The organism is Salinibacterium sp. SWN248 (assembly GCF_015864575.1).
Taxonomy (GTDB): Bacteria; Actinomycetota; Actinomycetes; order Actinomycetales; family Microbacteriaceae; genus Rhodoglobus.
The window spans coordinates 113,168-228,510 of sequence record NZ_JADYWW010000001.1; the positions used below are offsets into that span (position 1 = coordinate 113,168).

Annotated in this window: 92 protein-coding genes (2 of these 92 running past the window's edge); 40 read left to right on the forward strand and 52 right to left on the reverse strand. The window is 62.1% G+C overall.

Annotation, left to right across the window (positions count from 1 at the left end; translation table 11 throughout):
- Positions 1-417, reverse strand: the 5' portion of a protein-coding gene (locus I6E73_RS00565; protein WP_197122266.1) for a hypothetical protein. The gene continues 681 nt to the left of window position 1, outside the view; 417 of the gene's 1,098 nt are visible here — the first part of the coding sequence; it begins with the start codon at positions 415-417; the stop codon falls past the left edge of the window.
- A 111-nt stretch (positions 418-528) separates the two neighbouring features.
- Here I6E73_RS00565 and I6E73_RS00570 point away from each other — a divergent pair, with 111 nt between their 5' ends.
- From I6E73_RS00570 to I6E73_RS00580, 3 genes are read left to right on the forward strand one after another with little or no spacing between them, the layout of a single operon-like run.
- Positions 529-840: a hypothetical protein gene (locus tag I6E73_RS00570; RefSeq protein WP_197122268.1), complete on the forward strand. Its 312-nt coding sequence runs from the start codon at positions 529-531 to the stop codon at positions 838-840.
- A gap of 41 nt (positions 841-881) precedes the next feature.
- A complete protein-coding gene (locus I6E73_RS00575; RefSeq protein WP_197122270.1) occupies positions 882-1,856 on the forward strand; it encodes a 1-phosphofructokinase family hexose kinase in 975 nt (324 codons plus the stop codon).
- A gap of 48 nt (positions 1,857-1,904) precedes the next feature.
- Positions 1,905-2,300: a GntR family transcriptional regulator gene (locus I6E73_RS00580; RefSeq protein WP_197122272.1), complete on the forward strand. Its 396-nt coding sequence runs from the start codon at positions 1,905-1,907 to the stop codon at positions 2,298-2,300.
- Between the two features lie 10 nt (positions 2,301-2,310).
- Here I6E73_RS00580 and I6E73_RS00585 read toward each other — a convergent pair whose 3' ends face one another.
- Together I6E73_RS00585 and I6E73_RS00590 are read right to left on the reverse strand one after the other, a co-directional pair.
- Positions 2,311-2,931, reverse strand: a complete 621-nt coding sequence (locus I6E73_RS00585) for a response regulator transcription factor (RefSeq protein WP_197122274.1) — start codon at positions 2,929-2,931, stop codon at positions 2,311-2,313.
- Positions 2,928-4,142 (reverse strand): sensor histidine kinase, encoded by a 1,215-nt coding sequence (locus I6E73_RS00590; protein ID WP_197122276.1) that lies wholly within the window; start codon positions 4,140-4,142, stop codon positions 2,928-2,930. Before I6E73_RS00590 ends, I6E73_RS00585 begins: the two co-directional genes overlap by 4 nt.
- Before the next feature lie 162 nt (positions 4,143-4,304).
- On the opposite strand from I6E73_RS00590, the gene I6E73_RS00595 reads away from it, so the two are divergent.
- Positions 4,305-5,378, forward strand: a complete 1,074-nt coding sequence (locus I6E73_RS00595) for an ABC transporter permease (protein WP_197122278.1) — start codon at positions 4,305-4,307, stop codon at positions 5,376-5,378.
- Complete coding sequence (locus I6E73_RS00600) at positions 5,375-6,082, forward strand: ABC transporter ATP-binding protein (protein WP_197122280.1); 708 nt, start codon at positions 5,375-5,377, stop codon at positions 6,080-6,082. Before I6E73_RS00595 ends, I6E73_RS00600 begins: the two co-directional genes overlap by 4 nt.
- A gap of 21 nt (positions 6,083-6,103) precedes the next feature.
- Here I6E73_RS00600 and I6E73_RS00605 read toward each other — a convergent pair whose 3' ends face one another.
- On the reverse strand, positions 6,104-6,916 hold the full coding sequence (locus I6E73_RS00605; RefSeq protein WP_197122282.1) for an aldo/keto reductase: 813 nt from the start codon (positions 6,914-6,916) through the stop codon (positions 6,104-6,106).
- 76 nt (positions 6,917-6,992) lie between these two features.
- Positions 6,993-10,463, reverse strand: a complete 3,471-nt coding sequence (locus tag I6E73_RS00610) for a bifunctional proline dehydrogenase/L-glutamate gamma-semialdehyde dehydrogenase (RefSeq protein WP_197122284.1) — start codon at positions 10,461-10,463, stop codon at positions 6,993-6,995.
- Between the two features lie 127 nt (positions 10,464-10,590).
- On the opposite strand from I6E73_RS00610, the gene I6E73_RS00615 reads away from it, so the two are divergent.
- Positions 10,591-11,484, forward strand: coding sequence for a LysR family transcriptional regulator (locus I6E73_RS00615; RefSeq protein WP_197122286.1), 894 nt, complete (start codon positions 10,591-10,593; stop codon positions 11,482-11,484).
- Positions 11,485-11,512: 28 nt separating this feature from the next.
- On the opposite strand, the gene I6E73_RS00620 is transcribed toward I6E73_RS00615, so the two are convergent.
- From I6E73_RS00620 to I6E73_RS00650, 7 genes are all read right to left on the reverse strand, one after another.
- Positions 11,513-12,505 (reverse strand): LacI family DNA-binding transcriptional regulator, encoded by a 993-nt coding sequence (locus tag I6E73_RS00620; RefSeq protein WP_197124995.1) that lies wholly within the window; start codon positions 12,503-12,505, stop codon positions 11,513-11,515.
- Positions 12,506-12,573: 68 nt separating this feature from the next.
- Complete coding sequence (locus tag I6E73_RS00625; RefSeq protein ID WP_197122287.1) at positions 12,574-13,995, reverse strand: GH1 family beta-glucosidase; 1,422 nt, start codon at positions 13,993-13,995, stop codon at positions 12,574-12,576.
- A complete protein-coding gene (locus tag I6E73_RS00630) occupies positions 13,995-14,906 on the reverse strand; it encodes a carbohydrate ABC transporter permease (protein WP_197109120.1) in 912 nt (303 codons plus the stop codon). Before I6E73_RS00630 ends, I6E73_RS00625 begins: the two co-directional genes overlap by 1 nt.
- Positions 14,903-16,015, reverse strand: a complete 1,113-nt coding sequence (locus tag I6E73_RS00635; RefSeq protein WP_197122290.1) for a carbohydrate ABC transporter permease — start codon at positions 16,013-16,015, stop codon at positions 14,903-14,905. The genes I6E73_RS00630 and I6E73_RS00635 overlap by 4 nt, the downstream gene beginning before the upstream one ends.
- Before the next feature lie 69 nt (positions 16,016-16,084).
- Positions 16,085-17,398: an ABC transporter substrate-binding protein gene (locus I6E73_RS00640; RefSeq protein ID WP_197122292.1), complete on the reverse strand. Its 1,314-nt coding sequence runs from the start codon at positions 17,396-17,398 to the stop codon at positions 16,085-16,087.
- Between the two features lie 256 nt (positions 17,399-17,654).
- Positions 17,655-18,203, reverse strand: a complete 549-nt coding sequence (locus I6E73_RS00645) for a thioesterase family protein (protein WP_197122294.1) — start codon at positions 18,201-18,203, stop codon at positions 17,655-17,657.
- 67 nt (positions 18,204-18,270) lie between these two features.
- Positions 18,271-19,179, reverse strand: coding sequence for an endonuclease/exonuclease/phosphatase family protein (locus tag I6E73_RS00650; RefSeq protein WP_197122296.1), 909 nt, complete (start codon positions 19,177-19,179; stop codon positions 18,271-18,273).
- Between the two features lie 51 nt (positions 19,180-19,230).
- Here I6E73_RS00650 and I6E73_RS00655 point away from each other — a divergent pair, with 51 nt between their 5' ends.
- The gene (locus I6E73_RS00655) at positions 19,231-22,812 is read left to right on the forward strand and encodes a TM0106 family RecB-like putative nuclease (protein WP_231600493.1); all 3,582 of its coding nucleotides are present in this window, start codon (positions 19,231-19,233) and stop codon (positions 22,810-22,812) included.
- A 162-nt stretch (positions 22,813-22,974) separates the two neighbouring features.
- Here I6E73_RS00655 and I6E73_RS00660 read toward each other — a convergent pair whose 3' ends face one another.
- On the reverse strand, positions 22,975-27,984 hold the full coding sequence (locus I6E73_RS00660; protein WP_197122298.1) for a DEAD/DEAH box helicase: 5,010 nt from the start codon (positions 27,982-27,984) through the stop codon (positions 22,975-22,977).
- Entirely contained in the window at positions 27,972-31,283 is a 3,312-nt protein-coding gene (locus I6E73_RS00665; protein WP_197122300.1) for a hypothetical protein, read from the reverse strand. Before I6E73_RS00665 ends, I6E73_RS00660 begins: the two co-directional genes overlap by 13 nt.
- 243 nt (positions 31,284-31,526) lie before the next feature.
- Between I6E73_RS00665 and I6E73_RS00670 the strand changes: the two genes are divergently transcribed.
- The 7 genes from I6E73_RS00670 (at position 31,527) to I6E73_RS00700 (ending at position 52,600) form a co-directional block, all read left to right on the forward strand.
- On the forward strand, positions 31,527-34,457 hold the full coding sequence (locus I6E73_RS00670; protein WP_307784189.1) for a helicase-related protein: 2,931 nt from the start codon (positions 31,527-31,529) through the stop codon (positions 34,455-34,457).
- A complete protein-coding gene (locus I6E73_RS00675; RefSeq protein ID WP_197122302.1) occupies positions 34,450-39,165 on the forward strand; it encodes an Eco57I restriction-modification methylase domain-containing protein in 4,716 nt (1,571 codons plus the stop codon). The genes I6E73_RS00670 and I6E73_RS00675 overlap by 8 nt, the downstream gene beginning before the upstream one ends.
- Positions 39,162-45,626, forward strand: a complete 6,465-nt coding sequence (locus tag I6E73_RS00680) for a DEAD/DEAH box helicase (RefSeq protein ID WP_197122304.1) — start codon at positions 39,162-39,164, stop codon at positions 45,624-45,626. Before I6E73_RS00675 ends, I6E73_RS00680 begins: the two co-directional genes overlap by 4 nt.
- A gap of 9 nt (positions 45,627-45,635) precedes the next feature.
- Positions 45,636-47,864 carry a UvrD-helicase domain-containing protein gene (locus tag I6E73_RS00685; RefSeq protein ID WP_197122306.1) on the forward strand — a complete coding sequence of 743 codons (2,229 nt, stop codon included), beginning with the start codon at positions 45,636-45,638 and terminating at the stop codon, positions 47,862-47,864.
- 89 nt (positions 47,865-47,953) lie between these two features.
- Positions 47,954-48,376 (forward strand): hypothetical protein, encoded by a 423-nt coding sequence (locus I6E73_RS00690; RefSeq protein WP_197122308.1) that lies wholly within the window; start codon positions 47,954-47,956, stop codon positions 48,374-48,376.
- 104 nt (positions 48,377-48,480) lie between these two features.
- Complete coding sequence (locus I6E73_RS00695; protein WP_197122310.1) at positions 48,481-50,394, forward strand: DUF262 domain-containing protein; 1,914 nt, start codon at positions 48,481-48,483, stop codon at positions 50,392-50,394.
- Between the two features lie 586 nt (positions 50,395-50,980).
- The gene (locus tag I6E73_RS00700; RefSeq protein ID WP_197122312.1) at positions 50,981-52,600 is read left to right on the forward strand and encodes an SIR2 family protein; all 1,620 of its coding nucleotides are present in this window, start codon (positions 50,981-50,983) and stop codon (positions 52,598-52,600) included.
- Here the strand turns inward: I6E73_RS00700 and I6E73_RS00705 are convergent.
- Positions 52,583-53,260 carry an NUDIX hydrolase gene (locus tag I6E73_RS00705; RefSeq protein WP_197122314.1) on the reverse strand — a complete coding sequence of 226 codons (678 nt, stop codon included), beginning with the start codon at positions 53,258-53,260 and terminating at the stop codon, positions 52,583-52,585. The two genes, I6E73_RS00700 and I6E73_RS00705, sit on opposite strands and share 18 nt — an antisense overlap.
- 88 nt (positions 53,261-53,348) lie before the next feature.
- Here I6E73_RS00705 and I6E73_RS00710 point away from each other — a divergent pair, with 88 nt between their 5' ends.
- The 4 genes from I6E73_RS00710 (at position 53,349) to I6E73_RS00725 (ending at position 57,803) form a co-directional block, all read left to right on the forward strand.
- Positions 53,349-54,299 (forward strand): ARPP-1 family domain-containing protein, encoded by a 951-nt coding sequence (locus I6E73_RS00710; protein WP_197122316.1) that lies wholly within the window; start codon positions 53,349-53,351, stop codon positions 54,297-54,299.
- Positions 54,296-55,474, forward strand: a complete 1,179-nt coding sequence (locus I6E73_RS00715) for a hypothetical protein (RefSeq protein ID WP_197122318.1) — start codon at positions 54,296-54,298, stop codon at positions 55,472-55,474. The genes I6E73_RS00710 and I6E73_RS00715 overlap by 4 nt, the downstream gene beginning before the upstream one ends.
- A 71-nt stretch (positions 55,475-55,545) precedes the next feature.
- A complete protein-coding gene (locus I6E73_RS00720; protein WP_197122320.1) occupies positions 55,546-56,961 on the forward strand; it encodes an ADP-ribosylglycohydrolase family protein in 1,416 nt (471 codons plus the stop codon).
- Positions 56,958-57,803 carry a PHP domain-containing protein gene (locus I6E73_RS00725; protein WP_197122322.1) on the forward strand — a complete coding sequence of 282 codons (846 nt, stop codon included), beginning with the start codon at positions 56,958-56,960 and terminating at the stop codon, positions 57,801-57,803. Before I6E73_RS00720 ends, I6E73_RS00725 begins: the two co-directional genes overlap by 4 nt.
- A 63-nt stretch (positions 57,804-57,866) precedes the next feature.
- On the opposite strand, the gene I6E73_RS00730 is transcribed toward I6E73_RS00725, so the two are convergent.
- From I6E73_RS00730 to I6E73_RS00740, 3 genes are all read right to left on the reverse strand, one after another.
- A complete protein-coding gene (locus I6E73_RS00730; RefSeq protein ID WP_197122324.1) occupies positions 57,867-58,862 on the reverse strand; it encodes a hypothetical protein in 996 nt (331 codons plus the stop codon).
- The gene (locus I6E73_RS00735; RefSeq protein ID WP_197122326.1) at positions 58,859-60,031 is read right to left on the reverse strand and encodes a heparan-alpha-glucosaminide N-acetyltransferase domain-containing protein; all 1,173 of its coding nucleotides are present in this window, start codon (positions 60,029-60,031) and stop codon (positions 58,859-58,861) included. Before I6E73_RS00735 ends, I6E73_RS00730 begins: the two co-directional genes overlap by 4 nt.
- A 149-nt stretch (positions 60,032-60,180) precedes the next feature.
- On the reverse strand, positions 60,181-61,116 hold the full coding sequence (locus tag I6E73_RS00740; RefSeq protein WP_197122328.1) for a DNA-3-methyladenine glycosylase: 936 nt from the start codon (positions 61,114-61,116) through the stop codon (positions 60,181-60,183).
- Positions 61,117-61,161: 45 nt separating this feature from the next.
- On the opposite strand from I6E73_RS00740, the gene I6E73_RS00745 reads away from it, so the two are divergent.
- From I6E73_RS00745 to I6E73_RS00770, 6 genes are all read left to right on the forward strand, one after another.
- Positions 61,162-61,530: a hypothetical protein gene (locus tag I6E73_RS00745; protein ID WP_197122330.1), complete on the forward strand. Its 369-nt coding sequence runs from the start codon at positions 61,162-61,164 to the stop codon at positions 61,528-61,530.
- A 9-nt stretch (positions 61,531-61,539) separates the two neighbouring features.
- On the forward strand, positions 61,540-62,058 hold the full coding sequence (locus I6E73_RS00750) for a hypothetical protein (protein ID WP_197122332.1): 519 nt from the start codon (positions 61,540-61,542) through the stop codon (positions 62,056-62,058).
- 9 nt (positions 62,059-62,067) lie between these two features.
- Positions 62,068-62,955, forward strand: a complete 888-nt coding sequence (locus tag I6E73_RS00755) for a rhodanese-related sulfurtransferase (RefSeq protein WP_197122334.1) — start codon at positions 62,068-62,070, stop codon at positions 62,953-62,955.
- 65 nt (positions 62,956-63,020) lie between these two features.
- Complete coding sequence (locus I6E73_RS00760) at positions 63,021-64,046, forward strand: 6-phosphofructokinase (RefSeq protein ID WP_197106950.1); 1,026 nt, start codon at positions 63,021-63,023, stop codon at positions 64,044-64,046.
- Positions 64,047-64,093: 47 nt separating this feature from the next.
- Entirely contained in the window at positions 64,094-65,083 is a 990-nt protein-coding gene (locus I6E73_RS00765) for an MDR family oxidoreductase (RefSeq protein ID WP_197122336.1), read from the forward strand.
- 27 nt (positions 65,084-65,110) lie between these two features.
- Positions 65,111-65,518 carry a DUF1304 domain-containing protein gene (locus I6E73_RS00770; RefSeq protein WP_197122338.1) on the forward strand — a complete coding sequence of 136 codons (408 nt, stop codon included), beginning with the start codon at positions 65,111-65,113 and terminating at the stop codon, positions 65,516-65,518.
- A 63-nt stretch (positions 65,519-65,581) separates the two neighbouring features.
- Here I6E73_RS00770 and I6E73_RS00775 read toward each other — a convergent pair whose 3' ends face one another.
- The 11 genes from I6E73_RS00775 to hemE form a co-directional block, all read right to left on the reverse strand.
- Positions 65,582-66,334, reverse strand: a complete 753-nt coding sequence (locus I6E73_RS00775) for a uroporphyrinogen-III synthase (protein WP_197122340.1) — start codon at positions 66,332-66,334, stop codon at positions 65,582-65,584.
- A 43-nt stretch (positions 66,335-66,377) separates the two neighbouring features.
- Positions 66,378-66,605, reverse strand: coding sequence for a DUF3618 domain-containing protein (locus I6E73_RS00780; RefSeq protein WP_197122342.1), 228 nt, complete (start codon positions 66,603-66,605; stop codon positions 66,378-66,380).
- Positions 66,605-67,033, reverse strand: a complete 429-nt coding sequence (locus I6E73_RS00785; RefSeq protein WP_197109137.1) for a phage holin family protein — start codon at positions 67,031-67,033, stop codon at positions 66,605-66,607. The genes I6E73_RS00780 and I6E73_RS00785 overlap by 1 nt, the downstream gene beginning before the upstream one ends.
- A 7-nt stretch (positions 67,034-67,040) precedes the next feature.
- Entirely contained in the window at positions 67,041-67,433 is a 393-nt protein-coding gene (locus I6E73_RS00790) for a YtxH domain-containing protein (RefSeq protein ID WP_197106943.1), read from the reverse strand.
- A 180-nt stretch (positions 67,434-67,613) separates the two neighbouring features.
- On the reverse strand, positions 67,614-68,999 hold the full coding sequence (locus I6E73_RS00795; RefSeq protein ID WP_197122344.1) for a glutamate-1-semialdehyde 2,1-aminomutase: 1,386 nt from the start codon (positions 68,997-68,999) through the stop codon (positions 67,614-67,616).
- The gene (hemB, locus tag I6E73_RS00800) at positions 68,996-69,991 is read right to left on the reverse strand and encodes a porphobilinogen synthase (RefSeq protein ID WP_197122346.1); all 996 of its coding nucleotides are present in this window, start codon (positions 69,989-69,991) and stop codon (positions 68,996-68,998) included. The genes I6E73_RS00795 and hemB overlap by 4 nt, the downstream gene beginning before the upstream one ends.
- The gene (hemC, locus tag I6E73_RS00805) at positions 69,988-70,902 is read right to left on the reverse strand and encodes a hydroxymethylbilane synthase (RefSeq protein ID WP_197122348.1); all 915 of its coding nucleotides are present in this window, start codon (positions 70,900-70,902) and stop codon (positions 69,988-69,990) included. The genes hemB and hemC overlap by 4 nt, the downstream gene beginning before the upstream one ends.
- On the reverse strand, positions 70,899-72,068 hold the full coding sequence (locus I6E73_RS00810; RefSeq protein WP_197122350.1) for a ferrochelatase: 1,170 nt from the start codon (positions 72,066-72,068) through the stop codon (positions 70,899-70,901). The genes hemC and I6E73_RS00810 overlap by 4 nt, the downstream gene beginning before the upstream one ends.
- Positions 72,065-72,745, reverse strand: coding sequence for a hydrogen peroxide-dependent heme synthase (hemQ, locus tag I6E73_RS00815; protein WP_197122352.1), 681 nt, complete (start codon positions 72,743-72,745; stop codon positions 72,065-72,067). The genes I6E73_RS00810 and hemQ overlap by 4 nt, the downstream gene beginning before the upstream one ends.
- A gap of 56 nt (positions 72,746-72,801) precedes the next feature.
- Positions 72,802-74,094 (reverse strand): NAD(P)/FAD-dependent oxidoreductase, encoded by a 1,293-nt coding sequence (locus I6E73_RS00820; RefSeq protein ID WP_197122354.1) that lies wholly within the window; start codon positions 74,092-74,094, stop codon positions 72,802-72,804.
- A gap of 5 nt (positions 74,095-74,099) precedes the next feature.
- The gene (gene hemE, locus I6E73_RS00825; RefSeq protein WP_197122356.1) at positions 74,100-75,158 is read right to left on the reverse strand and encodes a uroporphyrinogen decarboxylase; all 1,059 of its coding nucleotides are present in this window, start codon (positions 75,156-75,158) and stop codon (positions 74,100-74,102) included.
- 17 nt (positions 75,159-75,175) lie between these two features.
- Here hemE and I6E73_RS00830 point away from each other — a divergent pair, with 17 nt between their 5' ends.
- The 6 genes from I6E73_RS00830 (at position 75,176) to I6E73_RS00855 (ending at position 79,927) form a co-directional block, all read left to right on the forward strand.
- A complete protein-coding gene (locus I6E73_RS00830; RefSeq protein WP_197122358.1) occupies positions 75,176-76,411 on the forward strand; it encodes a glutamyl-tRNA reductase in 1,236 nt (411 codons plus the stop codon).
- Between the two features lie 53 nt (positions 76,412-76,464).
- Entirely contained in the window at positions 76,465-77,097 is a 633-nt protein-coding gene (locus I6E73_RS00835; RefSeq protein WP_197122360.1) for a GNAT family N-acetyltransferase, read from the forward strand.
- 259 nt (positions 77,098-77,356) lie between these two features.
- The gene (locus I6E73_RS00840) at positions 77,357-77,932 is read left to right on the forward strand and encodes an ATP/GTP-binding protein (RefSeq protein ID WP_197122362.1); all 576 of its coding nucleotides are present in this window, start codon (positions 77,357-77,359) and stop codon (positions 77,930-77,932) included.
- On the forward strand, positions 77,932-78,351 hold the full coding sequence (locus I6E73_RS00845; RefSeq protein ID WP_197122364.1) for a roadblock/LC7 domain-containing protein: 420 nt from the start codon (positions 77,932-77,934) through the stop codon (positions 78,349-78,351). The genes I6E73_RS00840 and I6E73_RS00845 overlap by 1 nt, the downstream gene beginning before the upstream one ends.
- 50 nt (positions 78,352-78,401) lie before the next feature.
- A complete protein-coding gene (locus I6E73_RS00850) occupies positions 78,402-78,761 on the forward strand; it encodes a hypothetical protein (protein ID WP_197122366.1) in 360 nt (119 codons plus the stop codon).
- 68 nt (positions 78,762-78,829) lie between these two features.
- Positions 78,830-79,927 carry a DUF2510 domain-containing protein gene (locus I6E73_RS00855; RefSeq protein WP_197122368.1) on the forward strand — a complete coding sequence of 366 codons (1,098 nt, stop codon included), beginning with the start codon at positions 78,830-78,832 and terminating at the stop codon, positions 79,925-79,927.
- 14 nt (positions 79,928-79,941) lie between these two features.
- Here I6E73_RS00855 and I6E73_RS00860 read toward each other — a convergent pair whose 3' ends face one another.
- Both I6E73_RS00860 and I6E73_RS00865 read right to left on the reverse strand, forming a co-directional pair.
- The gene (locus I6E73_RS00860) at positions 79,942-80,856 is read right to left on the reverse strand and encodes a serine hydrolase (protein ID WP_197106929.1); all 915 of its coding nucleotides are present in this window, start codon (positions 80,854-80,856) and stop codon (positions 79,942-79,944) included.
- The gene (locus I6E73_RS00865; protein ID WP_197122370.1) at positions 80,850-82,817 is read right to left on the reverse strand and encodes a M13 family metallopeptidase; all 1,968 of its coding nucleotides are present in this window, start codon (positions 82,815-82,817) and stop codon (positions 80,850-80,852) included. Before I6E73_RS00865 ends, I6E73_RS00860 begins: the two co-directional genes overlap by 7 nt.
- A gap of 75 nt (positions 82,818-82,892) precedes the next feature.
- On the opposite strand from I6E73_RS00865, the gene I6E73_RS00870 reads away from it, so the two are divergent.
- Positions 82,893-84,311, forward strand: coding sequence for an MFS transporter (locus I6E73_RS00870; RefSeq protein WP_197122373.1), 1,419 nt, complete (start codon positions 82,893-82,895; stop codon positions 84,309-84,311).
- Between the two features lie 29 nt (positions 84,312-84,340).
- Here the strand turns inward: I6E73_RS00870 and I6E73_RS00875 are convergent, their stop codons facing one another.
- A complete protein-coding gene (locus tag I6E73_RS00875; RefSeq protein ID WP_197122375.1) occupies positions 84,341-85,069 on the reverse strand; it encodes an alpha/beta fold hydrolase in 729 nt (242 codons plus the stop codon).
- A 111-nt stretch (positions 85,070-85,180) separates the two neighbouring features.
- On the opposite strand from I6E73_RS00875, the gene nucS reads away from it, so the two are divergent.
- Entirely contained in the window at positions 85,181-85,876 is a 696-nt protein-coding gene (gene nucS, locus I6E73_RS00880; protein ID WP_197122377.1) for an endonuclease NucS, read from the forward strand.
- A 51-nt stretch (positions 85,877-85,927) separates the two neighbouring features.
- Positions 85,928-86,590 carry an HAD hydrolase-like protein gene (locus I6E73_RS00885; protein ID WP_197122379.1) on the forward strand — a complete coding sequence of 221 codons (663 nt, stop codon included), beginning with the start codon at positions 85,928-85,930 and terminating at the stop codon, positions 86,588-86,590.
- On the opposite strand, the gene I6E73_RS00890 is transcribed toward I6E73_RS00885, so the two are convergent.
- From I6E73_RS00890 to I6E73_RS00925, 8 genes are all read right to left on the reverse strand, one after another.
- Positions 86,583-87,035: a hypothetical protein gene (locus tag I6E73_RS00890; RefSeq protein WP_197122381.1), complete on the reverse strand. Its 453-nt coding sequence runs from the start codon at positions 87,033-87,035 to the stop codon at positions 86,583-86,585. The two genes, I6E73_RS00885 and I6E73_RS00890, sit on opposite strands and share 8 nt — an antisense overlap.
- A gap of 160 nt (positions 87,036-87,195) precedes the next feature.
- Complete coding sequence (locus I6E73_RS00895) at positions 87,196-88,332, reverse strand: NAD(P)/FAD-dependent oxidoreductase (protein WP_231600494.1); 1,137 nt, start codon at positions 88,330-88,332, stop codon at positions 87,196-87,198.
- Complete coding sequence (locus I6E73_RS00900) at positions 88,329-88,859, reverse strand: isoprenylcysteine carboxyl methyltransferase family protein (RefSeq protein ID WP_197122383.1); 531 nt, start codon at positions 88,857-88,859, stop codon at positions 88,329-88,331. Before I6E73_RS00900 ends, I6E73_RS00895 begins: the two co-directional genes overlap by 4 nt.
- 67 nt (positions 88,860-88,926) lie before the next feature.
- Positions 88,927-89,985: a type III polyketide synthase gene (locus I6E73_RS00905; protein ID WP_197122385.1), complete on the reverse strand. Its 1,059-nt coding sequence runs from the start codon at positions 89,983-89,985 to the stop codon at positions 88,927-88,929.
- Positions 89,986-90,014: 29 nt separating this feature from the next.
- Entirely contained in the window at positions 90,015-91,421 is a 1,407-nt protein-coding gene (locus tag I6E73_RS00910) for a type II toxin-antitoxin system HipA family toxin (protein WP_197122387.1), read from the reverse strand.
- The gene (locus I6E73_RS00915; RefSeq protein ID WP_197122389.1) at positions 91,421-91,744 is read right to left on the reverse strand and encodes a helix-turn-helix domain-containing protein; all 324 of its coding nucleotides are present in this window, start codon (positions 91,742-91,744) and stop codon (positions 91,421-91,423) included. The genes I6E73_RS00910 and I6E73_RS00915 overlap by 1 nt, the downstream gene beginning before the upstream one ends.
- Positions 91,745-91,802: 58 nt before the next feature.
- Positions 91,803-92,348 carry a DoxX family membrane protein gene (locus tag I6E73_RS00920; RefSeq protein ID WP_197122391.1) on the reverse strand — a complete coding sequence of 182 codons (546 nt, stop codon included), beginning with the start codon at positions 92,346-92,348 and terminating at the stop codon, positions 91,803-91,805.
- Between the two features lie 176 nt (positions 92,349-92,524).
- Entirely contained in the window at positions 92,525-93,562 is a 1,038-nt protein-coding gene (locus tag I6E73_RS00925; protein ID WP_197122393.1) for an NAD(P)-dependent alcohol dehydrogenase, read from the reverse strand.
- 107 nt (positions 93,563-93,669) lie between these two features.
- Here I6E73_RS00925 and I6E73_RS00930 point away from each other — a divergent pair, with 107 nt between their 5' ends.
- On the forward strand, positions 93,670-94,335 hold the full coding sequence (locus I6E73_RS00930; protein ID WP_197122395.1) for a hypothetical protein: 666 nt from the start codon (positions 93,670-93,672) through the stop codon (positions 94,333-94,335).
- A 50-nt stretch (positions 94,336-94,385) separates the two neighbouring features.
- Here the strand turns inward: I6E73_RS00930 and I6E73_RS00935 are convergent, their stop codons facing one another.
- The 9 genes from I6E73_RS00935 to I6E73_RS00975 form a co-directional block, all read right to left on the reverse strand.
- Positions 94,386-94,541 carry a hypothetical protein gene (locus I6E73_RS00935; RefSeq protein ID WP_197122397.1) on the reverse strand — a complete coding sequence of 52 codons (156 nt, stop codon included), beginning with the start codon at positions 94,539-94,541 and terminating at the stop codon, positions 94,386-94,388.
- 73 nt (positions 94,542-94,614) lie between these two features.
- The gene (locus I6E73_RS00940; protein WP_197122399.1) at positions 94,615-95,814 is read right to left on the reverse strand and encodes an MFS transporter; all 1,200 of its coding nucleotides are present in this window, start codon (positions 95,812-95,814) and stop codon (positions 94,615-94,617) included.
- A 4-nt stretch (positions 95,815-95,818) separates the two neighbouring features.
- Positions 95,819-96,463: a DUF624 domain-containing protein gene (locus I6E73_RS00945; RefSeq protein WP_197122401.1), complete on the reverse strand. Its 645-nt coding sequence runs from the start codon at positions 96,461-96,463 to the stop codon at positions 95,819-95,821.
- A complete protein-coding gene (locus I6E73_RS00950) occupies positions 96,460-98,427 on the reverse strand; it encodes a DUF4962 domain-containing protein (protein WP_307784190.1) in 1,968 nt (655 codons plus the stop codon). The genes I6E73_RS00945 and I6E73_RS00950 overlap by 4 nt, the downstream gene beginning before the upstream one ends.
- A complete protein-coding gene (locus I6E73_RS00955; protein WP_197122404.1) occupies positions 98,424-100,271 on the reverse strand; it encodes a heparinase II/III family protein in 1,848 nt (615 codons plus the stop codon). The genes I6E73_RS00950 and I6E73_RS00955 overlap by 4 nt, the downstream gene beginning before the upstream one ends.
- Positions 100,268-101,032, reverse strand: a complete 765-nt coding sequence (locus I6E73_RS00960) for an SDR family NAD(P)-dependent oxidoreductase (RefSeq protein ID WP_197106917.1) — start codon at positions 101,030-101,032, stop codon at positions 100,268-100,270. The genes I6E73_RS00955 and I6E73_RS00960 overlap by 4 nt, the downstream gene beginning before the upstream one ends.
- A 95-nt stretch (positions 101,033-101,127) precedes the next feature.
- Positions 101,128-102,063: a carbohydrate ABC transporter permease gene (locus I6E73_RS00965; RefSeq protein WP_231599614.1), complete on the reverse strand. Its 936-nt coding sequence runs from the start codon at positions 102,061-102,063 to the stop codon at positions 101,128-101,130.
- 2 nt (positions 102,064-102,065) lie between these two features.
- On the reverse strand, positions 102,066-103,025 hold the full coding sequence (locus I6E73_RS00970; protein WP_197122406.1) for a carbohydrate ABC transporter permease: 960 nt from the start codon (positions 103,023-103,025) through the stop codon (positions 102,066-102,068).
- A gap of 74 nt (positions 103,026-103,099) precedes the next feature.
- Positions 103,100-104,398 carry an ABC transporter substrate-binding protein gene (locus tag I6E73_RS00975; RefSeq protein ID WP_197122408.1) on the reverse strand — a complete coding sequence of 433 codons (1,299 nt, stop codon included), beginning with the start codon at positions 104,396-104,398 and terminating at the stop codon, positions 103,100-103,102.
- A gap of 281 nt (positions 104,399-104,679) precedes the next feature.
- Between I6E73_RS00975 and I6E73_RS00980 the strand changes: the two genes are divergently transcribed.
- Together I6E73_RS00980 and I6E73_RS00985 are read left to right on the forward strand one after the other, a co-directional pair.
- Positions 104,680-105,744, forward strand: a complete 1,065-nt coding sequence (locus I6E73_RS00980) for a LacI family DNA-binding transcriptional regulator (RefSeq protein WP_197122410.1) — start codon at positions 104,680-104,682, stop codon at positions 105,742-105,744.
- On the forward strand, positions 105,719-106,090 hold the full coding sequence (locus I6E73_RS00985; RefSeq protein ID WP_231600495.1) for a DUF2834 domain-containing protein: 372 nt from the start codon (positions 105,719-105,721) through the stop codon (positions 106,088-106,090). Before I6E73_RS00980 ends, I6E73_RS00985 begins: the two co-directional genes overlap by 26 nt.
- Before the next feature lie 57 nt (positions 106,091-106,147).
- On the opposite strand, the gene I6E73_RS00990 is transcribed toward I6E73_RS00985, so the two are convergent.
- Together I6E73_RS00990 and I6E73_RS00995 are read right to left on the reverse strand one after the other, a co-directional pair.
- Positions 106,148-107,515, reverse strand: coding sequence for an NAD-dependent succinate-semialdehyde dehydrogenase (locus tag I6E73_RS00990; RefSeq protein ID WP_197122412.1), 1,368 nt, complete (start codon positions 107,513-107,515; stop codon positions 106,148-106,150).
- On the reverse strand, positions 107,512-108,795 hold the full coding sequence (locus I6E73_RS00995) for a M20 family metallo-hydrolase (protein WP_307784191.1): 1,284 nt from the start codon (positions 108,793-108,795) through the stop codon (positions 107,512-107,514). The genes I6E73_RS00990 and I6E73_RS00995 overlap by 4 nt, the downstream gene beginning before the upstream one ends.
- A 302-nt stretch (positions 108,796-109,097) precedes the next feature.
- Here I6E73_RS00995 and I6E73_RS01000 point away from each other — a divergent pair, with 302 nt between their 5' ends.
- Entirely contained in the window at positions 109,098-110,312 is a 1,215-nt protein-coding gene (locus I6E73_RS01000; protein ID WP_197122414.1) for a helix-turn-helix domain-containing protein, read from the forward strand.
- On the opposite strand, the gene I6E73_RS01005 is transcribed toward I6E73_RS01000, so the two are convergent.
- Complete coding sequence (locus I6E73_RS01005; protein WP_197122416.1) at positions 110,309-111,991, reverse strand: amidohydrolase; 1,683 nt, start codon at positions 111,989-111,991, stop codon at positions 110,309-110,311. The genes I6E73_RS01000 and I6E73_RS01005 overlap by 4 nt on opposite strands.
- Positions 111,992-112,169: 178 nt before the next feature.
- Between I6E73_RS01005 and I6E73_RS01010 the strand changes: the two genes are divergently transcribed.
- From I6E73_RS01010 to I6E73_RS01020, 3 genes are all read left to right on the forward strand, one after another.
- On the forward strand, positions 112,170-113,345 hold the full coding sequence (locus I6E73_RS01010) for a helix-turn-helix domain-containing protein (RefSeq protein ID WP_197122418.1): 1,176 nt from the start codon (positions 112,170-112,172) through the stop codon (positions 113,343-113,345).
- Positions 113,346-113,600: 255 nt separating this feature from the next.
- Entirely contained in the window at positions 113,601-114,698 is a 1,098-nt protein-coding gene (locus I6E73_RS01015; RefSeq protein WP_197109156.1) for an alcohol dehydrogenase catalytic domain-containing protein, read from the forward strand.
- Positions 114,699-114,800: 102 nt separating this feature from the next.
- A protein-coding gene (locus I6E73_RS01020) for a sugar ABC transporter substrate-binding protein (protein ID WP_197106907.1) crosses the window boundary here: on the forward strand, positions 114,801-115,343 show its 5' portion. 450 nt of this gene lie beyond the right edge of the window; the window shows 543 of its 993 coding nt (coding positions 1-543); it begins with the start codon at positions 114,801-114,803; its stop codon lies beyond the right edge, outside the window.

Sequence of the window (115,343 nt, forward strand, 5' to 3'; positions counted from 1 at the left end):
CCATGTCGCCGAGGGCGATGCCACAGTGTGCTCAGCGATGCGCTGGAGTGGGGTGGCGAGCCGGGCATCCGACAACAACTCGTCGGAGCCATCAGGCTCTTGCCAGTAGCGCGCACTGTCGACCGAGATGGCGAGAGCTTCGAGAAGATCTGCGGAACTCAAGTCGGTGAGCGGGATCGCGTTGAGAGCGTCCACAATTTCCTCAACCGAAGGCTCAGGAAGGGGCCTTGGGGCGCCCCAGCCGAACATGGTTCCGCCCTGGCCCCGCGCAGTCTCTAGGTTGTAAGTCGCATAAAAAAGCAGCTCCCCGAGCGCGGCAACCTGAGGAATATCGCTGCGCGGATCGAGGCACGCCACGGCCAGGCAGAGACGGCGACCGCGTGGTCCCGAGAGCAGAGTGCGAGCATCCAGAGGCATGGCATCAGGCTAAGCGGCAGGACCCGCAAAGTGAATAGTCGCAACGCCCACACCTCCCGCGGCCCGTTGAAAGCCCTTACATTTGCTGCCACCCGTGGCTAGCCTGAGGTTATGAACGAACACGAGCACGCGAAAGGCGAGGATGAAACGTCTGGCCCTGGAGGCTACGTCGGATTCATCGATTGGCTGAACGAAAAACTGTTTCCGATTCTGGGCATACCTGACCTGGGGCCATACGAGGCAGTCGTCGAGAAGGTTGCGGATGCAGTGTGTCCCGTGTGCGGGCGGCCGATATCTGAGCACTTCATCGACCATTCCACACCGAACACAATTCTCAACTGCCCCATTGAGCACAAACCGCAGCCGGTGGATAACTCACCACTGAACGAACTCGGGATGGACATCCCTTCCACCGACAACTAATCCGGTCGATGGTGCGCTAGCACTGTCTTACAGTGGGGATTATGGCATCCGATATTTCCTCGCGGCCGGCGACAGCACAGCCCATCGTGACCCTCACGATCAATCCTGCCCTCGACATCAGCACGTCGACTCCGCGGGTAATCAAGGATCACAAGATGCGCTGTGGCCCCAGCCGGATCGACCCTGGCGGGGGCGGCGTCAATGTGGCGCGTACGATCCATAAACTCGGCGGCGGCGCGCTCGCCATTTACGCTGCGGGTGGACTCACCGGGGCTACCTACCGCCAGTTGCTCGAGGCGGAAGGCGTGCCCAGTCTCGCGGTGCCCATCGCCGGCACAACGCGGGAGAGTTTCACTGTTGACGAGAACGAGTCGAGTGAGCAGTTTCGTTTTGTGCTGCAAGGCCCTGAGTTTTCTGAAGCCGAGTGGCGAAGCTGTCTCGCAACCCTCGAAGGCTCGATCATTCCCGGGGGCTACGTCGTGGCTAGCGGCAGCCTGCCGCCCGGAGTGCCCACAGATTTCTACGCCCAAGTCGCGCGCCTGGCTCACCGCCGCGGTGCACGCTCGATCGTTGACACCTCTGGCGAGGCGCTCACGGATGCCCTCGCCGAGGGCGTTTATCTCGTGAAGCCAAGCCTGCGCGAACTGAGCGAACTTGTCGGCAGAGAGCTCACCAGCGAGCAGAGTGAAGTGGATGCCGCCGCCGAGCTCGTCACGCGCGGCTCCGCTCAGCTCGTTGCTCTCACTCTGGGCGAAGCAGGCGCTGTGCTTGCATCGGCTGCTGGCGTCATCCGCTTACCAGTTCCTCAGGTGCGAGTACAGAGTGCCGTTGGTGCGGGCGATGCGTTTCTTGGGGCGTTCGTGTGGCGACTGTCACAGGGGCGCGATCCGGAGACTGCGTTTCGTTCTGCCGTTGCGGCAGGCAGCGCAACGGCAGCGAAGCCAGCAACCGAGATGTGTGCCCTCACCGAGGTGGAGGCCCTCGAAAAGCTCCTCCCCGAGGCCACGCGTTACTAGTTGTGAATAGCCCCGGTTGCCTCAGAACCCCGTGTGAGAGAATCAACCATGGCTGAATCGTGGCGTCGCACACCGACCGAAAGTCCTGTCACTTTTGAGATCGACACTGCGGCATCCGTTCCTCCGTTTGAGCAGATCAAAGCTCAAGCTATCGCTCAGATCACGAACGGTGAGCTTCTTGCTGGCACCAAGCTTGCGACTGTGCGCCAACTGGCCACCGACCTTGGCATCGCGCCCAACACGGTGGCGCGGGCCTACCGCGAGCTCGAGGCCGACGGTTTTCTGCACTCGCGTGGCCGCAACGGCACCGTCGTAAAAGCCCAGCCCGGCGATGCCGCAGCGCTTCTCCAACTTGAGGCCCGGGCCTACGCCAACCGCGCAGCCGAGCTCGGCATCAGCACGGACGAAGCACAGCGTTTCGTCGCTATCGCCCTCAAGGGTTAGTCAGCCAGAACTACCGCAGCACTCCAAGTTCGCGCGCCTTCGACACCGCAGCGGTACGCGACGACACATTCAGCTTCGAAAAAATGTGCACCAGATGCGACTTCACCGTCGTCTGCGACACAAACATTTCTCCCGCGATCGCCGCGTTCGACATCCCGGCGGCAACGCGCTCAAGCACTTCAATCTCGCGCTTGCTCAGGCTCACCTGCGGCGCCCGCATCCGGTCCAGCAACCGGCCAGCGATCACGGGAGCCAAAGCGCTCTCGCCCGCAGCCGCAGCACGAACCGCAGCGATCAACTCATGGGGCGGCGCATCCTTCAGTAGATACCCACTGGCACCGGCTTCTACGGCACCCAGGATGTCGCCATCGGTGTCGTAGTTGGTAAGAACCAACACATACGGGGCAGCGTCGAGCGCGCGGATGCGGCGCGTGACATCCGCGCCTGACTCCAGCTCGCCGAACTGCAAATCCATCAAAATCACACTCGGGTTCGCCGACTGAACGAGCGCAAACGCATCATCGGGAGTCGCAGCCTCCCCCACAACAGTGAGGTCAGTTTCGTGTTCGAGCAGGGCGCGTAACCCAGCGCGAACGACCGGATGATCGTCGGCAATCGCCACCCGGATCACGCCGACTCCCCCGTCGATGGGCTCAGCATCAGATCGACCGTCACGGTGGTGCCGGCGCCAGGCCGAGAGTTCACGGTCAACGTGCCACCCAGTTGCTCGACCCGTTCGCGCGTAGCCGTCAGCCCGAAGGAGTCAGTGACGCCGCGCGCCGACGCCGCCTTCACCCGTTCGGGATCAAAACCTCGGCCGTTGTCGGCAATGGAAAGCCGAACATCCGAATTGTCACGCTCGATGGAGATCGTGGCCTGCGTTGCCTCAGAGTGCTGCACGACATTCGCCATCGCCCCCTGAGCAATCCGCAGCAGCGCGGTCTGCACGGGCATCGGAAGGTCGAGCGCATCGGCAACTCGCACCCGGATCTCGCGCTCGGGCGACTGCCACTGGGTATCCGCGAGCCGGCGCAGCGCAGCACCAATACCCTGCTCCACGAGGGCCGCCGGAGCGAGCTCGCGAATGAAGTTTCGGGTGTCAGCCAGGTTGGCGGCGGCAGTCTCGCGGGCAAGACGCACATGCTCAAGGCCCGCAGCGTTCGGGTCGGCACGCTCGGCAGCATGCAGCAATAGTTGGATGCTCGACAGCCCCTGCGCGACCGTGTCATGAATCTCGCGCGCAAGTCTCGCTCGCTCCGCCAGCACCCCGGATTCACGCTCAGTGTGCGCCAGCTGGTCCCGCGTCTCGAGGAGTTGCTTCACCAACAGTTCGCGTTCCGCAGCCTCGGCCGCGAGTGATTTGTAGCCAAGACCGATCACGATCGCGACACCCGCGCCGACGAGCGGCCCGACGACTCCGCCAACAGTCCATTCGCTGTGAAGACCGAGCGCCGCAATCGCCAGCAACGTGGAACCCAACACCGCGAGGGTGCGCCAGCCGCGAGGCAACAAGTGTAGATAGAGAAAGAACAGGGGGAACACCAGGTAGGCAGCATCCGGGCTCAACCACACCAGCACGAGCCATTCTGCCGACAAGACCAGCGCCCACAGGTACGCCGTCACCGACTGCGCGCTCGCCCCCGAACTCATCGCGTGCCGCGCCAGATAACCGCCGAAACCGTAAGTGATGAGCAACAACGCCGCGAGCGCAACCACCGCCACCATGTTCGGGTTGCCATCGACAAGAGCACGCACCACCACGAGCACAGTCAAAGCAACAAAGAGGATGTGCAAACTGGTGCGCAACCCCACAAAAACGGGGGTCAACGCAGTGTGGCTCATAATTCGACCCTACTGCCGTGCACGACTGCTTCTATCCATCGAAAGGATGATTGTGCCCTCCGCACTACGCGTCACGAAAGGTACTCTCCCGGCCGATGCCCTACCGCACCCACGAGAGGAGGCTAGTTACTGTCGCATTCGTCGACGCCGAAAGGACTCCCCATGTTTGTTGCCTGGCGCGATCTGCGCTTTGCCCGCGGACGATTCGTGCTCATCGGCACCGTCGTCGCCCTCATCACTTTGCTGGTTGGATTCCTGAGCGGCCTCACCGGTGGGCTCGCTGCCCAGAACATTTCGGGGGTGTTGTCACTGCCCGCCGACCAACTCGTCTTCGCGACCCCGAGCAGCAAGGGTGCCGATGAGGCAAGCTTCTCTGACTCCAACGTCACCGAGAAGCAGGCGAAAATCTGGGCTGCTGCGACCGGCGTCGAGTCCGCAAACCCGATCGGTGTCTCGCAGACGAAAGCCGAGTCGCCCGAATCCAGCACCGCCATTGCCATCTTCGGTGTCGTCGCAGACTTCGATGAAACTGCCCCCAGCGGTGACGGCAAGGTTGGTCTCTCGGAGGATGCCGCCACCGGCCTCGACGTCACCACCGGCGACACCATCACGATCGCCGGCACCGATTACACGGTCGAGAAGGTCAGCGGCAACTGGTGGTACAACCACACCCCCGTCGTGCAGATGACCCTCGAAGACTGGCAGGGCTACTCCGCCACGACCGGCAACCCCGATGCCTACGCCACCGCCATTGCGGTCAACGGCGACGCCGACTGGGATGCCATCAACACCGAAGCAGATACCCTCAGCAACTCGGTGCTGTTGTCGCTCACCGCGGTCAGCTCGTTCCGCTCGGAGATCGGTTCGCTGCTGCTCATGGTCGCCATGCTGTTCGGCATCTCGGCTCTCGTGATCGGTGCATTCTTCACCGTATGGACGATGCAGCGCAAAGCCGACATCGCCGTCCTCAAAGCACTCGGAGCATCCACCCCGTCCCTCGTTCGCGACGCTCTCGGGCAGGCCCTCATCGTGCTGCTGATCGGGGTCGGAATCGGCATCGGCATAACCGCCATTCTCGGGGTGCTCATGGGTAGCGCGCTGCCGTTCATCCTGAGCCCGTTCACCACTCTGTTGCCCGGAGTCATTATGATCGCGCTCGGCCTTGCCGGCGCTGCGTTCGCCCTTCGTTCCGTCACCACCGCCGACCCCCTCACCGCCCTTGGGAGCACCCGATGATTCAGATCAACAACGTCACGCTCACCTTCCCCGACGGCGACGGCCGCGTCACTGCGGTCGATCACGTCACCCTCAGTGCCCGCCCCGGCACGGTCACCGGCATCACCGGGCCGAGCGGTTCCGGCAAGTCGAGCCTGCTCGCGGTCGCGGCGACCCTCATCCGGCCCGACTCCGGTCAGGTCATGATCGATGATGTGGATGCCGCCCAATTGTCAGCTGCGGAAGCCACCGTGCTGCGCCGCGACGCCATCGGTATCGTCTTTCAGCAAGCCAACCTGTTGCCGTCACTGACCGCGCTCGAACAACTCGCCGTGATGAACGAATTGGGTGCGCCGCACAGCCGCGGCCGCCGTGCCGCCGTGCGCACACATGCCGCCGACCTGCTCGCTTCGGTCGGTCTTGGCGATCAGATGCACAAGCGTCCGCACCAACTTTCAGGAGGTCAGCGTCAGCGCATCAACATCGCGCGGGCGCTCATGAACGACCCGAAAGTGCTCCTCGTCGATGAACCGACCAGTGCCCTCGACCAGGAGCGCGGCGCGAGCATCATCGAACTCATCCTGCGTCTCACCGACGAACGCAACACGTCAACGCTGCTCGTGACCCACGACCTCGTTCACCTGCCACGGATGCACGCCGTCGTGAACATGGTCGATGGGGCTCTCACCACAGTGCGCAGCGAAGAACTCGCAGCCACGCACTAGCAACCACCCGGCTCGTGTGAGCTAGTGCCCGATCTGGTCGGAGTCAGCACCCGACCCCGGCACATCGATTGCCGCGATCGCTTCGAGGTCGCGCGAGTCGAGTTCGAAGTCGAAGACCGCAATGTTGTCGGCCAGCCTGTCGGGGTTGGCCGACTTCGGGATTGCGACGAGGCCATTTTGCAGGTGCCAGCGCAGCGCGATCTGAGCCGCTGACCGCTCGTGCTTGGCCGCAATCTCCAGCAACACGGGCTGGTCGAGGATGCCCTTGATGGGGCTCCACGCTTCCGTGACGATTCCGCGGGAGTCGTGATAGGCGCGCTCCGTCAGGCGAGCGTTGGTCGGCGAGAGGTCGACCTGGTTCACGGCCGGAACGGTAGCGCCAGCATCCGCCAGCACCTCAAGGTGGGTCGGCTTGAAGTTGGAGACACCAATCGACCGCGCAAAACCGTCGGCTTGCAGCTTCTCGAAGGTGCGCCAGGTCGAGAGAAATTCGCCGCGGCCGGGCAGGGGCCAGTGGATCAGCAGCAGGTCAACGTAGTCGAGGTCGAGGCGCTCAAGGCTGCCACGAAGACCCTCAATCGCAAGGTCGTCGCCCTGAAATTCGCCATCAAGTTTGGTGGTCACAAAGAGTTCGTCGCGGTCAATGCCACTGCGACGGATGCCCTCGCCCACGCCCGCTTCGTTGCCGTATCTCACGGCCGTATCGATGTGGCGGTACCCCAGCTCGATGGCGGTCGGAACCACGACAGCAACTTCAGCATCGCTGAGCGGCCACGTGCCGAGACCAAGCTGGGGGATGCTGTGGCCGTCGTTGAGAGGAATCGAGGGGATCATCCTCTTAGGCTAAACGACGCTCAGGACGGTGCGCGGGGACTCGCTGTAACGAATCCCCGCACACCCTGTGAGTTCTTTAGACCTCGAGCGCGGCCATGGCCAGATCGGGGTTTCCGAAGCGGTGTGCTGTGATCGACAGTGACTGCTCTTGCAGGAAGATCAGCAGTTCAACGCGACCGGATGTCGTGACTTCGCCCGACCACACCGCGACGTCAGGGTTTCCGCCAACGGCTTCTGCGATATCGACAGGGGAACCACCGATGAGGCGCACGCGGCTGGTCTTCAACTCGCCCTTGGCCGCACGCTCGTTCCAGCGAGCATCCGACTCAACACGAACCTGAGCAACCGAGACGCCGGCATTTGCCGACTCGAACGATTCGGTGAGCAGCGACGGCAACGGGATAGCGGAGCTGATGTGAATGGTTGCGCCGATACGAGCGGCACCGGCGATCATCCGCACCAGGTGGCCCATCGGTTCGCCCTCTGACAGGCGAATGGTGACGGGTACCGGGCGGTAGCGGAAGACGTTGCGCTCAACGCCGAGATCTGAGACATCACGGCTGACGCCGAACTCTGTCTCCCACGCGCGCTGGTCGCTTTCGGCGGCACGGCGAACACGGTCGAACTCATCGAACTCCATGCCCGACTGTGCCTTCTTGATAACCGAAGAGACCTGGTCGCTGAGACCGCGGACCTGAATGTCGCGAGCGGCGGGCTGCTCGACAGCCTTCCACTGTCCGAGTGTCATCAGGTAGTTGGGTCCACCAGCCTTGGCGTGGCAGCCAACGGCTGAACGCTTCCACCCACCGAAGGGCTGGCGGCGAACAATGGCGCCCGTGATTCCACGGTTGACGTAGGCGTTTCCAGCCTGAACTTCATCGAGCCAGCGTGCAACCTCGGTGGGATCGAGCGAGTGGATGCCGGCAGTCAGTCCGTAGTCCACGGCGTTCTGCATCTCGATCGCTTCGGTGAGGTTCTTAGCGCGCATCACACCGAGAACGGGCCCGAAGTATTCGGTCATGTGGAACTCGCTGCCGGGGACAACACCGGTGCGAACTCCGGGAGTCCACTGCTTGCCTTCGTCATCGAGCTGACGTGGCTTTACGAGCCAGCTCTCACCGGGAGCGAGAGTCGTGAGTGCACCAAGCAGCTTGCCCTGAGCAGGCTCAACGATCGGGCCCATCATGGTGAGAGGGTCCTGAGGGAGACCAACGCGCAGAGTGCGCACCGAGTCAACAAGCTGACGCTCGAAACGTTCGCTCTTACCAACCGAACCGACCAAGATCACGAGCGAGGCTGCCGAACACTTTTGCCCAGCGTGGCCGAAGGCGCTCTTGGTGACGTCGGCGACGGCGAGATCGAGGTCTGCGCTCGGCGTCACGATGATGGCGTTCTTGCCACTGGTCTCCGCGAGAATCGGTAGGTCATTGCGCCAAGAACGGAACATGGCGGCAGTTTCCCACGCCCCCGTCAGGATGACGCGGTCAACAGCGGGGTCGGCAATCATGACGCGACCGAGTTCACGATCCTTCAGATCAACGAAGGCGAGCACTTCACGCGGCACGCCCGCTTCCCAGAGCGCTTCGACCATTACGGCGGCGCTGCGCTGCGAAAGCTTCGCTGGCTTGATGATGACGCCACTGCCCGAGGCGAGCGCCGAAAGCACGCTGCCGGCGGGAATGGCAACCGGGAAGTTCCACGGCGGAGTAACGATGATGAGCTTTGACGGCACGAACGTGGCATCGTCGATCGCTTCAAGGTCGAGAGAGCGCTCGGCGTAGTAGTGCGCGAAGTCAATCGCTTCGCTGACCTCTACGTCACCTTCGGCGATCGTCTTACCGGCTTCGGTAGCCATAACCTCGATGAGGCGGGCTCGCGAGGCTTCGATCGCGTCGCCGGCGCGGTGCAAGATCGCGGCGCGTTCTGCGGCGGGCATGCCGCCCCAGTTCGCTCCGGCAGCCGTAACGGACTCGAGGATGCCCTTCATCTGCTCTGGGGTACTGACAGCACCAGCCTTAACAGTGTCAATGCCGAGTTGGGAGTCGCCGCTGCGCGCCAGGATCGCACGACCCCACGTGCGGTTTTCGCCAATGGCCTGGTCAGTATCTGCGACGTTGTTGAACGGGCGGTCGCCGATGAGCGCGGCGGGCTGGTTGCGGTCCTGCACCCGGTTGGATACCTGTGCTGGTGCATCGAGGTTCGCGAGCGACGCCAAGAAGCGGTCCTGCTCGCGCACGAAGATGTGTTCGTTGCTGGAGAGCTCGAAGAGGCCCGACATGAAGTTCTCGGTGCTGGCGTTCTCTTCGAGGCGGCGCACGAGGTAGCTGATGGCCGAGTCGAACTCGCTCGGCTGAACGACGGGCGTGTACAGCAGCAGGCTGCCGACATCCTTCCTGACTGCTTCGGCCTGGCCGGTAGCCATTCCGAGAAGCATTTCGAATTCGATGCCCTCAGTGACGCCACGCTCTTGAGCGAGGTGCCACGCGAATGCGATGTCGAAGAGGTTGTGGCCGGCAACACCAATGCGAACAGCATCGATGTGCTCGGGGGTGAATGCCCAATCGAGCACGCGCTTGTAGTGAGTGTCACTGTCTTGCTTGGTTCCCCACGTAGCCATCGGCCAGTGGTGAGTTACCGCGTCAACGTGTTCCATCGCGAGGTTGGCGCCCTTAACGACGCGCACCTTGATGTTGGCGCCGCCGCGAGCGCGACGAGCCGTTGACCAGCGGGTCAGTTCCTGCAGTGCGGTGAGGGCATCCGGCAGGTACGCCTGAAGCACGATGCCCGCTTCAAGCTCAAGCAGTTCTGGCTGGTCGAGAAGCTTCTCGAAGACCGCGATCGTGAGGTCGAGGTCTTTGAACTCTTCCATATCGAGGTTGATGAACTTCTTCGACGGCGAGCGCAAGGCAAGCAAGTAGAGCGGGGTGAGGCGGTCGACAACACGGTCGACAGTCTCATCGAAAGCCCACATGGAAAGCTGCGACACGACTGACGAAACCTTGATGGAGACGTAGTCAACGTCATCCCGGTTCAGGAGGGCGCGGGTGCCGGCAAGACGGTTATCTGCCTCGTCATCACCGAGCACGGCTTCACCGAGCAGGTTGAGGTTCAGGTTTACACCTTCGCGACGAAGGTGAACGAGGGCCTTGTCGAGCTTGGCCGGAGTCGCATCGATGATGAGGTGGCCAACCATGCCGCGGAGCACGCGGCGAGCGATCGGAACGATGATCCACGGAAGCAGGGGCGCGAAGCCACCGCCGACGAGGATGGCGAAGCGGAGGTACCACGGCAGGAACGCCGGGATGATGTGGGTGAGGCGCTCGAGGTTGCGGCCGGCGACACGCAAATCTTCGGGGCGAACCACGGTGTCGATGAAGCCGAGAGTGAACTCGAGTCCGTTCGGATCTTTCAGTACGCCAGCGAGGCGCGTGGCGCTCGCATCGGTCGGAAACTCTTCACTTTCAGCCAGCCAGCGACGAACGGTGGCTACCGTTTGGTCGGCAATCTGCTGGTGTGAAGCATCGAGGTTGTCGGTAGAAGTTGACATGCTCACGAGAATAGGCCTCCGAACGGGGATTGGGCTGGAACTCTCAGTGTGCGCCCGGGAGTGCCTTTAGCAAAAGCGACGGAAATCGCACGGTTTCAGTTAGAATTAGTTAACGATTGGCGGAGAAATGCTCGACGTAAGACGGCTGCGACTTTTGCGAGAACTCAAGCTTCGCGGCACCATCGCCGCAGTGGCAAACGCCCTCAGTTACACGCCGTCTGCAGTGTCTCAACAGCTCGCCCTTCTCGAAGAAGAAGCGCGGGTTCCGCTGCTCGTCAAAGCGGGTCGACGGGTGCAACTCACCCCCGAAGCCGAGCTGCTTGTTGAGCACACCGTTGCCCTCCTCGAACGCCTCGAACTCATGGAAGCGGAGATCCATTCCTCTCTCACCGAAGTGCGCGGAAAAGTACGTCTCGCTGTATTCCAATCGGCAGCGCTCGGCATCATTCCGCAAGCGCTCAGCATCATCGCGAACGAGCACCCCCAGCTGCGCATCGAGATGACCCAGCGCGAGCCCGAAAGCGCCCTCTTCGAAACCTGGACGCGAGAGTTCGACCTCGTGATCGCGGAACAGTATCCCGGCCATGCCGCACCCCGGCATCCCGACCTCGACATGCTCCCCCTCTATGCCGACGAACTCTCGCTCGCTGTTCCTCACGAGAGCGGAATCATGAGTCTCACCGACACCACCCAGAGTGCCTGGGTGATGGAACCCCGAGGCACCGCATCCCGCCACTGGGCAGAACAGCAGTGCCGCCGCGCGGGGATAGAGCCCGACGTGCGCTACGAAACCGCTGATCTTCAGGCCCACATCCGTCTCGTTGAATCAGGCCACGCGACCGCGATCTTGCCCGGTCTGGTCTGGGGAACGCGCACGCCAACCGTCGCCCTGCGGCCGATGCCCGGCCTTCCCCGACGCACCGTCTTTACGTCGGTGCGAGACTCGAGCGTCAGCCGCCCATCGATTGTGGCGTGCCGAGAAGTACTCGAGCGGGTCGTTCTCGCGCTCGCGCCGGAGTAGCCCCGTCCGCTTCAGCGACGAAACCTAGCTACGCAGAATCGCGGATGACGAGCTCAGTGTCGAGGGTCGTCACGGTGTCGACCGGTCGGTTTTCAATCAGGCCGACAATCATTTCGGCCATGCGTCGGCCCATCTCGACGGAGGGTTGGCGCACTGTCGTCAGCGGCGGAGTCGCGGTGCTCCCATAGTTGTCGTCGTCGAAACCGACCACAGCGATGTCGGCGGGCACCGAGAGCCCGGCTTCACGGATGGCCGAGTAGGCGCCGATGGCCATCTGGTCGTTGGCGGCGAAGATTCCGTCGATGGGCTCACCGCGGGCAAGCAGCCGACGCATTGCCTCTGCTCCGGAGGGCGGCGAGAAGTCGCCGACTTCCACCAGGTCACTCGTGAGGCCGTGCTTGCCAAGGGTGGCGTGAAAAGCCGACAGGCGGTCAACGCCAGGGGGCATGTCTTGCGGGCCAGCGATCGTGGCCAGCTTGGTGCGACCGGAAGCGATCAAATGCTCAACGGCGGTGCAGGCACCAGCGAAGTTGTCGACATCCACGTAGTAGTTGTCGCCACCCACGTCGCTGAGCGGACGCCCGCCAAACACGACAGGCAGGGTGCGGCTGAGCTCAGAGTAGGAGTGGTCGCCGGTGTGGTGCGAGACCACCAGAGCGCCATCAACGTTGCCGCCGAGGAGGTAGCGCCGCGTCTTGTGTGATGCGGCCCCTGACTCGATGATCATGTTGAGCGTGTAATCAGTGTCTTCGAGATACAGCGCAACGCCCTGAACGACCGCCGCGAAGAAGGGGTCGTCGAAGACCTTCGCCGCCGATTCCGGAACCACCATCGCGATGGCCTGCGTCTTGCGGCTCACGAGCGAACGGGCAGCGCGATTGGGCACGTAGTTGAGCTCTTCGATGGCGGCCTGAACGATAGTTGCTACATCCGCGCTCACCTTGGGAGAACCGTTGACCACGCGAGACACGGTGGCGCGCGAAACGCCCGCCTGTGCCGCCACCATTTCGAGTGTCGGCATGGCCCCGCTGCGCAGTTTCTCCGCCACGAGCTCGCTCTCTATTAGAAGGTCTTGCCTAACCCTAACGATCAGGAGGCCTTCTTCGTGGCAGCGATATGCGCTGCGTATTCCGTGGCGCTGCGCTTGGGGATGCGCTCTTGAGTGTCGTAATCGACGTACACAATGCCGAAACGTTTGTTGTATCCCCACGCCCACTCGAAGTTGTCGAGGAGCGACCACACGAAGTAACCGCGCACATCGGCACCATCTGCAATGGCATCCGCCACAGCCTGGATGTGTTGCGCAACGTAGCTCGCACGCTGGGGGTCGTCGATCGTGTCGCCCTCACGAGTGTCGTCGTAGGAGGCACCGTTTTCGGTGACATACAGCGGCGGCAACGTGGGGTACTCCTTGCCCAAACGAACAAGGAGGTGCTGCAAACCGCTCGGGTTGACTTCCCAGTCCATCGCCGTGCGAGGGAGGTCACGCGGGGGCATCGTCACGAACTCACTGCCGACAAACATCGAGCGACCGGGCTTAGTGGTTGGCCGAAGTCCGGGTGCTGCATCAGCGGGAGCGGGATGTCCACTCACGTTGTCGTCGTGGTAGTGATTGACGCCCAAGAAATCGATGGGCGCGGAGATGATCCCAAGGTCACCCTCCTGCACATGCTGCTCGAAGTTGTAGTCGCGCATGTCTTCGAGCACGTCAGCCGGGTAGGCCCCGAGCACGAGCGGCTCGAGGAACATACGGTTCCAGATGCCGTCGATTCGACGCGCAGCGTCGAGGTCAACAGGATCGTTCGGATCGTTGGGCACGGCGTTCGTGAGGTTCAGCGTGATGCCGAGCTCAATCTCGCGGCCCTTTTCGGCGGCCAGCTTGCGCAGGCGCTCGGCGGCGAGACCGTGCGCGAGGTGCTGGTGGTGCAGCGCGGCGAGGCCCTGATTCGGGTCAGTGAGGCCGGGAGCGTGTTCGCCCGCAATGTAGCCAATCAGCGAGGAGCAGAGCGGCTCGTTGAAGGTAGTCCAGTGGCTGACGCGATCGCCGAGCGCGGTGTAGACAGCTTCGGCATAGTCAGCGAAACGGTAGGCAGTTTCGCGATTCGCCCATCCGCCCTTCTCCTGAAGCGCCTGCGGCAAGTCCCAGTGATAAAGCGTGAGCCACGGCAGGATGCCGGCCTCTAGCAGCGAGTCAACAAGTCGACTGTAGAAGTCGAGGCCCTCTGCATTGGGCTCGCGGTCGCCGGGAACAACACGGGCCCAGCTGGTGGAGAAGCGGTAGGAATCGAGCCCCAGCTTCTTCATCAATTGCACGTCATCGTTCATGCGGTAGTAGTGGTCAACCGCAATTTCGGGGGTGTCTCCGTTGGCAACGGCGAGCGGCTGGCGGGCATAGTGATCCCAAATGGAATCCTCTTTGCCGCCTTCGTGAGCTGCTCCCTCAATTTGGGCAGCCGCGGTGGCGGATCCCCAGAGGAAGCCTTTCGGCCAGGTGGTGGTGAGAGTGTTCATTAGCCTTTTACTGCTCCTGCCATGATGCCCGAGACGAGTTGCCGTCCGGCGAGAATAAAGATGAGAAGCAGCGGCAAGGTGGCAAGCACCGCTCCCGAAAGCACGACCGAGTAGTCCACGTATTTTGCGCTCTGAAGTTGGCTCAGCGCAACCTGCAGGGTCGGATTTTGTGGCGCGACCAGCAGAGGCCACAGGTAATCGGTCCACGCGGTCATGAACGTGAAGAGTCCGAGGATCGCCATGGCGGGGCGAGCTGCCGGAATCCCGACGCTCCAGAAGGTGCGGAACATGTTGGCCCCGTCGACACGGGCCGCTTCGATGAGTTCGTCAGGGATGACATCCACCAAATATTGGCGCATGAAGAACACGCCGAATGCTGTCACCAGCGTTGGCACAACAACAGCGCCGAGCGTGCCCGTCCAGCCGAGCTCTTTCATGAGCATGAACTGCGGGATGATGCCGAGCTGCGTTGGCACGGCGAGGGTTGCGATCACGAAGATCATGAGCCCTTCGCGGCCCTTGAAGCGCAGCTTGGCAAACGCGTAGCCGGCGAGGGTCGAGAAGAAGATCACCGAGGTGGTGATGATCGTTGACACGATGATGCTGTTCAGCAGCGACTGCCAGAAGGGAACGGTCGAGAGAACCTCGCCGACGTTGATCCAGAAGCGACCGCCGGGCAGCAGCGGCGGCCAGGTTTCGGTGATGGCAGTGTTGTCGCTCGAGCCAACAACGTACGACCACCAGAGCGGGTAGGAGCCGCCGAGGAAGAGGGCCATCAGCAGGCCATAAACAAGGAAGCCGGGGCGTTCAGCGAGTCCGCGTGCACGGCCTCGACTGCGGCGCTTCTCGTCGGCTACGGCCTGCTTGTCGGCGGCGCGATCGGGGGTTCGTGTGGGGCTCGTGGTGCTCATGAGCTCTTCTCCTCGTCTACGACGGATACCGCCGGTGCGCCTGTGGGGTTGGTAGCGGCGGGGCTTGCTGCGGCAATGGCGCGGTAGCGCGCAAGCTTCTTGGCCCGACGCTTGGAGATGACCTTCACTTCGGTGGAGGCGATCTTGCGCGAGATCATGAAGTTCAGCAGTCCGATGCCGACGATGATCAGGAACAGCAGCCAGGCAATCGCCGAAGCCTTGCCAAAGTCACCGCGGTTGAAGGCCATGTCCCACAGGTAAAGCACGGTGGTTTGGTACTCGCGATGAGCACCACCGAGGTTGGCGCTGGTGGGATTGAAGAGCTTGGGTTCGGTGAAGATCTGCAGTCCACCGATCGTGGCGGTGATGATCACGAAGATCATGGTGGGGCGGATGCTCGGCAGTGTCATCGAGAAGAAGCGGCGCACGGGGCCCGCTCCGTCCAGGGATGCCGATTCGTAAATGTCGCGGGGAACGGCCTGCATCGCGGCGAGCAGGATGAGCGCGTTGTAGCCGGTCCAGCGCCAGTTGACCATCGTGGCGATGGCGAAGTGGCTGGGAAAGACTTCGCTCTTCCACAACACGGGGTCAATATTGAACGAGGTCAGGATGTTGTTGATGAGCCCGTACTTTTCGCCGAACGCACTCGAGAAGATGATGGCGACAGCAACCGGGGTCACGATGTACGGGATGAGGATGCTCATGCGCCAGAACGTCTTGGCGCGCAGGTTTTGGTCGAGTAGGGCCGCGATGAAGACGGCGGCGACCAGCTGCGGAATCGCGCTGAGCAGGAAGATGCTCATGGTGTTGAAGAGCGAGTTCCAAAAGTAGGGGTCGTTCAGTTCGGCGACGTAGTTGTCGAAACCGATCCACTCGCCGGCGCCGCTCAGGATGTCCCAGTCGTTCAGTGACACCACGAAGGTGTAGACGAGAGGGAAGAGCCCGATGAGTGCAAAGAGCACGAAGAAGGGGGCGATGTAAAGGTAGGGGGACGCCTTCACGTCGAGGCGACTCAGACGCTGCCGTCTGGTGAGCTGGGTGGTTGTGCGCTTAGAGCGCTGCTTCGCCTCGCCTGAATCAGGTCGCGGCGGGCTCGTCATCGTCGTCATGAGATTTCGCTTTCAAGAAGTGAGGCCCCCGGCAGAGGGGACGCCGGGGGCCTCAATTACTGCTGTGGACTAGTTGAGGTCGAGGTTCTTCAGAACCTCAATCGCGTTGTTCCACGCGGTGTCACCGTCAACACCCGAGTCGAGTTCCTTGGTAGCGGGGCCGAAGACCTGCTCCTGGATAACTGAGTCGTTCGGGCCCTTGAACTGCGAGGTCACGCCTTCTGCACGCGATCCGAGGATCGTGCCGATGGGGGCATCGTTGAAGAAGGTGCTGAGCTCGCTGCCGCCGGTTACACCGTCGTCAGTCTGAGCTGCGATAACGCTGGGGAAGGTTCCTGCAGCCTGGAAGGCAGCAACTTCGGATTCAGCGGAGGTGAGGTAAGCGGCAAGCTTTGCTGCCTCTTCAGGGTGCTCAGACTGAGTCGGAACGGTCAGGAATGCGCCGCCCCAGTTTGCTGCTCCACCGGGGAAGACATCTGCGAAGTCCCAGCCAGTGCTGGCGTCTCCGCCTGCTGCTTCAACCTGTCCCTTGACGACACCGAGCATCCAGCCGGGGCACATGAACGTAGCGAATGAGCCATCAGTGAAGGCCTTTCCCCCGCCCCAGTCCCACGCGCTCTGCTGGCTGGAGAGTCCAGCTGCTGCGCCATCGGCGAGCTTGTCCCACTGCGACTGCAGTGCGGAGTTGCCTTCAACGTTGATTTCGCCTTCAGCGGTGTAGTAGCCCTCGTCGAGCTGGTTGACCATGGCGTTCCAGACGAAGCCGGAGTGGTCGTAGAAGGCCTTGCCGGTTGCTGCGTTGTAGTCCTTGCCGACCTGGAAGAATTCATCCCAGGTTGCGTCGTCGCCACCGAAGAGCTCGGCTACGGCGTCGCGGTCAGACGGCATGCCGGCTTCTTCGAGAAGTGCGCCGTTGTAGCAGAGGCCTTCCGGTCCGATGTCGGTTCCGTATCCGATGATGCGGCCGTCGGCGTCGGTGCCCTGAGCGAGCTTCCAGTCGACCCAGCGGTCCTTGATGTCGTCTGCGCCATATTCGCTGAGGTCAACGAATGTGTCGGAGACCTGCATGACCTGGCCGAGCCATCCTTCTTCAACGGCCTGAACGTCGGCGAGACCGGCGCCTGCTGCCTGCTTGGTCTTCCAGTCGGTCAACGCGTTTCCACCGGTGTCGATGTTCGTTGCCTTGATGGTGATGTTGGGGTTGTCGGCTTCGTACGCTGCGTACAGTCCGTCGAGTCCCATCGTGCCGAAGGTGGTCACGGTGAGGGTGATGGGGCCATCGCTGTCTCCACCGTCAGTTGCTGAACAACCGGTGGCGAGAAGAGCGAGAGATGCTGCGCCGGCGACGGCTGCAACCATCTTGGTGCGTCGTTGAGATTTCACGGTCACTTCCTTGTGAATGAGGGTTATTGGTGTCCGAAAGAGACCCCCATCAGGAATGAGAGCGCTCTCACGATTGCAGACTGATCCTATGAGAGCGCTCTCTCGAATGTCAAGAGAGCGCTCTCACAAAAGCGAAAGTCATACGAATCGGTGCAAACGCTTGCTGTTGCCGGATGCCGCTTAACGCACGACAACCCCCGCAGTGTCGCCGGCGTGCGGGCGAGATGCGGGGGTTGTCGGTGAAAACTGGAGGCGCTTACTCCCAGACGCTGGGCGCATCGGCGCGACTGACGGGCAGAGCAACATGATCAGCCCACTCCTGAACCCAGTCGGGCATGACGGGTTGTTCGTCATCCCAGCCGATGGTTTCGAGAAGTTCGTCAACGCTGACGGTGCCTCCAGAGCTCCGCAGGAAGCGGGCGCGGGTCATCGCCTGGGCGTAGATCTGGCCGTCGACCACAAAACGTTGCTCGACAAAGACGGCCTTGTCGTCGTAGCCGACAACGCGCGATTCGAGCTGGAACTTCTTCCACAGATCGAGCGACTTGCGAAAGCTGATGGTCTCATTGGCCATCACCGGGTAGAAACCTTTGGCCCGAAGCTTTTGCCAGCCGCCCGCACGGATCAGGAGGTCCATGCGGCCGATGTCCATGATGGAGAAGTAGCGACCGTTATTCATGTGGCGCAGCAGGTCCACATCGGTCGGCAGAACCTTCATCGTCATGCTGCCCACATCGGTGATGCCGAGGGCCGATCGTCGCGTGCTGAGGATGCGGTGCAGGATGGTGCGGAAGATCAGATTCACTCGCCCAGATTAGGGGAATCGTGATCGGCTCCCTAAATCGTTTGTAGGGATGCTCTAGCGCGTGGAGCTATTTCGCCCCAACAAAACGCACAACGGCCTGCACTGGCGCATGATCCGACGGCCAGCCGCCCGAATACCGCGTGACGTTGATGCCTGTCTGCAGGACGGTCACGTCGGGCGTTGCAAGCACCCAGTCAATTCGTTTGCGATTGTGCTTCGGCGGGCCGTAATTGGGGAACGTTCCCCACACCTGGGTGAGACGCTCCTCGGCGGTGTTCCACGTGTCGACCAGCAGCCCGTTACCGGTCAGCTGGTCATAAGGGTGAGTGTCAGCATCCGTATTGAAATCGCCGGTCATGATGGTCGGATACGGAGTCGCCTGCACGATGTTTCTCAACGCGTCGGCAGAGCGAAGGCGCGCGGTGCGGGAACGGTGATCGAGGTGAGTGTTTACGGCCTGAAAGTGGATGCCGGTGGCGAGGTCGCGGAAGATCGCTTCAACCACGACGCGAGGGGTGCGATTGCCCCACGAGGTCGACCCCGGAACATTCGGGGTATCGGAGAGCGCAGACTGTCGCCACTCGACCACCTGCAAACGGGTCGAGTCGTAAAAGATGGGGCAGCCTTCGCCACCCGTGTTCCTCTCGCGACCGTGGCCGAGCGAACGATAGTGCTCCCCCAACGATTGGCCAACAAACCGCGCCTGAGTGAATAGTGCCTCTTGCACGCCGACCAACGCCGGTTGTTCGGCAGCGAGGAGACGTGCCATCAACGGCTTGCGGCGTCTCCACAGGTCAGGGCTGCGCGGCAAAAGTTCCGGACCGCGACGACGGATGTTGTAGGTCATCACATGCAGACCGGGGGCATCGACGGGGCCGATCATCGAGCTACCGCGGGGCGGGAACGCCAGTTGGGGCTCACGCTCCGGGGCGAGCGCAGAAAAGTGCTTCGACCGTGGGGTGGTGATTCCCGTCATAGTTCCAGCCTAAGGCGTGGTGTGGTGTTTCGGTGGGGTCGGGCGCGTGAAATGCCTCGCCGCAACGACTTGTCGATCTGCGCGGTTGCGGCACGGGTCAACGACGATGTCGCTCCCCGGCCATATTCTGATCGGGACATGTACCTTCTCTCCGATACCGCTCTCGTCACGAGCGCCAGCGATCTGACCCAAGCCTCGAACTGCGAGTTCGGCTTTCTGCGCGTGCTCGACAAGCGGTTGGGGTTCTCGACTGATCCGCTGCCCGACGACGACGCGATGCTCATGCGGGCGGCCGAGCTCGGCAACGCCCATGAGGCCCGGCTGCGGGATCGCTATCGCGACGAGTTCGGCGATGCGATGGTCGAGTTCGATAAGCCTCCGGGGCGGGATGCCGCGGTGCTGCGCGACTATGCCGCACGCACGCGCGACGCTCTGCTGGCCGGCGCCCCCGTCGTTTTTCAGGGCGTGTTCTTTGACGAAACCGACCCGGAGTCGCCGTTCATCGGCTACGCCGACTTTCTCGTCAAACAGCCCGACGGCAGCTATCGGGTCGTCGACTCGAAACTCTCGCGCCACGTGCGCGTCACCGCCCTTCTTCAGCTGGCGGCGTACCACGAGCAACTCCAGAAGCTCGGCGTTCCCGCCGACGGCACCGTCGAGTTGATCCTTGGCAATGACACCTCCGAGCTCGCTGCCGTGGCCGATATCTCGCCTGTGTTTCGGCGCCGTCGCGCCCGCATGCACGCGATCATCGCCGAACATCGCGCCGAAGCGAAGCCGGTCGACTGGCACGACGAACGCTATGCGCGGGATGGCCGCTGCAAGTTCTGCAAGGAACCATCGCAGGCTGCCGATGATCTGTTTACGGTGGCGGGATTGCGGGCCGGGCAGCGCACGAAGTTCCTGGCGGCGGGCATCCGCACCCTCACGGACCTCGCTGAAACCGAAGAGCGCCCCGACGACCTCGCGATCCCGAAGGCGAGTTTCGCGAAGCTTCATCTTCAGGCCAAACTGCAGCACACGGTCGATCCGGCTGACAACCACGCGAAACCGCCCGTCGTCGTTGTCGATCCCCTGCCGATCGCGAGCCTGCCCGCACCCAACCCCGGCGACCTCTTCTTCGACTTCGAGGGCGACCCGATGTATTCGGAGCCCGGTATCGGCGGAACGCCGCGCTGGGGCCTCGACTACCTCTTCGGCTGGGTGGATGCCGTGGGCGACTTCGACTGCCTGTGGGCGCACTCCCTCGACGAGGAACGAATCGCGCTGCGGTCGTTCCTGAAGTTCGTCACGGAGCGGCGGCAGCAGCATCCGGGCCTCCACATTTATCACTACGCCGCCTATGAGAAGACGCACCTGCTGAGCATCGCCGCGCGGCACGGCGAGGGTGAGGATGTTGTCGACCAGCTGCTGCGCGAGGGGGTACTCGTTGACCTGTACCCGATCGTGCGGGGCGCGCTGCGCATCGGAACGCCGTCGTATTCGATCAAGAAACTCGAGCCGCTCTATATGGGCGACGAGGAGCGTGCCGGGGTGACGAACGCGGCCGATTCGATTGGCGAATACGTGGAGTCGAGCGTCGCCGCAGCCAACGGCAACATGGAACGTGCGACCGAGATTCGGGATGCGATTGCCCGCTACAACGAGTACGACTGCGTGTCGACGCTCAAGCTGCGCGATTGGCTGCGGGCCCTGCCCGAGGTGCAGGGCGTCACCGTTGAGGTCGACGAGACCGAGTTAGATGTGAAGGCTTTCGAACCCAGCGCGCTCGACCTTCAGCTGCAGGCCCTCGGCGACGATGCTGAGGAACGCGGCGACGACACTGCTGCGAGCGCCTACCGGATGGCCGCTGCCGCCATCGATTATCACCGGCGCGAGGTCAAGAGTTTTTGGTGGGAGCACTACGACCGCCTCGAGCAGCCCTCCGAGCTGTGGGAAGACACTCGCGGAATCTTCGTGGTCGACAGCGCGATGCTGACGATCGATTGGCATAAAGAGGGACGCCAACGCACCGAGCGTCGGCACCTGTATCTGCGCGGCCAGTGGGCTCCGGGCAGTAGTGCACCGCGGCCGGGCGGCGACGTGTTTCTCGTCTACGGCAACCCGCTGCCGTACGTTCCGCCGGGCCATCGCGCCGGGCATCGCCTTGCCCGCGCGGTGCGTTTTTCTGACCCCGCCGAGGATGCCGATGGCATCTTCGTGATCGAAACCCGCCCCGACGAGATCCCGGCGTGGGATGAAATGCCCACCCACATCACGCCCGGCCCGCCCCCGCGCGCCGACAGCATCGTCGCCGCGATCGAGGCCTGGGGCGAGACGGTCGTTGCGGCCGCTCCCGAATGGCCCGACGACGCGATGTCCGATCTTCTGCTGCACAAGGCGCCCGCCACAGTGAGCGCTCTCGAACCCATGACGAGTGCGGATGATGGTGTGCGCGCCGTCATCGCCTCCTTGGTCTCGCGGCCGAGCGGCTATCTCGCCGTGCAGGGCCCTCCCGGCACGGGCAAGACGTATCTCGCGGCCCACGTCATCCACGAACTTGTCGAGAGACACCACTGGAAGGTGGGCATCACCGCGCAGTCGCACAAGGTGGTCGAGAACGTTCTCGATGCGGTGGTGCTCGACGCGAACCTCAACCCGGAGCTGGTGGCGAAGGCGGTGCCGGGCGAGTTCGGGCCGGGCTATTACGCCGATGGTCCCTTCAGCGAGCTGCCCTACAACGGACACGCGGGTTTCGCCCTTGAGCACGAAAATTCCGGCTATGTCATCGGCGGCACGGCGTGGGATCTGACGAACCGCAAGCGCGTACAGGCCGACCAGCTCGACCTTCTCGTGATCGATGAGGCGGGCCAGTTTTCGCTCGCGAACACGATCGGTGTGGCGGCGAGCGCGAAACGCATCTTGCTGCTCGGCGACCCGCAACAGCTTCCGCAGGTGAGCCAGGGCATCCATCCGGCCCCGGTTGATGGTTCGGCGCTGGGTCATGTGATTGGTGAGCTGGCGGTGCTTCCGGATGACTTCGGCTACTTCCTAGAGGAGAGCCGCCGCATGGATGAGGCCGTCACGCGCCCCGTCTCGCAACTCTCGTACGACGGCCTGCTGCGCTCGCACGCGTCAACCGAGGGGCGGATGCTCGCCGGCGTCGCCCCTGGCTTGCACTCGGCGCCGACCGCTCATGTCGACAACTCAACGTTCGCGAGCGAGGAGGCCGACCGCGTGGTGGAGCTGGTGCGCGAGCACCTCGGAGCCCTCTGGACTTCGCAGGCCGGCGGCACCCCGAAGCCGCTCGATGAGGACGGCATCATCGTGGTGACGCCGTACAACGCGCAGGTGGAACTCATCCGCGGTCGCCTCGATGCTGCGGGCTATTCGTGCGTCGTCGTAGGCACGGTCGACAAGTTTCAGGGCCGAGAAGCGGTCATCTCGATCGTGAGCCTCGCTGCCTCGAGCGCCGACAATGTGCCCCGCGGCCTCGACTTCCTGCTCTCCCGCAACCGCCTCAACGTCTCCATCTCGCGCGCCCAGTGGGCCGCGTACCTCGTCTACTCGCCCGCGCTGCTGGATTCGCTGCCACAGACTGCGGAGGGCGTGGCGACGTTGAGTCGGTTTATCTCGTTGGTGGAGGGCACCTGAAAAAAGTTACTCTCCGCCCCACGAAGGCTCCTCCGAGCGAAAGTTCCGGACTGGCTGCGCGCACGGACTCCACCCGTGTTCCTGAAGAGGCACATCCTTTTGCGGGCTGAAGACTGGGCAATCGCGTGGCCGCCGCCTACCGACAACTCAACGCGAGCGAGATCACCGACCGTTGAGAGCATCAGCAACGGACAGTGAGAGACGTTCGAGGTCGCCTTCGGCTAGAGCGCTAAATGTTTTCCATCCCTGTTCGACCAGCCACGCATCCCGCTCTGAGTCCAGATCAGTAACTACACAGATCTTTTCATCGGGCCACGAAAGCTCCATGACCCACTCATTGTTCGGCCCGAGGTCGGTACCGACGATAGGAGCCGGCACTTCTTGGTTTCGAAGATGAACCGCAAGATCACCGATGCCATCGATGCCCCACATGATCGCCTCGTCCCACGCGTCTAGCTTCTCGGTAGTTACCGGAGCAGCCCCCGCGCTGGGGTTCGGGATGGATGCCGCCCCAGACGAACTCAGTAGAACCCGTTCCAAGAAGTCTTGCGCGAGTCCACGCGACAGGTCGTCGTGGAAGCGTTGGTTCGAATAGCTGCGCAGGCACATGTAGCAACTCGTCTCGCGTCCACACTCGCAGCCGGAGACGATATCGAGTGCTGACGTCAGCACTGCGACAATCGACTTGGCGATGAGCTTCGCGTAGCCGGCACCTCCGGGAACGGTGTCGACGATGTTGATTGTCGCTTTCTTCGACGACAGTTGCGTGATCGTCGCGTCGATGTTGTTAGGCGAGATCTGCAGTGAGTGCGCCGCTCCGTTCAACACCGCATACATGACCGATCGCGCAATGTCTTGCACGTCCTTCTTTTGGTCTCCCCAAGAAAAGGGGAACTCGAAACGGGCAACGTCGGTTTGGAACTTGTGAGCCAGAGCCTGCACGGAGTATCCGCCCGTGCAGGGACGATTACTCATAGGGTTGGTGTGACCTGTCGGCCACGGAGTCATGAAGTCCATTCCAAAACCGCAGAAATTGCAGATGCGAAAACCGCTGTCGGTGGACCCGTTGTTGAGTCTCACCATAAATGCCCGCTCGAGGGTGGTCGAGGCGACTTCGCCTCCGGGAAATTTACCTGTTGAGGTGTCCGCTATGACGCCGTCGGACGCAAGTCGCGTTTGCCCGCGCCAGCTGACCCGCGGCGGGCTGTCGCCTGGCCGCTGCCGGCCTCCTTCGCCGATAAAGCCGAAGCGAGGTTCTACGTACTTATGGGGCATGCCTGCATCAGCATCGCCGCACTCCGCACAGGGCGCTTCGTCTCGTTCTAAGGACTCTGAATAGCGGTCACAGTTTTTGCAGATGCGGAAAAACTTGGTCTCGTTCTCTTTTCCTGCTTTTCTGGCGACCCCGACTGATTGCCAAAGGTAACCACCCGCTACGAGCTTCGCGCCAGGCGCATATTCGAAGATCGCTTGCGACAGGTCACGTGAGAGGTCTAGTTGCGTCGCAACGTCAGTTCCACTCGCACTCGTTCTCATGTCTACTGTGTCGACCGGAAAACCATACTTGGGCAGCAGGTTTCGATTCGCAAGGAATCCCAAGAGGTCTTTTTTCTGAAGCGTCTTTTTCGTTCGATCAAGCTTGTCTCCATAGCCGCCCTGCTTGGCGGCATAAGCCGCTTCGACGGCAGCGTCATAGATGGCCATTTCTTCTGAATGGTCAGTGCTGACCAAGTCGAGAAGGTCGAAAAGTTCTTGGGTCCAGTTTTCCCATTTCAGCTCCGGAGCCTTAGCGATCGACTTATCCAATACTTGGCCAACGGCTTCAACGACCGCGGTCGGTTTTGCGCTGAGCCACGGCTTAACCCGTGATGCCGCTGTATTTCCCAAGTCATCCGGGCCAAAGAAGTTTTCGACTTGGGGGTAGGTCTTTCCTCGTGACTGGAATTGCTCACGGAAAAAGGCCGCGAACGCGATAGAGAAAAGATGGCGTTGGGCGATACGCGGGTTATCGATGGGCACAACTGGAGGGCGAACCGTGCCCGCAATAATCATGGCCGGGTTGGCGTAGCTCGTCAGGTCGTGAGAGCGACGCTGCGCATAGGTGACCACAAGTGCGGCATTGTCTAACCGGCGTCCTGCGCGACCTGCGCGCTGGATGTAGTTCGACACCGTCGGCGGAACATTTTTCAACAGAACCGACTGCAGATCTCCTACGTCAACGCCGAGTTCGAAGGTTGTGGAACAGGACAGAACGTTCGTTCTTCCGGCGATGAAGTCCTGCTGGATGATCGCTGCTTTGTCGCTTGACCACTGGGCTGTGTGTTCCATCGCTGTGAGTGGGATCGGCTTGAGCCCTCGGTAGAGTGCGCGGTAGTGGCTGTCGTCGTGCTTCTCGGGCGGGAGTTCCCACTCCACGAGTTTTCCTTCGCATCGGTACGCCAAACACACTCCGCTCACCGAGCGATGCGCCAGCCGCGTGCAGACGCTGCATTTAAAGAGTGTCGATTCCTGCGTCAGCGTTTCACCTTGCACCGCATTGACATCGAGCTGATAAATCACGCCGAGCGCACCAGTAGGGCCGACGGTGAGCCAGTGCGATAGCGGGCCGTCGCGTCGCTCAAGCATGCGCCAGATCCCTCGCAGAATCTCATCGACTCGGCTTATGTCGAGACCGCGCGCTTCGACGACCTTTCGCAGGTAGTCAGACCGCCTGTTTCGACTGGATGTTGGCTCCCAGCTAAGAACCTTTCTTTTGCTATCCGACCCGGTACCACGCACGTAGATCGGACCTAGGCGTGGTTCGAAAGCTTCGTCCTTCAAGTTCACTTGCGGCAGTGCGCTCAAAGCCCCTTGTGTGCGCAAGGTGCGAACAAGCTCTTGGAGTAAGTCGAGAGCTTCGTCATCCGAGAACCCTAAGTTCCTCAGCGGGGCAAGGACTGCCATGTCTGTTGGCGGGCGCATCGCCCAAGCGACTAAACCAACGCCTTCCAAGGAAATGCGCTCATCGAGTCCGTTAAGTTCGGTCTGAAGCCAGGTTTCTGTTGCCGTCTGCTTAGCCAGCGGAGTATCGGTCGTTTCAAAGAAGGCGGCATCGTCTGCCAGCTTTCGAGTAACTGACGCGATGTCAGACGATGCCGCTGGGATCCCCTCGAAGAACGCCCGACCGATGGCCGCGTGAAGCACTCGACGTTGAGCGAAACGGCCGTAGGTTCGTTCTAGATACGGCGCAAAATACGCTGCTTGCTGCCGGCTGTCGCTAAAGACCAGAAGTTTGCGGCCACCGCCGGGGCGGTCACCCTGTTCCTCGACCGACGCGGCAGGCATCGCTTGATAAAGACTCGTGGTCAGAACGCTGACCGAGGCATCGTTACCGCTCTCGAAGCGGCGGATGGTTCGCTCGCCCTGAGCACCGCACTGCAAGCACTTTTTGACTACCGAGCCGGGGTTGTTCACTCTCAACACACGCGTCATCGCGGTGTTGCTGCACTCCGGGTTTGTGCATGCTGAAGCACCGGCTGGATCAATGAGTCCGCATTGTCCGCACAGCGTGACACGCTCGGACTGCAGGTCTGCGACCGCATCATTGTCGAGCACAACGTCGTCTTCGTCCTCTAGGTCGCTTTGCTCTGACGAATCAGTTGAGAGGTCGATCGACAGCCATGTGACTTTCTCCGAAACTGAGTTCTTCGGCACGAAATAGCGGCGCCCTCCCTCACCGGCTTGAATAGTTCCCGCGAAGTAGGTGCCACCACACTTTTGACATGCCGCAATCTCGAACACCGACCACGCGCACTCGCTGCACCGTTCCTGTCTCGCGAGGCCTACGTGGGGGCCCGACGGAGAGAGACATGTGAAGGCGCCTTCTGTGGCTCGAGCAAAGAGGTGGTATTTCGCGGAGAGGAGCGGAACTCCGTTACCGTCGGTGGTGCGGGCCGCCATCGATACGAGGTCTCTCAAATCGGCAGCAGTAATGTCCGAATCGGGCCCAATACGATTGAGCACTTCTTTGAGCGTCCTCGGCTTTTCGGATGCCAGTTGCACTGTCTCCGCAAGTGTGGCTTCTCCTGCGAGCGCATCGTGCAGTGAGGTTGCGCTTGAACCTCTCCGTTTGGCCGCATCGATGAGGTCGGTGTCGCTGAAACGGTTGGAGAGATCGGCTGTCGTGAGCCTGCCCCACACCTCGTTCGTTCCCCAGGGCAGCCGGGTCGCGGTGACGACGTCGGTGTTGCCCGCGAATGGTGCTCCGAACAGCGATTTCGCGAAGTCTGCGGCACGATCAAGGTCGTTGCCCACGGTGGCACTCGTCGCGATGTACTGCAACGAATCCACTGCTTTAACGCGTTCACGCAGGCGACGGATGAGGAACGCCACTTCGGCGCCCGTTGCTCCGTCGTAGACGTGTGCTTCGTCGACCACGAGAAACTTCCACGTGTTGGATTCGCTTTCGAACAGGTCCATATCCTTTGGCCGGAGCAAAAGGTATTCCAACATCGCGTAGTTGGTCAGCAGAATGTGGGGCGGGTTAGCGCGCATCTCTTCACGGCTGAGTAGTTCATTGGGGAGTCGGCGCTCGCCTGGATGCTGCGCCCTAAACTTCTTCTCTGCTTGGCTGGCTTCTTCCAGCGTTTCCCCCGTGTAACGCCCAAACGTGATTTCGGGCGTATCGGCCAACATCTGACGTAGGCGCTTGAGTTGATCATTCGCCAACGCGTTCATCGGGTAAAGCAACAGCGCGCGAACGCCCGAAGTGAGGCCATCATTACTGGCTTCTTTCTGGAGGTGGTTCAGGATAGGGATCAAGAAGCTCTCGGTTTTACCTGAGCCGGTTCCCGTGGCGACGATCGCGTTGCGACCCGCGGTGATTTGCCGAATCGCCGTTTCCTGGTGCATGTAGACCGGCCTGTCCAGGGGAAACGACTCAGAGGCGAATCGTGCAAACCGGTCGTCTAGCGTGCCTTCCGCGATGAGTTCGCGGATGGTTGCACCAGTCGCATACGGCGGAGTGACCTCAAGGTACGGCCCCTTGGTGAGCCCTTCGGTTGCCGCGGCCGCAATGGCTTTCCGCAGACCCTCAGCGAGTCGGGGGTCTTGAGGCGAGATGAGCGACGATAGGTACCTCCGATAGTCCTCGGCGATGTTCGCGCTGACGGCAATCGGATCTATCGAGTCCATTCGTTTCTCCAGTTCATGATCCAGAGTTCGGCGATAACCAAATCCTGTTCGACAAAGGCGGGGGCTGCCTCCGCAAGTTGTGCGTAGTAATCGCGCAGTACTGCGTAGAGCCCGCGGGTGTTTCCGAGGTCTCGTGCTGCAAGTCGCGCGACGATCGCGAGAGCCATCGAGAGGGCCGGGAGATTTCTCCATCCGTCGGCGCCGATGCGGGCCTCGATAGCATCTGTCCCTCCAGGCCCGAGCACGTCAAAGATCGCGCTCTTTGTCCGTTGAAGGATCGCGCGCGAGCCGCTAGTAAGGTCGCGCAGTGTTCTCGAACTGCGTGCGTCAAAGAGCTGACGGGCTGCAATCATTCTTGTGTCTTGCTGCAAAAGCCGGCCAGGAATCGGGCTCGCAGCAGCCCAGATTTGCTCTAGGCGCTCAACAGGAAACTGGCTAAGCATTGGAGTGTTGTCGTCAAAACGCCCGATTTTTGCGTGTGGGTCTGTTCCGGTGTCCAAGAGGGTTAAGGCGTCACGGCCCGCAAAATTCTCCAGGTTGCTGATGAACTCAGGATCGGAATCTTCTTGTGTGCCTTCGTAGTCACCGACGAGCCCAAGGAACGAATTGAGCGGCCAGCTTCCGGGCACCGGCGGCGGAATCTCACTTCCGGTAGCGGCGAGATCGCTATCGACAACGAGTCGCATCAGCACCGACGGCTCTAAGGACGTCTGCATTGCTGTGTCGAGGAAAAGGGCCGGGTGCGAAGCGAACAAACCCGAAATCTGGGACCGAATCCATGAGTACGTGCGCGTGGTGTCGAACTTCCCGAGAAGCGACAGAATCTGTGCGGCCAGGGGCAACGCACTCGCGCCCGAGGGCATCTCGCCGCTTCCCTCAAGCCACCGTGAGAACTCACCTTCGACGCTTTCATCAGATTCTTCGAGCGGCAGCATTGTGAGGTCGAAAACGTTCGGGTCAGTGCGATCTGGCATCTCTGGCCACGGCGATGGCGACCAGGGGTCGTCGACTCTCAGCAGAACTTTCGCTCGCCCCATTTGGCTTACAGCACGGTCGATTGCTGCTGAAGCGGCGCCATCGGCAAATGAGATCACGGTCGGGAGTTTCCACGGCGAATACTTCGGGTAAATGGCCGCGGCGAGCCCCTGCGGAGCGCTTGGTGAGATCACCAGAGCACTCGTCTCCGCATCAAACCTGACCTCGTCAGCAAGCTTGCGGGGGCGAAGGTTGCCTACCGGTACTGATTTCTCGCCAATTCTTAGCTGCAGGCGTCCCGATCGTGCCGATCTGGCGGTGTCTGCGAGTTGGCCAAGGTTGAAGTTCACGTACGAACGCTGACCGGTAACGACCGCATCGATGGTTTGCTCTACGCCTTTCGCCGAGACCAAACCCAGAGTGGCCCACAGGCCCGCAGGAACGGTTACGCGGAGATGCGTGTCTTCGAGACTTTCGCTGTCGAGCGACTGCGGAAGCAGCGTGACCACAGGAAAAGTGGAACCGCGCGTGACCGCAATGTTCATGTGGGGAACGCGAACAACTATTGCCAGCTCACTGGCTTCGGATGAGAGAGTCACGGTCGCCGACGGCGTGCTTCGGTCTAGTTCCAGACTCTGGTTATCTTTGTCCGCGCACGACAGCGAGACGGTCGCCGGCTCCATCCCGTTACCCTCGGCCGCTAGGTACCGGAAGGTCGGCTGATGGCGTGCTGCCCAGCCCTCTGCGACCACTACGCGACGAGTGAGGCCGCGCCCGAGAGCACCCCGCACAGTGATGACGTATTTACCCAGCAGCGACGCGGGGCGCTCCGGCCACAATTCGACTTCCAGCGGGTCGCTGGCCGACCTCACTTCGGAGCTCCACAGCGTTCGGCCAGAGGATTCTTCGGTCAGCGAAATGGTCCACGGTAGGGAACCAGCGCTGCTGTCACCCGATGCCGGAAGCGTCACGCTGGGCACGTCGCTGTAGACGATGGAGTCGTCGCTCGTCGTCGCACCGAGAACGGGTTCGGGGTAAGCGATTTGAGGTCGAGTTGATGTGGAGACGAACCGGGCACGGTCTTCGCCGCGGCTGAGTTTTTTCACGCCATTGAGGTCGACGGTGGCGAAGATCCACGACTCCCAACCGAAGGGTGACTGGTGTTCTGAGATCACCGGGCAGGGGCCATCGAATTCAATGAGTTCGTTGAAGGGTTTGTCGCCAGATTGTGGCGTTCCGATCACGACGAGATCGCGCGGCAGCGAGTTGCGTGCCGGTATGAGGACACCCGTTGCTGCGTCAAAGATAAGGAGCGGATCATCCGGGTCGACTACCGTCATGTCCCACTCTTGTTCACCGGGGCGAGCCCGGACAGAGACTGCTTTTGTCGGCTGGCGAAGTGAATGGATGATTGTCTTTGCGGGCAATCCCGGCCATGGGGGCTCCGCGGTGTACGACGCTGATCGCCCTTCCGAGGCCAGAGTCCAGTGCACCGTTTCTTCGAGGGGCACTTCCAGTGAAGGCAGCGTTATCGCGACCCCATGCCGGGCGTCGTCCCAAGTGAGAGTGGGTACGTAGACCACTTCTCGGCTGCGGGTGCCGCGACCGGGGCGTGAGACCAAAGCGCCGGTCTCAACAAGTCTGCCAATCTCATCCACGATGTGGCGGGCAAGCCCCGAGTCAGGGGATATTCCTCCGGTTGTGGCGGCGTCGAATGCAACGAGGCAGCGATCAACGAAGTCTTCGGCGATCTCGCCGCCCTCGCGGAGAAAGCGCCAGGTGGGCGCATCCAATCCGAGCAACGAAGCAGACTCTCGGTTCTGAGATCGGGCCCATGCGGCGAACAGCGCACCGCTGGTTCCGGCTCCGCGTCGATCTTGCTTGACCAACAGACGAAGGAAGCCTTCAACGCTGCCGACGGGCACTCCGGCGTGCATGAGAATCTCACCGACGTTGGCCATCGGCGTCGTAAACCGTCGGAGGCTGTAGTAGTCCAGTATTTCTTTGTATCGGGTGACGACAAGGTCGGTGTCGCCCTGGGATAGGCGCACACCGAAGGCTTCGTTCACAAAAGGCCAGAATGTGCCCTCGTCGTAGTCTCTTCCGCCGACTGCGGTCAGCCCGATGAGAAAGTTCGCCCTAAACAACGAGAGAAGATGCTTCCGATCCTCGCGAGTATCGCAATTGCGGAATCGGTTACCGAGCCACCGGAATGATTCAGTCGCCTCGCCTTGGTCAACATCCGCTTCCATTACCAGCGATGTTCCGACGAGTCGCTGCCGCCATTGAGATTCGCGTTCGCGCAGCTCGAGTAGTTCTTCCATGATGTCCCTCGGGTTTAGGTCAAAGTTTCAAAGCTTTGCAGGCTATGACCCACCTATGACATTGGCGTGAAGAGGTCTCATGTTGCTACCCCCCTATCTAGGGTGAGCAGCGGCGAGGCCCCTGTTTCTGCGGCGATGTGGCTGACGAACACGCTCGCAGCCGCTAATTTATTGACTATTCGTTGGATAGAGTGTCAAAGCCCGCACCGACGTTGTCGTGGTGTCTGGGCGTAAGGGGATGACGTGACCGATGTACTTTCACAGGCCGGGGAGCTTGCGGGCGAACTAGCTGTGGCGCCTGGCTCAATCGTCGAGGTTCGCGACGCCGTGTGGCTTGTGACGAAGGCAACGATGACGACGTCGGGCGTATTCGTCGAGGTGCAGGGGCTTTCTGACCTTGTGCGCGACACGAAGGCTGGTTTCTACAGCGACATCGACGACATTGTTCCGCTCGACCCGGCAAAAGCGTCCGTGGTCGGCGATGATTCCACTGGCTATCGCAAGGCCAAGTTGTGGCTGGAAGCGACTCTTCGCAAGTCTCCGGTCCCCCTCAACTCCCCCGGTCTGACGGTCGCCACGCGGATGCTGGCCGACCCGCTCGGCTATCAGCAGGCGGCGGTGCGCAAGGCGCTTGATCCGCAAAATCTGCGCCCGCGCATCCTCATCGCTGATGCAGTGGGCCTCGGCAAGACGCTCGAGATCGGCATGATTCTGTCGGAGCTGGTTCGTCGGGGTCGCGGCGAGCGCATTCTGATTGTGACTCCGCGCCATGTTCTTGAGCAGATGCAGCATGAGATGTGGACACGGTTCGCGCTACCGTTCGTGCGGCTTGACTCGATCGGCATCCAGCGGGTGCGGCAGAAGCTGCCCGCCACCCGCAACCCGTTCAGTTTGTACAAGAGGGCGATCATTTCGATCGATACGCTCAAGCAGGAGAAGTACCGCGCGCATTTAGCGAAGCACAAATGGGATGCGATCGTCATCGACGAGTCTCATAACATCACGGGCAAGACTCTCAACAACCGCTTGGCGCGCGTTCTTGCGCCCAACACCGAGGCCCTGATCCTCGCGAGCGCGACTCCCCACAACGGCAAGAAAGAATCGTTCGCCGAGCTGATCCGTCTGCTTGAGCCAACAGCGGTGACGCCGGATGGCGACATCATCGAGTCTGAGGCGAAGCGTCTCATTATTCGCCGTCACCGTCACAGCGAGGAGGTCGCTCGCGAGGTTGGTGGTGACTGGGCTGAGCGTCTTGAGCCACAAAACTTCTTGGTGAACGCATCCCCTGAGGAGAATGCGGTCGCGGATGAGCTGTCGAGCGTGTGGTTGCACCCCAGCGGCTCGTCTCCATATTCCGGTGCCACGTCGGCACTGTTCCCGTGGACGCTCGCGAAGGCGTTCCTCTCGTCGCCCGCAGCGCTGCTCGAATCGATCCGAGAGCGGCTGCGCAAGCTCGACGCGGCGAAAGACACTTCGCAGGCCCGAGAGGTTGAGGCTCTGGAACATCTGCAGTCACTCGCTGAAGCGTCTCTAGCCGGCGCTTCGGCCAAATACGCGAAGTTGCTTGACTATCTTCGGAGCATCAAGGTTGGCCCGAAGAGTGCCGAGCGGGCGGTGGTTTTCTCTGAGCGGGTAGCAAGTTTGGGCTGGTTGCGCGACAAGCTCATGAAGGATCTGGGGCTGGGCGCCGACCAGATCAAGGTGCTTCATGGTGGCCTGAGCGATGTTGAGCAGCAAGAAACGGTGGAGAGCTTCAAGCAGTCGTCGTCACCGATTCGGGTTCTCATCACGGGCGATGTGGCATCCGAGGGTGTCAACCTGCATTCGCAGTGCCACGAGCTGATCCACTTCGATATTCCGTGGAGCCTCATCCGCATTGAACAGCGCAACGGCCGCATTGACCGGTACGGCCAGAAACATCCGCCGCAGATCAGCACCCTGCTACTGAACCCGACCAACGACAAGTTCTCGGGCGATGTTCGTGTGCTGCAACGCCTGCTGCAGCGAGAGCGCGAGGCTCACACAGCGCTCGGCGATGTCGCCTCGCTCATGGGCAAGTATGACCCTGGCGCCGAAGAAGACGAGATCAAGAAGGCTCTCGCGGCTGGTCGCGATGTCGACGAGATTGTCTCGACGGTTGAGCAGGTGAGCGCGAGCACCGACGATCCTATTGCCGCCCTCTTGGCGCAGCTCGCACATGCGCAGGGCAGCGAAAGCAAGCCTGCCGCCTCCGCCGCCCCAGAGCACACGGTGGATGCCACAACCGGTCTCTTCGCTGATGACACCTCGTTTCTCCTCGACGCATTGGACGAGACGTTCGTTGCGCCGGCCGCATCCGCCGCGAACAACGGTGTGGGATTGCTCAAAGATATGGCTCACTCATTCGTCTCATTGGTTCCCACGCGCGATTTGGCGCAAAGGCTAGAAGTGCTGCCTCAGAGCTATCTTCGCGACCGCAAGGTGACCGAGAAGCTGAAGTTGGTGGTCGCAGAGCCGCGGGCGAAAGAGCTGCTCAAGGATGCCCGCGACAACAAGGCAAGCACCTCGCTCTGGCCAGAGGCGCACTATCTTGGCCCGCTGCACCCGGTGCTGGAGTGGGCGAGCGATCGCGCGCTCTCGAAGTTGGGGCGCAATCAGGTGTTCGCGGTGCGTGGCGATGTTGAGTGTCCGACGGTTCTGCTGCTGGCGTCATTGACTAACCGCCGGGGTCAGGTCGTGGCGAGTTCGCACGTGACTGTGCAGTTCCCCGATCCCAGCAACACAAGGGTGGCCTTGACCAACATCCATGCGACTGCGCAGGAGGCGTTGGCTGAGGTGGGTTTCGCCGCGGCGACCCGCGTGAATCCGGGCGTTGTGAAGACCGGCTCTCTTCAGCACCTCATCGCTCCGGCGGTGGAGAACGCAGCATCGAGTGCCCGCCAGCTTGCGGTGTCGTCGACGGAGGCAATCGAAGCCCGCATCGAGTCGTGGTCGTCGCGCATCGAAGAGTGGGAACGTAGCGCGGATGCGATGCCGCAGCTTGAGGGTCTCAAGTCTCGTCGCGTGACGGTAGAGGAGGAACGCACAATGGCTGAGTCGATGAAGCCAAACCAACAGTTGGTGCGCCCGCTTCTCGTTGTTGTTCCGCAGGACTTTGTCGGCGAAGACCCGACTGAAGGAGTAAACCATGGCTGATGAAGCGATCGTTATTGGTGAAGGTTGGCTCAGCGAGCACTATTTCACTACCGAGGCAAAGTCGCAGTCGTTCCGCGCTCAGGTGTTGGCTCGCCGCAAGGAGTGGGATGAGCAGGATACTGATGGCCACCCGTCGGTGCGTGCTCGGTTCAGCGCAATTCGGGCCGCAATCGAGTCGCGGCTGGCCACTCTCGACTCTGGCGATTCGGATCTGAGCATCCGCGACGAACTCTATGTACCGCTCCGAACGGCACTCGGCTTCAACGGTGGCGGCTACCACCTCGAGCAAGACGGGCCGTTGCTGCGACTCACCCAGCCAGGACTCTCTGACGGTTCCCCGCTGGTGATCGTGGAGGGGCGCCCGGTCGATACGGTCGAAGATCTGCTCTCGAAAGACGACGACACACTGTTGGTGCCGTTTGAGGTTGATGACAACGCGAAGCACAACATCACGTCGATCTCGCGAATGCTTTCCACTCTCTTCACCGACGACGAGGGCCCTAGCTTCGCGCTGGCATTCGCCGGTAAGTGGCTGCTGGTGGCGGAGCGCGAGCGCTGGGCCGAGGGCCGTTACCTTGCCGTTGACCTTCAGCTTGTGGTCGCGCGCAACGACGCGAAAAAGGGCGGCGAGATCGACCGCGCTCTCTCGTGTGTGAGCGCCGATGCGTTGGCTCCCGATGCCGAAGGTGACATCTGGTGGAGTTCGATTCTCGAAGAGTCGATCAAGCACACGGTCGGTGTCTCGCAGGATCTTCGCGAGGGAGTGCGGCTTTCGATCGAGATCATTGCGAACGATGTGGTGGCTCGTCGCGCACGCCAGGGCCTCGACCCGCTGCCGCAGTCAGAGGCGCAGGTTCTCGCGAAGCAGTCGTTGCGGTTCTTGTACCGCATCCTGTTCCTCCTCTATGCGGAGTCGTCGCCCGAGCTCAAGGTTCTGCCAGTGGGCACGTCCGAGTATGAGGAGGGCTACAGCCTCGATCGTCTGCGTGAGCTGACTCTCGTGTCGCTGCCGACGGAAGAGTCAGAGCACTCCAAGCACCTCTACGAATCCCTCGCGGTACTGTTCCGCCTGGTCGACCAAGGACACGGCGCAGAGCCCGCACAGGACAACAATTCGCAGGATGCCGACGCCTCCGATCTGCGCGAGGGCTTAGTCTTCAACTCCCTGCGCGCGGATCTGTTTCTCCCGAAGGCGACAACCCATATCGATGAGGTGGGCCTGAGCGATTCTGAGCTACAGAAGGTGCTAGCCCACTTGCTGCTGAGCAAGGAGCAGAAGGGTCGCGATCGCGGCTTCATTAGCTACGCCGATCTGGGCATCAACCAGTTGGGTGCTGTCTATGAGGGTCTGATGTCGTACACGGGCTTCTTCGCCGAAACGGACCTGTACGAGGTGGCGAAGGATGGCAACGCTGAGAAGGGCTCCTGGGTTGTTCCGGTAGACCGATCGCACGACATTAATCCGAAGGACTTCGTCAAGACCACGAACCCGCTGACCGGCGAAGCGGTTGCGGTTATTCACGCACCCGGCAGCTTCGTCTATCGCCTTGCGGGCCGCGAGCGCCAGCAGTCGGCGTCGTATTACACACCCGAGGTGCTCACCCGATTTACGGTGTCGCAGGCCCTCGAAGAGTTGCTCGATCAGTACGGCACTACTACGCCGGCTGATGAGATTCTCGGGCTCACGGTGTGCGAGCCTGCACTGGGTTCCGGCGCCTTCGCGATCGAAGCAGTACGTCAGCTCGCCGATGCTTATCTCAAGCGCAAGCAAGAGGAGCTAGGCGAACGAATCGATCCGGATGAGTACCCCCGCGAACTGCAGAAGGTCAAAGCGTCGATTGCGCTTCATCAGGTCTACGGCGTGGACCTCAACGCCACCGCGGTCGAGCTAGCGGAAATCTCGCTGTGGCTCGACACCATGTCGTCGGATCTCAAGGCCCCGTGGTTCGGTCTACACCTCAAGCGAGGCAACTCACTCATTGGTGCTCGCCGTGCTGTCTACAGTCGCGACTCAATCAATTCGAAAGCGTGGCTGAAGTCTGCCCCGAAGGATGTGCCGATGTCCGACCTTCGCGAGGACATTGACGCGGGCACGATCGGCTCGAATGTCTCAGGATCGATTCACCACTTCCTGCTCCCCGCTGAGGGCTGGGGCAGTGCGGTTGACGCGAAGGAAGCGAAGGAGCTGTGCCCCGAGGCACTAGCCGCGCTGAAGACGTGGCGTCGCCAGATTGTGTCAAAGCCCACCAAGAAGCAGCTCGATCAGCTCGCTGCGCTGTCGATGCGCGTCGAGACACTGTGGCAGTTCGCCCTGCGTCGGCTGGAGATCGCCGAGCACGAGATTCGTCGGCAGATCCCGCTGTGGGGAAACGAAGTCAACGGCGATGAATCGGATGCTGGTGCGCACACTACGGTGACGCGCGAACAGATTGAGGCCAAGCTCAGCGACGCAAATGGTGCTTATCAGCGCCTACGTCGAATCATGGATGCGTGGAACGCGCTCTGGTTCTGGCCGCTCACCGATACCCTCACTCAGGGAGCACAGCCCCCCACGCTCGACGAGTGGCTGGATGGCGCACGCGCCGTCTTGGGCGAGCACACCGAGCGGAACAAGAGCGCAACAGCCCATGGCGCCGTCACTCTCGGCTCAAGCTCCACGGGCTGGGCCGCCCTCAACGACGAGGAACAGGACAACCTCGACTTTGCCTCCGCGTCACCAATCGACGACGCACTAGTGCAGCACCCGTGGCTGCAAGTAACCGACCGCATCGCTGAACAGCAGGGTTTCTTCCACTGGAACCTCGACTTCGCTACGGTCTTCGCACGCGGCGGCTTCGACCTGCAAGTCGGTAACCCACCGTGGGTGCGACCGCGTACCGATATCAAGGCGCTCCTCGCTGAGGGGGATCCTTGGTGGCAACTCGCTATCAAACCGACACAAACGGAACTCGTCAAAAAAAGGATCGAAACGCTGGCCATCCATGGGATGGTCAACACCGTCGTTGATGGCACAAGCGAAGTCGCTGGAACCACCGCGTTCGTTGGGAATATAGCGAACTACCCCGAGCTTCGTGGCTTGCAGCCGGACCTTTACCGATGCTTCATGGCGCTCACATGGGGGCATATGAGAGCGGGAGGAATGAGCGCCCTCATCCACCTAGATTCACACTTCACGGATGATGATGCAGGAGTTCTTCGCGCCGCGACTTACGTTCACTTACGTCGACACTGGCAATTTGTAAACGAGTTCAATCTCTTCGAAATACAGCACCAGAAGAGGTACGGCGTAAACATCTATGGTGTGCCGCGATCGAAGATTAGCTTCCTGAACGCCGTGAACATGTATCACCCAGACACTGTCTCAAGATCGCTAGTTCATGACGGTTCCGGGCCGGAGCCGGGCATCAAAAATGACGCTGGCCAATGGGACCTTATGCCACATAGCGCCCGGATCACCCGCGTTGACGAAGGAAGCCTCCAGACTTGGCGCAACTTGCTGGAGTCCCCTCTAGTCCCGCTAACTCAGTCGAGAATGGTGTACGCCGTCAACAGGTCAACGGCGAGCGCGTTAGACAAGCTCTCGAAGAGCGCTCGCGTAGGAGAACTCTCCCCGTACTACTCAACAGGTTGGACAGAGGGATCCGACAATACCAAGAAAGGTCTGTTCGACGTTTCGTGGGGAAAAGTTGATTCCTGGCCGGATGCAATACTGCAGGGGTCCTTTATCTATGTCGGAACGCCGTTCTATAAAAGTCCAAACAAAACGATGCGCCACCATCTAGATTGGACTCCACAGGACCTAGAGAGCTTGAAGCCCAATGAGTTGCCTACGACAAGCTTCAAGCCAATGGGAGATCGGGCAGTTTACGACGCAAACTACGCGCATTGGGGCGAGAAAGAACTGCCGGCGCGAGATTTCTTCCGAGTTGCATGGCGGAATATGGCCCCCAATTCGGGGGAAAGGACTTTAGTGCCGGCGATCATTCCGCCCGGTGCATCTCACATCGACACAGTCAGTTCGCTTGGCATGCCCGATAAACCATTAGCGGAACTCGTAGTCGTAGCGGGCCAGCTGGGCTCACTTGTGGCAGATTTCATGGTCAGGATCGCCCCCAAAGCGCATATTCGAGCCAATGTCATTAATCGGCTTCCCCTAGCCGCGACGAACACCAAGACTTCACGTCTAATTCTTTTGCGCACCCTTCGACTAAATGCACTGACGGATGCGTACGCTCCGCTTTGGGCTGAGGTATGGGCACCAATTTTTTCTGAAGACAAGTGGGCTGGCGGCCTCGATTACCCTGGCCGACAACCGATCTCCGACTCCAGTCCAGTTTGGTCACAGGAGGCGCCGCTTCGTCGAGCAACTGATCGCAGACAAGCACTTCTTGAGATTGACGCTTTGGTAGCACTGTCGCTAGGCCTCGATGTGGACGAGCTTTGCACGATCTACCGAACGCAATTCCCAGTGCTCCACGGATACGACCAAAACACTCACTTCTACGATCTGAACGGGCGCCTGATCCCAAACTCGGTGCTAACAGTCTGGCGACAAAAGCAGGATCGCATCAGCGAAGAAGAGCGAACCGCCACCAACCCCTCGGGCAATACCTATACCTACGAGCTTCCGTTTGTGACGCTTGACCGCGAGGCAGACATGCGTCAGGCGTATGCGCATTTTGAGAAGATTCTGGAAGAGCGTTCATGAGTGAACTGCTCCCCACCCTGCAAGCCGAAGATGTTCGCATGGGGCTCGTCGATTACCTTTCCACCACCTTCGCGCTTGCCGACGAAGATGCGCGAGAGGCACTCGATAGCTTTTTGCGACATCCAGAAAATGGCATCTTCAAAGGGCCCTACGTGCGGCTTCGCCTGCCATTTAGGCCCGCTGAAGATGGGTGGCGGCAGAGCCTCGAATGGCACGAAGGGTTCCCGCCCTACGGGCACCAAGCCGCAGCCTTCGCACGACTGAGCAGCGCAAACCTCGGGACGGAGAAAACACGCCCGCAGCCGACCCTCGTCACCACGGGCACCGGTTCCGGAAAGACCGAAGCGTTCCTCTACCCCATCCTCGACCACGTGCTGCGAGCAAAACGTGAAGGTACAGGGGGCATCAAAGCCCTCATCCTGTACCCGATGAACGCCCTCGCCAACGACCAAGCCCGCCGCCTCACCGAACTCATCACCACCAGCCCCGCACTCGCCGGCGTGCGTGCCGCCCTCTACACCGGACAAACCGGGCCCAGCCGCAGCAACGTCACCCCCGACGGGCTCATCACCGACCGCAAAACCATCCAGGATGACGCCCCCGACATCCTGCTCACCAACTACAAAATGCTCGACCAGCTACTGCTGCGCCCCGCCGACCAAAGACTGTGGAAACAGAGCGCAACGAGCCTGCAGTACCTCGTGCTCGACGAATTTCACACCTACGACGGAGCCCAAGGCACCGACGTCGCCATGCTGCTGCGCCGGCTCGGCCTCGCCCTCAAACGTCACTGGCCCACAGACGACGAAGCAGCCGCACAACTCGGCATCGGTGACGAAGCTCGTGCGCGCCCGCTCGGACTCATCACCCCCGTCGCCACCTCCGCAACCCTCGGCGATAAAGGCGACCCCAGCCGCATGGTCGAATTCGCCCGCACCGTCTTCGGCGACGAATTCGACGACGACAGCATCATCACCGAGACCCGACTCGACCTTGACGAGTGGGCCGACGACGCCGAGACACGCATGGCGACGGCAGGCCTTGCCGCCCGTGCCGTCGACGCGCCCCTTGTCGCGCGCATTGCCGACGTGATCGACGCCCTCGGCGACGACGGCCAACGAGAAGCCGCCACCGTAACTACTGCCGTCCTCGGCAACCTCTACATGAGTACGGGCAACAAACCTGACGCGGATACCGTCGGCCAGTTCACCCACGCTGCACCGGAGCTACTGCTCGACGCCGCCAAAGCACACCCCTTTATTCGAGCCCTCATCGCTTCAGCCACCGAGGCCGTGTCGCTCGATACCCTCGCAGAATCGCTCTTCCCCGCGGGGCTCGAGGTCACCGAAACCGCCGACGACCGCGACGCACGCCGCACCAACTTCTTGCGCTCTCTGCTGGCAGCCCTCAGTCACATCCGCGCCATAACTGGACGTTCCGCAGCATCCGTCGACCTGCACCTCTGGGTGCGCGCCCTCAGCCGAGTCGACCGCATCGCCGGCCCCAGCGTCGCCTACGACTGGACCGACGACGGCGGCACCGACGAACGAGACAACACCGACGCCTTCAGCAGCGAAGGCCGCCCACGATTCCCCGCCATCTACTGCCGACACTGCGGACGCAGCGGATGGGGCGTGCAACTCGGCCCCACCGGCTACGACCTCGACACCAGCGACACCGACATTCGCCGCAACCACGCCAGCAACTCAGCCAGCACCTCCCGGTTTCGCGCCCTCATCTACGCACCCCGCGAAGCCGACCAACAGGATCGTCGCGCCGCCGGTGACGACACCGTCGAAGGCCTCTTCTGGTTTGACGTGCAACAGCGTCGCCTCGACATCGAAATGCCTCGCTACGACGCCGACGACATCTCCACCAACGTGCTGCCCGTGCTCACCCTCGTCGGCGACGACGTTGACGACAACAGCCAAAAAGACATGTGCCCCAACTGTCTCAAACCCGAAGGAATTCGCTTTCTCGGAAGCGCCATCTCCACCCTGCTCTCGGTAAGCATCAACACCATCTTTGGCGACCGCCACCTCGACCAGGGCGAAAAGAAGGCCCTCGTCTTCACCGACAGCGTGCAGGATGCCGCACACCGTGCCGGATTCGTGCAGAGCCGATCGCACGTCTTCAGCCTGCGCAACGCCATCCGCGAAGCTATCGGCGATGGCTCTGCGACTCTCGATGATCTCGCCGAAGAATTGCTGCGCCGGGCCGGCGACGACAAGTTCCGGCGCTACCGCCTCCTCTCGCCCGAACTCGTAGAACGGGACACCTTCGCTCCCTTCTGGGAAACCGGAAAACTGAACAAGGTACCCACCGCCACCATGCGGCTCGTGCGCCGCCGCATCAAGTTCGACCTCGCCATGGAATTCGGCCTTCAGTCGCGCGTTGGTCGCACCCTCGAACTCACCGGAGCGATCGCCGCCGAAGTCGACGGCGGACCAGCCAGCCGGCTCGAAGCCATCGGCCGGGCCACCGTCAAAGACTTCGAAACTGCCGGATACCTCGACGACGAAACCGGCGGCGAAGTCAGCACCGAAAATATCGTGCGATGGGTGCGCGGCACGCTCGAACGCATGCGCGACCGGGGCGCCATCCAACACGAATGGTTCAAGCGCTACCTCGAAAGCGACGGAGACGACTGGACGCTGTGGGGCGGGCGGCCCAAGGGCCAAGGAATGCCCGCATTCCCCCGCGACCGCGAAGCACCCGCCTATCCGAAAGTTAGCAGTGCTAACTTTGGAACCAACAAACGCCCGTCACGCCTCGACACCGTCACCTCCGCCCGCGGCTGGTATGCACAGTGGACACGCAAAGTGCTCGACGTCAGTGCCGCCGACGGTGCCAAACTCAGCAAACTGCTGCTCGCCGAACTCGCTAAGAGCGAGATCATCGAGAGTGTCAGCATCGGCGGCAGCGGAGCCATCGCCTACCAACTGAGCCCCAGCCGCATTCTTGTTAGCCCCGTCACTCTCGACGATCAGACCCACGAGTACCCCGTGCTCGAATGTGACACCTGCCAGACCCCGGTTCCCGGAGCATCGACCATCATTTCGCAACTCGGCGGCGGGCCCTGCCTCGTCGGGCGTTGCCTCGGCACGCTGCGGCTCCACAGCAACGGAACCAACTACTACCGCGACCAATACAACGACGGAGACATCCGCCGCGTCGTCGCGCGCGAGCACACCAGCCTGCTGAAAGATGACGTACGCCTCGCCTACGAAAACGGCTTCAAAGCATCCATCGATCGACCGGATGCCCCCAACGTGCTCGTCGCCACCCCCACGCTCGAAATGGGTATCGACATCGGCGACCTCTCCGCGGTGTTCCTCGCCGGGCTGCCCCGCTCCGTTGCCTCGTACCTGCAGCGAGTCGGACGAGCCGGCCGCCTGACTGGCAACTCGCTCACCATGGCATTCGTCGTTGGGCGCGGAGACCAACTGCCGAAACTTGGCGAACCGCTCTCTGTGATCAACGGAGAAGTGCGCCCACCGGCCACCTACCTCAACGCAGAAGAGATTCTGCGGCGCCAATACAGCGCCTCCGTCATCGACCGGCTCTCGGCAGAGGGAAAGACAGGCATGGTCGCCACCGCTCGCGACGTGCTCGCCACGACCAGCGAGAAGTCGTTCCTCGACACCGTGATCACCGACGCTGAAACTAACGCTGCCGAATACCTCACTGCATTCCTTTCGACCTTCGACCATGTCGATGCCACTTCTGCGGATGTGCTCACCGGCTGGGCAACCCCCAGCGATGAACCTCGCAGCAGCTCCTTCGCGCAGACCCTCATCGGCGCTTGTGCCCGCTGGAACTTGGAAATCGAAACGCTTGGCCACCGCCGCAAGGCGATCATGGAATCACTGCCGGCGCTGCAAACGCAAGCGGATCACCCTGCCGCGACCGACGACGACAAAGTTGCCCTGCGCTCGGCCAAGGCTTCGCTCAAGATGGTCGACCGGCAACTGTTCGAGTTACGTACTGAACACTGGGTCGCCGCTCTCGAACGATTCGGAGTGCTCCCCAACTACACGCTCCTCGACGACAGCGTGCGCCTCGACGTATCGCTCAGCTGGATCGACCCCGAAAGCCAAGAGTTTCAACACGACTCGATCAGCTACGACCGCGGGGCCGGAATTGCCATCCGCGAACTCGCGCCCGGCGCCACGTTCTACGCCCAAGGTGTTGAGATTCGCATCGATGCCGTCGACCTCGGTAGCGATGGCGCGCGCATTCAATCCTGGATCTACTGCCCAGAGTGTGGCTACGCCCACGATGCAGGAGTGCCCACAGAAGGTGCCAACACAAATGGCCCCGCTTCGTGCCCACGCTGCGAAAGCCCCGGCATCGCCGACGCCAACCAACGGTTCGACGTCGTTGAACTCGAACAGGTATCGGCAGAGGTTCGCCGCGACGAATCGAGCATCAGCGACAGCCGCGAAGAACGTCAGCGTGAGAGCTTCAGCGTTCAGATCGCCGCCGATATCGACCCCGCCAACGTCACTCAACAGTGGTACGTCGAAGGGTCCGGATTCGGCGTCAAGTACATGCGCGAACTCACCATCCGGTGGCTTAATCTCGGCAAGCAAGCTGGCGCTGGCGCACCCCGCATGATCGCCGGCGAAGAGCTCAGCCCACCGCTCTTCAGAGTGTGTGAAGCCTGCGGCAAACTCGACCAGAAGGGCGAGATAAACAGCGCCAGGGAACACCGTGCCTGGTGCCGCTACCGCAACTCAAAGACCGAACACACCCGCCAACTCGCCCTCAGCCGCACCCTCAGAACGCAGGGCGTGCTGCTGCGCATCCCCAACTCCATCACCATTGGCGACGGTCTCGGACTGCCCAGCATCACCGCGGCCCTGCAGCTGGGCTTGCGTGAAGTCATCGGCGGAGACCCCGACCACTTGAGACTCGCCACCATCGTCGAACCACTTCTGGGAAACGACTTCAATAACACCGCGATCCTCATTCACGATGCCGTGCCTGGTGGAACTGGTTATCTGGCCGACCTCGCCAACCAAGACAAAATCCGCAACATTCTTGAACTCGCTTGGAAGATCGTCGCCACCTGCGAATGCCGCAATGAAGGCCGCAGCGCGTGCCACCGCTGCTTGCTGCCGTTCGCCCCGGCCGGGGATCTTAATAACGTCTCGCGGGCGAGCGCCGAACGGAGCCTGCGGCTCATCCTTGGCATCGACGATGAAGGTGCCGGGGACGATTGGGCCATCACCGAAGTCGATCCGGGCACACAAGACCCGGAGTCAATGCTCGAGCAGTGGTTCCGCAAGGTGTTCAAAGACCGCGCCGCCGCGCTCGGAGCGACGATCAAAGAGATCCCGAGCGAGTGGGGCAATCGACTGCAGATCACACTGCCCAACTCGAAACTCGTCTGGCGACTCGAACCTCAGCCATCCTTGGGCTTCACCCGACCAGACTTCGTGCTTGAGCCGCTCGGCGGAGGCGGGACCAAGCTCGCAATCTACACCGACGGCCGAAAGTACCACGCCTCCCCCCAGCACAATGTGCTCGCTCAAGACGCAGAGAAAAGGCGCGGGCTGCGGGCCAAAGGCTATTTTGTGCTCGGCATCACCTATGACGACATCATGCGCGCGGATGCTGGCGAAGCCGAGCCGCAAGCCGGCTGGTTCAGCCGTGACTTCGCCACGCAATTCGTCAGCAACTTCAATCTGTCACCCGCAGCGATCGACCATGTCACTGCCAACCCCATGACGCAGATCATGGAATGGATGCAGAACCCCACAGGGGCACAAGACCACTGGGAAGGGATCGCTAAAGCCCTCCCGCTGCTGACCATCGCGCCGATGAGCCAATTCATTACGCCTAACGACGCCGAGAATAGCCTTATCGCCCTGGCTGAAACGGAACTCACCGGAACCCCGGCCGAGGCTCTGAGCAACCCGACACTGTGGCGGCTCAGACACGGCCCCCTGGTAATGCTGTCGCGAACGGTCGAAGGCGCCACAAATCCCGAAGTCGTGCTCATGCTCGACGACCGTGATGCCGCCGTCTCTTCTGAAGACCATGCAGATGCGTGGCGGCTCTGGCTGAGACTCTCGAACCTGCTTGGCCCACGCCCCGAATTCCCGCCGACAACCATCATGACAGTCACCGAAGCACAGACATTCGAACCGGCACAACCTGTCGACGACTCATTCACCGTAATCGGTTTCGAGTGGGAAGAAGTCATGGCTCTGGCGAACGACGGAGACAGGCAGCTCGTGAAGTTGTTGTCAGAAGTCCCCGACATGCCCGTGCCCGAAATCGGCAGTGAGTTCGGCGACGGCATCCCTCTCGGCATCGCCTGGAGCGACCGCAAAGTGACAGTGACTGGCGACCTTCAGCACGACGAAATCTCTGAGCTCGAAGCATCCGGATGGATCATCGTGCCCGCAACCCTTGAAGACATTACCGCTGCGCTCCAATTGGAAAGGTAACCCTCCCTGATGCCAAACATCGTGTTAACCAAGCTCAAGGGCCAGGATTACGACAAAGACGTCAAGTCCAAGATCATGACGTTTCTGATGAAACTGGCCGACGACGACACGTCGGCAGGACTCCACATCGAGAAAATGAACCACGCCGCCGACAAGCGAGCGCGCACCGCACGAGTGGATCTATCGCTTCGGGCTGTGCTCTATCGCATGGATGTGCCTGGCGAACCAGAGCGCACCTATGTTTATGCGGGAACGTGGGAGCACGACACCGCAAATAAACGCGCCATGAACCAGATATTGCGAAACAACCCCATCAATGGGGTGCCGGAGCTAATCGACGCGACCGTCCCTGAGGTCGCGCCGCAACCAGCATCCGAGTTCATAGCCGTTGAGGAAGCGGTCGCACCGACTTCTTTCCTTGCTGACAACGGCTACCTCCTCAACGACCTGACCGAAGAGCTGGGGTTCGATTCCGCCGACGCGGAACGCATCTTCGCCGCAACGACCGCCGATCAGCTGCTCACCATGAGCGACAGTTTCGAGAACCAGTGGCAGTCGACAGCAATCATCGGCCTTGCGGTTGTCGATGCGGTCTCTAAGATCCGCACCGATCTTGGCTTCGACGATGCCGCAATCGCTAGCGACTCTGATGACGAAGACGCGCGACTGGTGAAATCGTTCCAGCTCCCCGCAGCGAAGATGCAGTTCGCCTTTGTCGAGGACGACGAAGAACTTCGCCGGGTGATCGAGGGCGGCGACTTCGGCGCCTGGCGGGTCTTCCTGCACCCCGAGCAGCGTGCGTATGCCGATAAGGACTACAACGGCCCCTTCCGCCTCACCGGCGGAGCGGGAACCGGCAAGACTGTCGTATTGCTTCACCGCGCCAAGCGACTCGCGGATGCGGAACCTGCCAGCAGAACCATCCTCACGACGTTCACCAAAGCCCTCTCTGAGGCGCTGGGACGCGACCTCGAGCGACTCGATCCCACAATCCCCCGTGCTTCGTCGCTCGGCGGGGCTGGCGTTCTGGTGCGGGGAATCGATCAGCTCGCGGTCGCAGTCAGAGAGAAGGGCGGAGCCGACTTCTGGAAGGCCGCGCGCCATGTCTTTGGGGAAGATACAGAGCCTCGTCCCAATTTCGAGGCGGGCGACGATGCGTGGGAGAAAGTTTTTGACCTCGTACCCGATCTCCCCGATGCTTTGCGCAATACCGCGTTCTTTGCCGGCGAGTACCTGCAGGTCATCCTCCCTCACCGCATCACAACCGCACAGGACTACTTCAAGGTGCGCCGCCCAGGACGCGGCGTGGCCCTCGATCGGCGCAAACGCGCGAACGTCTGGAAAGTGATCGAGCTTTACCGCCAGACCGGCCGCCAAGAAGGGCGCATCAGCTTTGCTGAACTCAGTGCTGTCGCGGCTTCCTACCTGAACGAACATGCCGACGGCCGCGTAGCCGACCACGTGTTGGTTGACGAAGCGCAAGACCTCACTCCGCTGCACTGGCAGCTACTCCGAGCGTTGGTCGGCGAACACAAAAACGACCTATTCATTGCCGAAGACACCCACCAGCGCATTTACGGCCAACACGTGGTGCTCTCGCGGTACGGCATCAAGATCACTGGGCGCTCACGTCGCCTCACGCTGAACTATCGAACCACGCAGCAGAACCTCAACTACGCCCTCGGAATACTCGCGGGTGGTCTGTACCTCGACAGTGAAGAAGCCCCTGAGGTCGATCACGGCTATCGTTCTTCGCGCACCGGTCCGGCGCCCCGTTCGCTACCCGCAACGAACGTTGCTGAGCAATACGACGCGGTCGCGGAAGAGATCAAAAAGTGGAGCGACGACCCCGACATTCGGGCGAGCACCATCGCAATTCTCACGCGCACGAACAAGCAAGCAGCAGAAGTGCGTGGACAACTCGCCGATCGCGGAGTGGTCGTCAAAGAAAGCCACACGGGCGAGACAGCTGGTGAAAAGCCGCTAGTTCTGACGATGCACAAGTCCAAGGGGCTGGAGTTTTCTCGAGTGGTGCTCTTCGACATCTCGCACGGCTCGATTCCTGCGGGCTGGATGCTCAAGGGCGTAGCGGAAGAAGAAATTGAGGACGTACTGCTACGCGAGCGTTCGCTGCTCTACGTCGCTGCGAGTCGCGCCCGGGATGAGGTAGTCGTGAGCTGGCAGGGCCAGCCCTCCGAGCTTCTCGGCGGCATCAAGGAAACGGGAGAAACCGTTTAGCCGATCCCTCACAGGTGTCGGCGCTCGGGACATCCCACTGATCTCACTAGCGCCGAACCTACCGCCATGCACCCAAGAACTATGGGTGCATGGCAAGTCTCAGCTACGAACGCTCACGGTCGCTGCCCCTTCAGACCGGCAGTCAAATAGTCGATCGTGTCACCAGTCTCGTGGGCGCAGCAAGCAGTGCGAGGCTATGGCTGCTCCTACTGAACGCAGAAAAGCTGCAACTGCGGCATTTGGTCCGGGTCAATACCAACGCTGCCAATGACGATGAGCAGATCGAGCGTGGAGCGGCCGGAGTCATCGCCGGAGCTTCATTGATCGACGACGTTCACGCTGCCGTCTTCGTTCTCGAACGCCTCGGCGGTGAGCGGTTCACGCCCACAGACCGTTTGTGGGCACGGTCGATAACCGCCGCCTGTCAGTCGAGCGGTGTCGAGCTCGCTGGCCTCGTCGTAAGCCACTCGCACGGAGTCCGGTGGCTGACCGGCGACGATTTCATGGCGTAAGCCACGGAATAGCTGCAGATGTCTTCCCACAGAGAGTCGCCACGCCACGTGGTTCGGCTTGCCGTAGGTTCGAATAACGGTCTCAAACTACCCGGGGGATTACTTTGTCTACTGCAGCATCAACGTTCACTACTCACCCTTACTTCCTCAAAGACTTATTGCGGGATTGTGAGTCAGGCAAGCTTCAACTCCCCGACTTTCAGCGGAGTTGGGTGTGGGACGAAGACCGCATTAGTAGCCTGATCGCATCTGTTTCGCGAGGTTTCCCGGTCGGTGCGCTCATGACTCTCGAGTCTGGCGGCAACGTCGAATTCAAGCCTCGCCCAGTCGAAGGTGCGCCGGAACAAGCGCGTGCGGTGCTCTCACCAGAGTCTCTTCTTCTAGACGGCCAACAGCGCATGACGTCTCTCTACCAGGTGACACTCCGCGACCAAGTCGTTCACACTGTGACTCCCAAGCACAAAAAGGTGAAGCGCTGGTTCTACATCGATATCAACAAGGCCCTAGACCCTGACATCGACCGCGAAGAAGCAATCGTAGGCGTTCCCGAAGATCGCATCGTCCGATCGAACTTCGGTCGCGAAGTCTCGCTGGATCTCTCCACTCGAGAATTAGAAATCGAGAACTTGATGTACCCGATGTCCATGGTTTTCCGTTGGGACGACTGGATGGATGCGGTTTTCGAGTGGGGCGAAGACCGAGAAAACTTTAAAGAGCTGCGGACGAAGGTACGCCAGTTCAAGACAGAAGTGCTCGACAATTTTGCCAACTACCAAGTGCCCGTGATCGCACTAGGAAAGTCCACTTCTAAAGAAGCAGTGTGCGTTGTTTTCGAAAAGGTAAACACCGGAGGAAAGCCCCTAGACGCCTTCGAGCTAATCACCGCGATGTATGCCGTTGACGGCCATGAGCTGAGACGTGACTGGTACGGCGACGAGCAATCGATCGGCCGACAGGCGCGCCTCAAGGAAGCCTTGCGCCTTCCCTCCGAGAAATCAGGAGTTCTGAGCGGGGTCGGTAATACTGACTTCCTGCAGGTAGTCTCCCTATTCCACACACGAGATAACCGACGGAAAGCCGCAGAAGAAGGTAAGCAGGGCAAAGACCTGCCCAAGGTTTCGGCCAACCGCCAGTCGCTGCTGAGCCTTCCCCTTGAGTCGTACCTGCGCTACCAAGAGCTTGCCGACGACGGATTTCTGCGGGCGGCGAAGTTCCTCATCGGCCTGGGGATCTACCGGGTTTACGACCTCCCGTACCAGAGCCAGATTGTGCCCCTAGCTGCGATCCTCGCGGATTTGGGAAACAGAATCGAGATCACCTCCGTGCGGGACAAAGTAGTGCAGTGGTACTGGAACGGTGTCTTCGGCGAACTCTACGGCTCAACAACCGATACCCGAATCGCGAAAGATTTTCTGGAAGTTCCCGCATGGATCGACGGAGGGGTCGAACCATCTACTGTCACCGACGCCGCCTTCCGCGCTGAGCGCCTCAAGACAATGCGCATGCGCCTATCCGCTGCGTATAAGGGCGTTAACGCGTTACTGCTGCGTGCCGGCGCTAAGGACTTTCGTACAGGACAGCAATTCGTCCACACCGTTTTCTTCGATGAAAACGTGGATATTCACCACATTTTCCCTCAAGACTGGTGCAAGGCGCAGGGCATCGATCGCACCGAATTCGACTCGATCATCAATAAGACTCCTCTCTCTGCGAGAACGAACCGCATCATCGGAGGGTCTGCGCCGAGCGCGTACTTAGGCAAACTCGAGAGTACCGACGCCAGCGACCACGCCGAGGCACACGCCGTCGACGAGGCACTGCGTAGCCATCTCATCGATCCCGCACTTCTGAGAGCGGATGACTTTGCCGGGTTCATGCGAGCCCGTCAAGAGGAATTGGTACTGCTGATCGAGGAAGCGACCGGGCGCTCGGTGTTCCGCGAATTCAACGCTGCCGAGGAAGATGACGCAGAGGACGACACTGACGAAAACGAAGCAGAGATGACTATCGCCTCGTAGCGGCCGACGAAAGAAACGTTGTCGTGCGACCTTCAGCAGCTCGACACCCGAACGCGACGGCCTCCCAAGCAACAATGGACGCTTAGATTCCTGTGATTGGGGGCTAAACGTGTTCGCAAACTGCACGCTCGACGAACATCGAAAGTTCGTCCCCTCTCGGCAGGCCCAGCGCTGAAGCGAGAAAGTTCACGGCATTCGTTCGTTTTATGGCGATCTCAACCCAGAGTGAGCCTTCATCGCTGTCGTGCACAAGTATCATCAGGTGCAACCCGTCAGTTCACAGAGGAGACGATCATGGGACGAACTAGTGGTGCCACGAATAGGACTGCAAGAGAGCACGACGCCTCAGCGGCCAGTGACAAAAGAGTCGCCATGCTCAAGAGAAGGCTCGCGGCGAAAGACGCAAAAATCGCTCAAAAAGACAAAAAGATTGCCGAGCTGAAAGCGAAGAAGGCGTCTCGAAAGTAGACCCAACCCGTTTTCGCGCCAGCAAGAGGTTCGTCACGCGGAACAGCACCCACCGGACAGCAAGCTCAGACCCACGGTCATCCGGCGAGATAAGGCATCGCGTAGCTAGTGTTAGAGCATGACCACCCCTCACGTATTCGTCACCCTTGGAGATCTCACGCACGTCGAGTGTGACGCGTGGATGCTTCCGACAGATCGCGGCTTCAGGGTCGAAGATCACTGGACCAGCGATGAGACTGGGGTCAGCGGCCTCGCCGAGAAGATCGCTGGGTCGAAAAACGAGTTGTTCAAGCAGGGCGCGATACTCGCCACCAAAGTCATCGATTGGGATGCGGATCGACCGCTGCCGGTCCTCACAGCGGTGCCATTCCAAGGAATCCGCACTGAGGCTGATCTTCGCGATCTGGCGAGTGCCGTTCGCGCGTTCATCTCGCTCGGGGCAACGCTAGCGAAAGATCGCCAATCTAAGCACCGACGCCCGAAGCCACTTCTTGCGATGCCCGCGTTCGGCACCGGTAAAGGTGGCGGCGGCGCAATACGTGGGCAAGTACTCGAGGCGCTACTCGAGAGCGCGAAATTCGGTGCACTTGAGAACGACGTCGACGTTGTCATCGTTTTGAGAGACCCACAGGTATTTGCGCTCGCTCAACAGAAGCGGGCCGGGTACGAGTGGCCCGAGTTAGGCCCGGGCCTTATGCAAAAAGCACAGGAGCTTGCCGCCTTCGCCCGCGAGGGAAAACTCGTGCCGTTCATGGGCGCAGGAGTGAGTGTGAGCGCGGGCGGCCCCAGCTGGAGTCAGCTGATCCAGAAGCTAGCTGCGGGTATCGATATGAGTGAATCCGAAACCGAGTCGCTCACCCGAGCCAACCGAAGTGCCCTCGATCAGGCCGCCTATCTGCGGGAGCGCTACCTCGATCTCGCACACGAAAGGGGCAGCGAGTCGGGCGCAGAGCAGTTTGGCGTGGAGATTGCTGCCGCGGTGTCCGTTGAACGGTACGGGCTCGCACCCGCCTTGCTGGCGAGCCTGCGAACAGAACAAGCCATCACGCTTAACTACGATGACCTGTTCGAGCGCGCGGCTTCGGATGCCAACGATCCACGCACCGTAATCCCCGGCGCCACCTCCAAAACTGTGTCGAACAAATGGCTTCTCAAGCTTCACGGATCAGTCGATGACCCCGCGAGCATCGTGCTCACTCGCGATGACTACCTCGGCTACAACACGACCCGAGAAGCTCTCTCGGCCATCGTTAAAGCGAACCTCATCACCCATCACTTGATGTTCGTCGGCTTCGGGCTTGCCGATGATCACTTTCACCAGATTATCCACGACGTGCGTCAATCACTCCCGAACGATCCGAGCGGCCCGGGATACGCCACCGCGATTACTATGCTCGCCGATCCCTTGGATGCAACGCTCTGGAAGGGGCAACTCGACCTGCTGCCGATGGAGGGCTCCTCGCCCATCGACGCCGCGACCGCGACAAGCGACCGGATTGCTCATGCCGGCCGAAAACTCGAGATCTTCCTTGACGCACTATTGGTCTTCGCGACCGATTCCCACTCCTACTTGCTCGACAACGACTTCGCATCGGCGCTCTCACCGGGCGAAGCCACTCTCCGAGAGAAGCTCCTCGCCCTCAAAATCAGTGCAACTGCTGACGAGAAGGATGCCGCCGGCTGGCGACTCGTCGAGCAGATGTTCGAAGAGCTCGGCGGCTCACCGCAGCACAAATAGTCGCGCCGGCTTCCCCACCGTGCCGGCGGCGAGCTCCCCCGTTGCTGCGAGCTGCGGCTCCATAGCGCGGCGGAAGCTGTCGCGCATGAGTGGTTCGCCCGCGATGGTTTCGTGCAGGTGCTGCAGTTGGCGCAGGGTGAAGGGGTGCTGCAGCAGGCCGGCCGGGTCGGGGGCTGCCGCGTAGCGTGTGCGGAGGGTGGCCACCGCCTGGTCGAGGATGTCGTTGTGACCATACGGGAGGGCGCCAGCATCCGCCACCGGCACTACCTTCGCGAGGGACTCGTCGATCGTGAGGCTCGGCCACGGCACCACATCGAGGTGGGCGACCGAGAGCACCCAGCCGCGATTGTCGCGGGCGGGATCATCGAAGACGTGGAGTTGGCGGGGCGACAAGCCGGAGACTCCGGCCTTGGTGCGCAGGGAGCGCAGCACGGCATCCGCCAGCAACTCGCCCTCGTGCAGGAAGGTGCCCGGCAGGCGCCAGGTGGTGCCGGTACCGGTACCAGAGCCGGTGCCGGTGCCACTGGCAGCACCCGCGCGCACCAGCAGCACGCTGAGCTCGCCGGCCGGCGGAACCGTGAGCACCGCGGTGTCGACGGCGACGGAGGGGCGCGGGTAGTCGGTCAGGGCCCGGTCGGGTGAGTCGCGGTAGATCTCCATACAGACGATTATCGCAGATTCGCGCTAAATGTCAGTGGGGTGTCATACTCTGAATTTGCGCGACAATGCGCTAACTATCGGAGGCATCATGAACAGAGAGATTCACCGCCACCAGAACAGACCACTCCCCCAGCTCCACGTCGGCCACGGCAGCCACCACGGCGCCCTCAGCATCTTCCCCCTCTGGGTCGACTCTCCCCGCGTCACCGGCCTCGACTGGAAGGCCAGCAGCATCCGCACCGCTGAACGCGAGGGCTCCCCCGTCGTCGGCGAACTCGTGCTGCACAACAGCACCGCCCGCCCCATCGTCGCCCTCGAAGGAGACCTCCTCAAAGGCGGTTGGCAGGATCGGATGCTCGCCCGCAGCCTTCTACTCGAACCCTTCGAGGCGCGCGTCGCCGAAGTGTTCTGCGTCGAGGCCGGGCGTTGGGGCGCACGCTCGGTGGAGACCCAAGGCGCCCAGGAGGCTAGCGGCCGCCGCAGTGCGCTCAGCGTGCGGCGCGGTAACGCAGGGGGCGGCGACGGCGAACGCGGCGGTAGCCAGCAGTCCGAAGTGTGGCAGCGCATCAGCCGCTTCGAGAACGCCCTCGGCGCTACGGCCAGTTCGTCGATGCTTGATCATCTCGACCGTTCCGCGCCGCTCGAAGCCCGCCCACTCGACGGCCAGCGCGGCGTCATCATCGGCATCGGCGGCCGCGTGATGGGAGCAGAGCTCTTCGGCAACACTGCCGGGCTGCGCAGCAGGTGGCAGGGCATCCTCGCCGCCGCCGCTCTGGATGCCCAGCTCGCCCCGCAGCGGCGCACCACCGCCCACGACGCCCGCGTCTTCACCCGTCATCTGCAGGGCGTGACCCTCGAAGACGGCGGAGACGCGGGGCTCGCCCGCGCAGTACGGTCACAACAGGGCCGACTGCGGGCATCCGGAATCGTGAACACAAACGAGCACACCAACATGCACACCAGCACCAGTGCACCACCAGCCAGCATCATCCACCTCACCGCGTTTGACGACGCGCACCCCCTATTGGAGAACGCATGAGCGAGAGCCCCTTCTACGACGACGACTTCAATGATTGGCTAATGAAGCCCCGACCACTGCTGCCCACGTACGTGCCGCTGCACGAAATGAGCGAGCACCCCATTCTGCGGCGAGCGCTCGCAACCGGAAACGAAGCGGACGCCCCACTGGAATGGCCCGGCTTGAACTCGGAGCAAAAGCGCGCGGTTGCCGAGATCGGCCTCATCGATCACCACGACGGGGTCGCTGTAGCCATCCCCCCGCACTTCAACCTCGACGTGTTCATCACCGACGCTAGCGAGGAGGAAGCACCCCCGCTCCTCAGCGGACGCTACGGTGATGAGCAGCGCTACTACACCCAAGCCACCGACACAGGGTTCCACACCGTCGGCATCTTCACGGCGATCACCATTAACGACCGGCGTCGCTACTTTCAATGGATCGTCGATCACTGGCAGGAGATTGGGCAGAGCATGTTCCTCTACTACCGAGACGACGACGATACCCACTTCTGCAACGTCCGCGAAAGTGATATCGAGCAGGTAGCGCCGGGCGCCACTGACAACACACCGAAACGCGAGATTCAGGATGTCGCGGTCGCCGAAACCGCCGATGCTGACGCTGCTGATGCTGACGCCGCTGCTGCCGACGCCCTCGATGCCGCCAGCGACTCTGACGACGAACCCGACACCAACGACGAAGAGGAAGACCCCATGGATGAAGAAGACGACATGCTCATGACCGAAGTGGATGCCATGGTGCAGCACGGCATCGCCGTCGGCATTGCGTCGATCGCCCACCGCGGGCAGACCGACAAGCTCGGCTACGACTACATCGATCACCCTGCCCGGGTGGCCGAGAGCTTCGATTGGCTGAGCCAGCCGGTCGAGCACTGCGCCGCGTGGCTGCACGATGTGATCGAAGACACCGACATCACCGCATCCGACCTGCTGAAGGCCGGGATGCTGCCCGAGATCGTGGAGGCGGTCGTGCTGCTGACTAGGCGAGAGGATGTCGCCGACGCCGACTATTACGAAGGCATCCGCCACCATCCGATCGCTCTCGCGGTGAAGCTTGCCGACATTGATGACAACCTCGCCGAGTGGCGTTTTCGCAAGCTCGACTACGACCTTCAGGTACGGCTGTCGAACAAGTATTTTCACGCCCGGCAGCTGCTGCAGGCGACGCCCGAGTGAAGCACTCGCGCTGAGGCCCAGCCGAGCTATTCAACCCGTAAAGATGCAGCATCCGACCCCACGGAGACCCCATGAAACTTTCTAGTGCCCAAACTGATCGCGCCACTGGCGTGATGCTCGCGATGGCCTGCGGCGATGCTCTCGGCGCCGGCTACGAATTTGGGCCTCCCTTCGAAGGCGAGGTTTCGATGAAGGGCGGCGGCGGCTTCGGCTGGGCGCCCGGCGAATGGACCGACGACACCTCCATGGCCGTGCCGATCCTGCGCGCGGCGGCCTCCGGTCGTGACCTGCGCGACGAGGCTGTGCTCGACGAGATCGTCGCAGCCTGGGTCAACTGGGCGAAGACGGCTCCGGATGTCGGGGTGCAGACCAGCGGAGTGCTGCGCGGCATCGAACCTACCGCGAGCGCCGCCCGAGCATCCGCCCGCCGCGTGCATGATGCTCGCGGTCGCAGTGGCGGCAACGGCTCGCTCATGCGCACCGCCCCGGTCGCTCTCGCCTACCTCGGCGACGCCACGGGGCTCGCCGAGGCAGCCCGCGCGATCAGCGACCTCACCCACTTTGATGAGGATGCCGGCGACGCCTGCGTGCTCTGGAGCCTCGCCATCCGTCACGCGATCCTCACCGGCGAGGCGGATGTTCGTGTCGGGCTTTCGGCCCTCGCCCCCGATCGCGCCGCCCGCTGGGCCGCATTCATCGCGGACGCTGAGACCCGGCAGCCCCGCGACTTCACCAAAAACGGGTGGGTTGTGGAAGCGCTACAGGCCGCGTGGTCGGCGATCGTCAACGGCGAGAGCCTCGTCGACACCCTCGAGCGTGCCGTGCGGGGTGGCCGCGATGCCGACACCGTTGCCGCGATTGCGGGCGGTCTCATGGGTGCCCACTGGGGACTCTCCGCGATCCCCGCCGCCTGGCAGCGCATCGTGCACGGCTGGCCAAACCTCACGAGCCTCGACCTGGTACGCCTCTCCACCGAGGTCGTGCGAGGCGAGCCGGTGCCCGAACGCATCGACTACACCGAGTTAGGTGATGTGTCGACGCTCGTGCGGCATCCGCACGACGCCGGCGTCTGGCTCGGCGCTGTCGGCGCGCTCGACGCGCTTCCGCCCGAAGTGGATGCAGTGGTGTCACTCTGCCGCATCGGCTCCCAGCAGGTGCCGGCCCGCATCCGCCACCGCGTCGAGGTGCGCCTGATCGACAAGTCGACGCCCTCCGAAAACCCGAACCTGCTCTTCGTGCTCGCCGATGCAGCGGATGCCGTGGCCGCCCTGCGCGCCGAAGGCCACACGGTGCTGCTCCACTGCGTGCAGGCGCACAGCCGCACCCCCACGGTCGCTGCGCTCTATGCCGCGCGGCACCTCGGGGTACCGATCGACACTGCGTTGGCTGAGGTGCGCGCGGCCCTGCCGAACGCTCGCCCGAACGGGGCGTTTCGGGCGGCGCTTGCCGACGCTAGTTTGGTCCCAACAAAGGGAGCATCCGAATGATGATCGATCTCCACACGCACTCGGCGGTCTCCGATGGTCTCGACTCCCCTGCCGAGCTGATGCGTTTGGGCGCCGAAGCTGGGCTGTCGGTCATCGGCCTCACCGATCACGACACGACGGCGGGCTGGGCAGAAGCATCCGTCGCCGCACAGCAGCAGGGCATCCGCTTACTTCGTGGTGCCGAGCTTTCTACGACGGATGCCCGGGGCGGCACAGTGCACATGCTGGCGTACCTGTTCGATCCGAACGCGCCTGAGCTGCTCGCAGAACTCGCGAAAGCTCCCCAGCAACGGGAGGATCGTGTCCGGGCGATTATCGAGCGCCTCCAGCAGGATTTCGCTGTCTCGTTCGAGTCGATTACCGAGCGCGCCGGTGTCGGCACGATGCTGGGCAAGCCGCACATCGCGGCCGAGCTAGTGGCGATAGGAGCGGTCCCTACTCCGCGTGACGCTTTCACGAATATTCTCGCGGACGGCAGCAAATACCTTGTCCCCTTGATACGGATGAGCCCGCTCACCGCTGTTGACCTCGTACAGAAAGCTGGCGGAGTCACGGTCATCGCGCATCCGCGAGACGGAGAGCGGGGCAATGGCCTTACCGCCGCCGAGATCGCTGAGCTGCGGGATGCCGAACTCTTTGGTCTCGAAGTTGACCACCGCGAGCACACCGCCCTTGCCCGCGCAGAACTCACCGCTCTCGCAACCGACTTAGGACTGCGGATGACCGGCTCCAGCGACTACCACGCCACCAATAAACCCAACCGCCTTGGCGAGAACACCACCGAACGACGCGTGCTCGACGAGCTTCTCGCGAGCGCAACTTCAGGAATGGGGCTCGTCTAGTCGAGAACCGCTCCTATCTCACTCGCGCAGCGCACACGCTCGCACGCGACCCGAACAAGCAGATCACCAATAGCGAACCCAGAAAGTTTGGTCCTGACGGAAGAGTTCACTTTCGCCGTGGCTCGCGACGGGATAGTACGTCGCATGCAACCAGCCGTAGTTCGCGGTGTGCGCGCCGGTGCGATAGACGTCGTCGGAGTTTTCGACGGGCTCGGTCGCGAACGCAGCTGCGGTCGCGGCATCCGAAACCCGGTCAAACAGTTGGCGGCGCGGGTCAGTCGCGCAGGTTGCGGCGGCTTGGAATCCGGCCCCGAAGTCGGTCGCCCACAGCACGGTATCGATCGCAATATGGTCGGGGTGCGGGTAGGCGAAGCACCCAGCGTATCCGCCTTCTGGGGTGGAATACGACCCGACGATTCCTGCGATTGTGGCATCGTCGCCGACCAGCTCAGGCACAAATGTGTCGAGCGTGGCGCGCAGGGCCCATTCGACCTCGGCGTCGCTCAGGTCGCCATCACCGAGGTCAAACACCAGCAAGGCTCCGCGGTCATCGAGGTCACGATAGACGTCAACGGTGGTCGAGACTGTGCATTCGTCAGTCTCGTCGATTCGGCAGACAACACCATTGGGGTCCGGTAGCGGCGCAGAGGTCACCGGGTCCGCAAATCGACCGGGGATAGTCTCATCTTCCTGAACCATGTCGCTGAAGTACTGCACAAATGAATTCACTCGCGCTTCGGCGCAGGCTTCGCTGTACTTGGCCTCGGGGATTGGCTCCGGAGCAGGCTCCAGATCGGGTTGCCATCCGGCTTCGAACCCCTCTGGGGCGCAGAATCCGGTCTGCTCTCCCCGTGTCAGCAACACCACCACGCTATAAACGTCAGCACGATTCTCGAATAGAGACCAGTACTGAAACTCGTCATCCGGATGCGGGCCGACAAAGATGACCGCGCTGGGCTCGATAGTGGTTCGGGCCTGCGCGATCGCGCCAAGACTTGCCGTCACCCCCACAATCAACGTGACAGCGACGAACCATTTAACTGCGCGATGAAGGCTCACGGCTTCACGTACCAACCGCGGCGGTGAAGCACTATAGAGAGCAGAACCCACGACATTAGCCACAGCATTGTCCACACGAGTTGGGCGAGAACTGCTGACGGAAACAGGCTGGCGAAGGCGCCGGTGACCGACGTCCCGCCGGGGAGTGGCCGGTTGAGCAACAGCATCATCAAGTGCGAGCCAAAGTAGGCCAGCAGGCTATTGCGCCCTAGTGCAACCCATGGCGTCCAGAAGCGGCTCTGCCGTTCGGTTCGAAACTTACTCGAAGGCAAGGCGACTTGACCCAACCAGAGGAGCAGAGCGGCAATGGCCGCGATGCTCAAGGCGAAAGGTGCTGTCCACAACCGCTTCATTGGCGGCACCGGCCCACCGGCCAGCAGGTCGGGGCCAAGCCACAGCGCCGCTGCGAGCCCGAGCAGTGCGGCGATGGCGAGAGCAATCGGCACGGTGGTGATGGGAATTCGCGTTGAACTTGCCGCCTCGTCCTTGCGGAAGCGCAGAATCAGATGCCCCAGTGTCGCCCCGGCTGCTGTAGAAACGAGAGCACCCATGATCGCAATGATTCCCTCGGGGTCGTGCCCGGCGAGACCATTCCTATAGATGTGGGTTGCTCCAAAGAGGAGCGAGTCGAGCGGGCCAGACGGGTTGCACTCAGGCGTGAGTAGAGTCGCGACACACGAGCGCGCGAAGCTCGAGAGCATCACCGTGTTTGAGATAGCGAGCACGATTGTCAGCAGCGCCCAGCCTCGCCAGCTGCGCGTGACGAGGTGCAGCAAGGCCATCACGACGATCACGACAGCGTAAAGCTGCAACACTCCCGTGAACCGCAGCTCTGTCAGTGACGCCGTTGCGTCGACGACTGCGTTGAACCCGAGGCCAAGAGCGACAAGCACAAGTGCCCGGCGCAGCACGCCCCAAGGCTCAACCTGACGATGAAACGCGAACGCCATTCCGCAACCGGCGAGGGTTACGAACAGCGGAAAAATGAGATCGATGGGCATGACACTTGCCCAGGGAGCGTGGTCAAGCAGCGGGATGGAAATGATGACGCTGTTGACACCCAAGCTGGCGACGAGCATCCAGCCCCGGGCCCAATCGAGAGCGTCGATGCGATTCTTCGTCGCAGTGGCTGGGCCGTTGACGGCTACCGACGCGCGCTCGTTGGCCATGCGCTCCCCGAATCCCGGCTCCTGGCCGAATGAACTGACGCAGTTAATGCCCGGTGGGCGCTGGACTGCCTCGCAGAAGAATACCACCGCGCTTCCACAGCTTCGTTCGCGCTGAGTCGAGCCCAGAGCCCTACTACTCCCTAGTGGCGCTAGTGCCCCCGGTGATCCTGAATCGTCATGCGCGCACCAAACGCCGGCTTGCGAAACCCGGATGCCGTGATGAGTCGCACGACCCGCTGACGGTGGCCGCGCCAGGGCTCGAGCAGTTCGAGCATCTGCTCATCGTCGACGGGTTCGCCGATAAGGGCCCAGCCGACGACGGCGGCGAGGTGGTAATCGCCGACGCTGGGGCTGTCGGGATCGGCGTGCGAGCGCTGCATCGTTTCGGCGGCCGTCCACACGCCAACGCCCACAACTGATCGCAGGGCGGCCTCGATGCGCGGCCCGCCGCGGCCCCAGTCGGCCGTGCGCTCAAGGGATGCCGCTACTTGAGTCGCGCGCATCACGGTCGCCGAACGCTGCGGCCCGACCCCGGCACGGTGCCACTCCCACGACGGAATCCGTGACCACTCCTGCGGCGTCGGCACCACACGCATCCCGGCCGGGGCTGGCCCAGGCGCTGGTGAACCGAACTTCGTGACGAGGATGCGCCACCCCCGCTTCGCCTCGATGCCCGTGACTTTCTGCTCCAGAATGGCCATCACGAGTGCCTCGAAAACGAGTCGAGTGCGAGCCAACCGCAGACCGGGGTTCTGCCGCTGCGCCTCAGCGGCAAACGGAAGCGCCGAAATGTCGAAGTCGCTCCAGTCGTCGCCCTCCCCCAGCAGCTCGGGAACGCTGTCGATCGCCCACTCAGCTCCAGCACCCCACGCGGTGCACTCCACATGCGACTGGTGCTGCACGAGAAGCAAGGTTGCGGGGCCGGCAGGGGTGAGCATCGTGCGCCAAGTGCCCGTGGCATCCACTCGCATAGTCGGATCACCGGCACCACGCTTGAGCGGCTGCAGGGTGGCGCACACATCGACGGGCCGCCCGGGCGCGAAACGCAGGCGCAGAGGCTCGGCGGCAGCGAGCGCTTCAGTCATGCGCCCTAGATTACGCGGCACCCCTGACGTAGAGTTTCACTCACAATGTTCACCTTCACCACCATGCTCCTCCTCGGCGCCTATGCCGGGATGCTTCAAGTGGATGCCCGCAAGCCGCGTTCCAGCCGGCCAGCTCTCGTCGGCAGTGTGCTTGTGATCGTCGCCGCCGTGGGTTTCCTCTTCGCTTTCGATCGCACCAATTGGATCGCCCCTTTCGTTTTCTTAGCGATCGTCTTACTCTCCAGGGCGCTCTACGCTGCCTGGGGTTGGAAACATCGCTTTCCCGAAGCCGGGATGTCGTACTGGGCGTTCTTCGTGCGCGAGCTCTACGACAACTCCTTCACAGCCAAGCAGTACGCCACGATGCTCGCCGAACGCGAACTCTCCGAAGGCCAGACCACCGCCGCTGACTAAACTGCGCTCATGCTTATCTTCATCGGAGCGGTCATCGGCGGTCTCCTCATCGGGGCCGTCTACGCCAGGGTTCACGTGCCTGCACCTCGGCCCCTCCTCCGTGTGGGGGCGATCCTTCTTGGCTTCGCCGGCGCCATGGCCGTGCTGCTCCTGCAGCCCGACGTCGCCCCGCTGCAGCACGCCCTGAACGCCCTCATCGCGTACGCCCTCAGCTTCTTGCTGGGCTCAACGCTGGTGCGCGGGATGCTCTGGCACCGGCTCCTCCCCGACTCCGGTCGCACTCCCGCCCAGACCATCGGCCGCGTCTTCCTGCGCCCCGACCAGATCTACGACGAGTGGATGCTCTTCCTCCAGTCCGAGGTCGACGCCGCCGAAGCCGAAGAAGCCGACACGACTGTGGACACGCCTGCGGCATCCAGCCCCACCGCCAGCGCCAGCGCCAGCGCCAGCGCCAGCGCCAGCGAAAGCGCCAGCGAAAGCGCCAGCGAAAGCACCAGCGAAAGCACCGCCCCCAGCCAACAGCCGTAAACTTGGCCTGTGGCTGTTCCTAAGATCCTTCTCTTCTACGTGTTCACGCCGCTGGCCGATCCGGAGGCTGTGCGGCTGTGGCAGCGCGACCTCTGTGAGTTCCTCGGGCTCGGCGGTCGCATCATCCTCTCCAAAGACGGCATGAATGGCACCGTCGGCGGCGAGCTCAAAGACATTAAGCGTTACGTGCGCAAGACGCGGGAGTATCCGGCGTTCAAGAACATCGACTTCAAGTGGAGCGAGGGTCAGGGCGACGACTTCCCGAAGCTCAGCGTGAAGGTGCGCGACGAGATCGTGAGCTTCGGCGCCCCCGGTGAGTTGCAGGTCGACGAAAACGGCGTCGTTGGCGGCGGCACGAAACTCAGCCCCGAAGAACTCCACGAGCTCGTTGCCCGCAAGGAGGTCACCTTCTTCGACGGCCGCAATCCCATCGAGGCCGCGATCGGCAAATTCACCGATGCGATAGTTCCGGATGTCGCCACCACTCGTGACTTCGTCGCCGAACTCGACAGCGGCAAGTACGACCACCTGAAAGACAAGCCCGTCGTCACGTACTGCACGGGCGGCATCCGCTGTGAGGTGCTCTCTTCTCTTATGCGCAGCCGCGGATTCGGCGAGGTCTACCAACTCGAGGGCGGAATCGTTCGCTACGGCGAAAAGTACGGCGACTCCGGTCTGTGGAACGGTTCGCTCTACGTCTTCGACAAGCGCATGGCCATCGACTTCACGGCAGACACCGAAGCGATTGGCCGCTGTTACCAGTGCGGTGCGGCAACCAAACGGGTCGAGAATTGCCACAACAAGGCCTGCCGCGAGCAGTTCGTGGTGTGCGATGAGCACGCAGACTCCGTGGCGTGTGCCGCGCATCCGATCACAGAAGCATCAATCAGCCACTAAAGCGACGCGGTGCTGCGAACCAGATCGTGGCTCGGAAACGCACAAAAATGCGCCATGATGGGTTCATGAAGATCGGAATCCTGACCAGCGGTGGCGACTGCCCCGGGTTGAACGCAGTTATTCGCGGCATCGTGCTCAAGGGCACACAGGTCTACGACAAAGAGTTCGTCGGCTTCCGCGACGGTTGGCGTGGAGTCGTTGAAGGCGACGCCATGCCCCTCACGCGCAAAGACATTCAGGGCATCTCCAAGCAGGGTGGCACCATTCTGGGCACCTCGCGCACGAACCCCTTCGAGGGCACCGACGGCGCAGACACTGTGCGCGAAAACATGGAACGCCTCGGGGTCGACTCCCTCATCGCCATCGGCGGCGAGGGCACGCTTGCTGCCGCCAAGCGGTTGACGGATGCCGGAATCAAGATCGTCGGAGTCCCCAAGACGGTAGACAACGACCTTTCCGCCACCGACTACACGTTCGGCTTCGACACTGCCACGCAGATCGCGACCGACGCCATGGACCGCCTGCGCACCACCGGCGACTCGCACGGCCGCTGCATGGTTGCTGAAGTAATGGGCCGCCATGTTGGCTGGATCGCTCTGCACTCGGGCATGGCTGCCGGCGCCCACGCGATTCTCATCCCCGAACAGAAGACCTCGATGGCACAGATCGTGGAGTGGGTCACTTCGGCTCGCGACCGCGGCCGCGCCCCTCTCGTTGTTGTTGCCGAAGGCTTCACCCTCGACACCATGGACGACGCCCACTCCGAGCGCGGCCTCGACGCCTTCGGTCGCCCGCGCCTCGGCGGAATCGGCGACATGCTTGCGCCCGAGATTGAAGCTCTCACCGGCCTCGAAACTCGCTCGACCACTCTGGGACACATCCAGCGCGGTGGAACTCCCAGCGCCTACGACCGGGTTCTTGCCACTCGCTACGGACTCGCCGCCGTCGACGCGGTCATCCACGGTCGCTGGGGTCGCATGGTGTCGCTGCAGGGTACCGAGATCACCAACGTGGCGTTCGAAGATGCCCTCGGCAAGCTCAACACGGTGCCGCAGTCGCGCTACGACGAAGCTGCGATTCTCTTCGGCTAAACCGACTTTCTGACTCAGAACCCAGCCTGCGGTTCTAGGCTGACGGTATGTGGCGTGGAATCGAAGTAGTCAAGAACGAGTCCGACCGACAAGCTCCGGCGCACGTCGAGCTCTCCGAGCAACTGGATGACAGCATCCTGATGCCCGGAGATGTCACGATCGATGTCGAGTTCTCCAGCCTCAACTACAAAGACGGCATCGCCCTCACCGGCAGACCTGGCATCGTTCGCGCCCCGCGCCTGATCGCCGGCATCGACCTCGTCGGCGTCGTCGCCGAGTCGACGGATGACCGCTTTAGTGCTGGTCAGCGTGTGTTGGTGAACGGCTGCGGTCTTAGTGAAACCCACCATGGTGGTTTCGCGGAGCGCGCGCGCGTTCCCGGCGATTGGGTCGTTCCGGTGCCCGCAAGAATCAGCAATCATCAGGCCGCCGCCATCGGCACGGCAGGGTTCACGGCCATGCTCTCCGTGCTCGCCATCGAGCGTGGAGGCGTCTCCGGCGAGGTTCTCGTCACCGGTGCTGCCGGCGGAGTGGGGTCTGTGGCCATCGCCCTGCTCACCAAGCTCGGGTACAGCGTGACGGCATCCACTGGTCGCGAAAGCGAACACGACTACCTGCGCGCGCTAGGCGCCACCACCATCATTGACCGCGCCGAACTCAGCGCCGAGCCGAAAGCGCTCATGAAACAACGCTGGGCCGGGGCGATCGACGCCGTCGGCGGCACGACACTCGCCTCGGCCATCGCCACCACCGAATACGGCGGAACGGTGACCGCGTGCGGCAACGCTCAATCGAGCGATCTACACACGAGCGTGATGCCCTTCATTTTGCGCGGCGTGAGCCTCGTCGGCATCAACTCGGTCTTCACTCCGCGAGCACACCGCCTCGAAACGTGGGACCGCCTTGAGCGCGATCTCGACCTCAGCCTGCTCGAGAGCACGACCTCCACGATCGGGCTCAGCAACGCTATCGCGGCCGGAGAAGACATCATTGCGGGGCGCATCCGCGGTCGAACGGTCATCGACGTGCACGGCTAGCAACCCGGCTGTGCCACACTTTTGAGCATGAACACTGTTTTGGCAATCCTCGGATCAGCTTTTATCTTTCTCGCCGCGCTCGTGCACCTCATGATTTTCTTCATGGAGAGCGTGCTCTTTCACACGCCTCGCGTGCAGCAAATCTTCGGAGTGCGACCCCAGGATGCGGATGCCGTGAAGCCGTGGGCCTACAACCAAGGCTTCTACAACGTCTTCCTCGCTCTCGGCGCCGGAACGGGTCTCGTGCTCATGGGCACCACCAACCTGTGGCCAGCCGGCATTGCCCTCGCCATGTTTGGCGCACTCAGCATGGTGCTCGCTGCGATCGTGCTGGTCACGTCGCAGCCTAAGACGATGCTGCGTCCCGCGATCATCCAGGGCACCCCGCCACTGCTCGGAATCATCTTCCTGGTGCTGGCCCTCAACGTCGGCTAAGACCGCACGAACGGGCGGCAACCGCCACGGCAACCTTCGCCCGCTGGCGGGCCTCACCACCCGCTAGCGGCGCAGGTACTCCACGAGCGTCTCGACGAGAGATTCGCTCGAGCGGTCTTCAGCGATCACGTGCACGGCGAGTCCAGCAGCACGCGCGTCGAACGCCGTGCGCGGTCCGATGCAGGCGACGATGGTGTCGTCGGGCAGCGGCGCGAGTTGCTCGGCCACTTGACGCGCTACTGAGCCAGAGCTGATCAGCACGGCTCCGATGCGACCGGATGCGACATCCTCCCGCACCTTGTCAGCCACGGGCACTCCGACGGTGCTGTACGCCGAAACGCTCACTACCTCGTGACCGAGTGCACCGAGCCCATCAACCAGCGTCGTATCGGCAAGGTTCGATTGCGGTGCCAGAACCCGCAGACCGGGTGATGCATCGGGCCACTCTTTGACGAGCCCGCGACCGGAGTTATCGAACTCGGGAACGAAATCGACCCGGTGTCCGGCAAGCATGAGTGCGCTGGCGGTGGTTTCTCCCACAGCAGCGATCTTGGTGTTTTCGGGGATCTTGACGTCGCTCGCAATCAGCACATCAACGGTGGTCGCGCTCGTGACAGCGATCCAGTCGAATTGCCCATCATTGAGTTCATGAAAGGCGTTGGCGAGCGCCGGAACATTCTCTGAGGGCGCGAAATTGATGAGGGGTGCGATCACGGGAATGCCCGAGTGACCCCTCAAAAGTGCTGCGACGCTGTCGCCCCAATTGCCTCCGCGCGGGACGAGCACGCGCAAACCATCGAGTGCTTTTCTTGCCATGCTCTCTATACTCCCCCTGTTGGGGAGTCAGACGCTAATCGAGCTAGTCGTCGTCGCTGAGAATTGCCCATGCAACGACAGCAACTACAGAGACTGCGGCCGCTGCTGCGCCAATAATCCACGGCAGCGGGTTGCTCTCGTACGAGTTGCGCACGGTGGTTGCAACTTCATCAACACGCTTGCCGACGTTGAACTTATCTTCGATCGCGTCGAGTGTTTTTTCGAGTTCGGCGCGAGCCTGCTCGATGCTCTTGTTGGTCTCTTCAGACATTATGACCTCCGCTTTCGGGTGCCTTTGATGGCACGAACGTCGCTCTTAATACTTTCAATCGTTTCGGTGGGTGCCGGTGGGGTTCCCTTTTTGACGAGCGCAACGCCCGCCAACACAAGGATCGCCACAATGAGCAGCAGGATGCCGGCCACGATCAGCGCGGCGGCCCAGGCTGGCACTACTTCAGCAAAGCCAAGCACGGCAGCGGCGATGAGAACCATCAGTGCGAACAGCGCGACAAACGCGGCGCCCACAAACAGCCCGATGCCAATGCCCGCGTGCTTGAGCTTGTCGACCATCTCGCTCTTGAGCGATTCGATCTCTCCGCGCACGAGGTCGCCGAGAAGGCGAGGCACGTCGGCGATTAGTGCAGCCAGTGACCGCTTGGGGTCGCGCTGCGAGTCTGTATTCGGTGATTCACCGTACATGGCAGCCCTACTTCGAGTTGGTGGACTTCGTCGTGGATGCCGCTGACGAAGACTTCTTGGCGGCAGGCTTCTTCTTGGGAGCGCTGCTGGTGGTCGTCACTTCTTCTGACGCCGACTTGTTGCTCTTGCTGGAGGCAACCTGCTTGACGACCTTCTTGGCGCCGTCTGCAAGGAACTCCGCAACATCCGGAGCCTTGTCTTTCACAAAGTCTTCAGCGTTATGGCGTTGCTGCGTGATGCGGGGATCGTTCCACAGCTTGCCTGCCGTGGCCTTGATCTTTTCGTACTTTTCGCGGCCAGCGCGGGTTCCGAGCACGTAGCCGATGCCGAGTCCTACTACTAGGAGGATCTTGCCCTTCATGGTGAACTCCATTTCGTTGCCGGTTGGTTCTTCCAACATACTCGCGATAACTGCAGACGGTGGTCAGCTTTTTCTGTTATCGCAGGTAACTAGTCTGGAGCATATTCTCAGATTGGCATAGGGCTGCGTCCAGAACTCACACAGAGTTTACAGACGAGTCATTGTGGCGAACGGAATCACGCTCCGAGGCCCCCGCGAGCCCAGCATCCCTTCTCGCTGCTACTGCGGGGCGGATGCCGCGGCGGCAGCCTTCGCGGCGGCGGGCAGTGCCTCGACAATCTTCGAGACCACGCCATCGTCGTGGGCTGCCGACACGAACCACGCCTCAAACACACTCGGAGGCAGTGACACCCCCGACTCCAGCATGGAGTGGAAGAAGGGTGCGTAGCGGTAGCCCTGCTGGGCCTTCACGTCGGCAAAGTTCATGGGCTCGGCGCCGCTGAACACGAACGAGAACAGGTTGCCCGCGTGCTGCACAACGTGCTCAACACCCTCGGCGGAGAGTGCGGCCGATGTTTCGGTCGAGAGAGTTTCGGCAACCTGGTTGAGCCGCGAATACACGGCGTCGTCAGCGAGCCGCAGCGTAGCGAGGCCCGCAGCGACGGCGACGGGGTTTCCACTCAGGGTGCCAGCTTGGTAGACGGGGCCGAGCGGAGCTAGCAACTCCATGATGCGAGCCGAACCGCCCAAAGCGGCCAACGGCATCCCGCCACCGATGACCTTGCCAAAGGTGAAGAGGTCGGGAACCCAGCGGGCGTCAGGGGCTTCGGGGTTTGCCGCGGCGGCGGCGCGAGCATCCAAGCCCCAGTAGCCAGCGGGGTCAACGCGGAAGCCCGTGAGAACTTCGTCGCTGATCGCGAGGGCGCCGTGCTCGTGCGCGATGCGCACGATGGTTTCGTTGAAGCCGGGCTGCGGTGCGAGAACACCCATGTTCGCGGCGGCGGCTTCGAAAATAACACCGGCGATGTCGTGGCCGTGTTCGGCGAAGACCTGCTCAAGAGCGGCAACGTTGTTGTACTCGATCACGAGAGTTTGAGCGGCGGTCTCGGCGGTGACGCCAGCAGAGCCGGGCATCGAGAGCGTCGCGAGGCCAGAGCCGGCTTCAGCCAGCAGCCCGTCGGAGTGGCCGTGGTAGTGCCCGGCGAACTTCACGAGCAGGCGACGACCGGTGGCACCGCGAGCCAAACGGATCGCCGTCATTGTCGCTTCGGTGCCGGTGGAGACGAGGCGCAAGCGCTCGATCGGGCTCACTCCCCCGACGCTAATGCGGGCACGCACGAGTTCGGCGAGCTCCGTCTCGGCGGGAGTGGATGCTCCAAAGCCGAGGCCGCGCGACGCAGCCTGCTGAACGGCGTCGATCACTTCGGGATGAGCGTGGCCCAGGATGGCAGGGCCCCAGGAGTTGACGAGGTCGATGTACGACCGGCCCTCAACATCCGTCACATACGAGCCGGAGGCCTTCACATAGAAGCGAGGCGTTCCGCCGACGGAGCCGAACGCACGCACGGGCGAGTTGACGCCGCCGGGCAGCACCCCGCGAGCACGGTCGAACGACTGTTGGTTGGTTACGGGTGTGGTGCCACTCGTGGAGGTGCTGGTGCTCATCGGCGTAGCCATTCTGCAAGTTCTGTTGCGTAGTAGGTGAGCACCGCTTCGGCGCCCGCCCTCTGGATGCTGAGTACTGATTCTTCGATAGCGCGGCGGCGGTCGATCCAGCCGTTCGCTGCGGCGGCTTCGATCATCGCGTATTCGCCGGAGACTTGGTACGCCCACACCGGCACACTGCTGATGGCGCTGGCGTCGGCCAGCACGTCGAGGAAGCTCATCGCGGGCTTGACCATCACCACGTCGGCGCCTTCGTCGATGTCGAGTTCGACTTCGCGCACGCCTTCGCGGCGGTTGGCCGGGTTCTGTTGGTACGCCCGGCGGTCGCCCTCAAGAGAGGACTGCACCGCTTCGCGGAAGGGGCCATAGAACGCCGAGGCGTACTTGGCGGCGTAACCGAGCAAGGGGGTGTCGGTGTGTCCAGCGGTGTCGAGAGCATCGCGCACGGCGGCAACCTGGCCATCCATCATGCCGCTGAGGCCGAGCAGCTGCGAGCCGGCTTCGGCCTGAGCAACACCCATCTCGCGGTAGCGCTCGAGCGAGGCGTCGTTGTCGACGACGAGCTCGGTCACGCCGGTCACGGGGTGGGTGCGCTCGCGCAACACGCCGCAGTGACCGTGATCGGTGAATTCGTCGAGACAGAGATCGGTTTGCACCACGAGGGCGTCGCCGGCCTCGGCGACAGCGGCGCGCGTGGCGACGTTGAGGATTCCGTTCGGGTCAATTGCACCCGAGCCTTCGGCATCCTTGTGCTCAGGAACACCGAACAGCATGACGCCACCGACGCCCAGCTCGGCGGCTTCGGCAATGGCGCGGCGCATCGAGTCGAGCGAATGCTGCTGCACGCCCGGCATCGAACTGATCGCGGCAGGCTCGGTGAGCCCTTCGCGCACAAACATCGGAAGAATGAGCTGGTTCGGGTGGGTGCGGTTCTCGGCGACCAAGCGACGCATCGCCGGGCTCGACCGCAAACGGCGGGGGCGGATGATCACGCTCGTGCCCCGGTAAGTTCCCCAGCGCCCTGTGCCAGAAGATCGTCGGCGACCCGCTGGGCTGCCTCGCGCGCCGGGTCGTCCACATCGTTGACGTACAGCGCGTGCGAGCTGGTGAGGTAGCGGGAGCCATCGAGGGCGTAGACCCGCGCATCCAAGAACAAGAGGCCGTCGTCGATCACGGCGTGCGCTCCGAGGGGAGCCGAGCATCCGGCGTCGAGGAAAGCGAGAACGTAGCGTTCGGCATCCGTCTTCGTGCGGCTGGGTTTGTGGTCGAGCACTGCCGCGAGCTTCTCTTCACCCGTGCGAGTTTCGATCGCGAGAGCGCCCTGGCCGGGAGCGGTTGGCCAGCCCGAAATGCCGAGGTGCTCGGTGACGGCAGCCGAGCGACCGGCACGAGCGAGGCCGGCAGCGGCGAGGATGACGGCATCCAGTTCACCGTTGGTGACTTTGTCGAGGCGTGAATCGATGTTGCCGCGAATGTCTACGACCTCAAGGTCGGGGTAGAGCGAACGCAGCTGAGCCTGACGACGCGGCGAACCGGTGCCGACCGTGGAACCAGCGGGCAGCGTCGCGAGGGTGAGCCCATCGCGAGCACACACCACATCGCGCTCGTCGGCACGCTTGGGGATGGCCGCGATCGTGAGACCGGGCACGGGAGCAGTCGGAAGATCTTTGAGCGAGTGCACGACAACGTCGCACTCCCCCGCGAGCAGCGCTTCGCGCAGAGCGTTCGCGAACACACCCTGCCCGCCGATCGTGGAGAGCGATTCTGTTGAACGGTCACCCTGAGTGGAGATCGGAATGATTTCCGTCTCGACGCCGGTCTTGCTTTCGAGCTGGCGTGCCACCGTGGTGGTCTGCGCCATTGCGAGTGTGCTGCCTCGCGTGCCAATACGAATTACGGTCACGGTGCTACCCCCGCGGCTGCCGGCTTGAAGCCGAGCCGCACGTTTTCACAGCATCCCGGACGACACACGTCGTACCAGGGGCCGATTGTTGTTAGTGCGGGGCGGTCTGCCACCGGCACTCCGTCGCGGCGTTCCAACACGAGGTCGATGAGACCTGTGACGAACGCCGGATGTACGCCGGGCGTGGGAACGCGAACGGCAACCATGGTGTGGCCTCCCGCAGTTTCCAACGCTTCGGTGTCGAGATCCCATTTCACTTCCATGTGGTCGGAAATGAATCCGACCGGAACGATGACGACCGCTTCGATGCCATCGGCGGCAAGCGCATCGATCGCATCGTTGATGTCGGGCTCCAGCCACGGCATCGAGGGCGGGCCACTGCGCGACTGGTACACGAGACTGTGCGTCGGCAGCATGGTGGCGGAAAAGTCTTCCGCCTGCGCCGCCATGACTACTTCGGAGACGGCGAGGTGCTGCGCCGCGTAGGCACCGCCCTCTCCGAAACCGCGCGACTCCGGGCCGCTCTTGGCGGCATCCGTCGACGGAATCGAGTGGGTCGTGAAGAGCACGTGCGTCTTCTCGGGCGCAATGCCCTTGGCGGCAATCTGAGCGAGACCGTCACGAACGCCGTCGATGAACGGCTGAACGAAACCGGGATGGTCGAAGAACTGACGCACCTTGTCGATCTGGATCGTGCCTTCGAGACCGGTCTGCTCGAGAGCGATTGCGTAGTCTTCGCGGTACTGGCGGCAGCTCGAGTAGGAGCTATAGGCGCTCGTGCCCACGGCAATGAGCTTCTTGTAGCCGCGCTCGTTGGCTTCGGTGAGCGCATCGCTCAAGTAGGGGTTCCAGTTGCGGTTTCCCCACAGCACCGGCAGGTCAATGCCGCGGCGAGCTAGCTCGGCTTCGAGCGCTGCCTTCAACTCACGGTTCTGGTCGTTGATCGGGCTAATGCCACCGAACGCGCGGTAGTGATGTGCGACCTCTTCGAGGCGCTCTTCGGGGATTCCTCGTCCGCGCGTGACATTCCGCAGGAACGGGATGACATCGTCTTGACCCTCAGGCCCACCAAAACTCGCGAGGAGAATGGCGTCGTAGGCCACGGCCTCCTCGACGTGTTCAGGGCCGGATGCCGCGGCATCCGTTGCACCGAGAACGTGCGTCATGCGAGCACCTCGGCGATCTCGTCGAGAGTGATGCGGCGGCCCGTGTAGAACGGGACCTCTTCGCGCACGTGCAAGCGGGCATCCGTCTGGCGGAGGTGACGCATGAGGTCGACGAGGTCAACGAGTTCGGGGGCTTCGAGCGCGAGCATCCACTCGTAGTCACCGAGCGCGAAGCTTGCGACAGTGTTAGCGAGAACCTGGGGCATCTCCGAGCCCTTGATGCCGTGGTCGCGGAGCATCGTACTGCGCTCGGCGTCGGGCAGCAGGTACCACTCGTAGCTACGAACGAAGGGATAAACGGTGAGCCAGGCTTCTGGCTCCTTGCCACGCATAAACGCGGGCATGTGACTCTTCGAGAACTCGGCGTCGCGGTGAACACCCATGGCGTTCCAGGTGGGAAGAAGTGAGGCGAGCGGGTCGCTGCGACGCAGTTCGCGCAGCGCCCACTGAATGTCTTCGGGATTGTTGCCGTGCAGCCAAATCATGATGTCGGCGTCGGCACGCATGCCCGAGACATCATAGAAACCGCGGATGGTGACTCCGCGAGCCTCGACAGCGGCAACGGCCGGTTCGAGGTTGCCGGCGAGCGCCGGACGGTGCGGATCACGACGCAAAACCGCCCACAGTGTGTAACCCAAAACTTCAGTGGACTTGTCGACGTCTGTCATGTCTTCCATTCTCTCCCGCGCCTTCTGGGCACACTGGGAAAATACCGTGAGTTAGGTGAACCTAACTATTCTATCTCTTCGGCTGCCTCAGCGGCGGGCTCGGCGGCGGGCTCCTCGGTGGCGAGCGCCAGCAGTCGATCGGCCGTGGCGTTGGCGTGCGTGACGATGCCAGCCAGCCCGGTTCCGCCGACGGTTTCGCCGACAACGACTACGCCATCCGTGCGCTCAGCGGCGGCGAGCGCGGCCGGGCGAACCCATTCGCGACGAGCAAAATCGATAACGGACCCCGGCGGCAACGAAACCCCGAGCAGCACTTCGGCATCGCGACGAGCGACGTCGGCAAACTCTCCGGCCGGCACCTCGTTGTACGAGAGGCGCACAACGTGGCGGCCATCCGCCTGCTCTTTCAGCCACTGCCATTTCGCGGTCGCATGGGTGAGCGCGCGAGCGGAAACGGCGGTGCAGCCGGGGGCGACGAGCACTCCTGAACCGCGGGGTTCGGTATCCAACGCGGGCGCATCAAGCACGAGGGTTGCGAGCGTCACGGTGCGGCCACGAACCGGGGCGAGGATGCCGGGAGCCGCCACAATGACGGTACCGTCAAGGTCGGCGAGCGCCTCAGCACTCTCAATGCGCCGGTCGAGCTCGACAATCACGCCGTAGGTCTTCAGGTCGGCGGCCAACTCAGTGACGAGTCGATTGATGCCGCCCCGGATGCCCTGAACCGCGGTTCCGGCCGGCATCGCGCCGCGCATCGAACGCACCGCTGCCGCCAGCGACCCGTGGAGGGCGAGGCGTTCCTTGAGCGTTGCAACGCGGTCGAGCGGAAGATCGTCGGGGTGCAGCGAGTACACGCCGTGCACGACGGGGGCGACCAGTTTCTCTACGACGGCCTTGCCCATGCGGCGACGAACGAGCGCTCCGAGCGACACGTCAGTACGCTTTCCGAACCACGGGATAAGTGAGTCGAGTTGGGCGCGCAGAGCGCCGCCCATACCCAGAACTGCGATCGTCTGAGCGTCGAGCGGTGTCGCCGGAATGCCCAAGATGCCGGTGCTGGGCAACGGAAGGGCCGTGCCATCCACGGGCTGCAGCCAGGCACCTTCGTCGCTCGGCGAAACGATGTCGTCGCCAAGACCCAGCTCGCGAGCGAGGTCGGCAACAGTATTGCCGCGGGTGGCGAAGCTTTCGGCTCCGGCATCCAGATTGATGCCGCCGACACGGTGGGATGCCACGGTGCCGCCCAGATGATCGCTTGCCTCAATGAGACGCACGGTCCGTCCCGCCCTAGCGAGACGGCGCGCCACAACGAGTCCGGCAATGCCCCCGCCAACGACGGTGAATTCTGTCGTGCTCACGCTCACTAACCTTCCTCGTGAACGAGCTCCACAATTTTGGTGAGCACATCCGGGTCAGTGTCGGGGCCAACACCGTGGCCGAGGTTCACGACGTGGGCTGGGGCAACGCGGCCGCGGTTCATGACGTCGCGCACGTGCGCTTCGAGCACATGCCACGGTGCGCCAAGCAGCGCGGGGTCGATGTTGCCCTGCAGTGGAACGCCGCCACCGAGGCGACGGTCAGCCTCATCGAGCGGGATGCGCCAGTCAACACCCATCACGTCGGCGCCAATGCCGTGCATGGCCTGCAAAACTTCGCCGCTGCCGACACCGAAGTGAACCTTCGGAACCTCGTAACCGCGCAAGTGCGACAGAACGCGCTTGGAGTGCGGGGCAACCCGGCGCACGTACTGCTGCTCGGAGAGCGAGCCAACCCAGGAGTCGAACAGCTGAACGGCAGAGGCGCCAGCCTCAACCTGGGCGATCAAGAATTCGCCAGCGACATCCGCACACCAGTTGAGCAAGTTCGCCCAGGTCTGCGGGTCGGAATACATGAGCGTGCGAGCACGCTGCTGGTCTTTGCTCGGGCCACCCTCAACCATGTACGACGCGAGAGTGAATGGTGCTCCAGCGAAACCGATCAGCGGGGTGGTTCCCAACTGAGCAACGGTTTGCGCGACAGCCTCGCGGATCGGCGCAAACGCAGCCGGGTCGATCGGGTGCAGCTTGGCGACATCCGCCGCTGTACGAATGGGGTTAGCGAACACGGGGCCACGACCGGGAACAATCTCGACCTCAACGCCGGCAAGCTTGGCGGGGATCACGATGTCGCTGAAGAAAATAGCGGCGTCGACATCGTGGCGGCGCACGGGCTGCATCGTGATTTCGCTCGCGAGGTCGGGCGTGAGGCACGCCTCCAACATTTCGTTGCCTTCGCGCAGTTTGCGGTACTCCGGAAGGGAGCGGCCGGCCTGGCGCATAAACCAGACGGGAGTGGTTTCGGGGCGATCGCCGCGGTAGGCCCGGATGATAGGCGAGTTAGCTGTGCGGCCGTCGAGAAGTGGGTGGTCAGAATTCAAAGTCACGGGGTTAACATTAGGTTGTGCTCCTGTGTCTTAGCTCGAATCATCGCAACGCGAGCTTAGACGTACTCGAAAGTCTGTCTGAGGTCGCCCCGGCGGCCACCGTCGACCTCGTATCGCACAATGATTTCGTTGCCGGAGCCGTTCTGGTTGCCACCTGCAACCGCTTCGAGGCCTACCTCGATGTCGAAGAACCACTCACCGCCGGTTCGGCCATCACCGTGTGTTCTCTGCTCGAATCGCTGAGCGAACGCACTGGACTCAGCCTCGATACTTTGCACGCCTCCATCGCCGTTCATGAGGGGGCGGATGCCGCAGCTCACCTCTTTGCGGTGACCTCGGGTCTTGAGTCCGTCGTGATCGGTGAAGCCGAGATCTCCGGCCAGGTCAGTCGCGCTCTCGATCAGGCGCGCAAGGATGGCACCACTACCCGCGACCTCGAGCGCCTCTTTCAGCGCGCCACTCACACGAGCCGCGGCATCAAGAACAACACGGCCATCGGCGGGGCAGGCAAGTCCCTCGTGCGCCTCGCTCTCGAACTGGCCTCGAGCCGCGTCGCCGACTGGTCGACCGCGAGCGTTCTCGTCGTGGGCACCGGCCGCTACGCGGTCACGACCGTCAACGCCCTGCGCGACAAAGGCGCACTCGACCTTCGCGTCTTCTCGCCCTCGGGCCGCGACGCCGCCTTCGCCCTCAAGCACGGGCTTACCCAGAGCGAGGACTTCGACGTCGATGTCGTAGTCACCTGCACCGTGAGCGCTCTGCTCGGCGCCGAACGCTTCTCAGCCGCCAGCAAGTGCCTCGTGCTCGACCTCGGGCTCCCCCGCAACGTTGACCCCGCCGTTGGCCAACTCAACGGTGTTGACCTGCTCGACCTCGAAACCATCAGCCTGCACGCCCCGCTCGAAGAACTGAACGCGCATGCGGATGCTCGCAACCTGGTTCGCACGGCCGCCCACGAATTCGCTGCCGAAAGCCAGGCGGAGCCAGCCATCGTTGCTCTTCGCACGCACCACTTCGCCCTCCTTGAGGCGGAAATAGCTCGCGCCACTGCCCGCGGAGCCGGCGACGAAACCATTTCGGCGCTGCGTCACCTCGGCGGCGTTCTACTGCACGGCCCTTCGGTGCGCGCCCGCGAGTTCGCGGCTGATGGCCGCGTCGCAGAGTTTGATGCTGCCCTCTCGGCGCTCTACAACATCCCGGTGGAGCGCACGGCACGAGCAAGCGACGCCCAGGCGCGACCGCACACGGCGTAGTCACGGGTCGCGATTCTGGCCTTCGGCACCACCCACAACGATGAGGGGCTCGCATGAAACCGTATGAGTCAACAACGCCCCTCCACACCGAGCGCCTCGTGCTGCGCCGTCTCACTCCCAGCGAGCACGATATCGATGATCTGCACGCCCAGCAGTCAGACCCCGAGCTCACCACCTACATGCTCTACGAGCCCCGCGACCGCGCCACGATAATCGAGAAGATCACCGAGTGGACGGCCAGCGAAGTGCTCGCGGAGACTGACGATTACGTGCAGCTGGCCATTGAGCTTCCGGATGCTGTTCCTCCTGTTGCGGCGGGTGCGGTGCCCTCAGCTCACCACCGCGAGCGCCGCCCTGTGATGATCGGAACCCTGTATTTCAAGATCGAAAGCGCTGAGGATTCGAATGCTGAGATCGGCTGGGCGCTGCATCCCGATTTTCAGGGCAAGGGCTATGCCCGGGAGGCGGCATCCGCTCTGCTCGATCTCGCTTTCGACACTCTGAAGCTGCACCGGGTATTCGCCAATCTGGATCCCCGAAACGACCATTCCGTTCGCTTGTGTCTCGCGCTTGGCATGCGGCATGAAGCGCATCACGTGGAAGATATGTGGTTCAAGGGCGCGTGGGCCGATACCGGAATTTATGCAATTCTCGACCGCGAATGGGCTGCACACCCGCACAGTTGAGGCTCCCGCGCCCTCGTTTTTCTTTGCGAATTCTCCCATTTTCCGCGGAAAATGCACACCCAGACTAGGGGACAGACAGAACGTTCTGGTGCAGTTTTCTGCGGGATCTCGCCGCGCGTCCCCCGAGTGGGGACTCGTGAAGATTTTCGGCAGCGCCGATTCTTATAACACCGCGCACACTTCCCGACCGTTACGCGGTTTTTCTACGCCCATCTGATGGGGCGTCGGCTCCGAACTACAAACCAACCGAAAGAGATCTATGTCTGAGCATGTCGTTTTGTTTGCTGGCCCCATGGGCTCCGGCAAGACGACCGCTATTCGCAGTCTGAGTGAAATCGATGTGGTGTCGACTGAGGCTACCAACACGGATCGCGAGACAGCGGATAAAGAGACCACTACGGTGGCGCTTGACTACGGCGAGATCACCATCGACGATGTCACGAAGGTTCGCCTCTACGGAGTTCCGGGGCAAAAGCGTTTCGATTTCATGTGGTCTATTTTGGCGGGCCGCGCACGTGGTCTACTGCTGCTGATCAACAATGATGCGCCCGACTCTGTCGCGTTGCTTCTCGAATACCTCAACAACTTCCGCGACCTTCACTCCCGCGGCGCAGTTGTCATCGGTGTCACCAAGTCTGATGTGTCTGATGCACCCAGCGTTGCCGACTATTCCGCAGCACTCACCGCTGCATCCCCTGACCAGCTCATTCCCGTATTCACCGTTGACCCGCGCAATGCTGAAGAGATGCGCACCCTGCTGCTGACGCTCGTCGCCAGCGTCGAAATGCGTGAACTCCTTGCACCTGCTCCGGCACCAATCTCCGAGAAAATCTGATGAACCTCACACCTGCGCCCGTCGCCACCATGGCGTCGCACCTGAACCCCGTCCACATCGATGCCGGCAACCGCACCCTCGCCGAAATGCAAGATCTTGCGAGCTCGCTCACCTTTGCCTCGCTGCTCACCGATGATGGCTTCGAGATCGTTCACCTCAACGGAACCCACGCGGATGGCGGACGCTTCGCCAGCATGTCCAGCTCAGTGCAAGCACTCAGCGATGCTGTCGCCCACGAACTGAAAATCGGCACCAACGAGTACGTGATCATTGCATCCGAACTCGGCCACGTCATCCAACTGCGCGTTCAAGGGCACCCCATCGTGCTCGCCGCGCTGTTCGACACTCATGAAACTTTGGGCAAAGGCCTCTCGATCGCTCGCATCGCCGCGCGACGCATGGCCGAGCTCATTGCGTAACTACGCACCACTCGAAGTAACACCAACCCGACACCTAAACGGAGAACACAATGTCAAACATCACTGAAACCCTCGCCGCTCTTCTCGAGACTGACGGCGCTATGGCTGCCGCAGTAGTCGACAGCGGATCGGGCATGCTGCTCGGAAGCGCCGGAACCGGCATCGACCTCGACGCGGCAGCAGCCGGCAACACCGAGGTAGTGCGCGCCAAGCTCAAGACCATGAAGGCTCTCGGCCTCAAGGACTCCATCGACGACATCCTCATCACGCTCTCGAGCCAGTACCACATCATCCGCCCGTTGGCATCGAACCCCGAGGTCTTCATCTACTTCGTACTCGACAAGGCGAAGTCGAACCTCGCGCTTGCACGTATCAACGTCAAGACCGCCGACTCCAGCCTCGGCCTCTAAGAATCCACTCGCTGTGGCGGTCATTCGATGACCGCCACAGCAGGCTTTACCGCTCAGAAAGAAACATCATGACCGACGGCACCAGTATCCCCGCTGGGTGGTACCGCGACCCGCTGGGCGCTCTGCAGCTTCGCTGGTGGGATTCCGCGTCCTGGACCGAGCACGTTTCGGCCCTCGACAGCTCGCCAACACCACTAAACGACACGATCGCTGAAGAACAGTTCAACGTCAGCGCTCCTGCCACCGCCGCGGACCCCGACGTTCTCGTCATTCACCCGGCCCCGCGCAAGAGCGCCCGGGATCATGCGAACGCGAGTGCCTCCATGGCCTCGGCAATGCCCGCAATGGGCGGCACGACAACTACTGCGACGGCCACCGCCCCTGTCCCGGTCACAGCCTCATCGACGGTTGCTGCCGCTACTGCTGCACCTGCCGACGAGCCGACGCGCGCCACCGCACACATTCTCAACGTCACCCCGATCGACGACGACAACACTCAAGCGGATGCCGCCTCCGTTGCGCCCGCAGCCGGCAAGCGCCGCGCGGGCCCCGCTAGCAGTGTTGATATCGCTCTGCCCGCGGCCACCTGGAACGCGCTCAACCGCGCCATCACCGAAGCCGTTCATTCCGCTGCGGAACCGCTCGTGGAACTCCGCTTCGCCGACGCCCCCACCCTGGTCATTGACCCCCGCGGCAGCGTCTACTGGTGGGCCCAACCGCTCGAAAAACTCTCCGCAACGAACACCGATGGTGACGTTGAAACCGTCGCTCGCCCGCTCGCGATCCATCACAGTGAAGCTGGCCGCGACTGGGAACCCCTGATTTGGCTCATCGGCACTCAGGCTCAGCCCGAGTCGTTCGATCCGCTGAGCCTTTCGGGTGCTCGCTTCAAGCTCCGTCGCTGGCCAAACCTCACCACGCTCACGCACACGACCGATCAGATGAGCATGACCGCAATGCTCGGCGCCGCCTACCTCACGATCACCGAACTCGCGTCACTCGCGCATGTTCCTGAAGATGAAGCGCGTCGTCTGGTCTCGACTTTTGAACTGATGGGTCTGTTGACGCACACCGTCGATACGACGGCAGATGTGATTCGGATGCCTGAGTCTGAAGCCTCGAAAGAGGGAATCTTCTCTCGACTGAAAGCACGCTTCAGTCGCTAGCCGCGGGGTGCGTCTTAGTGCACATACTCCAGCAGGTCGAGGCCGAAGGTGCGCATCGCTTCAATCACGCGCAAGCGTGAACGAAGGTTGGCGTCATCAAATTGAATGGATGCCGCATAGGCGACCGCGCGCTTGTTGCCTCTGAGGGCGCCCGCTTCCGCTCGCACCCCCTGGTCGATTCCGGTCTTGTTGACCAGCAGTGTGTTGTGGTCTGCTCCCCGGTGAGCCAGGGGATCAAGCCCGAACGCACTCGCCACGAGCGACAGATCGGTGTTGAGCGAGAGCCAACCGAGCACGCGCTGGCTGGCGATCGAGTTCACAATTTCACCCCGGGCGAGGGCGCCGAATAGCCAACTGAGTTCTATGGCGGAGCCGACGGAAAGCTGCGGTGCATCGTCGGGACCGCGGGTGTCACGCACGAGGTCGAGAAGTGCTGTCTTGGTGAGGCCGAGGGATTCGGTGCGGGCTCGCACAGCATCCAACCCAATGAGACGCAGCAGGATGTTGGTCGCGAGGTTGTCGCTGGTCGCACCGACGAGGGCCGCCAAGTCCGCTACCGGAAGCGATGGTGCCTGCAAGTGCTGCCACAGCCCTGCAGCACCGACGGAGGCTCCGGGAACTTTGTCGAGGATGCCGTAGGGGGCAAAGTCGCGACTATCGAATCGTGCCGCTACTTCGATGAGCAACAGGATCTTGCCGATGCTGGCCGTGGGAAGCTCTACCCGATCGTCGATGCTGAGGATCGTCTTGCCCGTGTTGATGTCGACCGCACTGGCGGATACGCGCACGCTGCGATCGGCAAGTTTCAGTTTTCCAAGCGCGGCAAAGGTACTGGTGAAGTTGGGTACTTCTCCAGTTCCGGCATGCTTCGCAACTCGGGGGGTGCGAATGCGATTCCGGCGTTCTCGGGTTTGCTCGATCTCTACCAAATAGTGACGCGATCTTTCGGGTCCAGCCACAACGAATCGGATTTCGTAACACTAAATGTCTCATAGAACGCGTCAAGATTGCGAACAATTTGATTGCATCTGAACTCGTTCGGCGAGTGAGGATCGATCGCGAGCAAGCGAATTACCTCTTCATCGCGACCCTTTTGCTGCCACGCTTGCGCCCAGGACATGAAGAATCGCTGCGCGCCGGTGAGGCCGTCGATGACGGGAGCTTCGGCTCCGTCGAGCGAGATTTGGTAGGCCTTCCACGCAATCGCGAGCCCGCCGAGGTCGCCGATGTTCTCGCCAATCGTGAGCGAGCCATTGACGTGGTGCTCGGGAACCTGAGCCGGAGCCAAAGCGTCGTACTGGTCGATGAGCGACTTGGTGCGTTCTTCGAACGCGGCCTTATCTTCGGGAGTCCACCAGTCAATGAGGCGACCATCGCCATCGTATTTGGAACCCTGATCGTCGAAGCCGTGACCGATTTCGTGTCCGATTACCGCACCGATCGCGGCATAGTTGGCGGCGTCATCCCGACCCTCGTCGAAAAAGGGGTACTGCAGGATGGCGGCGGGGAAGACGATCTCGTTGAAGCCAGGGTTGTAATAGGCGTTGATGGTTTGCGGCGTCATGAACCACTCGTCGCGGTCGAGCTCTTTGCCGATCTTGCCGAGTTCACGCTGGAACTCGAATTCGTTGGCCGCCCGCACGTTGCCGGCGAGGTCATCCGCGCTGATCTCAAGCGTGGAATAGTCGCGCCACTTTTCGGGGAACCCGATCTTGGGCGTGAACTTGTCGAGCTTCTCGAGCGCACGCTCGCGGGTGGTGGGGCTCATCCACTCCAGGTCGGTGATCGACTGGCGGTAAGCCTCAACAAGGTTGGCGACGAGCACATCCATCGCGGCCTTCGCCGTCGGCGGAAAGTGACGCTCAACGTAAATCTTGCCGACAGCTTCTCCAAGCACTCCTTCGACCAGCGAGACGCCGCGCTTCCAGCGGGCACGAAGCTGGGGAGTGCCCGACAGCGTGCGACCGTAGAAATCAAAGTTCGCTTCAACAAAGTCACCCGACAGGTAGGCAGCGTTGTTGCGGATGACCTGCCACGACAACCAGTCACGCCACGCCTGCAGGTGGTCGTCACTCAGCACCGCCTCTAGCCCCTCGGCGAAGCTGGGCTGGCGCACGACAACCTCGTCGAAGGCATGGTCGGGAACATCGATGGCGTCGAGCCACACGTTCAAGTCGACAGCACCCGTGAGGTCGTTAGCGGCCTGCCACGTCATCGGGTTGTAGGTCTTTTCACTGTCACGGTTGGCGACGTTATCCCAGTGCTTCGACGCGATCTCGGTTTCGAGGGCGACGATGCGGCCGGCACGCTCAGCCGGGGCATCGAGACCGGCGAGCGTGAGCATCCGCTCAATAAAGGTTTCGTACTTGGCGAGGATTTCGGCGAACTTTTCTTCGCGGTAATACGACTCATCGGGGAGGCCAAGACCGCCCTGCTCGAGAAAGACGAGGTAGCGCTCGGGGTTGCCGGGGTCGTTGTCGACGAAGAGTTGGAAGAAGCCACTCGTGCCGCCGCGTTCGAGGCGACCGAGAGTGCTGAGAAGAGTGGGGATGGAATCGACAGCGGCTACGTCGGCAAGCTGCGGTGCGATGGGGGTAGCCCCGAGCTCGTCGGCACGGGCCTCATCCAGGAAGCTTGCGTAGAGGTCGCCGACCTTGCGCGCTTCTGTGCCCGGCTCAGCCGACTGCGACTCAATGATGATGTCGCGCACAGCGGCTTCGGACTCTTCGGCCAGCACCATGAACGAGCCATAGCGCGCCTTGTCCGACGGAATCTCGGTGCGGTCAATCCAGGCGCCATTCACATGGCGGAAGAGATCGTCTTGAGGGCGCACCTTCTCATCTAGTTCGTTGACGGCAATTCCGGAAGGCAATGACGATTCGGCACTCATGCACCCCAGCCTAGAGCGTTCTTTACAAGGATTCGCTGCGAATCTGAGACCAGTGGATAGCCCTACACTTAAGTGATGACAGCCTCTGACTCGGCCGCCACACCCCCCTCTCTTCCGCACGGCCTCACCAGCCGCCAGGTGCTTTCGTGGCGCAATGCGATCGCCACCCTTTTCGCGCTCGCTGGCTTCTCTTTTGCCAGCTGGGTTGGCCGCATCCCGACGGTGCGTGACACTTTTGATGCCAGCCATTCGGAGATTGGCATCATGCTCTTCGGGCTCGCGATCGGCTCGCTGCTCGGGCTCGTCGTTGCCGGCAAGCTCGTCGAGCGGTTCGGCGCGAAGATCGTCGTACGGGCGTGCGTCGTGCTGTTTGTCGCTTCGCTCGCCGCCACCGCGATCATTATTGGGGTACTGGGCAGCTTCCTCGGTGCTGTGATTTCTCTCGCTGTCTTTGGGCTGGCTTTCAGCACCTACGACGTTGCGATTAACCTCTCGGGCACCGCGAACGAACGACTACTCGGTCGTTCGAGCATGCCTACCCTGCACGGTTTCTACAGTCTCGGCACGATGGCGGGCGCTGGCTTCGGCGCTGCGGCAGAGGCGCTGAGCGTTCCTCTCGCCACCCACCTCGTGATCGTCTCGGCGATCGTGCTCATCACCGCGCTCATCGTGTCGGCGTTCATCCTGCCCGAACGCCTCGCCGATCCGGCGCCGAACACCGTGGAGATGAAGATCGCCGCGGGTGAGCTGACCGCCCCGAAATTGAAGAGTGTCTGGCTCGAGCCCCGCACCATCCTCATCGGCATCATTGTGCTCGGCATGGCCTTTGCCGAAGGCTCGGCGATCGACTGGCTCGCTCTCGCCATGGTCGACGGTTACGAAATCTCCAACGCCTTCGGCACCCTGATCTTTGGTGTCTTCGTGACCGCCATGACCGCCACCCGCTTCTTTGGCGTTCGCGCCCTCGACCGCTTCGGTCGCGTCCCCGTACTGCGCGCATCCGCCGGTCTCGCTGCTGCCGGCTTGCTGCTCGTGATCTTTTCGCCCGCCGTCTGGCTCGCCGTCATCGGCACCGCGCTCTGGGGTGCAGGTGCCGCACTCGGCTTCCCCGTCGGCATCTCCGCCGCTGCGGATGACCCCAAGCGTGCCACCGCCCGCGTCACCGCCGTGGCGACCATCGCTTACGCCTCCACCCTGATCGGCCCACCCATGATCGGCGTTCTCAGCGACCAAGTCGGCGTGCTGAACGCCCTGCTGCTCATCGTCGTTCTCGCGATCATCTCCGGACTGCTCTCGCCCTACGCCCGCGAACTGGCAGGCCGCCACGCTTTCCCGTACGTCGACTTCTCGTCGCCGGGTACGACATCCATTGCCATCACTATGGCCACCACCGAAATGTACTTCGTCATCACCCCCGAGCAGATCGAAGAAGCTCAGCGCGAGAACGAGCGTCGCGGCTTGGGCAAGTTCAAGCGCAAGCGCCCTGGCAAGTAGCACCGCGCAGCTTCCTCGAAGCTGATCACTCAGGCCTGAGCGAGCCACTCCCTCACGCGGTCGCTGAACCAGTCCGGGCGTTGCAGCGGGATGCCGTGCCCGCAGCCTTCGACGAGCGTGAGTGTGCTGCTGGGCTGGGCTTCGTGAATCGCGGCGGCCGACTCGTGCATCAGCCGACGCTCCTTCGTCCCGGCCATCACGAGTACACGACCGTCGAAGGCAGACCACTCCGCCGGGAGTTCGAATCTCATGTTCTCGCCGACGGCGGCGAGCAAGCTTTCTTTCGTGACACCGGCACTCGTCTCGATGTAGTCCTCGAGTTGGTGAGGAGGAACGAACAATTCGCGAGCTTGTAGCTTGGCGAACCAACGCTGGCGAGCGAGCGGAGCGCTGACCCCCAGGGCGGCGAGGGTGAGCCCCGTGAAGGGCATGGCTTTCGCCTGCGCGCTCACGATCACGGCATTCGTGACGAGTTGAGGGTGGTGCGATGCGAGCAGAATCGAAAGCTGCGCGCCCAGCGAGAACCCGATTACGGTGACCGGGGTCGTGATGAGACTTGCCAGCGCTGCGACCGTCGCGGCGTGCGAAACATAGGGTTCGTCGGCTGAGCGTCCGTGGCCCGGGAGGTCAGGAACAATCACCCGGTAATCGGCCTCGAGCCGCTCTCGCAATGAATCCCACATCCATCCCGCAACACCGCCACCGTGGAGAAGCAGTACGGGCGGGGCATCGGCTGGTCCGGAGGTGGCGACATACATGGTCACCATCCTGTCAGGTGCGCGAACGCGGATGGCCGTCGGCGGCGCGGCCAGATGATGAATCTCGTCCGGAATGATTCACCACCGGCCTTCTCCGAGTACCGTAGGACGGTGCGACTTGTCATAGCCAAATGCTCCGTTGATTACGCCGGGCGTCTCAGTGCCCATCTGCCCCTCGCGACGCGACTGCTGTTACTGAAGGCCGACGGCAGTGTGCTCGTGCACTCCGATGCGCTCTCGTACAAGCCGCTTAACTGGATGAGCCCGCCCTGTGTGCTTTCCACTCTTGAGCCCGGAGCCGAGCAGTCGGATGCCGGAGTCACCGAGATCTGGAAGGTCGCCCACACCAAGTCGGCCGACATGCTCATCGTCTCGATCCACGAAATCCTGCACGATTCGAGCCACGAACTAGGCGTCGACCCCGGACTGCAAAAGGATGGCGTCGAGGCTCACCTGCAGAAGCTGTTGGCCGAGCACATCGACATTCTCGGCGAGGGCTACCGCCTCGTGCGCCGCGAATACATGACCGCCATCGGGCCGGTCGACATTCTGGCGACCGATGAGAAAGGTGCGAGCGTTGCCGTGGAGCTCAAGCGCCGCGGCGACATCGACGGTGTTGAACAGTTGACGCGCTACCTCGAGTTGATGAACCGCGACCCGCTGCTAGCTCCGGTCACCGGCATTTTTGCAGCCCAGGAAATCAAGCCTCAGGCACGCACGCTCGCGAAGGACCGCGGGATCCGCTGTGTGTTGTTGGATTACGACGAGATGCGCGGACTCGACGACCCCAACATGCGATTGTTCTAGTCTTCAGGCGATTGTCTTAGTCTTCAGGCACACGGCCTAGGCTGGTAACAAATGGCTAATAACTGGACTTGCATTCTCGTTGACCTCGATGGCACGATCGCCGACTCGGCGCCCGGAATTACGGCGTCACTCGCGTACATGTTTGAGGAGATGGGCCACCCGGTTCCCTCGGCAGAAGAGCTTCGGGCCTACGTCGGCCCGCCCATTGTGGACTCGTTTCGCGACCGCGCCGGGTTCACCGCCGTTGAAGCGGCGCAGGCCCTCTCGATTTACCGCCGCCACTACATGGAGGGCAACAGCGCCAACGGAAGCGACATCTTCCCAGGCATGCCCGAGGTACTGAAGACGCTGCACGCGACCGGAATTCCGCTGTCGCTGGCAACCTCGAAGCCCGAGTTTCCCGCATCCGTGATTCTCGACCTAGCGAACCTCACGCAGTACTTCCGCGTGATGGCGGGTGCGTCGATCGATGAGATTCGTAGCGCGAAGAAAGACATCGTGTCCGAAGCACTCAACCGCCTCACCATGATCGGGGCAGATATCAGCAACCCCGTCATGATCGGTGACCGCTTCTACGACATCGAGGGCGCTGCCGAGCACAACATCCCCACGATTTATGTCGACTGGGGTTATGGCAACCCCGGCGAATCCGAGGGCTCGCTCGCGGTCGTGTCGAAGGCAGAAGAACTGCTGCCGCTGCTGCTTCCTAGCTAGAAGGCCGCAGCTCGACCGTTTTCGGGAACTCATCGTTGAAGGTTTGCTCGATCACGAGCGGATCCCGGTCGACGCCGTCAGGGATCTCGAGCACGTGCAGCGTGTACTCAATGTTGTTCATGCTCGGCAGCAGCGATGGTGGTTGACGAAACTCAACGTGCATCACGCCGTCGTCAGCCGCATACGCTTTCGTTGGCGTCCACTGCCGACCGCTACTCCCTCCGGTGCGGATGCCGACCTTATCGTCATCAATGAGGCAGGCGACGAGGGCGCCGGTGTCGTCTTCCGCCACAACCGCGGCGTCATCACAGTCGCCTGCATCCTTGAGCGCGATGCTCGGACCGACGCACGCCGTGAGGGCTAGGCCGCATACGACGAGGGCGGCGGCGAGCCCACTGGCCCGCCCGACCGCTCGGTAACGAAAACTGCGTGTTCTGCGCATCACCTGGATCTCCATTTCCCGCTGCGGCACCTCTGCATAATTCAACTAAAGCTCATGCTCCTGCGCGGGGGGGCTTCAGGAACAAAGTTGATCGAACCGAGACCTAACCGGGCCACCACGATTTAATTCCGGATTGGTCCTTGGCTTAGCCAGGCCACAACCTCTAGCGGGCCAGGCTTTCCACAATGCGACCATAAATGCCGGGCAACCGCGCGGCGAACGGCACGATGGCTCGGCGCAGCGGTGAGTTCGCGGCCGCCACGAGCCCGGTGGTGAGCATCCGAAAGTCGCGGGTCACTCGCCGCCATTCGCGTTCGTACCGTTCAGGTTTGCCGGCGACGATGCACTCGATGGCGGCGCGCGCCTCCGCGAGCCCTAAGCGGATTCCCTCCCCCGTGATCGCATCGACGTAGCCAGCGGCGTCGCCCACGAGCAGCACTCGGCCCGCGCGCTGCCCGGTCGTGTTCTGCAAGAGCGGGCCAGCCCCCCGCACGCTCGACGCAGGAGTCGCGCCGCGCAACCGTTCGGCGAGCGCAGGCACACTCGCCAGCGCCTCCTCGAACGACGTTCCGCGCGGGCCCAGCACCGCAACACCCACCTCGGTGTCGCTCACCGGCGTGACATACAACTCCGCGGTCGGCGCCCAATGCACCTCCACGAGATCCGTCCACGGAGCAATCTCAAAGTGCTGCCGGATGCCGAACCGCCGAGAATCACGTCGCCTCACGCGGCGAGGGCGCGCGGCCAGACCAACCAGCTCGCGCACCGTGGAGTGCAGGCCATCGCAGCCGAGCATCCACCGCCCCTCGATGGTGCGGCCGTCGGCGAGGTGCGCGGATACCGCGCCGCCGTTCTCGCCGTCGTCGCCTTGCTCGATCGCCTCAACCTTGCCGTGGTCGAACTCAACGCCGAGCTCGAGCGCACGCTCGGTGAGCGCACGGTGCAGTTCGGTGCGGCGAACGCCGAGCGCGGCATCTGAGGCGAAGCGATGTTCGGCGGTGCGGGTGCCGTCTTGGTAACTGATGCCCGCGATCTTGCGCCCGTGTGGGTGCACCCCGAGAGCGGCGAGTTCGGCGACGGCGCCGGGCATGACTCCTTCGCCGCAGGCTTTGTCGATGGTGCCGGTGCGCGGTTCGACCACGAGGGCGGTCAGGCCGCGCAGCCGCGCGTTGATGGCAGCGGCGAGACCGATGGGCCCGCCACCGACGACGATGACGTCGATGACCGGCGAAACGCTCGGTTCGGCCGCCGCATCATCGGCCGTACCTGCAGCGACCGCATCGTCACCCGCCCCACTCATGGCGTCAGTTCGCGCAGTGCCCGGTTTTCGGTCGGGATGCGGAACGCTAACAGCAGCACCGCGTTCAGCACGGTGAAGACGATCGCGGTGACCCACGCGGTGTGCACGAGCGGCAACGCGATGCCCTCGATCGCCACGACAAGGTAGTTGGGATGCGGCAACCACGTCAGCTTGTACGGCCCGCGGTTCTGCACACGGCCGGCTCCGGGCACCACGATTACGCGCGTGTTCCACTGAGCGCCGAGCGAGTTGATAATCCAGTAGCGTGCCGCTTGGCAGAGCAGGGTGATGACGAGCATCGGGATTCCGAGCCACAGCAGGAACGGGCGATCGGCCACGATCACTTCGACAACGCAGGCGATCAGCAGGCCCGTATGCAGGGCCACCATCCACGGAAAATGCTTCTGCCCATACTCGCGACCGCCGCGCTCGAACGCTGCCGCAGCGTTGCGCTGGGAGATGCGCAGCTCATAGAGGCGTTCCATGCCGGTGCCGAGCACAAGCGCGATGTAGGCAATGACGGTCATGCGCGCGGCTCCTTCATGCTCAGCGCTCGGTCGTTGAGGCGGCCACGAAACCCAGCAGCGGCGCCCATCACGACCACTCCAAGAGAACGAATTCGGCGCTGACGCCAGGCCCGAGAGCGAAGGCGAGAGCGTGACTACCGGGGGCTGGCGCGGGATCGGCGTGCAGAGCATCCGCCAGCACATGCAGCACCGCTGCCGACGACAGGTTGCCGACGCGGGCAAGGCAATCCCAGCTCGACTGCAGGTCGCTGCGCTGAAGCCCGAGCGAACTCTCGAACGCTTCGAGCACGCGCGGGCCACCCGGATGCGCGATCCAGGTATCGATATCGGCAATCGTCAGGCCGTTGCGGCCCAGAAACTCGCTGACCTCGCCCGGGAAGCTGTTCTGAATCACGTCGGCCACGCCGGCGCTCAGCACGATCTCGAAGCCAGTGCCGCCCACGTTCCAGCCGATCACATCGTTGCTGTCGGCTACGAACGTGCTGCGGGTGTCGATGACGCGCGGGCCCGGCTCGCTGCGGTTCTCCCCCACCATCACGACCGCTGCAGCACCGTCGCCAAAGAGGCCGGTAGCGACGAAGTTGGCCATGGTCTGGTCGTCGCGTTGCAGGGTGAGCGAGCACAGCTCGACGCTCAGAACGACGCCCACGTCATCCGGATGCCCGACCAGATAGTCATGCACCCGAGCTAAGCCCGCGGCCCCCGCCACGCACCCCAACCCGAACGACGGAACCCGCTTCACGTCGGGTCGCAGCCCCAGCCGCGGAATCAGCAGGGCGTCGATCGAGGGTGCCGAGATGCCGGTGACAGAGGTGAAGAACACAAAGTCGACATCGCTCGGGGCGAGCCCGGCATCCGCGAGTGCTGTTCTCAGCGCCCGATCAAGCAGGTCGGTAGCGACGCGAATGAACTCGTCGTTGCTCTCCCGAAAGCTGCCGAGATCGCGGTAACGCTCGAGCGGGAGGGCAGTATGCCGACGCTGGATGCCGCTGGCTCCGTGCATCCGCTCGATGACAGCCTGATGCGAGGGTGTGGCAGACAGGAGCGGGCCAAGCTCGGCTGTGATTTCGGCCTGCGTGTAGCTGCGCTCGGGCACCACCGGGGCGACTGCCGTAACTCTGCTCATTCAGAGACTCCGCTCATTTAGTGAATTTATCACGCACCGGCGTCGCGCCCGAGGCCGTCGCCGTGACCGTGACCGTCGTCGTGGCCAGTGCCAGCCTCTGGTGTTCGGGCCCACTGCCCGGAGTTGCCAGGGACGCCCAGCTGCCCTCGCCGTTTCTGTGCAGCAGAGCGTGGGTTCGAAGCGCCGGACGGTGGAGCGTAGCCCGCTGTCATCGCTAACGCCCTCTCACGGTTGGGGCCATCGATCGCACGCCTCGACGACTCTGCTGCTTCCGGCGAAATTCCGTAGCTGACGGCGACCTGAGTCCAGTCCGTGGTGCGTGCGGCGACATCGCGCACAATGGCCGAGGCGTCGTCGCGGCTGAGCCGGAACGCGTCGTGGGCGTCGCGCAGTTGCCGGATGTCGCGCCCGTACCGTTCGCCGCCCTCGACGATCGGCGTCGCTTCGACGTGGTCGGGGCGACGGTTGGGTTCGAGATCGAAAACCGGTGACAAGCTCCAGCCATTGTGGTCGCGAAGGAATCCGTGGTTCCGAAAATGATCATCAACGTTGCTGATGATGAGATTGAGCGCAATCCGACGAAACAGCTCAGCCTGATCGTCGCTCGGCGCCGGACTGTATTGCGCGAGAGTGTCAGCGAGGTCGCTATAGGACAGCGTGTGGTTGTCACTTTTTGTGGTCAGCGAATGCGCGCTGATGTACCCGATGCGGCGATCAGAGTCTCGGTCAAAACGGCGACTGAGGAGAATCGATTGCGACTCCGAAAGGCGCACGAGATCGAATTCTGGGGTGTGGATGCCGGCAGCTTTCGCTAAGGCAAGCGCCGTGGCTTCCCAGGCCATGGGGTCGTAGAACTCTGTCTCGCGGGCGAACTTCGCCATCCACAGTTCGCCACCCTTGGTGACGGTCGCTTTAGGGCGAGCACCTCCCGCGCTGGTACCCGCGTCGGCAAGAATCTGAAGTTCGGCATCCGTCTCCTCGCCCGCCTCGAAAGCGCGCGCGGCGGCGACGATCCTCGTGAGGTCGTGCACCTCAGCGACCGGATGATTGTGGGCGCCTAGGTACGTGCCCTGCGCATCACGCAACCGAAGCGCGCCCTGTCGGGTCGCGTCATTGACGTGAGTGAGAAAGTCGAGCGTGGTGCGGGCAGGGGTGCCGGCGCGAATGATTCGCTTGCCCCACGCATCCGGCATCGAGTCACCTAGTGCGCCCAGCGTTTCGCGGCCAGACCACGTGCGAATCGGTCCGCTCGTGCGCGGCATGTCCGGGGAAAGGTCATAGCCCCGAGGATCGGTGACGTAACTATCGGTGTAGCGAAAAACGAGCGACGTCGCGGCAGAACTGCTTGCCCCTTCGCTGGCGACAGTTCCCGCCTGAACTTCGGCGCCATCAGGAAGAACAACACTAACGTCGGCGGAGGCGAGTGGCTCACGCATTACTCTCCCTCGGTTCGAAGGGTCGGTCGTGGGCTACGCACTCGTTCCACGCTCGCGCGTGCAAGGTTACGGGAACCAAAATCGCTCGCGATGGGGTCGGACGCATCGACCACTGCAGCAAGAATTCCGACCACCCGCATGACGGCGAGCAAGTTCTCGGATGACGTAGAGCGCCCCGTTTCGATCGCGCGAAGAGTGTCGCGGGAAACTCCAGCACGCTCCGCCGTGATGAGGGTCGTGAGCCCTGAAATCTTGCGCCATGCCCTGATGTTGCGGCCGAGACGCTCCATCTCTCGCGCAAGATTCGCGCTCTGTGACGCCATCTCGTCTCCTCAGTTAGTGCCGTAATTATTAGCCACAATATCAGATTATGGCTACTTTTTACGGCATTATGAGTGGGCTGTGAACCTGGTCACGACGGTAAGCACGCCATGCGCGCCAGGCCCCGGTAGACCACAAAGCCCAGGCGATGAGCACGGGCTGGAACGGCATCCGAATCCAGCGCTTCAGGTCAGTGTCGAGACCGAGGGAATCGACGTGGTTGACGAGCTGGGAGATGTTGCCGGGGTAGATCGCGATGAAAAACGCGGCGGCAATCCAGCCCACGGCCGGGCGGTACTTCTTGGAAAGAATCAGGGCGCTACCGAGCGCGATCTCGACAACACCGGATGCCACGACCACGAAGTCTTGATCGAACGGTTGCCAATTCGGCACCTGAGCCTGGAAGTCGTCGCGCGCAAAGGTGAGATGGCCGATGCCAGCGAAAACGAGGGAGGCGCCGAGTGCGATACGGCCGATCCGGCGGCCAATGCGACTGGCGCGCGAAGGTTCGTCGGGCGCGGTTGAATCTCTGGCAGACGCGACTTCGATCTGCTCGCTTGACGGAGTGTTCCCGGTCGAGTCACTGGCGGCTGGTGTCTTATGCATTCCACCATTCTGGTGGGGCGGGCTTAGGGTCTGCCGAGTGACAAGCTGCAGCGCGAGTGGCCAGCAGCGGCAGCGGCAGCAGCCACGGCCACGGCCAACCAACGTTAACGAGCCACGGCCCCCACCGGGTGTGGTGAGGGCCGTGGCCGTCGCGCTGTTCGGAGCGCGGCTAGCCGTTACGGAATGAGTACCGCACGGCCGGTAATGCGGCCGGCTTCGAGGTCGTCGAAGGCCTTCTGGAAGTCGGCCATCGGGTATTTCGTTACCTCAACGCCAAGCTTGCCCTGCTGAGCAAGCGCGATCACCTGGAGTTGATCGGCGCGGGTTCCGCCATACGAGAGCTGAACGTCGGTTCCCCACGGGAGGACCGGGGCGGCACCTACGGCGTAATCGAACTGTGCACCGCCGAGGCCTACAAAGCGGAGCATCCCGCCGGGAGCGATCACGGCAACCGCGAGATCTACGGTGGGCTGAATGCCAACAAAATCGAAGACGGCATCCGCACCGTACTGGTTAGTTTCATCGAGGATGCGCTGAGCTGCAGCGCCGTCGCTCTTGAGCACAAGGTCAGCACCGAGTTCACGCGCGAGCTCGAGCTTGGAGTCATCGCTGTCGAGGGCGATGATGCGGGCACCGGTGGTGGCCTTCAGAATCTGGAGTCCGAGGTGTCCGAGGCCACCGACACCGATTACTACGGCGGTCGAGCCAGGAGTGAGGCGCGAACGCGCACTGTTGATGGCGTGCATGGGGGTGACACCGGCATCCGCGAGGGGCGCTGCCTGAACGGGGTCGAGGTCACCGATCTTGTCGAGGTGGCGGGCCTTCACGACCAGGTACTCGGCCATGGCGCCGTCTGGGCCGAGGCCCGGGGTGGTGGGGAATTGCATGCGGCTGCCGTTGACTTCACACTCGTTGTCGCGACCTTCGATGCAGGCGCGGCAGTGGCCACACGCCCAGATTAGGCTCACAAGAACGGCGTCACCTTTGCTGTAGCCCTCGAGTGCTGAACCAACTTTTTCCACCCAGCCGGCGCCTTCGTGACCGACTGTTCCGCCGAAGAAGGGCCATTCTTCGCCCATGTGAAGGACGTGGAGGTCGGAGTGGCACAGCCCAGCGCCCGCAATCTTGACCAAAATTTCATCGGGACCGATCTCCGGCACGGGAACATCCTGAAGTTCCATCGTGTGGGGGCTTACGAGCTTCACTGCTTGCATGGGCTAAATCCTCTCTAGGGTGAGGCTGAGGTTTGCAGCCTCCCCTCTAGCCTATACGTCCTATCTGACAGGTGTCAGATAGTGGTCTATTCCGCTACAGTTCGGTTATGGATGCTCGCACTCGCCGCTCCCGCGACGCTCTCGTTGCGGCGGCCTACGCCCTCGCCGAGCAGCGCGACATCGCCACCATTTCGGTCACCGACATCACGAACGCGTCCGGCATCAGCCGCGACACTTTCTACCGCCATGCCTGCGACCCCGTTGATCTCATCGCCACTGCCCTGCACGCCGAGTTGGCTGACGCCATCGAACAATTCGGTGATCTGCTCGACCCCGCGGAGACGGCTGCGTTCTCCCACGCCACTGAGCCTGCCCCGGACGCTAGAGCGAACCAGAACGCATCGACCACGACCTTGTCGACGACGAACCATGTTTTCGCCGGCCCCACTCGCGTCTTCCTCAACCACGTGCGCACCCACGCCACGCTCTATCGGATGGCGGCCAGCGGCCGCCTGAGCGGCCGCCTGCGTTCGGTGCTCATCGAGCCTGCGCGCGAGATTCTCGCGGATCATCTGCGGCGGCATCCAGAAATCGTGCCTGCCACACTCGCCCCGCTTTCCGAAACGACGTTTGCCATGGCTGTCGCCTACGCCGCCGGCGGAACGGTCGCCGCGGCCGAAGCGTGGCTCCTCACGGGCGACCTCGATGACCTTGACGGCGCCGTGCATGCGGTGCTCGCCGCGAGCCCGCAATGGTGGGGCGACCGGCGCTAGCTGAGGGCCGATACGAGCCGAATAGCTTCCGAGCAACGCACGGGCGGTCGCTATTTCTTCTTACCGTTCTCGATGACGCGTGGCGGACCCTCGGGGTTAGGGGCTCCACCTTCATTCACCCAGTCGTCGATTTCGTCAGCATCTTCTCTAGGGATCGGTCGTGAAAGCCCGAACATCGACCGAACCTTGTCTGTGAACTTACCCATGCCCGGCAGTGTAGCCATCGGAACGTAAAACTGCCGGTGAGAAAAGGTTTCAGCGTGAAGTCGTCTTCCTCTGTTAAACGGCCCGGCCTTTCGAGCCTGAAGCGCGCCTCGGCCCGAACACCACAAACAGCACCGCGACGATGACCGCCCACGCGGGGTAGGTCAGCCAGACCCACTCGGCCCCGGGCTCACCCGAGCCGGCGAGCGCGTAGATCACTCCCGCCGAGCTGCTTCCCACGACGCCACCGATCGCGTTGGCGAGACCCTGCACGCCGAAGTAGCTCGCGACGGAGCCTTCGGGGGCGAAGCGCGAAACGGTGGCATTGAGCACGGGCTGCGCGAGCATTTGGCCGACAATGAACACGGCAACGCCCACGAGCATTCCGGGCAGATTCGTCGAGAGCCCCATGATGCCGACGCCGACGCCCAGACACGTCGTCGCGCCGGCGAGGGTCACGCGGTCAGGCAGAAAACGGTTAGCGGCACCCGTGAGCGGCAGCATCGTGAGCACCATCACGATCGCAGCGCCCGAGTAGATGAAGCCGAGATCAGACGGGCCCGACGTGAACTCGGCGGCCCGAAACGGGATCACGAGATAGAACTGAGCGATGAGCACCGCGGTTCCCGCCACGAGCGCGCAGTACCGCACGAACGCAAGGTCGGCGAAGGCAACTCGCAAGCGCGGCGGGGTGCGCGCCTTGTCGTCCTCCCCCGGTCCGGGCAAGCCGAACGCGCTAATGATGAACGCGATCACGAACATCCCCGCCGCCGACAGGCTCACGAAAGCAAAGTCAGCACCCGCTAAGAAACCGCCGATGATGGGGCCCACGATGAAGCCAACATTGCTGACCACCTCGCGCGTCGAATACACGCGGATGCGGTCGCTGCCGGTCGTGAGGGCGGCATACGCCGAATAGCTGGCGGGGTGAAACAGCGCACCGCCGAGCCCTGTGAGGATCGACGCCACCACTAGCAACGGCACGGAATCCACGGTGCCCAGCATGGCGAATCCCGAAGCCCGAACGAGCACCCCGATCAGGATGGCACGGCGAAAGTTGATGCGGTCAGCAACCCACCCGGCGATCGGCATCATGCCGTTTTGGGCGGCGGTGCGCACGGCCGTTAGCGCCGCGACAACCGCGATCGTGAGGGTCAGATCTTGCAGAAAGTGGTACGCCAGCAACGGCACGAGCATGTAAAAGCCGACGGCCATCGTGAAGGTATCGCCATAGAGAACCTTCAGCGCAAACGAGATCGGCGGGCGCTTCGCCACCGCCCTAATCCTGTTCGTCGTTGACGGGAGGTTTCGGGCCCCAGGCCCGCACCCCGACATACACCGGCACCGCGATCGCAGCGAAGGGCGCAATCGTCGGCAGCAGAATCGACACCACGAGAGTCACCGCAACCGTGAACGACACGAAGAGCGCGCGACGCGGATGCTGCAGCATCAACACGAATCCCTCCCGAACCCAGGTTCGAGCATCCGCTTCCGGGCTGAGGGTCGCGGCGGCGGTCGTGGCTACGAACAGTCCGCACACACCGGCAGCCACCGGGATGACGGCGGCGCTGAGCATCAGCGCAATCGAGCCACCGCCCTGAGCCAGTTGGTACGCCAAGAACACGCCATCGCCGACCATGATCGCGAGCACCACGGTCGCGATGATGCCGAGGCCGAGCGTGCGACGCCACGTATCGCGAAACTCCCGAAAAGTGTTCGTGAAGACCTTGTCATCGTTATCGACTATCCACCGCGCGAACGCTCGAGCGAGAGCGATCGCAGCGGGAAGCACCGTGATGATGCCGAGCGTGAGAATCAGCACCGCAAGCGAACCCAGAAAGATGTTGCCCGGGTAGGTGAGCGCGGTCAGCATGCTGCGCTCCCACCGCGGCGTGCGGCGCTTGGTTCTCTTCGGCTGGCTCATCGTCGCGCGTTCGTGTTTCCTTGGAATCCTTCGCCCACGACGGCTGCTGCGCCCAGCGTGGGAGCGTCGCCATCGAAGCCCAACGATACGGTTTCGGTCACTCCGTCGCGCTCGATCTCCACACGAACTCCGCCGGCAGCGACGTCGTAACGGATGCTCGCCGGGGCAGTGTCATCCCAGCGACGCGACTCGAGCACCGTCACGAAGCGTGCACTCGTCGTCGGCTCACTCACGCGCTTGAGCGTGTGCTGCTTCTTGCTGATCGCCAAGCTCGGAGTGGATGACGTGGGGTTGGCGTGCACGAAGGTCTCGACGATCTCACTGGTGGCATTGTCATCGAGCGCAGCGATCGGCATGACACCGTGACCGGCATCCGCTCGCCACCGCTTATCGGCGAGCGCCACCGGAGCGTTGTCGGTTTGCAGCAGCCACGTCCAGGTGCGGGGCTGGTCGGCGGCGAGGTCGTCGGCGATCACGAGGGTTCCCCCGGGCGTCATGACGAGGTGGCGGCGAACGCGCGTGACGCCCAGGTCGCGGTCGTACATCGCGGAAGACTCGCTCACCGCATGCGTCCAGCCGTCCTTGATCGTGGTCGTCAAAATCTCGGCCGTGAACTCCTCGGCCAGCTCTTCGAACACGTGATACCGGTCTTCGTTCACGAAACCGTTGCCGTCAATGAGGATCGAGTTGTGGTGTTCAGTGAGTTTGCGCGACGAATAGCCTTCGTCAATCGCCAAGTACGAGCCGTTCCCGAGGAACACGAACGAGCCCGAGTCAGGGTGGTGGTGTCCCGCGTTCAGCGTGACCCAGCCGTTCTCCTTGCGCTGGCGGTGCGACTGATCCCACGCTTTGTGGCCGCCACCAGGCGATGCTTTGAACGAGACGAGGCTCGCCTGCTCATCCCACGAGCTGCGCCCAACCACGAGTCCGAGGTCTTCGAAGTACTTGCTCGGCGGGAGAGTTTCCGGGCCGGCCGGCTCAACCGTGGGGTCGAACCACAGCAGCTCTTGGTACGCCTCGGGGCGAACGCCGGGCCGCACTCCACTCTCGTAGGCTTCGCGCCAATAGAACTCGGTCGACACCTTGTTGGCCAACCACTGTGCCTGCGGGATGCGGTACTCGGCAGCGAGCTTGTAATACAGGGCGACCGGGTGCCCGCTTCGGCGGTCGTGGCAGTCACCGTGATCGACGATCCGCTCCATGTCCGGAGCTGCTTGGTAGAGGCGGTACCAGAACGTTTCCTTTAGATAGGTGCCGCGATTGAACCAGTCGAGGCCCTCTTGGTCGCGCAGCACGTCGAGGTAACTCGCGATCCACGGCACTCCGTAGCGCCAGTAGACGACGCCCTCGTTGTTGGAGCCGTCATCAGGAAGCGAGTCGAGAACCTTGCCGAAGTTATCTTTCGCGCGCTCCGTCCAGGCTTTGGCTTCGGGGTACTTCTCTTGCAGGGCGTAGCCCGCGGTGGCGAGGCCGGCGTAGCAAATCCAGTTGTGGTTCTGCCAGTACGACGACGACCACCATCCGCCCTCTTTCTCCACGGCGAACTCGTACATGCGCTGGCCCTGCAACAGCAGTTTGTCTTCGAGCGCCTGCTTCTCTTCGGGACGCAGCGCATCGCCAGCCCACGAGTACGCGAGCGAGAGCCCGTGCAGAATCCAGCCGGCATCGAGGTCGTGGTCGGGCAGATTCGCCTTGCCCCAGTGCGGGAACGACAGCGGCGGCGCCAACCAGCGACGCAACTCTTCGAGGTACGCCTCTTGACCGGTGAGGCGGTACGCGAGCGCAAGGTTCGCAGAACCCGGCCCGAAATAGGTGATGGATGCCAGCGGGTGTTCCTGCGGAAGTTCCATACCCTTCGCGCGCTCACACTCCTCCAAGAGTCGACGGAATTGCGCGCTCAACGGGCCATCCAGCGCGCTCCGCAGCTCAGCTTCGCGGCTACCAATCAGCATGGGGGTGGTCACAGTGCTACCTCTATTCGGGAAGTGTCGTGGTCAGCGGTGGCGATCTCAATCACCACAGCGGTATCGGAAATATGGGTCTCAATGGAGTCGATGGTGGCGTCGGGATCGAAGCTGTAGACGCTCACGAAAGTCGCGGTCGGGGCCGTGGTCACCCAGTCGCCGATTCCTTGGAGCCGGCTTGGGTCGTCGGAGGGCCCGCGACCGGCGTGGAGGTCGAGCGTGGTTTCGCCGGCGGCCCAGTGCCAACCGTTCAAGGCCGGCAGAGTCTGCTCGCCAGTTGTGGCGTGCGCGCCCACGGGCGAAGCAGCTGCTCCCGCACCAGCACCCCAAGTCGAACGCCACGAGTTGCCGATAACTCTGACGCTGAAATCAACGGCAGGGCGAAGACCAAGCGCAATCGTGTGTGGTTCGCCGTCGTCGCACGTGACGTGAACGACATCCACGAGCACTCCGTCGGCGAGTTGCACCGTGCGGCTCAGGCGCACGCCCTCGATCGCGGTCGTGGTGACGGCCGTGACGCGCGAGGTCGCAGCATCCCACGCGGTGATCTCGGCGGTTGCTTCGACCTGATCGGCGCCATCAACGCTCACCGTCGGATGCGCGATCGTGCGCGCGTAATACGAATGACGAAGCGCATGCCCATAAGGCGGAACCGCCGGGGCCGGCTGCCAGCGAACGCCATCGCCATAGAGATAGAGCGCGAGCTTGTCGAAGTGACCGTGAGCTCCGCCGTGGGGTCCAGCATCGAGGATGCCGACCATGCGATTGCGTGAATCACGCAACACGACATACCCGGCATCCTCGAATGCTCGCGAACCGACCACCACCGGTGCGCGGTCAAGCGGTGCGCCCACAAACCAGCCATCGAGCATCCACTCGAGACCATCGTGGTCAGCACCAAGTCTTTCGACGACCCACGACTGCACAGTCGTCAGGCCGGTGTCACTGAAGAACTGAGCACCCAGCGAACAGATCTCCAACACCTCGCGGTGCATCGCGACCCGGTCGTAGGGGCCGTCGTGCAGCGCGGGCAAGAATCCATCGGGGGCCGCGATCGACACCAGTACATCGATCATGCGGCGCACAGTATCGGCAACCTCAGTCGCAACCTGCTGCGGGTCGAGCCCACGCAGGCCCAGAAGATAGGCCCGCAAAACGAACACGTGATAGTAGGTGGATGCCTCCCACTCCCAGCCGTCAGAACGCACGGCGAGCTGCAAGTGATCCACGATCGCGGTCTCGAAGTGTGCGGCAACAGGCTCGCCACCCAACGACTCGCGGGCTAACGCGATAAGCCGAGCGGCGGCATTCAACCACGCGGTGTAGTTGCTGCGCTGGTCGTTGCGGTCTTCGACGAGGATGCGGCGCGACTCGGCCAGCGTGTCAGCAAGCCCTTCGAGGGTGCGGTTGAGAGTTGCCGACTCGTGAAGTTCAGGGATTGGTCCGAGCGTGATGATCGCATCCGCGAAGCCGACGGCCCACTGCGCCTCAGAGAGTGCTTGGGCAAAGAGCTTGCCGCGCAGCATCCACGATTCACTGCGTTCGCTCCAGCCGCCGGCCGAAATCTGGTCGTACAGTGCGGCGTAATCGAGCACGAGCTCGACAGCACGCTCACGATCGGCGACGTCACCGTGCAGCGCGTACTGTCGCGCAGCAACCCGGGCGGCCCGAGCAAGGGCTTGATGTTCAAGCGCGAGCCAGGCGGCCTCGACCTTGTCACCCGTGAGGCGACAGCCGTAGCTGCACAGAAACTCGTTACCCTCGCGGGCGCCCAACTCGATGCCGTGGGTGGGGCAGACATAGTCATGCCACCACCCGCCCGGCTGCTGCGGAACTGAACTCATCGGAAGTTGAGGCCTCCGTTGATGTCGACAACTTGGCCCGTGACATACGACGAGAGGTCGGACGCCAAGAACAGAGCAACGTCAGCAACGTCACCGGCGGTGCCGGCGCGACCGAGCGGGATGCCCGCCACGATGTTCTTCTGGGCTTCGCCCGGAGTGAAGGTCTCGTGGAAGGCGGTCTCGCCGATGAAGCCAGGAGCAACAGCGTTGACGGTGATTTTCTTGCCGGCGATCTCCTTGGCGAGAGCACGCGTGAAACCGACAACGGCAGCCTTCGAGGTTGCGTAGACAACCGATCCAGCACCACCACCGTTTTCGGCAGCGAGAGATGCCATCGTGATGATGCGGCCGTGCTCCGACTCGGCGAGCGCGGGGAGGGCCTGGCGAGTCGTGAAGAAGGTGCTCGCAATGTTCACATCCATGACCTCGTTCCAGCGCTCATCCGTGGTCTCGGTGATCGTGGCGCGGCCCACCAAGTGACCGGCGTTGTTGACGAGGATGTCGAGGCCGCCAAGGAACTCGACTGCGGCATCCACGAGCTTCGTCGCCTGCGCTGAATCGGTGAGGTCAGCCTGCACCGCGAGTGCGCGATGCCCGCCCGCTTCGATCTCTTCCTTGACGGCGGTGGCTCCCGCTTCACTGTTCGCGTAGTGCACCACTACGTCAGCTCCCGCCGCCGCCAGTGCTTTCGCGATGGCCGCGCCGATTCCTGCTCCTGCGCCTGTTACGAGTGCGCGTCGTCCGGTGAGGTCAATGCTCATGTCTAATTACCGTGCCTATCTATTGATTGGGTGTTGATTAGTCGAAGGTTCGTGCGGTGCCGCCAGTCGTTCAGGGTGGCTACCGTGCTATTCCGCTACTTGATGCCAGCGTTGGTGAAGCCTTGAATGAAGTACTTCTGGGCGAAGATGAACAGCACCACCATGGGCACCGTCGCCATCGTTGTTCCGGCCATCAGGTACTGCCATTGCGTGTTGTCGAGCTGCTGGAACACGGCGAGCCCCACCTGAATCACGCGCAGATCGCTGCTGGTCGTCACGAGCAAGGGCCACAGGAAGTTATTCCAGCTCTCTTGGAACGTCAGCAGCCCGACAGTCGCGATCGCTGGCTTGATGAGCGGCGTATAGATCTGCGCGAAGATACGAAACTCGCCAAGCCCATCGATGCGCGCTGCCTCTTCGAGGTCCTTCGGCAGCGACAAATAGAACTGACGGAACAAGAAGATGGCCGATGCGCTCAGCCCACCGGGAATGATGAGCGCCCACCAGGTGTCGAGCCAACCGCTACCGCCCTGGCCGAGGATGTCGTTGCCGCCGAACAGGGGCATGAACTTCACGAGCAGGAACTGCGGAACGATCTTCGTGTAGGTGGGGATCATCAGCATCGCGATAAAGGCGAGGAAGATCGCCTCCCGCCCCTTGAAGTAAATACGCGCCAGCGCATACCCCGCCATGGAGCCCAACACGACAGTGATGAGGGTGTGAGTGGTGGCGATCACAAAGCTGTTGCGAAAGTACAGGCCGAACGGCGCAGCATCCAGAGTCGCCGCGTAGTTGCTGAACATCCACTCTTGCGGAAAGAACGTGGGCGGGAACTGTGCCAGTTCGGCCGGCGACTTGAGGCTCGTGAGCACCATCCACAGGAACGGCACCAGCATCGTGATCGAGCCGAGGATGAGCGCCACATTGATGAGCGCCGCTTGACGGCCCTTCGCGTGGTGGAACCACCGCTTGCGCGGAACAACCGTGACCTGCTCGCTGATCGCGAGGGCTTTGATAGTAGGGAGAGTCATCACTAGTCCTCTTCTTTGGTGACGCGACGGCTAATGAGAGTGACAAAGAGGAGGAAGGCAAAGAGCACGACCGACTGAGCGGATGCCATTCCCATCCGGAATTCTTGGAACGCCGAGCGATAGACCTCGTAGGTCATCATCGTCGTGACGTTCGCGGGGCCACCGTCGGTGAGCACGTAGATCTGGTCGAACACTTGGAAGGCACCGATGATCGAGATGATGAAGACGAAGAATGTGGCCGGCTTGAGCATCGGAACGGTGATGCTGAAAAACTTGCGAATAGAGGATGCGCCGTCGAGCGATGCTGCCTCGTAGAGCGATTCGTCAATGTTCTGCAGTGCCGCGATGTAGATGAGCATCTTGATTCCGATGCCCTGCCACGCGCCGACCAAGATCACCGAGGGCAGCGCCCACTGCGGGTCGACGAGCCAGGCTTGACCAGGAATGCCGATCGTTTCCAGCATGGCGTTGAGCAGACCGTACTGCGGGTTGAAGATCCACAGCCACACCATCGCGATGGCGACGGTGGCGGTGACCTGAGGAAGGAAGAAGGCGGTGCGGTAAAACTTCTGCAGCTTCAGGCCCTGGTTCAGCAGCACGGCCACCACGACAGCGACGGCCATTGATACGGGCACTGTCCAGAACGTGTACCAAATGGTGTTGCCGATGGACTGCATGAAGACGGCGTCGTTGAACATTTCGACGTAGTTGTCGAACCAGATCCACTTCGGCGCTTCGAAGATGCCGTAGTCAGTGAACGAAAGATAGAAGGTCGCGATAACAGGGATCAGTGTCCACAGTCCTACGTGGATCACCGATGGCGTGATCATCAGCCAGCCAGCACGGCGACGCTTCTTCTCCGCGGTACTGATCCGCTTGCGTTTCTTCGGTGCGGTGGATGGGGAACCCTGCTTCGCTGCCGCTTCCGCGCTGCGAATGGGGTGTCGCTCTGTAGTGGTCATCACGCCCTCGTGTGGTTGAAGTCTGGGGAGGTAGTGCCCGGGCGGGTTGGTCGCCCGGGCACTCAGGGGAGGAACTAGCGGTCTATTGCTGTCTGAACGAGAGCAGCGAGATCGTCAAGTGCTTCCTGGGGAGTTTTCTGTCCGAGCAGAGCGCCCTGAACTGCGGGGGCGAAATCGCCACGCACCTCAAGCCACTGTGACGGGCCGCCCTCGCGCTGGGCGACATCCAAGTTCTCCATGGCGAACTGCACGAAACGGTTCGACTGCACGTAGTCAGAGTCGAGCAGTTCGGTCAGAGCCGGCACGTTGCCGCGCTGTTCGTTGGCCGCGAGTGCTGCGTCAGGGCTCGAGAGGAACTCGAGGAGTGCGCGAGCTGCTTCCGGGTTCTTCGAGTTGTTGGCAACAGTCGCCAAGGTTCCGCCGAAGAACATGCCGGATGCTTCGCCCTGAATCACAAAGGGCTCAAGGTTGTCGAGCACGGTTTCATCCGCTTCGAGCGCTTGCGTCCACAAGTTGTTGTGAGCGATGCCCATTGCGGCCCGACCATTGATGAGCGGGTTCACGATGTCATCCGTCGACGTGAAGCCGATGTCTTCAACTTCGTACTTGTTCACGAGGTCAGCCATGAGGCCAAGAGCCGCAACACCTTCATCACTGTTGAAGGCGGGTGCCGTTGCGTCGTCATTGAAGAGTTCGCCGCCGGCCGAGAAAAGAATCGTTTCGAAGGCTTGGCGGGCATCCAGCGACATCATGTCGAAGCCTGCACGCTCAAGCGAACCGTTGGATGAGCGCACGGTGGTCGCTTCGGCGATCTCGATGAGCTCTTCCCATGAGGAGGGCGGGCTGTCGTAACCAGCTTCTTTGAGGATGTCCATGCGAGCGACTCCGAAGCGAGTGTCGAGCATGATCGGCACGGCGTAGACATTGCCATCCCACATGCCGGCTTCGACGATCTCGTCGGTGTAACTCTCCTTGAGGGTGTCTTCGCTCAAGCCGAGTTCGCCGAGGTCGGCAAGTACTCCCTTGTCGGCGAAGGCTTCGATCCAGCCGACGCCCATGAGCATCACGTCGGGCACGAGGCCCGAAACGACAGCCGTCGTGAGCTTCTCGTTGAGGTTGCCATAGGTCGTGTAGTCCACGTTGACCGTGACATTGGGGTACTCCTCGTAGAACTGCGGAAGCAGCTCGTCTTCGAGAAGGTCTTGCCCGGGGCTTCCTTCAAAGATGGGGGTGAGCAGGCTGATCTCGCCCGAAACCTCGTCGGGGTTGAGATCAGTGTCTGCTTCTCCTGCTGAACAGGCGGCGAGACCGAGACCCAACAGGGCCACCATCGCGACCGATGCTGTGCGGCGCATTCGTGACTTCACTTCCATGTGCATGTCCTCTCAAGCTGAGATTGAGCGACGGCTCCAGTGCCTTCGTTCCGCGACGTCGTCGTCGGCTCATTCGATTCCTGGCCGATTTCCTAGGGGGGTGGGTGAAATCGGTGTAACGATGCACTGACCATAGACGAGTCTGTCTCGTTACGTCAATAGGTTTTATTTGAATAGGTTCTACGCCGGCGCGAGTGGTTCAGAGGCCGTTTGCCGAAAACCAATAAATCGTTACACTGAAACAGCGATCATCAGGATCGCCATCAACCAAAGGAGGTCACGTGGCTCGAGTAACCATCCAGCATGTGGCGCAGGCCGCTGGCGTTTCCCCCAGCACCGTCTCCAACTTCCTCAACGACCGTCAGGGTCGAATGGTCGCTGCGACACGAACACGCATTGAGACGGCGATCTCAGAACTCGGCTACCGGCCCAACCGTGCGGCCCGCCAGTTGCGCAATGGCAAAACTCAAACCGTTGGCCTCGTCGTGCCGTCTGTCGGCAACCCATTCTGGGGAGCATTCGCTCACGAGGTTGAGGTGGCAGCGCTGGCTTTGGGATGCAGCGTTCTGCTCTGCAACAGCGAGCGCGATCCCGAACGCGAGCGCCGCTATGTCGAAGAGCTGTGGGAAGACGGCGTGCGCAGCATCATCCTCTGCACCTCATTGCCGTCGCTCGATCACGTCAGCAATGTGATCGCCGAGGGCCTCCGTCTTGTCACTTTTGATCGACCAGCTCAACCAAATGATCCCGAATCGGTGGTGAGCATCAGCATCGACAACAACGTGGGCGGCCAGGTCGCCACCGCGCATCTCCTCGAGCTTGGCCACACCAGCATCGCCTTCGTGTCTGGCTCGATTCGCTCGGTCAACCGTTCAGCGCGCTACCGCGGGTATTGCGATGCCATCGAAGCTGCTGGGCTCTCGGTCGCTGACATGCCGCAATGGACAGGGATGGATGCCGCACACTTTGGCGACGTCGAAGCTGCCGAAGTGGGGCGGGCTGCCGCACGCGACCTCTTCGCTGACCCGAAGAATGCCCCCACTGCGGTGGTAGCGATCAATGACATGACGGCACTGGGATTCTGCCGCGGCCTGCGCGATTTGGGGCTCAAGGTCGGGCGCGATGTTTCTGTGATCGGCTTTGACGACATCATCCTCGCCGACCTTTATGACCCGCCGCTCACGAGCGTTCGCCAACCCATCACGCGGATGGCGCAGCTTGCCGTTTCGGAGGCTGTCGAGCGCGGCTCGAACGAGTCGACCGACCCGGGCAGCTCGGTTCTCTTGCGCCCAGAGCTTGTGGTGCGAGAGTCTACGGAGCATGTCCCCGCAACCCCACGACCGTAAGCGCCCCGCTCTTCTCCGCCACTGGAATGCGACCGCGATCACTTTCGCGGTGCTCTCCATCATCGGTCTGGTCGGCACGTGGATCTTCAACGCGCTGGCAATCGTGCAGATGCGCGACTACCTCGGCGACTGGTTCGGCAGCGGCCCGGCCGTCAACTCGCTCGGCGTTGACCTTCTCATCGTGGCCGTTGCGGGCAGCATCCTGATCATCATCGAAGCGCGCCGACTCGGGATGAAGCGGGCCTGGCTCTACATCGTGCTCTCGGGCATCACGGCCTTCGCGTTCACCTTCCCGCTGTTCCTCGCGATGCGCGAGCGCAAGCTCGTGGAGCTCGGCCGTCGCTAGCCCCGGGCACAGAAAAAGGGGAGCAGCCGCTACACGGCCGCTCCCCCAGTCACGCAACTACGCCCGACGAATGAGCTTGCGGTTCACGAATTCGGCCATGCCGTATTCGCCAAGCTCTCGGCCCATTCCTGATGACTTCACTCCACCGAAGGGGAGGTCGGCCTGGGTTTGCGACGGGGCGTTGATTGCGACCATGCCGACTTCGAGCTGCTCGGCAACAGCCTGAGCTCGCACGTCATCAGTAGTGAAAATCACACTTCCGAGTCCATACGGCGAATCGTTGGCGAGGCGGATAGCCGCATCCTGATCCGCAACCCGGTACACGGCAGCGACCGGTCCGAATATTTCTTCGCTGTAGGCGCGGGTGCCTGGTCGAATATCCGCGATGACGGTCGGCTGCACATAGGCACCGGGGCGATCGATGCGACCACCGCCAGTGAGGAGCGTTGCGCCGTTAGCGACCGCATCCTCTACCTGACCAACAACCTGAGCAGCAGCGGCCTCGGATGACAGGGGGCCGAAGGCGACGCCTCCCTCTCTAGGCTCACCCACCTTCAGCGCCTGAACCTGAGCCACGAAACCCTCAACGAAACGGTCGTAGATCGCATCGAGCACAATGATGCGCTTCGAGGCGTTGCAGGCTTGACCGGCGTTGCCCATCCGGCCTGCAACCGCACCGGCGATAGCTGCATCGAGGTCAGCATCGTCAAGAACAATGAACGGGTCCGATCCGCCGAGCTCAAGAACGAGCTTCTTCATCTCGCGGCCCGCGATCGCGCCGACGGCACGCCCAGCACGCTCAGAACCGGTCAACGAGACACCCTGAATAACGGGGCTCCCGATGATCGTCTCGACCTGCTCGTTGGTGGCGAAAACGTTGACGTACACGCCTTCCGGCAATCCGGCATCCGCAAAGATCTCGGCAATAGCTTCGGCCGATTCTGGGCAGCTCGGGGCGTGCTTGAGCAGCATCGTGTTGCCCAATGCGAGGTTCGGCGCCGCAAAACGGGCGACCTGGTAGTACGGGTAGTTCCACGGCATGATGCCCAGAAGGGCGCCAATGGGTTCGCTGCGAACATAAGCCGAACCGGATGCCACATCGATGGGCTTGTCAGCCGCGAACGCCTCCGCGTTGTCGGCGTAGAAAGCATAAATGCTCACGCACAGGTCAACTTCGCCAAGAGCTTCCGCGGTGGTCTTGCCCATCTCGCGGATGATTATCTCAGCAAGCCGTTCGCGATCGGAAGCGTAGCGATCAGCAACCTTCCGCAGCATTGCCGCACGCTCCGCGATAGGAACGAGACGCCACTGGCGATAGGCCTCGCCTGCTGAAGCGACAGCCGTTGCTACCTGTGCGTCGGTCGCGGTCTCGTAGCGTTTGACAACGAGACCGGTAGCGGGGTCTGTAACGGCGTAGTCGATCACGAAAGTTCCTTGTCAGTTGAATCGGATGTTGCTGGAGCGAGCTCGCCCGCCACCAGACGGCGAGTCACCGCAGCGATAACAGCGAGACCGGCCACGAGGTCTTCGTCGGTGGTGTACTCGCCTTCAGCGTGAGAGATTCCTTCGACCGAGGGAACGAAGAGCATGACGGTGGGAACAATATCTTTCATGTTGGTCGAGTCATGACCAGCAACAGTCATGATGTCCATGTGCGAAAGGCCCAGTGCTTCCGCCGAGGAGCGACTGACGTCGACGCCCTCGGACTGGTAAGGGTTGATGCCCCACGAGTGCGACAAATCGATGTCGACCGAGACCTTGGCATCCGCTTCGATCTCGGCGATGGTGCTGGCCAGAATCTCGTCGGCTTCCTTGAGAACTGCTTCATCACCCGACCGCAAGTCAAGAAGAAGGGTTACTTTCGACGCCACAACGACGGGTGAGTTCGGGTACACGTCGAGTTGACCGATGGCCGTGTGGAGGCGTCCGGGAAAACGGTCAGCGAGGCGGCGGGCGGCAACAACGAGAAGTGAAGCTCCCAACAGCGCGTCGTGGCGGTCTTCCATGACGGTCGCGCCCGAGTGGGCTTGCTCGCCGTTGACAACGATGCGGTACTTGCTTGCCGCCCACGTCGCCGTGACGAGACCGATCGTGACCTTGGCGTTCTCGAGCAGGCGACCCTGCTCAATGTGAATCTCCGCGCAGCCGACAGCCAGCGGACCATCGCCGGAACCGACAAACTCGGTCTCGGCGAGTGCTTGCTCGACGGTGACTCCGAGGTGGTCGGTGACCGCGAGCGCCGTCTCCAACGCCATCTTGCCGGTGTAGACCGAACTGCCCATCATCGAGGGGGCGAAGCGCGAGCCCTCTTCGTTGAACCAGTTGACGACGGCCAAGTTGTACACGGGAGTGAACGAACCCTGCTCCCAAGCCTGCTTGAGGCGGAAGGCGGAGTGTGCTGCTGCGAGCACTCCGTAGGCACCGTCGTACTTGCCCGCGGTCGGCTGGGAATCCATATGGGATCCGACAATGATGTACGGCGCACCAGGAACCAGCTCGAGCAGACCGAACTGGTTAGCGATGCGGTCGTACTCAACGGTGAAGCCGTGAGATTCAAGCAACCCAGCGAACCACCGGCGCTGCTCATTGTCGGCAGCGCTGGCGGCCTGGCGGTCAACGCCACCGGCTCCGGTGGCTCCAAACAGGCTCATCGTGGCAAAATCGGCCAAGAATGCGGCGTCGGTGGTGATGTCGTTAGCGTCCACGGGGACGGGTCCCTTCTTCGTTTGTGGCAAGAGCGCTCAAGGCGAATGCCCTCTTTGTGCTTTCCTGCTGCTCCACTAAAGTCGGCGAGCGATCTCGGGAGAACTGTTCACCCCGCCAGGATCCCTCTGACCATTTGCACACCTCGATAACGAGGCGTGCGCGGTCAGGGTTTGCCGACGATAGAACCGGTGAATCAATGATTCCAACGATGTTGAGTTCCAGCAATCACGGATACGCGTATCATTGAGCAGACATTGTGTGCATCTGCACAGACTGAAATCTGTTCGAAACGTGAGTGAAATTGACCGAGCTCTCTGTGCCCACAATCCTCTCCCGCGCCACCAGCGCGTGCCTGAGTGAAGTCGACACCCTCGTCGAACGATGGACAGTTCAGCTCGGCTCGATCGAGGTATATAAAGAGGGCCTCGTTGATTTGGATCGTGTGATTGCCGATTGCCGGATGATCTTCATCCGCCTCCTCACCGACATCGGCGGGCATGCGGTCCCGCCAGAAGCCAGGGAGGTATCGGAGCGCGTCGGCCACACCCGTGCGCTGCAAGGAATTCCGCTCGTGGACGTGATGTCGGCCATCCGCCTCGATTACCGCGTGATGTGGGAGGCAATCTCGGCACACACCACCGATGTCGAAATGCGTGAAGTGTTCGACAGCGTCCCGCGAATTTGGGATGCGATTGAGCGGCACAGCCAAGAACTCACCAGTGCTTACACCGCCACTCAATTTGGCATGGCTCAAGTGCGTCAGGATGAGCGACGCCTGTGGTTTACTCGCCTCCTCGAAACTGACGGTAAGAACCACGTACTCAATACTCGAGCGTGTGCGGTGTTGTCGTTCGCGCCGGAAAGCGATTTCACGATCTTCACGCACGCCGACAGAGTAGATGAGTCGCTCGATCGCCTGAACGATACTTTGCACCGGGCCGGGATCGTCGCCCACCAGCACGAAACCGAGTCCGGACCGGTGCTCATAGCGCAGATGCCACGTGAGGGCTCCATGCCGCTGAACGCGATCACGCACGAACATAAAGTTCTGATGCTCGACGGTATCCCCGGAATCTCGTCAGTTCCGGCCGCAATTCGGGTCACCCAGGCGGTGGCGCTAGTTTTGCCGCCCAGCGATGCTCGCCTCGTGAATGTCACCGACTTTTGGCATGTCTCTGTCTTTCAGAATCCGTTCGATACTGGGCGGATAATTCACCAACGCCATGTCGACGCACTCCTAAAACTGCCCGCGTCTGAGCGTGCCGTGCTCGAGCGCACCGCAGACGAATTTCTGACAAGCGGTTCTATCGCCTTGGCTTCGCGGGCGCTCTTTTGCCACCGCAACACCATTACCAACCGACTCGACAGCCTCGAACGAGTTACCGGCTTGGATCTGCGGCTTCCGGCAGAAGCGTCGCTCTACATCTTGGCGCGCAATGCTAGCCGTGCCGAAGCAACCTCACACAACGGCTCCAGCGCGGATGCCGCTCGAGCCCGTCCAACCGCGTTACGCTAGCGCCGCGCTGGTTCTCGCAGTTCTGTTACGGAGGAAACAGCCGAGAACAGGCCACTGGCGTCGTGGCTCACTAGCCCGCCGACGATGGTGGCAACGACCTCAATCTGACCAATCTGATCGGGCCGGACATCCACGGGGCTATCTCCGAGCACCACGAGGTCGGCAAGCATTCCGCGCGCCAGCGTGCCCTTGCGAGAAGCCCACCCTGTGGCTGCTGCAGAACCGACGGTGTACGCCCGCAGTGCTTCGTAGGCCGTGATTCGCTCCCCCTCGCCATAGCTCGCTCCCGACTGGGTCAGCCGCTCAACGAAGGACTGCATCACTGCGAGGGGTGCACCAGGGGCAACCGGGCGGTCCGAGCTTCCGGGAAGCACGATGCCAGCGTCGAGGAAGGAACGGGCGCGATAGCTCCATTGCGCCCGCTCGGCGCCCAGACGTTCGATCATCCCGTCGCCGAATAGTCGGATGAAGTGTGGCTGCGGCACAACGCTCGCGCCCGATTCAGCCAGTCGCTGCATCTGATCAGGTCGGATGACGCCACCGTGCTCGATCCGGTTCGGCATCCCGTGACCCGACGCATCTCCGCGCGCGCTTTCCAGAATGTCGAGGGCGAAATCCAATGCCCCATCACCGATGGCGTGCAATGCGAGAGCCCATCCCGTGCGGTGAGCCGCCAAGGCGCGCTCCCGCAACGCGTCCGGGTCTCCCTGCAGGTACCCGTGATTGTGAGCGGCACCTTCGTAGTTCTCGGTCATCAGAGCGGTGGAGGAAAGAAGTGAACCATCAGTAAAGATCTTGGTGGGGCCGATCTGTAACCACTCGTCGCCAGCTCCAGAACGGATGCCCGCAGAGAGCCCCACTCCGGCGGAGTCTTCGCTGTGCCCGGGGAGCTCCTCAAGCGCGTCCAAGCTGATCATCACTTGCATGCGAGAGCGCAGCGTTCCCGCATCTTTAGCATTCTGATAGCCGGCGAATTCGCGGGGACTGTGCCCGATCCAGCCACCGGCGATACCGGCATCCGTCACGCTTGTGAGGCCCTCGCGAGCGTACTGAGTGGTGGCTTTCGCCAGAGCGTCCTCAATCACCGTCAATGGATACGGCAGCACGAGGGCCTGAACGAGACTCATTGCGGTCTCTTCAAGCAGCCCGGTGGGGCGGCCAGCGTGGTCGACGACAACGCGTCCTCCGCTGGGCACCGGTGGTGCTGAGTTCTCAGCGCCGACAAGTTTCAGTGCCACGCCATTCAGCACGCAGGCGTGACCCGAGCTGTGTTTGATCCACACTGGGCGGCCTTTGGAAACCCGGTCGAGGGCATCCCGGTCAGGGTACTGACCGCCGGTCGCGTGGTGGTTGAGGCCGCTTGCGATGATCCAGCCATCGCCGTCCGTGCGTGCGGCGGCTGCGGCAATCACATCGTAAATATCGTTCAGCGCAGTCGCGCCACTCACATCGGCTTCGATGAGTGTGAGCCCGAACCAGACACTGTGCGCGTGAGCATCGTTGAAGCCGGGCACCACGGTCGCACCGTGCGCGTTGATGCGATTGCGCGCTGTGATTCCGGTTAACTCGTCGTCGACTCCGACAATCACACCGTGAGTGATTCCGATGCTATTGGCGAGCGGACGCGCCTCATCCATGGTGATGATTGTCGCGTTTTCGATAATGGTGTCGATGAGCACAGGGCCACCTTCAGATGAGAAATCGAAGTCGACGTCAACGGATGCCGGAACTTCCCGACATTGGTGGCCCTAGTTAACCGGTGCAGAAAGTCACTATCAATGGGATATTGCGATCAGAATACGCAATAGGCTGTGCAGATCACCAAAGCACGGGGCTTGGCCCTGATCGGGGTTTGCGATGAAGGCACGAGACACTCACCCGACACGGGTCGAAACCGCAGTGGATGAGGAGTGGTCGAGTCTCGTCGATCGCTTGTTTGCTCACATTGAGGAAATCGTCGCCGACTTCCTCAAGCTTTTCGCGGAAGCTGACTACTACGAACCGCGGATGGTTGATAAAAGCGACCTCACGCGAACCGCGCATGACACGCTCACCATGCTGCTTCACAAGCTGGGTGATAAGCCACTCCCCCAGGAATTGAAATCCCTCTCCCACGAGTTTGGAGCACGGCGAGCGCGTCAGGGCGTTCCCGAAGATGTGCTCCTCGAGGCAATCCGTCTCGACTTTCGGGTGCTCTGGTACTCCCTTCAACGGCATGCCGGCCCAGACTCGGACGCTCTGCTTGTGCGCAACGTCGAACGCGTGCTGACCACCGTTGAGGACTACGTGAGCGAAGTGCAGCAGTCTTTCTTAGCGGAACAAGCACGCCTGAGCCGCGACTCTCGCCTACTCACCGCGCGCCACGTGTCGCGCCTGTTCACCAGCGACCTCACCCGCCCCGAGTTGGTCGCGGAGATCGCGGATGGGCTTGGCGTCTCCGCCGCTGCGCAGTTTGAGATTGTGCTGGTCGTGGGCGAAGGCGTAGCGGAACTTCAACTGCAACTCGCGAGAGGAACAATCTCGTCGAGTTGGTTTGGGTATGACCGTGGCGATGGATTTTGCATGTTTCGCGAGCAGGGCACCCCCACTGCAAGCACGTCCGTCGCGGAAGAACTCGCCAACCTCCCCGGCGGCTACATCGACGAAGTGATCGGCCTTGCGAACGTCCCCGCGGCTGCAGATGCCGCCGCCCTCTTCGCCCGTCAAGCCTCGCGATCGTCCCACCCTCGCATGCTAGGAACCAACGAAGCCTGGCTAGCCGTGGCCCGAGATTTGTTGGCGTCCGCAATCCCTGACTTTGGACGGGATGTTCGCGAAGCTCTCGCCGAGTGCACCCAGTACGAACGGGATCACCTCGTGCACGCGGTACTGGCGTACTCCGAGACTGGATCGATCAAGCTAACATCGGAACGTCTCTTCTGTCACCGCAACACCGTTGTTAACCGGCTCAGCACGTTTCGCCAGGTCACGGGTCTCGACATCACGGTTCCCCGGGATGCCGCAATTGCGTTAGTTGTACTGCACTCACCGTGACTCATATTTCCAGCATGTTTCGCGAGTGATTCCTAGCGATTCATTTCTTCGGAATTTTGGGCAATTGCACACTGAATCATGAATAGTCGCACAAATGCGACATTGCCTATGACTCTTTGCTACATCTAGCGTTGCTTCAACGAACCGGAACGCACGGTTTTGGCAGTCGGAACCATGGCCATCAGACACGACAAATGTTCGTTGCTCATGAACCCCACCTCTGCCCACGTTTTCTTTCAGCAGTCAGGAACGCACATGAAATCTCTCCTCTTCGATGGCGTCGGCACCGAGCCCTATCTCGCAGAAGTTGCTGTCGCCGATCCACGTGCCGGTGAAGTGCTCGTTCGCATGACAACCGCCGGCGTCTGCCACTCCGACCTTCACGTCATCAACGGTGACTGGCCATTCGACCACCGCGTCGCTCTTGGGCACGAAGGTGCCGGAATCGTCGAAGCTATTGGAGATGGCGTCAGCGACCTCACGGTCGGCGAGCAAGTGGTGCTCTCCTGGTTCGCCCCTTGCAACACCTGCGCCTCGTGCATCGCCGGTCAATCGTGGCTGTGCCAAGCCTCAGGAGCTGCAACCAACGGATTGCCCGATGGCACCACGCCTCTCACCGCGGCCGACGGCAACGAAGTCCGTCCGTACCTCGGAGTCGGAACGTTCTCCGACTACGCAGTTGTGCCCCGCTCGGCCGTCGTGCCCATCCCGGCTGAAGTGCCGGCAGCAGTGGCAGCACTCATCGGATGCTCGGTCACGACCGGAGTAGGCGCTGTCATGAACACCGCCGACGTTCGCGCAGGTCAATCTGCCGTCGTCGTCGGATGCGGTGGCGTTGGCCAGACCATCATCATGGGCCTGAAGCTTGTGGGTGCCAGCACCATCATCGCGATCGACCTCTCCCCCGACCGCTTGGAGACAGCAGCAGAATTCGGCGCGACGCACACGCTCCGCGGCGACGACCCAGAACTTGCCGAGAAGATCGTGGCCATCAGCAACGGCGGCGTGGATTACGCGTTCGACGCGATTGGCCTCGCCGCGACATCCGCTCGCCTTCCTGACTACCTGAAGCCGGGTGGGGCAGCCGTTCTCGTGGGAATGCCTGCGCGCGATGTGGAAGTTGGCTTCAAGACCTGGCACCTCGTTGCAACCGGAAAACGTATCCTCGGCTGCAACTACGGCTCATCACGACCTCAGGTCGACTTTCCTCGAATCGCTCGCCTGTATTTAGGCGGCCAACTTCCCCTCGACAAGCTGATCGGCGACACCATCCCCGTAGCCGAAGCAGCCCGTGCAATTGACGATCTGCGTGCCTCCACTGGCCGCCGCATGGTCGTTGATCATTCCCTGTGAGCCACTAACTCCGCAGCTTTTCTCGCACGGCCCGCTTTATCTGCGTCCGCCCTCAGTGGGCGCAGTCCTTCCGCAGCATCACTTCCCATAAAGGACACAGCAATGTCTATAACCTCATCACGTTTCCGCCGCCGAGCTCTGAGCACGGTCGCAGCAGCATCCGTTCTCGCTCTTAGCCTCGGAGCCTGCAGCAGCGCTGCAGACGACTCGTCAAGCACGCCCGCAACCAACGGTGCGATCGCCATGGGCTTCGCCGGCATGGACATCACCATCTGGAACGACCAGCTGAAGATCATGCAGCCGATCATCGAAGACGCCGGGTATGAGTTCCTGACGAGCGACCCACAGTGGGATGTCCAAACTCAAGTTTCTGACTGGGACGCATGGATCCAGCGCGGCGACGTTAAAGCAATCATGGGTTTCCCCGTGCAGAGTGACGCCATGGTTCCTGTAACCGAGCGCGCTCAGGCTGCCGGTATCCCCGTTCTCGGCTACGCCGTCAAGTGGGATGGTGTGGAGTACGGCACGATCATCGACGCGTATGAAGACGGTCGCCTCCTCGGCACCGCTGCTGGCGAGTGGATCAACGAGAACATGGCTGACGAAGCTGAAGTAACGGTTGCTCTCATCGCCGACAAGACTTCG

Bases quoted from the DNA above. Each gene is read 5' to 3' on its own strand.
- I6E73_RS00570 (WP_197122268.1), top strand. From the start codon at position 529: ATGAACGAACACGAGCACGCGAAAGGCGAGGATGAAACGTCTGGCCCT.
- I6E73_RS00575 (WP_197122270.1), top strand. From the start codon at position 882: ATGGCATCCGATATTTCCTCGCGGCCGGCGACAGCACAGCCCATCGTG.
- I6E73_RS00580 (WP_197122272.1), top strand. From the start codon at position 1,905: ATGGCTGAATCGTGGCGTCGCACACCGACCGAAAGTCCTGTCACTTTT.
- I6E73_RS00590 (WP_197122276.1), bottom strand. From the start codon at position 4,142: ATGAGCCACACTGCGTTGACCCCCGTTTTTGTGGGGTTGCGCACCAGT.
- I6E73_RS00595 (WP_197122278.1), top strand. From the start codon at position 4,305: ATGTTTGTTGCCTGGCGCGATCTGCGCTTTGCCCGCGGACGATTCGTG.
- I6E73_RS00600 (WP_197122280.1), top strand. From the start codon at position 5,375: ATGATTCAGATCAACAACGTCACGCTCACCTTCCCCGACGGCGACGGC.
- I6E73_RS00605 (WP_197122282.1), bottom strand. From the start codon at position 6,916: ATGATCCCCTCGATTCCTCTCAACGACGGCCACAGCATCCCCCAGCTT.
- I6E73_RS00610 (WP_197122284.1), bottom strand. From the start codon at position 10,463: ATGTCAACTTCTACCGACAACCTCGATGCTTCACACCAGCAGATTGCC.
- I6E73_RS00615 (WP_197122286.1), top strand. From the start codon at position 10,591: ATGCTCGACGTAAGACGGCTGCGACTTTTGCGAGAACTCAAGCTTCGC.
- I6E73_RS00620 (WP_197124995.1), bottom strand. From the start codon at position 12,505: ATGCCGACACTCGAAATGGTGGCGGCACAGGCGGGCGTTTCGCGCGCC.
- I6E73_RS00625 (WP_197122287.1), bottom strand. From the start codon at position 13,995: ATGAACACTCTCACCACCACCTGGCCGAAAGGCTTCCTCTGGGGATCC.
- I6E73_RS00630 (WP_197109120.1), bottom strand. From the start codon at position 14,906: ATGAGCACCACGAGCCCCACACGAACCCCCGATCGCGCCGCCGACAAG.
- I6E73_RS00635 (WP_197122290.1), bottom strand. From the start codon at position 16,015: ATGACGACGATGACGAGCCCGCCGCGACCTGATTCAGGCGAGGCGAAG.
- I6E73_RS00650 (WP_197122296.1), bottom strand. From the start codon at position 19,179: ATGACGGGAATCACCACCCCACGGTCGAAGCACTTTTCTGCGCTCGCC.
- I6E73_RS00655 (WP_231600493.1), top strand. From the start codon at position 19,231: ATGCCTCGCCGCAACGACTTGTCGATCTGCGCGGTTGCGGCACGGGTC.
- I6E73_RS00660 (WP_197122298.1), bottom strand. From the start codon at position 27,984: ATGGACTCGATAGATCCGATTGCCGTCAGCGCGAACATCGCCGAGGAC.
- I6E73_RS00665 (WP_197122300.1), bottom strand. From the start codon at position 31,283: ATGGAAGAACTACTCGAGCTGCGCGAACGCGAATCTCAATGGCGGCAG.
- I6E73_RS00675 (WP_197122302.1), top strand. From the start codon at position 34,450: ATGGCTGATGAAGCGATCGTTATTGGTGAAGGTTGGCTCAGCGAGCAC.
- I6E73_RS00680 (WP_197122304.1), top strand. From the start codon at position 39,162: ATGAGTGAACTGCTCCCCACCCTGCAAGCCGAAGATGTTCGCATGGGG.
- I6E73_RS00685 (WP_197122306.1), top strand. From the start codon at position 45,636: ATGCCAAACATCGTGTTAACCAAGCTCAAGGGCCAGGATTACGACAAA.
- I6E73_RS00690 (WP_197122308.1), top strand. From the start codon at position 47,954: ATGGCAAGTCTCAGCTACGAACGCTCACGGTCGCTGCCCCTTCAGACC.
- I6E73_RS00700 (WP_197122312.1), top strand. From the start codon at position 50,981: ATGACCACCCCTCACGTATTCGTCACCCTTGGAGATCTCACGCACGTC.
- I6E73_RS00705 (WP_197122314.1), bottom strand. From the start codon at position 53,260: ATGGAGATCTACCGCGACTCACCCGACCGGGCCCTGACCGACTACCCG.
- I6E73_RS00710 (WP_197122316.1), top strand. From the start codon at position 53,349: ATGAACAGAGAGATTCACCGCCACCAGAACAGACCACTCCCCCAGCTC.
- I6E73_RS00715 (WP_197122318.1), top strand. From the start codon at position 54,296: ATGAGCGAGAGCCCCTTCTACGACGACGACTTCAATGATTGGCTAATG.
- I6E73_RS00720 (WP_197122320.1), top strand. From the start codon at position 55,546: ATGAAACTTTCTAGTGCCCAAACTGATCGCGCCACTGGCGTGATGCTC.
- I6E73_RS00725 (WP_197122322.1), top strand. From the start codon at position 56,958: ATGATGATCGATCTCCACACGCACTCGGCGGTCTCCGATGGTCTCGAC.
- I6E73_RS00735 (WP_197122326.1), bottom strand. From the start codon at position 60,031: ATGGCCAACGAGCGCGCGTCGGTAGCCGTCAACGGCCCAGCCACTGCG.
- I6E73_RS00740 (WP_197122328.1), bottom strand. From the start codon at position 61,116: ATGACTGAAGCGCTCGCTGCCGCCGAGCCTCTGCGCCTGCGTTTCGCG.
- I6E73_RS00745 (WP_197122330.1), top strand. From the start codon at position 61,162: ATGTTCACCTTCACCACCATGCTCCTCCTCGGCGCCTATGCCGGGATG.
- I6E73_RS00750 (WP_197122332.1), top strand. From the start codon at position 61,540: ATGCTTATCTTCATCGGAGCGGTCATCGGCGGTCTCCTCATCGGGGCC.
- I6E73_RS00760 (WP_197106950.1), top strand. From the start codon at position 63,021: ATGAAGATCGGAATCCTGACCAGCGGTGGCGACTGCCCCGGGTTGAAC.
- I6E73_RS00765 (WP_197122336.1), top strand. From the start codon at position 64,094: ATGTGGCGTGGAATCGAAGTAGTCAAGAACGAGTCCGACCGACAAGCT.
- I6E73_RS00770 (WP_197122338.1), top strand. From the start codon at position 65,111: ATGAACACTGTTTTGGCAATCCTCGGATCAGCTTTTATCTTTCTCGCC.
- I6E73_RS00775 (WP_197122340.1), bottom strand. From the start codon at position 66,334: ATGGCAAGAAAAGCACTCGATGGTTTGCGCGTGCTCGTCCCGCGCGGA.
- I6E73_RS00780 (WP_197122342.1), bottom strand. From the start codon at position 66,605: ATGTCTGAAGAGACCAACAAGAGCATCGAGCAGGCTCGCGCCGAACTC.
- I6E73_RS00785 (WP_197109137.1), bottom strand. From the start codon at position 67,033: ATGTACGGTGAATCACCGAATACAGACTCGCAGCGCGACCCCAAGCGG.
- I6E73_RS00790 (WP_197106943.1), bottom strand. From the start codon at position 67,433: ATGTTGGAAGAACCAACCGGCAACGAAATGGAGTTCACCATGAAGGGC.
- I6E73_RS00795 (WP_197122344.1), bottom strand. From the start codon at position 68,999: ATGAGCACCAGCACCTCCACGAGTGGCACCACACCCGTAACCAACCAA.
- I6E73_RS00810 (WP_197122350.1), bottom strand. From the start codon at position 72,068: ATGACGCACGTTCTCGGTGCAACGGATGCCGCGGCATCCGGCCCTGAA.
- hemQ (WP_197122352.1), bottom strand. From the start codon at position 72,745: ATGGAAGACATGACAGACGTCGACAAGTCCACTGAAGTTTTGGGTTAC.
- I6E73_RS00835 (WP_197122360.1), top strand. From the start codon at position 76,465: ATGAAACCGTATGAGTCAACAACGCCCCTCCACACCGAGCGCCTCGTG.
- I6E73_RS00840 (WP_197122362.1), top strand. From the start codon at position 77,357: ATGTCTGAGCATGTCGTTTTGTTTGCTGGCCCCATGGGCTCCGGCAAG.
- I6E73_RS00845 (WP_197122364.1), top strand. From the start codon at position 77,932: ATGAACCTCACACCTGCGCCCGTCGCCACCATGGCGTCGCACCTGAAC.
- I6E73_RS00850 (WP_197122366.1), top strand. From the start codon at position 78,402: ATGTCAAACATCACTGAAACCCTCGCCGCTCTTCTCGAGACTGACGGC.
- I6E73_RS00855 (WP_197122368.1), top strand. From the start codon at position 78,830: ATGACCGACGGCACCAGTATCCCCGCTGGGTGGTACCGCGACCCGCTG.
- I6E73_RS00865 (WP_197122370.1), bottom strand. From the start codon at position 82,817: ATGAGTGCCGAATCGTCATTGCCTTCCGGAATTGCCGTCAACGAACTA.
- I6E73_RS00870 (WP_197122373.1), top strand. From the start codon at position 82,893: ATGACAGCCTCTGACTCGGCCGCCACACCCCCCTCTCTTCCGCACGGC.
- I6E73_RS00875 (WP_197122375.1), bottom strand. From the start codon at position 85,069: ATGTATGTCGCCACCTCCGGACCAGCCGATGCCCCGCCCGTACTGCTT.
- I6E73_RS00885 (WP_197122379.1), top strand. From the start codon at position 85,928: ATGGCTAATAACTGGACTTGCATTCTCGTTGACCTCGATGGCACGATC.
- I6E73_RS00895 (WP_231600494.1), bottom strand. From the start codon at position 88,332: ATGAGTGGGGCGGGTGACGATGCGGTCGCTGCAGGTACGGCCGATGAT.
- I6E73_RS00900 (WP_197122383.1), bottom strand. From the start codon at position 88,859: ATGACCGTCATTGCCTACATCGCGCTTGTGCTCGGCACCGGCATGGAA.
- I6E73_RS00905 (WP_197122385.1), bottom strand. From the start codon at position 89,985: ATGAGCAGAGTTACGGCAGTCGCCCCGGTGGTGCCCGAGCGCAGCTAC.
- I6E73_RS00910 (WP_197122387.1), bottom strand. From the start codon at position 91,421: ATGCGTGAGCCACTCGCCTCCGCCGACGTTAGTGTTGTTCTTCCTGAT.
- I6E73_RS00915 (WP_197122389.1), bottom strand. From the start codon at position 91,744: ATGGCGTCACAGAGCGCGAATCTTGCGCGAGAGATGGAGCGTCTCGGC.
- I6E73_RS00920 (WP_197122391.1), bottom strand. From the start codon at position 92,348: ATGCATAAGACACCAGCCGCCAGTGACTCGACCGGGAACACTCCGTCA.
- I6E73_RS00925 (WP_197122393.1), bottom strand. From the start codon at position 93,562: ATGCAAGCAGTGAAGCTCGTAAGCCCCCACACGATGGAACTTCAGGAT.
- I6E73_RS00930 (WP_197122395.1), top strand. From the start codon at position 93,670: ATGGATGCTCGCACTCGCCGCTCCCGCGACGCTCTCGTTGCGGCGGCC.
- I6E73_RS00935 (WP_197122397.1), bottom strand. From the start codon at position 94,541: ATGGGTAAGTTCACAGACAAGGTTCGGTCGATGTTCGGGCTTTCACGA.
- I6E73_RS00945 (WP_197122401.1), bottom strand. From the start codon at position 96,463: ATGAGCCAGCCGAAGAGAACCAAGCGCCGCACGCCGCGGTGGGAGCGC.
- I6E73_RS00955 (WP_197122404.1), bottom strand. From the start codon at position 100,271: ATGAGTTCAGTTCCGCAGCAGCCGGGCGGGTGGTGGCATGACTATGTC.
- I6E73_RS00960 (WP_197106917.1), bottom strand. From the start codon at position 101,032: ATGAGCATTGACCTCACCGGACGACGCGCACTCGTAACAGGCGCAGGA.
- I6E73_RS00965 (WP_231599614.1), bottom strand. From the start codon at position 102,063: ATGACTCTCCCTACTATCAAAGCCCTCGCGATCAGCGAGCAGGTCACG.
- I6E73_RS00970 (WP_197122406.1), bottom strand. From the start codon at position 103,025: ATGACCACTACAGAGCGACACCCCATTCGCAGCGCGGAAGCGGCAGCG.
- I6E73_RS00975 (WP_197122408.1), bottom strand. From the start codon at position 104,398: ATGGAAGTGAAGTCACGAATGCGCCGCACAGCATCGGTCGCGATGGTG.
- I6E73_RS00985 (WP_231600495.1), top strand. From the start codon at position 105,719: ATGTCCCCGCAACCCCACGACCGTAAGCGCCCCGCTCTTCTCCGCCAC.
- I6E73_RS01010 (WP_197122418.1), top strand. From the start codon at position 112,170: ATGAAGGCACGAGACACTCACCCGACACGGGTCGAAACCGCAGTGGAT.
- I6E73_RS01015 (WP_197109156.1), top strand. From the start codon at position 113,601: ATGAAATCTCTCCTCTTCGATGGCGTCGGCACCGAGCCCTATCTCGCA.